The organism is Dyella sp. 2YAF14, assembly GCF_052114725.1.
GTDB lineage: Bacteria > Pseudomonadota > Gammaproteobacteria > Xanthomonadales > Rhodanobacteraceae > Dyella.
The window spans coordinates 172,269-280,239 of sequence record NZ_JBFRFH010000010.1 but is presented as its reverse complement, the minus strand read 5'-3'; the positions used below and the strand labels follow the sequence as shown (position 1 = coordinate 280,239).

Below are 107,971 nucleotides of genomic sequence, written 5' to 3'. Positions count from 1 at the left end.
GCCCTGAGGCGACTTGGGGTTATATGGTCAAGCGACTAAGCGTATACGGTGGATGCCTTGGCAGTCAGAGGCGATGAAGGACGTGGCAGCCTGCGAAAAGTGTCGGGGAGCTGGCAACAAGCTTTGATCCGGCAATGTCCGAATGGGGAAACCCACTCCGCAAGGAGTACTGCATGATGAATACATAGTCATGCAGAGCGAACCCGGGGAACTGAAATATCTAAGTACCCGGAGGAAAAGAAATCAACCGAGATTCCGTCAGTAGCGACGAGCGAACGCGGACTAGCCCAAAAGTTTCTAGTGTTTTAGCCGAACGGTTTGGAAAGGCCGGCCATAGCGGGTGATAGCCCCGTAGGCGAAAGGGCATTAGAGATGAAATTGAGTAAGGCGGGGCACGAGAAACCCTGTCTGAATATGGGGGGACCATCCTCCAAGGCTAAATACTCCTGACTGACCGATAGCGAACTAGTACCGTGAGGGAAAGGCGAAAAGAACCCCGGAGAGGGGAGTGAAATAGACCCTGAAACCGTATACGTACAAGCAGTGGAAGCCCGCAAGGGTGACTGCGTACCTTTTGTATAATGGGTCAGCGACTTACTGTCAGTGGCAAGCTTAACCGTATAGGGGAGGCGAAGGGAAACCGAGTCTGAATAGGGCGCATAGTCTCTGGCAGTAGACCCGAAACCGAGTGATCTATCCTTGGCCAGGTTGAAGGTGCGGTAACACGCACTGGAGGACCGAACCCACATCTGTTGCAATAGATGGGGATGAGCTGAGGATAGGAGTGAAAGGCTAAACAAACTCGGAGATAGCTGGTTCTCCTCGAAAGCTATTTAGGTAGCGCCTCGTATGAATCTTCCTGGGGGTAGAGCACTGTTATGGCTAGCGGGCCATCGCGGCTTAGTAAACCATGGCAAACTCCGAATACCAGGACAGAATGTACGGGAGACACACGGCGGGTGCTAACGTCCGTCGTGAAAAGGGAAACAACCCAGACCCGCAGCTAAGGTCCCCAAGTTATCGCTAAGTGGAAAACGATGTGGAAAGGCATAGACAGCCAGGAGGTTGGCTTAGAAGCAGCCACCCTTTAAAGAAAGCGTAATAGCTCACTGGTCGAGTCGGTCTGCGCGGAAGATTTAACGGGGCTAAGCGATACACCGAAGCTCGGGGTGCATTACTTTGTAATGCGCGGTAGAGGAGCGTTCCGTAAGCCTGTGAAGGTGGATTGAGAAGTCTGCTGGAGGTATCGGAAGTGCGAATGCTGACATGAGTAACGATAATGGGGGTGAAAAGCCCCCACGCCGAAAGCCCAAGGTTTCCTCGCGCAACGTTCATCGGCGCAGGGTGAGTCGGCCCCTAAGGCGAGGCAGAAATGCGTAGTCGATGGGAAGCAGGTTAATATTCCTGCACTTGTCTGTAGTGCGATGTGGGGACGGAGAAAGTTAGGTCTACCGGGCGTTGGTTGTCCCGGGGAAAGGCGGTAGGCATGAAGCGTAGGCAAATCCGCGCTTCTTTATGCCGAGCACCGAGACGAGTCCTATTGGACGAAGTGACTGATACTACGCTTCCAGGAAAAGCCACTAAGCTTCAGCTACAGAGAAACCGTACCGTAAACCGACACTGGTAGGCAGGGTGAGAATCCCAAGGCGCTTGAGAGAACTCGGGTGAAGGAACTAGGCAAAATGGCACCGTAACTTCGGGAGAAGGTGCGCCCTCCGACGTGGTCACATGCGTGACTGAGCGTTAGAGGGTCGCAGTAACCTGGCCGCTGCGACTGTTTATCAAAAACACAGCACTCTGCAAACACGAAAGTGGACGTATAGGGTGTGACGCCTGCCCGGTGCTGGAAGGTTAATTGATGGGGTCAGCCGCAAGGCGAAGCTCTTGATCGAAGCCCCAGTAAACGGCGGCCGTAACTATAACGGTCCTAAGGTAGCGAAATTCCTTGTCGGGTAAGTTCCGACCTGCACGAATGGCGTAACGACAGCGGCGCTGTCTCCACCCGAGACTCAGTGAAATTGAAATCGCTGTGAAGATGCAGCGTTCCCGCGGCAAGACGGAAAGACCCCGTGAACCTTTACTATAGCTTTACACTGAACGTTGAGTTCTTCTGTGTAGGATAGGTGGGAGGCTATGAAACCGAGACGCTAGTTTCGGTGGAGCCATCCTTGAAATACCACCCTGAAGTGCTTGACGTTCTAACCTAGGTCCGTAATCCGGATCAGGGACCGTGTATGGTGGGTAGTTTGACTGGGGCGGTCTCCTCCCAAAGAGTAACGGAGGAGCACGAAGGTACGCTCAGCGCGGTCGGACATCGCGCACTGTGTGCAAAGGCATAAGCGTGCTTGACTGCGAGATCGACGGATCAAGCAGGTACGAAAGTAGGTCTTAGTGATCCGGTGGTTCTGTATGGAAGGGCCATCGCTCAACGGATAAAAGGTACTCCGGGGATAACAGGCTGATACCGCCCAAGAGTTCATATCGACGGCGGTGTTTGGCACCTCGATGTCGGCTCATCACATCCTGGGGCTGTAGCCGGTCCCAAGGGTATGGCTGTTCGCCATTTAAAGTGGTACGCGAGCTGGGTTCAGAACGTCGTGAGACAGTTCGGTCCCTATCTGTCGTGGGCGTTGGAGATTTGAGAGGGGCTGCTCCTAGTACGAGAGGACCGGAGTGGACGTTCCGCTGGTGTTCGGGTTGTCATGCCCATGGCATTGCCCGGTAGCTACGAACGGAAGCGATAACCGCTGAAAGCATCTAAGCGGGAAGCGCGCCTCAAGATGAGATCTCCCGAGACTTCGAGTCTCCTTAAGGCACCATCAAGACTAGGTGGTTGATAGGCGCGGTGTGGAAGTGCAGCAATGCATTGAGCTTACGCGTACTAATGAGCCGTGAGGCTTGACCATATAACCCCAAGACGCTTTGTTTAACGCGCTTCCTGCGCGAGTAAAAGCGGCCATCCAGCTGTGGCCCCACCCGATCCCATCCCGAACTCGGAAGTGAAACGCAGCTGCGCCGATGGTAGTGTGAATTCTCATGCAAGAGTAGGTCACCGCCAGGGGCTTTATCCCTCAAACGCCTTCCCATCCGGGAAGGCGTTTGTCTTTGTGCGCTTTGAAAATTTTGCTGCATCGATACACGGCCAACTGCCACGGGCATCGTCTGAAAGCGCCGAAGTCGTCCGATGCGCGCTGTGCAGCAAAAACTTATCGCCTATGATGCAAAGCTCACCTGAGCTGCAAGCCGCGGAGCGTTTCCAGTGTTTGTCCATGTCGAAACCCGCCGTCGTCGGCATGTCCAATGGGCCACCGTGCTCGTGGTGGTCGTGTGCGTGATCAGTTTCGTCGGCCTGGCCTTGATGCCTGGGCCGCAGCGCATGTCGATGTGGCTCGAATGGGGTACCGTGCCGGCGAACATCTTCGATCCGAAGGCGCCGCTGCTGCCGCAATTGCACGATCCATCGCTGCTACGCCTGTTCACCGCGCTCTTCATCCATCTCGCCTGGCTGCATCTGCTGGGCAATCTATTGTTCCTGGTGATCTTTGGTTTGCCGGCGGAACGCGCACTGGGCTCGCTGCGCTTCCTGCTGCTGTTTGTGCTCGGTGGCATGGTGGCGAACCTAGTCGGTGCGCTTTCGTTGACTGGCGTGCGTTCGCCGATCATCGGCTGCAGCGGCGCCGTGTCGGCGGTGCTGGGAACCTACATAGCGCTGTTTCCCCGCGCGAGACTAGGACTGGTGTTGCCCCTGGGTCTCTACCTGGAATTCGTGCGCGTCCCGGCCTTTCTCCTGATCGGCATCTGGGTGCTGTTGCAGTTGCTCTTCAGCTACGCCGGGCCCAGTTATGGTGCGGTAGTGTGGTGGACGCATATCGCCGGCTTCCTGTTTGGCGTGGTGTTTGCCTTGTTTTCGCGAGAAGGCATCGCGCGGCGTCTACGCGGATAACATAGGCTCATGCGCAACAAGAAACTCTACAAAGTCACCTTCCTGCATCTGGGCAAGTGCTACGAGCTCTATGCCCGCCACGTGGCATCAAGCAGCCTGTGGGGTTTCACCGAAGTCGGCGAACTGGTGTTCGAGCCCGTGGGCGAAGGCCTGCTGGTGGATCCCACCGAAGAGAAGCTGCGCGACGAGTTCAAGGACACGCGCGTATTGCACCTGCCGATGCAATCGGTGGTGCGGGTCGAGGAAGTGGAGAGCAAGGGCGCGCTGGTGATCCGTGATGCCAGCGACGGCCAGAAGATCACGCCGTTTCCGATGCCGCCGCGCGGGCGCTGAATCGCTGGCTAGACGTGGCGGATTACCGCGATCAGGATCTCCACGGCAATCAACACGATGATGGCCAGCTCCATCAGCTCGCCCCGCTTGCTCGATGCCTCTTCATATAACGCCGCGTAGCTGTCGCGGATGATGGCCAGCTTGCGATCGACGGCTTTGCTGACATGCGGTACGCGAAACAACTCGAGTGCCGCCGCATAAACGCGCGCGAGATAAACGTCCTCGGTGACTTGCAGTGCGTTGTCGACTTTCTCGGTGATCTCGGTGACTTCCGCCACGAGCGTGTATAGATGCCGCGCCAGATCGGCGTAGCGTCGCGCTGCAAAAGGGTTGGCGACGTTGTGCGTCGCTTCCACCAGGTCGTACATGCGTGGCAGTTCGGCATCGAGCAATTCGTCGTAGTAGCGCAACTCCAATAGCTGGGCGTTCGCCACTTCGAGAATATCGACCACGTCCGACTCACCGCGCGGTTCGTAGATGAAGGCGCGGTCCCAGGTGACGACGGCCAGATCGTCGGTGTAATACGAAAAGCGCTGCCGCAGCAGTTCCTGGCGAGCAGACTCGGAGAGCGGTCGTGATTCACCGGCAAGCAAGGGCACAAGGTCCAGCTCGTCGTGAAGCGTTGCTGTACTCACGACTCCTTCGAGCGCATGTACCAGGCCCAGTAGATAGTCCTCGTGCAGGACGGCCACACTCGGCCGCAACAGCGCGGGCCCCACGATGTCCGTGATCTGCGCCAGCAGACGCGTCCACGCGTCTGAATCGGAGGCCAGACCAAACGCGGCATCGACTGCATTCACTCGCGCGCTGAAGTCCACCCATGAGAGATCGTCGGCAGGCACGCTGATGGATAAGGCGGCGACTCCGAACTCGTAGAGCCTCGCGAGCGCGGTGGCTTGCAAGGCGCGGCCACCGACATCAACCTCGATGGGACCCAGGGTCAACTCGACGGGTGGTACGCCGAACGTCAGCGCCTTCGTCGGCGCGGTCACCAACCGACTGCGGGCGGCGGCAGTACGCGCCCGTTGCGCCCAAAGTGATTCGGCGGCGGTCAGATCGATGGTGTCGGCAATGTCGACCAGCCGCATCGCAATGACCGATGCGCGGTGTACATGCGGTTGTCGACCCATGGTGTTCGTCCATGTGACGGCGCTCTGTGGAAGCTTCGCGCCGATGGCCCGATTCTAGACCGTGAGCGTGACAGTCATGTCAGCCGGCGGCCAGCCCATGGTGACGCGAGAACTGCCGGAACAGGCGGCGCGCCAGCGGAGTCGGGGCAACCTGCTTAAACGTGTGGTGCGGATCGAAGCCTTCGCGCTTCATGTCGTGGTGCTTGCGGTCAATGTAGGCGCGCATCACATCCGCATTGAATTCAGGATGGAACTGCGCGCTCATCGCGTTCTTGCCGTAGCGGACGAGATGATTCGGGTCGCGCGAGGAACTGGCCAGTACGGTCGTGTTCTTAGGCAGCTCGAGTACGCTTTGTTCATGCGTGGCATGGGCGCGAAATGCAGACGGGAAGCTGCTTGCCAGCGGATCGTTTTTGGCGGCATCGAGCATGTTCAGCGTCACGGTGCCGATCTCGCGACCGCCGGGCAGGTAGTCGACGCGCCCACCCAGGGCATGCGACATCAGCTGATGGCCGTAGCACACGCCGAACATCGGCAGCTCCAGATCCATGGCATCCCTGATCCAGCCCGCCGTGCGTTCGCTCCATGCGGCACGCTCAGTGACCATCGCGGCGGAACCGGTGATCAGTGCACCGGCCACTTCGCTGGGTGGTGGAAGTTGTTCGCCAGCTTCCACGTCGACCACGCGGATGCGCTCCGGCAACAGCTGTGCACCAAGGCGGAACCAGTGGGGAAAGTCACCGTGACGCGCGCGAATGGGAGCAGGGGCGCGACCGGTGCGGATGATCAGGACAGGCTTCATGCGATACGACGAATACGTTGGGTGAGCGAGCAGCGTCGTCAGACGACGCCATGTTCGATGGGCGGAATCACGGTCAGCACTTCCTTGACGGTGGTGACGCCGCGCGCCACCTGGGCCGCCGCGGAAATGCGCAAGGGACGCATGCCTTCGGCGAGCGCGGCGTGGCCGAAATGACCCAGATCCAGCTGCGATGAAATCAATCCGCGCAGGCGCGAGGACAGCGGCAGCATCTCGTAGATGCCGGTGCGTCCCATGAAGCCTGTATTGCGGCACTCCAGGCAACCGACCGGTTTGTAGACCTTCTCGGGCAGCGGCACGTCCCAGCCGTGCGTGAGCGCCGTCCACTCGTGCGGCTCCTGCTCGGTGGCCTGCTTGCAGTGGGCACACAGCGTGCGCACCAGACGCTGCGCCACCACGCCGGTCAGGGTGGATTGGATCAGGTAATGCGGTACGCCCAGATCAAGCAGACGCGTGATCGCGCTGGGCGCATCGTTGGTATGCAGGGTCGACAGCACGAGGTGACCGGTGAGCGAGGCCTGCACGGCCATCTGCGCCGTTTCCAGGTCGCGGATTTCGCCAACCATGATGATGTCCGGGTCCTGTCGCAGCAGCGTGCGCACGCCAGTGGCAAAGTCCAGGTCGATGGCCGCCTGCACCTGCATCTGGTTGAACTCGGGGCTCACCATTTCGATCGGGTCTTCGACCGTGCAGACGTTCAACTCCGGCGTCGCCAGATGTTTGAGCGTCGAGTAAAGCGTGGTGGTCTTGCCCGAACCGGTAGGACCGGTCACCAGCACGATGCCGTGCGGGCGTTCCACCATCGTTCGCCAGGCCTCGCCCTCTTCGGGCGAAAAGCCCAGCTGCGAGAAATCCTTGGCCACGATGTCCGGATCGAAGATACGCATCACCACCTTTTCGCCGAACGCTGTCGGCATGGTGGAGATACGCAGTTCCACTTCACGTCCTGAAGCAGAGCGTGTCTTGATGCGACCGTCCTGCGGGCGGCGCTTTTCGGCCACATCCATGCGCGAGAGGATCTTGATTCGCGCGGTGACCGCGGTCATCACCGGCGGCGGCAGCTCGAATACCTTGTGCATCACGCCGTCGATGCGAAAACGCATCAGGCCGGCTTCGCGGCGCGGCTCCAAATGGATATCCGAGGCGCGCTGTTCGAACGCGTATTGCAGCAGCCAATCCACGATGTGCACGACGTGGCGATCATCCGCGCCGACTTCGCCGCCCTTGCCCAGCTCCAGCAGCTGTTCGAAGTTGAGGATGGCGGAGGAGTCGTAGCCGGTGGTCTTGGCGTCCTGCGCCAGCTGGATCGAGCGTTGTACGCCGTAGAACTCCAGCAGGTAGCGGTTGATGTCGATCGGGTTGGACACCACGCGCTTCACGTCTCGCCGCAGCATCTGCGAGAGGTCGGCCGCCCATGCATTGTCGAATGGCTCGCAGGTGGCGAAGGTCGCTTCGCCCGGCGCTACCGCCACCGGCAGGATGCGATGGCGTTCGGCGTAGGCGCGGCTGACCACCTGGGTCACCGCGGCCACGTTGATCTTCATCGGATCGATTTTCAGGTACGGCAGCTGGGCGTGGCCGGCGAGCCATTCGGTCAGCGCCTCCAGGCTCAGCGGTCGGCCCGGATCGCGCTGGTTGGGCAGCTTGGCGTTGGCCACCAGCACCAGCGGATGCAATTCCACGGTGGCGCGGCCGCTGCGCGAGCCCATGCGCACCTGCTTGGCGTCTTCGGCGAGCAGATAGCCGTCGACCACCAGCGTGGCGAGCATTTCATCCAGCGCCAGCCGACTGCGGCGGCCGAGCAGGGACACTGTTTGCGGCGAAGCGGCCATGCGGCGATCTCTCCGATAGGCTTTCTGCGCTGGATTCCAGCGGAGAAAGCGGTCCCGGCTATACTAACCCGCTTTATTGAAGCCCACGGAAAGCCATGTCCGCGCGCACCTTCCAAGATGTGATCCAGACCCTTAACCGCTATTGGGCGGCGCAGGGTTGTGTCCTGCTGCAGCCCCTCGACACCGAGGTCGGCGCCGGCACGTTCCACCCGGCCACTTTTTTGCGTTCGCTCGGTCCCGAGCCCTGGGCGGCGGCGTACGTGCAGCCGTCCCGCCGTCCTACTGACGGCCGCTACGGCGAAAACCCGAACCGCCTGCAGCATTACTACCAGTACCAGGTGGTGATGAAGCCAAACCCGGACAACATCCTGGACCTGTACATCGGTTCGCTGAAGGAGCTGGGCCTGGATCCGCTGGTGCACGACCTGCGCTTCGTCGAAGACAACTGGGAATCGCCGACGCTCGGCGCCTGGGGTCTGGGCTGGGAAGTCTGGCTCAATGGCATGGAGGTGACCCAGTTCACCTACTTCCAGCAGGCCGGCGGCCTGGAGTGCCGTCCCGTGACCGGTGAGATCACCTACGGTCTCGAGCGCCTGGCCATGTACCTGCAGAACGTGGACAACGTCTACGACCTGATCTGGACCGACGGCCCGCGCGGCACCGTCACCTATGGCGACGTGTTCCACCAGAACGAAGTGGAGCAGAGCACCTACAACTTCGAGCACGCCAACGTGCCCGAATTGCTGCGCTGGTTCGACGTGTGCGAAGGCGAAGCCAACAAGCTGATCGCCGCCAACCTGCCGTTGCCTGCCTACGAGCAGGTGATGAAGGCCAGCCACACCTTTAACCTGCTCGACGCGCGCCGCGCCATCAGCGTCACCGAACGCCAGCGCTACATCCTGCGCGTGCGCACGCTGGCCCGAGCGGTGGCTGAAACCTATGTCGCACAACGCGAAAAGCTCGGGTTTCCCGGCCTGAAGAAGAACGTGAAGGAGCAGGCTGCATGAGCGCCGCCACCAAGCCGCTGTTGATCGAACTGGGCACCGAAGAACTGCCGCCCAAGGCGCTGGATGACTTGTCCGCTGCGTTCCTGCGCGGCATCTGCGACGGACTGGCCAAGCGCGGCGTGGACGCCGGCCTGGACGAAGCGAGGCTGTATGCTTCGCCGCGCCGTTTGGCCGTCTATATCCCGGCCGTGGCGGTCAACCAGCCCGAACAAAATGTTGAACGTCGCGGCCCGGCCGTCAACGCGGCGCTCGATGCCGATGGCCAGCCGAGCAAGGCCTTGCTCGGCTTTGCGCAGTCTTGCGGAGTGACCGTCGAACAGCTGGAAAAGCTCGAGACCGACAAGGGTTCGTGGTTCGTGTTCCGCGCGGTCAAGCCGGGCCAGCCGGTGGCGGCTTTGTTGCCTGAAATCGTCGACGAGGCGCTCAAGGGTTTGCCGATTCCCAAGCCGATGCGCTGGGGCGATCACGACTACACGTTCGTGCGTCCGGTGCACTGGCTGGTGATGTTGCACGGCGCGGACATCGTCGACGGCAGCGTGCTGGGCCTGACCAGCGGCCGCAAGTCGCGTGGTCACCGTTTCATGCATGGGCAGCCGGTGCACGTGTCCGACGCCGATATCTGGCTGGACTCGATGCGCGCGGCCAAGGTGCTGGCCGATCCGGCCGAGCGTCGCCAGAAAGTGCGCGATGAAGTCGCCCGTGCAGCCAAGGAAACCGGTGGCGTGCCGCAGCTCGACGAGGCTCTGCTCAGCGAAATCGCCAATCTCACCGAATGGCCGGTGGCGATTGCGTGCACCTTTGATCGCGAATTTCTTGCGGTGCCGCCCGAAGCGCTGGTCACCACCATGGAGACCAACCAGAAGTTTGTGCCGGTGTTCGACGCCAGCGGCAAGCTCACCGAGCATTTCATCGGTGTCGCCAACATCGAGAGCAAGCAGCCGTCGGAAATCCGCAAGGGCTACGAGCGCGTGATCCGTCCGCGCTTCGCCGACGCCAAGTTCTTCTGGGATGAAGACCTCAAGACGCCGCTGGCCGGCTATCAGGATCAGCTCAAGCAGGTCACCTACCAGCAGGCGCTGGGCAGCCTGTGGGACAAGAGCGTGCGCGTGGCCGAGCTGGCCCGCATCATCGCCGCCCGCGTGGACGTGGATGCCGGCGCCGCGACGCGTGCCGCCTCACTCAGCAAGTGCGACTTGCTCACCCGCATGGTCGGCGAATTCCCCGAGTTGCAGGGCGTGATGGGTCGTTACTACGCGGCGCACCACGGTGAAGCGGCCGACGTGGCCGAGGCGCTGGACAGCTATTACCAGCCGCGCTTCGCCGGGGACGCCATCGCGGCCGGCAAGGTGGGCCAGGTGCTCGCCGTGGCCGATCGCTTCGATACGCTGGCAGGCATTTTCGCCGTGGGCATGAAGCCCAGCGGCAACAAGGATCCGTTCGCCCTGCGTCGTGCAGCGCTCGGTCTTGCGCGTACGCTGGTCGAAGGTGGTCTGGAGCTGGATCTGCGCGGCAGTTTTGTCGAAGCGCTCGAATTGTTGCCGGAAGCAGCGCTCGCCGCTGGCCTCAAGCCGGGCAAGGATGGCAAGGCGCCTACGCTCGACGCCGGCAAGCGCCGTGCCGCGCTGGCTGACGAACTGGTCGAATTCGTGCTCGATCGCCTGCGCGGTTATTACGCCGAGCAGGGCTTTACGAGCGAGCAATTCGAGGCCGTGGCGGCCGTCTCGCCGTCCAGCCTGGTGGATTTCGACCGACGTCTGCGCGCGGTCGGCGAATTCGGTCGCCGTCCGGAGGCCTTGAGCCTGGCCGCGGCGAACAAGCGCGTGGCCAACATCCTGCGCAAGCAGGCCGAGGAAGCAGGCGCTGCACCGGTGGGCACCACGGTCGACCCCGCCCATTTCGAGGCGGAGGCCGAACGCTCGCTGCATGCCGCGCTCGACGCCGCCCGCGCCGACACGCATGCGCCGCTGGAAGCCGGCGACTACGCCGCGGTGCTCACGCGCCTAGCGCAGTTGCAGGCACCGGTGGATGCGTTCTTCGACAGCGTGCTGGTGAACGCGGAAAACCCGGCGGTGCGCGCCAATCGCCTGGCCTTGCTGGGTCAGCTGAAGGCGCAATTCGGCGCCATCGCGGACATTGCCCGCCTCTAGCAACCGGCCATCGCAGCAAAGAAAAACGGCAGCCTCCGGGCTGCCGTTTTTTTATGCCGTCTGCAATCGATGCACTTACGCAGCGACCTGACGGCCGCGCTTCACGCGCTCGTGCAGGCGCTGGTTGAACGAGACCATCGCGGTGGCGTCCACGTCGGTGCCGCCCGGGCCGAGGATTTCATAGAGGTCGGCCAGCATGTCGGCGTTGTCGGCCAGGGTCAGGCGGCTCTCGGCCAGGTCCAGCTCCGACTGCAGGATGCGCAGCGCCGTGTTGAGGCGGTTCGGATCCATGGCCAGGCCGCTGGCATGCAGCGTGTCCGCTGCGGTGCGCAGTTTGGAGCGATGGCGGTTGGCCATCGTTTCCGTATTCGTCTGGTCTTCGCCGGAGGCCATCGCGTCCGTGGTCTGGATGGTCCCTTCGCCGGCCACCAGCCACACCAGGGAAATACCCAGGGTCTTGGCCAGGGTCACGCAGCGTGCGCGCGACGGATCGGTATTGCCATCGCGCCAGCTACGCACGACACCTTCAGAAAAACCGCACATCCGAGCGATCTCGGTGACGCTGCCCACGCGCTGGATCAGCACTTTGATGCGATCGGCAAAGGTGGACGAAGACTCGTTTGTCGAAATTTTTTGCATGTTCATCGCATTTTCCTGGCGGATGGCGACTTGTAAGGGGAGCGTGGCCCGAAATTTAGAAACGTCAGCGTGAAGCAAGCGTTACGAAATCGTTGACACTCGTAAGAAATTTCTCATATGGTCGTAAGTTCTTGGTAGTCGCAGCCCCTGGGGAGCAACTTCTACCGAGACCAAGAACGCAACGGTTGCGAATTGGTAATCAAGAATGCGCCGGGTTGTTCAGCTGGCAGACAGCAAGTTTTGAGGGTGCAACGCCTTTGAAGCCTGCCACTTGCGAGCAAGTCGGCATTTTGGCGTCGGTTGGGGCCGGCGTCTTTACTGGGGAGTAAATATGCAGTTCCGCAAGAAAGTTGACAATAAACTTACGGTGGCCGTCCGCCTGGCTCTTGCCGTAGGTACCTTCGCAGCCATGGCTCCGGCCCTGGCGCAGAACACCAGCGGCCCCGCAGCCAGCGAGAGCGAGGTCAAGAAGCTCGAAACCGTCACCGTCACCGGTACGCGCATTCCGCGCGTCGACGTGGAAACCGCCCAGCCGGTGGTCACGATCGACCGCAAGCAGATCCAGAACCAGGGTTTCACCTCGGTTGCCGACATTCTGCAGAACCTGACCGAAGTCGGTTCGCCGCCGATCAGCCGCGCCAACGCGCTGTCGTCGGGCGAAGACGTGGGTGGCTATTACGTCGACCTGCGCAACCTCGGTGCCAATCGCACGCTGATCCTGATCAACGGAAAGCGCCTGGGCGCCAACACCTCGGGCCTGCAGGATCTGGGTCAGATCCCGGTGTCGGTGATCGACCGCATCGAAGTGCTGAAGGATGGCGGTTCGTCCATCTACGGTTCGGACGCGATTGCCGGCGTGGTCAACGTGATCACGCGCAGCAACTTCACCGGCGCCGAGGCCAATGCCTACGTCGGCCAGTACGACCAGAATGACGGCAAGGGCCAGAGCTACGACTTCACGCTCGGTACCGCCAACGAGCGCGGCTCGATCATGGCCAGCGCGCAGTACCAGAAGGACGATCCGGTCTGGGCAAAGGACCGCGAGTTCAGCGCCTATCCGGCGGGTCCCTTCCACCAGTTCCCGAACGCCAAGGACGGTGTCAACGGCTGGAGCGGCATCACCCAGAACGGTTCGTTCAGCGGCCCCTGCGGCCCGGGCGGCGCCAAGGCCACCTGTACGCTCACGCCGGGTACCGACCCGCGCAATATCGCCAACTACCAGCCGCTGACCACCTCGCGCTACGCCAACTCCAACCAGGAGATGTCGCTGGCCACCGGTCAGGAGCGCACCTCGCTGTTCGTGGCGGGCAAGTACAACCTGCTCGACAACGTCACGTTCAAGACCGACTTCCTCTACAACAAGCGCGAGACCCTGCAGCAGATCGCCGGTTATCCGTACCAGTCGGCCGCCTTCACCAGGCCGATGGCGGCCACCAGCTACTTCAACCCGCTTGGCACCACGCTCAACTTCGCCCGTCGCGGCTGGGAAGTGCCCCGTACGACCAACAGCGAACTGGAAACCTATCGCTGGACGGCTGGCTTCGAGGGCTACTTCGAGCTGGGCGGCCGCAACTGGAACTGGGACGTTGCCGCGATGACCAATCGCAACAACATGCTCAAGACCGGTCACGGCGACTTCAACCTGATCAATGCGGAGGCCGCCGTCGGTCCGTCCTTCATGGGCACGGATGGCAAAGTGCATTGCGGTACCGCCGCCAAGCCGACCGCCGGCTGCGTGGCGTGGAACCCGCTGCTGCCGTATGGCCAGGCTGGCGCCGGCTCGCTGGCGGATCCGGAACTGCAGGCCTTCCTGTTCCCGGAATTCCACGACACCGGCAAGACCACCACGACGGATTACACCGCCAACATCGCCGGTACCTTTGTGGGCCTGCCGGCTGGTGACATCGGTGTCGCCGCCGGCCTTGAGCACCGCCAGGAAGACGGCCGCTTCGTGCCGGACGCGTTCAACCAGGCGGGCCTGAGCTCGGGTCTGGCGGCCACCACGACCGAAGGCAAGTACTCGGTCAACGAGGCTTACCTGGAATTCGACGTGCCGCTGCTGCGTGACGTGGTGATGGCGCGCGAATTGTCGATCGACGTGGCCAGCCGCTACTCCGACTACGACAACTTCGGCACCACCACCAACAGCAAGGCCAGCGTCAAGTGGAAGCCGATCGACGACCTGCTCGTCCGCGGCAGCTGGGCGCAGGGCTTCCGCGCGCCGACCATTTCCGACCTGTACGGCGGTATCGGCAGCAGCTTCGAGTCGTACACCGACCCGTGCGATACCAAGAGCGGTTCGGCCAAGGGCAACCCGGCCGTGGCCGCGCGTTGTACCGGTGGCTTCGGCGGCCAACCGGCCGTGGCAGCGAACTATGTGCAGCTGGGCCAGGCACTCAATCCGTGCAGCACGTATCCGTGCCAGACCAACTACCAGTTCACCACCGGCTCCAACTCGAAGCTGACTCCTGAAACGGCGACCACCCGCACGTTCGGCGTGATCTACAGCCCGCACTACGTCGAAGGCCTCGACGTGTCGCTGGACTGGTACAAGATCGACATCAAGAACGTGATCAGCCAGGACGAAGTGCAGAACATCCTGGACGACTGCTACGTGGCAGGCATCAGCTCGCGTTGCTCGGGCTTCACGCGTGATCCGGCCAACGGCGTCATCACCAACATGTTCTACGGCCTGACCAACAAGGGCTGGCAGAAGACGGCGGGTTACGACTTCGGCGTGAACTACCGCTTCACCATCGACGCGATCGGCCAGTTCGCCACGCACTGGAACACCACCTATGTCGACTACCTGAACATCAAGGCCGACGACAATCCGGACACCACCGTGCAGCCGGAAACCGGCTACGGCGGCAACTTCCGCACGCGTTCCAACCTGTCGCTGGACTTCACGCGTGGCCTGTTCGGCATGACCTGGACGATGCGTTACTACTCCGGCATGACCGAGCGCTGCTCGTACGTCAATCCGGTCGAGTGCAACGACATCGACCACGTCGATCCGTTCAACGGCGCGCAGGCCCAGCGTCACACCGGCTCCACCACCTTCAACGACGTCCAGTTCCGCTGGACCATGCCGTGGAAGGGCACCATCTCGGTCGGTGCGAACAACGTGTTCGACAAGCAGGGCCCCATCATGTACTCGAAGCCGAACAGCGCCTTCGTGTACTACGGTGGCTTTGACATCGGCCGCTTCTATTACCTGAAGTACAGCCAGCGCTTCTGATCTTGATTGAAACCGTGCCGCATCCTGAAAAGGGGCGGCACGGTGTCTTGGGATGCATTTATTCAGGACCACATAACAAAAAACGCAGGACTGTCAGCGCCAATCATTTTTCAATGCCATGGAGGTTATTGTGAAAATCAGGAAAGCGGATTTGATTGCGAAATGGATGTTGTTGCTGGCAGTGGCCTGTATTGGATTACTGCGCGTTAATACAGCTTACGCAGCGGCGCGTGCGAACGAGCCGCCCACGATTATCTGCAATAGCTGCAATTTGGAAGAGCCTTACGCGGGTGGCGCGTCGAATGACGTGCGGACGACGCTGGGCGTGTTGACCTGGGCGGCATCGGTCGGCAACGTCAGATACTTCCCTTGGGGTGGCCCTGGCGCGGCAATTTGCAGGGAATCCGCAGTCGTCGCCAATAGCAGGTGCATCGTGTATTGGTTTAGCGGAGCCACCGGTCTATGGACCGGGTCCGACGATAACTTTCTCACTGACTCGTTCTGCATGTCGCATTTCAACGACGTGAATTGGCCGTATGACAGATGCGTGTTTGATCCGCAGGGTACGGGCGCGCCGCCGCCCGAATCTCAGCCGATCAGGGGGCCGATTTGCATCGTGGGTGGTATCCCGGCCTGCTGATTTCTAATGTGCTCAGGCGTTGACATTGAAGCGCTCTTGGAGCGCTTTTTTTTGCCGCACGGATGCGTGCACCAGCTCGAAACCGGTAAGCGGGCGTAAAGTGCTTTGCAGGGCTGGTTGAAGCCTTTGGTGGGACATACGCAAGCGCATGGAGCCAACTTTTACAAGCCCTTACGTTTGGGCTATCCTCAAGGGCTCCCCCGTGTAGAGTCGAGGCGTGTTGGGCGCCTGTTGGTTCTCGCGCTAAGCCCTGACTATCGATAGAGGTTTTCACATGCGCCGTCTTGTTTGGTCGCTGATGTCGGTCGCTGCTCTGGCTCTTGCCGGTTGTGGCAATTCTTCCCAGTCGTCCGAGGGCGGCGCGCAGGGCGGCGACGCCGCTCAGACGCCGGCTCAGGCCAACCAGATCACCGGCCAGGTGGCCCTGCGTGATGCGGCCACCACCGTGTCGCCTGCCGCGAAGCTCGAGCTGACCCTGATCGACGTGTCCACGCCGGACGCCACCCCGCTGGCCACCAAGACGATCGAGTCGGCCAATACGCTGCCGATCTCGTTCCAGCTGCCGTTCAACCCGGCTGACGTGAACCCGGCCGGCCTGTACGTGCTGAAGGCGACGCTGGTCGATGGCGAGCGTCACTACAACCCGCCGCTGCAGACCCAGGTGCTGACCAAGGGCATGCCGACCCAGGTGAACATCCAGCTCGTGGGCGAGCAGACCCAGGGTGAAAAGGAACTGGCTGCCTTCACCTCCGTGCAGAAGCAGATCGGCGGCATGAAGATCAGCAACGGCACCAAGCTCGAAGACAAGGTCTCGCGCGGCTGGCAGGTGTTCCGTGAAGCGGGCGAAGTGAAGTTCATCCGCGAAGAAGTCGACTACGGCGACAAGGGCTTCACCAGCACCGACTACGCCTACAAGGACGGCAAGCCGTGGGTGGTCGTGCAGCAGAAGAAGTCCAGCAAGGATTCCAAGCCCAGCTCGACCGAGCGCGCGGCATGGGGCCAGGACGGCACGCTGGTGCTCAAGACCAACGACCAGGGCAGCAAGAGCTCGCCGCTGTCCGACGACGAAGCGGCCAGCCTGCAGAAGCAGAGCCAGTCGATCCTGAATCTGGCGACGGGCGGCAAGGGCAAGTAAGTCCCTCGCTGGTTTCGCCGAAAAGAGCCGCCCGCAAGGGCGGTTTTTTTTGGCCGTATGGATGGCCAAATCGGTTTGGATGTGGATGGCGGGGCGAGTTCGACAGCGCGCGGCACCACCGCAAAGCTTTGGTAGGAAGCCTTTCGGACGCGCATAGGTCCGCTCTTGGCACCGCCGCTGCGCGCCCGATCCCCAACAAAAAAGCCGCCCACTTTCGCAGGCGGCTTCTTGGCAGAACCAACGCAACCCTTAGAAGGCGTACTTCATGCCCAGGTTGACGCTGTTGTACTTCTGGCTGTTGTCGCCGAAGCGGCCGCTGTAGCCGACCCAGCCGCTCAGCGCCTGGCTGAACTGGGCGCTCAGGCCGATGTCGCCGGTGCCCCAGGTCTTGTCCGGCGTGAAGCCGACCAGTTCAAACGAGCCGGGCATGCCGTTGAGGCCGGCGGTGACCAGGCGCGGATCAGCCTTGCTGTCGTAGTTGTAGGCCACCTCGGCGTACGGCGACAGCATGGTGTTGCCGGCCTGCCAGTGACCTTCCAGGCGCCAGCCCAGGGTGGAGATCTGCGAGTCGCGCTGCTGGCTGCCGAACCACATGGCGGTGCTGTCGCTGCCGCTCTCGTTGTAGCTGTCGACCTTGACGGTCTGCCACTCGAAGTTGGCGAACGGACCGGTGCGCAGCGTGCCCACGTCGAACCAGTAGCCGCCGTTGATGCCGCCGCCGACATGGTTGCCGTCGGCCTTGGCCGTTTCGCTGCGGAGCATGTTGCCGAGCTGGATCTTGCGCTCGATGTCCGAGAAGTTGTCCTGGCCGAAGTCCACGTAGCCGCCGACGTAGGCGCCTTCCTGGTGCCACATCATGTAACCCAGGCCCGACACGTCCTGCAGCTTGTAGCCGCCGCCGCCGGCGTAGTCGGCGTTGTGCTGGCCGATGTTCAAGGCGATGCCGCCGGACCAGTTGTCGTTGAAGCGCACGTCGACGCCGGTGGTCAGGTTGACGTTGTCGCTGGAGGTGCGCGGCGAACCGCTGCTGGCATCGAAGCGCTGATCGCCGTAGTCCACATTGGCGAACACGCGGGTGTCGCTGCCCTGGCCGTCGGCCAGCATCTGGTTGCGGATCGCGCGGTTCTGGGCCTGGATCGAGGCCAGCGGCGCTTCCGCCAGCAGCGAGGCGTAGCCCGGCGCGCTGAGGATGGAGATCACGTACTGGCCCAGCATCACGTCAGCCGCGGTGGTGGGGTGCACGCCGTCGGCGAACAGATAGGTCTGGTTGGCGCCGGCCGCATAGGTGTAGGGCAGGCCCGAACCGGCCGGGCCGCAGGCGACCGAGCTGGAGCCCACGCCGCAGGCTTCGTTGGTGACATTGGTGAAGCCGTAGGCGCCCGGGTTGGCGATGACTTCGTTGAGCAGGCTGTAGGCGTCGACCGGGACGATGCCCTTGCCCATCTGGGCGAGGCCGGCGCTGAGCGTGCCGTTGAAGATCAGGCTGAGGCCGGTCAGCGACGAGGCGGCGCTGGCGCCCTGCTCGAGCGCAGACGGCGTCAGGCCGATGTTGGGCAGATTGAACACCAGGATGTTCTTGGCCCCGGCCTGCTGCATCTGGCCGATCAGCTTCACTTCCTGTTGCGCGGCGGCAGCCACGGAGGCCTGCGCCTGAGCGGCCGTCTGGAAGCCCGACACGCCCGCGGCGGCGAGCACCTGCTGGGTTACGGCGGCGGTCACTGCCTGGGTGATCTGCGGGGTCAGCGCGGCGATCTGTGCCGCCGGCACGCCGGCGGCCTGCAGCTGGGCAATCTGCAGCTGCACGTTCTGCTGGATCAGCTGCTGCGCGGTGGCGCCGGCACCTGCGGCGGTGGCCGCATAGAAGATGTCGTTGGCGCCGCCCCAGACCGAGTACAACGCCTTGCTGTCAAACTTGCCGGCAGCGAGGTAGGCATTGATCTGGGTGGTGATGGTCGGCACCGCCGACGGCGTGCCCGGCGAATTGGTCAGTACGCCAGCGCCGCCCCAGGCGTAATCGCTGCCGCCCGCCAGCGAGGCGGTGAGGCTGTAGCCGTAATGGCCGGCCACGTTCTGCACCGTCACCGCACCCGGGTTGGTGGTGAATTCCAGCGGCGGCTGGATGGCCGGATTGGTGGCCAGCGAGATATTGCCGGCGTCGCTCAGGCTGTCGCCGAACACCACCACGCTATCGAACTGGGATTTGGCGGCGAACGCCGGAGAACTGATCAGCAACGCGGCGGCAATGGCGCCTGCAATCGTGCGAGTACGGGGCATGTCGGTAACACTCCTTGAACCGGGCGGCTTTGTTATGACTGCGTTACGGTAATGCATGCCCATACGTAAGCGCATGCTGCGCCGCACCGAGAAGGTTGGGGGCTAGTCCAGCCCTCAACGTTGTAGGAGCGCACCCTGTGCGCGACCGGGGCGATAGTTGGCTATCGCTGCGCGGTTCGCGCACAGGGTGCGCTCCTACAAAGGGGACTCTTAGCGCTTTTGGGCCTTGGAGAAGGCGTCGGCGAAGGCGCTGTTGGACGGCGCGGGCGCCGGCTTGGGTGCACCGCCGCCACCGCCGCCTGGACGCGGGCCGCGGTTGTCGCGCGGGGCGCCTCGGGAGGCGTCGTTGCCGCCGGCCGGGCGAGCGCCACGGACCTGCTGGCCCGGTTCGTCGTCCAGGCGCATGGACAGGCCGATGCGCTGGCGTGGCAGGTCGACCTCCATCACCTTCACCTTGACGATGTCGCCGGCTTTCACGGCATCACGCGGGTCTTTGACGAAGGTGTGCGACAGGGCCGAGACGTGCACCAGGCCGTCCTGGTGCACGCCGATGTCGACGAACGCGCCGAAGGCCGCCACGTTGGTTACGCGGCCTTCCAGCACCATGCCGGGACGCAGGTCCTTCACGTCTTCCACGCCCTCGGCAAAGCTGGGCGCCACGAATTCCGGGCGCGGGTCGCGGCCGGGCTTCTCCAGTTCCTTGAGGATGTCGCGCACGGTCGGCAGGCCGAACGTCTCGTCGGTGAACTGCTCGGCCTTGAGGCCGCGCAGGAAGCTGGTGTCGCCCATGATGGAGCGCACTTCGCGGCCGCATTGGGCAATGATGCGTTCGACCACCGGATAAGCTTCCGGATGCACGGCGCTGGTATCGAGCGGATTGTCGCCGTTGGGCACGCGCAGGAAGCCTGCGCACTGCTCGTATGCCTTGTCGCCCAGACGCGGCACCTTCAGCAGCGCCTTGCGGTTGGCGAACGGACCGTTGGCATCGCGATGCTTCACGACGTTCTCGGCCACGCTGATGCTCAGGCCCGCGACGCGCGACAGCAGCGCTGCCGACGCGGTGTTCACATCCACGCCTACCGCGTTCACGCAGTCTTCCACGCGTGCATCGAGTGCGCGCGCCAGCTTCACCTGGTTCACATCGTGCTGGTACTGGCCCACGCCGATGGCCTTGGGTTCGATCTTCACCAGTTCGGCCAGCGGGTCCTGCAGGCGACGCGCGATGGATACCGCACCGCGCAAGCTCACGTCCACATCCGGAAACTCCTTGGAGGCGACTTCTGAGGCGGAGTACACCGACGCGCCCGCTTCGCTCACCACGACCTTGGAAAGTTTGTGCTCCGGATGCGTCTTGGCCAGACCCTTGATCAGTTCGCCAGCCAGCTTGTCGGTTTCGCGCGAGGCCGTGCCGTTGCCGATCGCGATCAGATCCACGCCGTGCTTCTGGCAAAGGCGTGCCAGGGCAGCCAGCGATTCGTTCCACTGGCGGCGTGGTTCGTGCGGATAAATCGTATCGGTGCCGAGCAGCTTGCCAGTGGCATCCACCACGGCCACTTTCACGCCGGTGCGGATGCCCGGGTCCAGGCCCATCACGCTCTTGGCGCCGGCGGGGGCGGCGAGCATGAGGTCCTTGAGGTTGTCGCCGAACACGCGGATCGCTTCGTCTTCCGCGCCTTCGCGCACGCGGCCGAACAGGTCGAGCGTGAGATGCAGATGCAGCTTCACGCGCCAGGTCATGCGCACGGTTTCGCGCAGCCAGGCATCAGCGGCACGACCGCGATCGAGAATGCCCGCATGCGCGGCCACGCGGCCTTCGCCTTCGACGTGACCCTGTTCCAGGTCCAGCGCCGGTGAGAGCTCCAATTCGATCACGCCTTCGTTGCGCGCGCGCATCAGCGCGAGCAGGCGATGCGAGGGGATCTTGCCGATCGGTTCGATGTGGTCGAAGTAGTCGCGGAATTTCGCGCCTTCGTTTTCCTTGCCTGCAACCACTTTGGCGCGAATCTGGCCTTTATCCCATAGCCACTGGCGCAACTCGCCGACCAGGCTGGCGTCTTCGGCAATGGACTCCATGAGGATGGCGCGCGCGCCATCCAGCGCAGCGCGCACATCGGCCACGCCCTTGTCGGCGTCGACATAGGACTCGGCGGCCGCTTCCGGCGACTGCGTGGGATCTTCGCGCAGGCCCAGGGCCAGCGGCTCCAGGCCGGCTTCGCGGGCGATCTGCGCCTTGGTGCGGCGCTTGGGCTTGTACGGCAGGTACAAGTCTTCCAGGCGCGCCTTGGTGTCGGCCGAGAGGATGTCGTTCTTCAGCGCATCGCTGAGCTTGCCCTGTTCTTCGACGCTGGCCAGGATCGCGCTGCGCCTCTCTTCGAGTTCGCGCAGATAGCGCAGGCGCTCTTCCAGCAGGCGCAGCTGCGTGTCGTCGAGACCGCCGGTGGCTTCTTTGCGATAGCGCGCGATAAACGGCACGGTGGCGCCGCCGTCGAGCAAATCCACCGCGGCATGAACCTGATCCGGCTTGGCGGCGATGTCCTGGGCAATACGTTGTTCGATGCTGAGCATGGGGCTAAGACGATTCCTGAGCGTTCGACAAAACAACGGATCGCCACGCGATCCGCCGGACCGTCGATCATAGCAAGTCGATGCGTGCTTACAGATTGGCCGCGGGCGCCTGGTTCGGCCGCAGGATCAGAAAGCCCGCTGCGCCAAGCTCGGCAGGCGCGGCCTCGTGATCGCCGGGACATTGCGTGGCCACACGGCGGTAATGCGGCAAGCGGCGCATGCGCATCGGCCGGACGTCCTCCTGTTCGCGTGCCACCGGCATCACCGCGAGCGCCGGTTGTGGCGTCACGTGCGGCGCACGCCCTGCATCCGCGGGTGGATGCCACAGGCTGAACGCCGCCAGCACCGCCACGATGACCGCCAGCGTGATCGCCGCCGCCAGCCAGCGGCCGGAGCGTGGTGGGGCCCGTACGGGTGCAGGTGCGAGTGCCGGCGTTTTTGCGGTGGCGGTCGAATCATCATTGCTTGCGACATCCGGCAGCGGCTCGTCGGCCGGCGTCGCGCTGGACGGGACGCGATGCACCTCGCCGATGAAGCGATAGCCCAGGCTGTGCACGGTGGCGATATAGCGCGGCTGCGACGCGCAATCGCCCAGCGCGTGCCGCAAGTGCGAGATCACGCGGGTGAGTACGCCAGGAGTGACGTGCCGATGTCCCCATGCGGCATCGAGCAAGGTGTCTTTGCCGACCACTTCGCCGGCTTGTTGCAGCAGGACCACCAGCACCGCATAAGCCTTGGGCTCGACGGAAATCGGGCTGCCTGCCCGTTCGAGACGGTGTGCGCGCGGATCGACGACGAGGTCGTCGCACTGGTAAATCCAGCCGCAATCAGCATGTGACTGGGCCATGAGCTTGCCTGGTGCACGGCCCCCTGTATGACAAGCATGCGCTACTTACGCAAATACGCGCATCCGCCATAGGTCATAACGTGCGCGCAGGTGCATGAATTGCGCGGCAAAGCGATCGGACGTCCATTTGCCAATGGGCCAGCTCGCCACCGAAGGCATGGCCCATTGGCCGAGCAGATGCAACGCGTGCGTGAATGTGATGTGCCCGCGATGTCAGTTCCGCCGTGTTGCCACGGCGGGACGTCTCACGGCGAGAAAGCCCCTACGACCAAAGCCTCTATCACCAAGGTTCGATGGCTCAGGCGTTGAACGAGCTGTCGCTGGTGCCGGGGTCCGTGCGACGCGTCGTCGTGGCGACGTCTCTGGCGCGGCCATTGAGCACGAGCGTCTTTGCGAGCATGTCGTGCAGGCCTTGCTTGCGCTGGGTCCAGGCAATCATCAGGAAGCCGAAGCAAAAGATCAGCGCACTGACAATCTTGCCGAAATAGCGGCCGGTGGCACGCATGAAGCTGATGCGATTGCCGTCCATGTCGGTGACGCGGATGCCCAGGGCCAGCTTGCCCAAGGTGCCCTGCCATGCCGAGCTCTCGCACAGGCCGAAATACAGCCACGCCAGGATGGTCTGCGCGATCAGTGCGGGCCACAGCGCGTTCATATAGGTATCGAGCGCCTGCAGCACCAGGTGCGGATCGTCGCCGGCAGCGAGCTTGGCCTGCACATAGGCCTCGGCGGCCTTGCTGGCGCCAAGCATATTGCTGAGTATCGTGTTGGGGATCCAAAGCACCAGCGCGTCCAGGATGTAGGCCGCCAGTCGCTTCCAGAAGCCGGCGTAGTCGTCCAGCGCGGCCACGGCGCTGCTGCCGCCATACGATGTCGCGGGGGCCGCGGCATAGGGCGGTGCCGGGGGCGCAGGCGAAAATGCCGGCGGCTCGACCTGCGACTCTTCGGGGAACAGCGACGACAGCGGCGCCCAGTCCGTCATGCCTTCATACCAGCCCAGATCGTCAGGGCTGATCTGTCCGCTGCGCAGCCACTGGCGGATATCCACTTCCTTGTAAGGGCCGTGTCGCTCGCCGTCCCGTCCGATCCAAACTTCCATGGTGCGCTCCGAGATGCATCGTCAGGCCCGCATGATGCCATGCGGGCAGGCCGTCCTGGTGCAGCAAAGATCCCGAATCAGGCGGCGTCGCGGCGCTTGAGGTGCACCAGCAGCAGCGAAATGGCGGCAGGCGTGACGCCGCTGATGCGCGCGGCCTGGCCAATGGTTTGCGGCTGTACGCGCTTGAGCTTCAGCAGCACCTCGGCAGAGAGGCCGCGCACCTTGTCGTAGTCGAAGCTGCCGGGTATCGCCGTCTGCTCGTGGCGACGCTGGCGCTCGATCTCTTCGCGCTGGCGCTCGAGATAACCGGCGTATTTGGTCTGCACCTCCACTTGCTCGGCCACGCTGGCGTCGTCAACCGCCGGACCGATGCCGTCGACGGTCGTGAGCGTGGCGTAATCGAGCTCGGGACGACGCAGCAAGTCCAGCACGTTGGTCTCGCGGCTCAGCGTGATGCCAAGCTGCTGCGCGACAGTGGCGCCGAGCGCATTCGCGGGCGCGGCCCAGATGGCGCCGAGTCGCTGCGTTTCGCGTTCCACCGCGTCGCGCTTGGCGCGCAGTGCATCGTAGCGAGCCTGCGGCACCACGCCGAGGCGATGGCCGGTTTCGGTGAGACGAAGATCCGCATTGTCCTCGCGCAAATGCAGGCGATACTCCGCGCGCGAAGTGAACATGCGATACGGCTCGATGGTGCCATTGCTGGTGAGATCATCGATCAGCACGCCGATATAGGCCTCGTCGCGACGCGGATGCCATGGCGCTTCGCCCTTCACCGCCAGCGCGGCATTGAGGCCGGCAATCAAGCCCTGCGCGGCCGCCTCCTCGTATCCCGTGGTGCCATTGATCTGGCCCGCGAAATACAGGCCCGGGATGGTCTTGGTCTCCAGCGACGGATGCAGGCCGCGCGGATCGAAATAGTCATACTCGATGGCGTAGCCCGGGCGCGTGATGTGCGCTTTCTCGAAGCCCTTGATCGAATGCACCAGCGCCAGCTGCACGTCGTACGGCAGCGAGGTGGAGATGCCGTTCGGATAGACCTCGAAAGTGTCCAGGCCCTCGGGCTCGATGAAGATCTGGTGCGAGCTCTTCTCGGCGAAGCGCACCACCTTGTCCTCGATCGAGGGGCAGTAGCGCGGGCCCACGCCTTCGATCTGGCCGCTGTACAGCGGTGAGCGATCGAGCGAGCCGCGGATCAGCTCGTGCGTGTGTTCGCTGGTATGCGTGATCCAGCAGCTGACCTGGCGCGGATGATCCTCGCGCGAGCCCAGGTACGAGAACACGGGCGCGGGGTTGTCGCCGGGCTGCTCTTCCAGGCCGGTGAAGTCGATGCTGCGCAGGTCGATGCGCGGCGGCGTGCCGGTCTTGAGGCGGTCGGCGGCCACCGGCAGTTCGCGCAGCTTCAGAGCCAGCGTGCTGGCGGGCGGATCGCCGGCGCGGCCGCCGGCGTATTGCGCGGGGCCGATATGGATCTTGCCGGCGAGGAAGGTGCCCGCGGTCAACACCACGGCGCGGGCGTGGAAGGACAGGCCCATCTGGGTCACCACGCCGGTGACGCGGCCGCCCTCGAGGATCAGGTCATCCACCGCCTGCTGGAACAGCTCCAGGTTCGGCTGGGTTTCCACCATCCGGCGGATCGCCGCCTTGTACAGGGAGCGATCGGCCTGGCAGCGCGTGGCACGCACGGCCGGCCCCTTGGAGGCGTTGAGCGTGCGCCACTGGATGCCGGCGCGATCCGCCGCCTGCGCCATGGCGCCGCCGAGTGCGTCGATTTCCTTGACCAGGTGACCCTTGCCGATACCGCCGATGGCCGGGTTGCAGCTCATCTGGCCGATCGTTTCGATGTTGTGGCTCAGCAGCAGCGTGCGCGCGCCCGTCCGTGCCGCGGCAAGCGCAGCCTCGGTACCGGCATGGCCGCCACCGACCACAATGACGTCGTAGGAAACTGGGTGAAACATAGAAAACTGCCCCGGAAGCGCAGGTTTGGACCAAGTTGGACGCTTATGGTAACTCCGTGACGGCACTTTGGCCGTTGGCACGCTTCCTGCTTTTACTTCCGTGCACTTTCCACGGGCAGAAGCTGCGCTTCATGCGCGCCGAGATCGAACGACAGGGGTTCGATCGCGTGCCGGGGAGAGGAAGCAAGACGGCGCCCCTCGGGGCGCCGTCGCCTTTTCTAAGCCTTGTAGGGTCGCAATGAGCCTGCAAGCGCTCTGGATAAGATCTGGCGCCCGGCGGTCTCAGGAACAGGGGGAATCCAGGATGACCGTGTTGCCGGGCGCCAGAAACCGAAAATTCGTCACTGGCAGCAGCAAGTTGCTGCGCGTCTTGGGGGCGATATTTACCCCTTACGCGTGAACGTGGAGTGACTAAAACGCCCGTTTGTGCCGAGTCTTGGCACCTCATGACGTACAGCGTCATTCCGTGATCCAGCCCCAAAATGAATGTGATGGCGGTCACGCGGCTGGCACGCGCATTGCTTCTGCTCCCATGCCGGACAAGGCTATGGTTTGGGGGATTAACGTCATGGAATTGAGCGTCGAACTGCAACCGGTTTATCCGCACCACGATCTATTGATCGAACTTGGCCGCGTCGAAATGGCCATGGACTATCTGGAAGAACGCAGCGAGAACGAACGCCAGGCCCTGCGCCCGCGTCTGCTCTCACGCATGACCCGCTTGCGCGACGAATTGGCACAACTGGCGATCTGATCGTCGCGTTCGCGACGGCCGCCAGTTTGGGACGACCGGAACATCGGGCGCCTGCACGTCAGCAACACCGCTTCATCAGGTTTCATCCTCTCGATTCACCTCATTACGCCCGGGTGCCCCGTCCAAGGACGGGACGCACTCGGGTGTTTTCTTTTGCGAAGTCGATTTAGCCGTGCTGCATGCTGCGCACGATCTCGCTGAGATTGCGCGAGAGATGAGGCTGCGCCGCCAATGATTCGATGGCAGCACGCGCCGCCGCATGGCGCGTGGGTTCCAGTCGCTGCCAGCCGTTGAACGCCGTGGCCAGTCGCGCGGCCACCTGGGGATTGAGCGCATCCAGCCGCTGCAGGCGCTCGGCGAGCAGCTGATAACCACTGCCGTCCGGACGGTGGAAACCGTCAGGATTGCCGCGTGCCCACGCACCAAACAGCGAGGTGACGCGATTGGGGTTCTTCATGGTGAAGGCGGCATCAAGTTCCAGCGCCTGCACGCGCTCGATCACCGCATCGCCCGGCAGCTGCGTCTGCACCGAGAACCATTTGTCCATCGCCAGCGGATTGTCGGCGTAGCGTTCGCGGAAATGCAGCAGCGCGGCATGCGTCTGGGTGGCATTGCCGCGCACCAGCACCGAAAGTGCGGCCAATCGATCCGTCATGCTCGGGGCGTTGTCGTATTGAAGTGTGGCGAGCGCTTGCGCACTCCACGGATCGATCGTGGCGATCAGCTCCAGCACGCGCCGCTTGAGGCGCCGCTGCGCCTGGCTGATGGCGTCGAGCTGCACATGGGTGTGCGCGACCAGCGCGTCATAGCGCTGCTGCAGCACTTCGCGGCCAATGCGCAGGGCCAGATGTTCCTGCAGCTTCAGGCGCAGCGCGTGCACATGGGAAGGATCGACCACGCGTTCGCGCTCGGCCAGTTCGATCTCGCTGGGCGGCGTCAGCAGGTCGGCCAGCAGGGCATCGTCGATGGCGCTTTCCCCGAAAAGGGCGGCCAGCGCATCGCACCACGCATCCAGCGCGTGCGTGGCATCGCCGTCGCGCAGATTGTCAAACGCGCGCGCCGCCAGTTGCTGCCCCGCTTCCCAGCGGTTGAAGCCATCCACGTCGTGACGCAGCAACAGCGCCAGCTCCGCGGGGGAGTAGTCGCACTCCAGAATCACCGGCGCGGAGAAACCGCGCAGCAGGGAAGGCACGGGCGCGGATGCGACCTGCTGGAACACAAACGATTGCTCGGCGCGATCCAGCACGATCACGCGCTCGGTGGCGCCCGATGCATCGGCATCGCCGCCCGGCAGGTGCAAGGGCATCATGTGCCCATGGCGATCGAACAGCGCCAGCTTCACCGGTATCGGCAAGGGCTGCTTGGTCGGCTGGCTGGGCGTGGGCGGCGTGTGTTGCGACAGGGTCAGCGTGTAGCTGCGATGCGCGGCATCGTAGTGACCGCGCGCCGTCACACGCGGCGTACCGGCCTGCGCGTACCACGCCAGATACGGCATCAGATCGATGCCGTTGGCTTCGCCAAGCGCGCCGAGGAAATCCTCAAGCGTGGCGGCGCGACCGTCGTTGCGGGAGAAGTACAGATCCATGCCGCGGCGGAATCCCTCGCGCCCCAGCCGGCCGGCCACCATGCGTACGAGCTCGGAGCCCTTCTCGTAGACAGTTGCCGTGTAGAAATTGTTGATCTCGCTGTACTGCGCGGGGCGTACGGGATGCGCGAGCGGGCCGGCGTCCTCGGGGAACTGTGCGCGGCGCAGCAGCGCGACATCTTCGATGCGCTTGAGCGGCGCTGAATTCATGTCCGCCGAAAACTGCTGTTCGCGAAATACCGTGAGGCCTTCCTTCAGCGACAGCTGGAACCAGTCGCGGCAAGTGACGCGGTTGCCGCTCCAGTTGTGGAAGTACTCGTGCGCAACCACCGCTTCCACTGCGCGGTATTCGTCGTCGGTGCTGCTGTCGGGGTCGGCCAGCAGGTACTTCGCATTGAAGATGTTGAGACCCTTGTTCTCCATCGCACCCATGTTGAAGTCATGCGTGGCGACGACATGGAACACATCGAGGTCGTATTCGCGACCATAGGTTTCTTCGTCCCAGCGCATGGAGCGCTCCAGCGCATCCATGGCGTAACCGCACTGGCCGATCGCATCAGGCTCGGCCCAGATCACCAGCTGCACGTGGCGGCCGCTGTGGGTGACGTAGTCGCGCGTGATCTTCTGCAGGCGTCCGGCCACCAGCGCAAACAGATAGCTGGGCTTGGGGTGCGGGTCGACAAAGCGCGCCCAATGGCGACCGCCTTCCAGCTCGCCGTGGCCATCGGGATTGCCGCCGGCCAGCAGCACCGGAAAGCGCTCGCGATCGGCGCGCAGGGTGACGGTGTAGCTGCTCAGCACGTCCGGGCGATCAGGGAAGTAGGTGATGTGGCGGAAGCCTTCGGCCTCGCACTGGGTCAACAGGAAGCCAGCCTCGCGCGATCCGGACAGATACAAGCCTTCCAGCGCGGTATTGGCCGCCGGCTGCACGCGCACGCGCGTTTCCAGCACGCTGCCGTCGCGCGCGCCATCCACTTCGAGCACGTTCTCGGCGACACGCCAGGCGTGCTCGGGCAGGGGCTGGCCGTCCAGCGAGATCGACAGCAATTCCAGGCCTTCGCCGTCCAGCCGCAGCGGCTCCTGCTGGGCAGGATCGCGCTGCAGGTGCAGGCGCGAGGTGACCTCGGCGTTATCGATGCCCAGGTCAAAGTCCAGCTCGATCTTGTTCACGAGCCAGGCCGGGGCGCGGTAATCGCTGAGCCGGATCACGGGGGAGGCGATGTCGTTGCGAATGCTCATGAGGGGCCGAAACTGCGGAAGCGGGGGATGAGTCAGGCTAACATGCGGGCCTTTCCCGGCAGGACAAGACAATGGCGGAGTTTCTTGCGGAACGCGGAAAACTGGGCGTGCACGAGATCGCGGTGCTGACCGACCCGGCGCGGGGCCATAGCGTGCGCATCGCGCGACGCGGCGCGACCCTGCTGAGCTTCGAAGTGCCCTCGCCGCATGGCACCCGGAACATCGCCGATGGCTATCGCGACGCCGGTGAACTCGACACCCGGCCCAGCTCCCGTTTCGCCATCATGGTGCCATTCGCCAACCGCATCGACGACGCGCGCTACGTGTTCGACGGCGAGCCCTACGACTTGCAGCCAGGCGTCGAAGGCGATGCGCGTGCGGCACGGCACGGTTTTGTGCGAGGTGTCGACTTCGACATCACCCAGCTCGCCGCCGATGAGCAAGGCGCGCGCGTCACCTTCGCCACCCAGGCGATCCGTCCGGGTGTGCATGCCGGCTATCCCTTTGCCATCGACCTGGCGGTGAGTTACACGCTGGATGCGAGCGGTCTGACGGTTGAAGCCGCGATGCGCAATGTGGGCAAGCACGCGGCGCCGTGTTTCTTCGGTTGGCATCCGTATTTCCGATTGTCTGACTCGCCCATCGAGGGCTGGGAGTTGCAGATACCGGCGGACAGCTTTGTGCGTACCGACGAGGCCTTCATCCCGATCGCCGGGGCCGGCGCCCGTGCGCCGCTGGAGCATGCGCCGGAATTGGATTTCCGCACGATGCAGGCCATTGGTCGTCGCGAACTCAACCACGCGTTTGCCGATCTGCGCCGCGACACCGATGGCCGTGCACGCACGCGCCTGCGCGACCCGCAGGGCGGCATCGGGATTGCCGTATGGCAGCCGTCCGGGGTGATGCTGGCCTTCACCGCCGACACGGTGACGCGCGACGTGCGTCGCTCGGTGGCGCTGGAACCGATGGAAAGCTGGTCCGACGCATTCAATCGCCCCGATTGCGCCGACGCGATTCGTCTGGAACCCGGCGCCGAGCGCCGTTTCACCTGTGGTGTGGAGATCGACAATCCATGAGCGTTTCCTTTCATCGAGCCGCCCTGCCCACGTTTGCGCAGGTGCAGGAAGCCGCCGCACGCATCGCCCCGTATGCGGTGGTGACCCCGGTGCTGCGCAACGTCGCGCTGAATGCGCTGACCGGCGCGGATCTCTACTTCAAGTGCGAAAACCTGCAACGCGGCGGCGCCTTCAAATTTCGCGGCGCCTGCAATGCGGTATGGTCGATGGACGATGAGCAGGCCGCGCGCGGCGTGGTGACGCATTCATCCGGCAATCACGGCAATGCGCTGGCCCTGGCGGCTGCGACGCGCGGCATTCCGGCGCATGTCGTGGTACCCGACGGCGCGGTGCGTACGAAGCTTGAAGCGATCGAGCGGGCCGGCGCGATCCTCCATCGCTGTGAAGCCACGCAGGCGGCGCGCGAAGCCAAGGCCGATGAAGTGCGGCGAGCGACGGGGGCCGAGTTGGTCCATCCCTTCGAAGACACACGTGTGATGGCGGGACAAGGCACGGCCGTACTGGAGCTGCTCGAACAGAGCGGCGGCCTGGATGTGGTCGTCACGCCGATCGGCGGCGGTGGCTTGATCGCGGGTACGTCCATCGCAGCGCACGGCATCGCACCGCAGTTGCAGATCCATGGCGCGGAGCCGATGGGCGCCGACGACGCGGCGCGCTCGCTGGCGGCCGGCGCGCGGGTGGGGCCGTTCGTGCCCGATACGATCTGCGATGGGCTGCGCACGCTGATTGGCGCAGCGAATTTCGAGGCGCTGCAGATGCATCGGGTGGAGGCGACCACGGTGAGTGATGCCGAGGTGATCGCGGCGATGAAGTTGTTGTGGAACGAGTTGAAGCTGGTGGTGGAGACCTCCAGTGCAACGGTGTTGGCGGCGGTGTTGAAGCGGCCGGAGGTGTTTCGGGGGAAGAGGGTGGGGTTGGTGCTTAGTGGGGGGAATGTGGATATTGAGGCGTTGCCTTGGTGACGCTTTTCTCCCTCTCTCCTTTGGGGAGAGGGTTGGGGCATTGCCACCTTTACGGTGGTAAGGGGCGGGTGCTCGCGGGAGCGTCTCTTCTTTGGCGTCATCCCGGCGCGGGCCGAGACCCAGGTTTCAGTCTCGCTCAGTTGTTGCGATCCCGCGATCTGGCCGCCTACGCGGCGGGCGTTTCGATCGGCTGCCGCCGACCGAGTCACTTTTCTCTTGCTGGCCCAAGAGAAAAGTAACCCAAAGAGAATGGCCTAAAACGCCCGCAGCATCGTGTTGGGATAAGCCCGATCGCTTGAGGCGCGTGGTTGCGGGACAACCTCCGAGGGTACACAGGGGATACTTCCAAGCGCTGCGCAACGCGCCCGAATCGCTGAGGACTTAAAGCGGGGCCTCGCTGCGCATCGGCTTTAGCATGCGCCTCCGCCATGCCGGCTTGTCTGTGGGAGCGCACCCTGTGCGCGACAGCCACGATGCGGTGTACCGCTCCGTAGGTTTGTCGCGCACAGGGTGCGCTCCCACAAAAAGCTGACCGTAGTGTTGATCCGCCAGCGTGATCCCCTACAAACGCGTTATAGCGAGGTGCCGCCTCTCAAACCTTCTTGATAAAACATGTCTTCAACACCAGCGTCGAGCGCCCATCGCGGCATTCGACTTCTTCCGGATTGTCTTCGTCCACGCGGATGGACTTGAAGACGGTGCCGCGCTTGAGGGTCTGCGAGGAGCCTTTGACCTTGAGGTCCTTGATCACTTGGACCGAGTCGCCGTCGGCGAGCACGGCGCCGTTGCTGTCTTTGACGTTCATGGGTGGTCTCCTGGTCGACGCAAACCGGGCATTTTAACCGCGCGCAGGTTGGGAGCGGCGTAGGCGCACGCCGCTCACGGCGAGCAAGCCGAGCAGGATGAAGATGATGCCGAGGATTTCCATGCCGCTGGGTTGCTCGTGCAGGATCGCCCAGGCGAGCAGCACACTGACGATGGGCACGCCCAGGCTGGCGACGCTGGCGAGTGCCGTTGGCAGGCGTTGCAGCACGATCAGCCACAGTCCCCAGGCCAGGCTCGACGCCAGGATGACGCTATAGGCCAGGCCCGCGATCAGATCCCAGGTCCAGTCGAAGGGACGCTGGGGGACGCATAGCGCCACCACGATCAGCGCCAGCGCGCCGAACAGCATCTGCCATGCGGTGAGGTTGAGCGGTGTGGGCTTGTGGTGAATGAAGACGCGTTTGCTGAGCACCGTGCCCATTGCCCATGCCAGACCTGCGCAGATGGCGAGCAGCGTGCTTTGCCGACTGCCCAGGCCGTGCCAGGGTTCGATGATGCAAGTGAGTCCCATCGCGGCCAGCCCCAGACCCCACCAGTGGCGGCGGGTCAGACGGTCGTCGAGGATCACCCACGCCAGCAAGACCGACCAGAACGGCATCGTGTAGGCCAGCAGCGCCACGCGACCGGCGCCGCCGCTTTCCAATGCCAACTGACCCAGGCCCTGGAAGGCGGTGGTCTGGCACAGGCCGATGACGATGGTCGGCAGCAACGGTGGCGGCCGCAGCGATTGCCGGGTCACCGCCAAGGCGCCGAACAGCACCAGCGCACCGAGCGAGTAACGCAGCGCGGAGAAGTTGAACGGGCCCGCATGCTGCAACACCTGCTTCATCACGATCCAGCTGTAGGCCCAGATCAGGATGGTGGCGAGCAGGGCGAGCAAGGCGTGGCGTGAAGCTGTGGTTGATGTCATGGCGTTCTGCACGTGGCATCGCGCGCGGCAGGCTGCCCTTGTCCGGCGCGCAGGGGTGGGATAGCGTCGTGGCTTTCCCGGCAGCTTACAGGGGATGGGCGTGACAGGAACCCGTGCGAGAAACGTCCTTGTGGCCTGCATCGGGCTGCTCGCTTTCGTGGGCATGCTGTTTGCGTTCCCCGACGTGCTGCAAGGATTGCGCTCGGGCGTCGCGTGGCCGAAGGCGGCACCGATCGCGCTCGGCGCGCTGCTGTTGTTGATCGCCAGCGTCAGCTTGCTGTTGCGCCGCCCGGAGCATGGCTGGATCTTTGCCGTCGCGGCGATCAGCTTGCTGCTGGGCTTATTCTGGTTGCCGTCGTTGCGGCAATTTCTCTGGCCATGGCTCGCGGTCCTGGCCGCGTGTGCCGGCGCCATCATCGGTTTTCGCACGGGGCGCGGCGACCAAGCCGCGGATTGAATCATGGCGACATCCATCAAAAAACGCTGCCCCTGGGGCAATAGCGACGACATGCACGACTACCACGACACCGAGTGGGGCACGCCGCTGCATGATGACCAGGCACTGTTCGAATTCCTCTGCCTGGAGGGTGCCCAGGCGGGCCTGTCGTGGCGAACGATCCTGCTCAAGCGCGACAACTACCGCCGTGTCTTCCACGACTTCGACATCAAGCGGGTCGCTGCGATGAAAGAGCGCGAACTGGAGAAGGCCTTGCTCGATCCGGGCATCGTGCGCAACCGACTCAAGGTTTATTCCACGCGTGACAACGCGATTGCGGCGCTGGAGGTGATCGGCGAATTCGGCAGCCTGGACGCGTATCTGTGGTCGTTTGTCGACGGCAAGCCCATCCGCAACAAGTGGACCGGGCAGGGCGACGTGCCCGCCAGCACCCCGCTATCCGATCGCATGAGCAAGGATCTGAAGAAGCGCGGCTTCCGCTTCGTCGGCACCACCATCTGCTACGCCTTCATGCAGGCGACCGGCATGGTCAATGACCACGTGGTGAGCTGCTTTCGCTACAAGCAGGTCTAAGACACCGCATCGATCATGTGGGAGCGCACCCTGTGCGTGACTGGGGCGCGCGTCGCGCTGGGAAGTCTCGATATCCTTGGGGCCGTCGCGCACAGGGTGCGCTCCCACAAATGTGTGCACCCCAGATAACGGTGTGCTTCAGCGACGCCGTGATCCGCGCAAGCTGTCGATGGAGAAGCTGGCCATTTCGCCGCCGCCGGCCAGGCGGCGCGATTGGCCCGGCGGCGGGCCCCAGGCGTGCGCCGTGACCACTTCCCAGGTGGCGGGAATGCGGCCATCGACGCGCATGGTTTCGTAGGCAGCCAGCATGCGCTGGTAGTGCCGCTTGCCCAGCAGGTGACGTTCGCGTTCGCGGTCGGCGTTGGTGGCGCCGAGTCCCTGCAGTTCCTTCAGTAGCTGGCGCGGTTCGCTGTAAGTGAGCGTGTAACGGTCCACGTCGAGCACGGGGTCGCGCAGGCCGGCGCTGATCATGGCGTCGCCAAGATCGTGCATGTCCAGGAAGCGGCTCACGTGCGGCTGCTGGTCGGCGTCGGCCCAGGCGGCGCGCAGTTCTTTCAACGTATCCGGACCGAAGGTGGAGAACACCAGCAGGCCGCCCGGCTTGAGCACGCGCACGCATTCGCCGAACAGCGCCGGCAGATCATCGATCCACTGGAAACACAAATTGGAATGCAGCACATCCACGCTGTGGTCGGGCAGCGGCAGCGCGGTGGCTTCGGCACACACGCGCTGGAACGGTTTCAGCCAGCTGATGTTCTTCTTGGCGGCGCGCAGCATGGGCAACGCCAGATCCATCGCGATCAGCTGCGCCTTGGGATAACGCTTGCGCAGCAGGGCCGTGCCGCGGCCGGGGCCTGCGCCCACGTCGATGACGCGTTCCGGCGCTTCCAGATAGAAGCCCAGGCGATCGAGCAGCAGGGTCTGCACTTCGCGTTGCAAGGCATCGTGCTGTTCATAGGTGGTGGCCGCGCGGCTGAAATTGCGGCGCACCTGCCGGCGGTCGAAATGCGAGTCGGTCATCGAAAACTGTCCAGCAGCGGCGCCAGGGCGTTGGCGACGCCGCTTGCGTAACCAAAGAACGGCGCGTGGCCCGCGTGCGCGATTTCCACATAGCTGCCGTGTGCCTGCCCGGCCGACCATGCCATCGCCGGTGGCGGCACGATGCGATCGCGACGGCCGACGATCCATGCACTGGGCACGCTCAGCGTGGCGAGATCGGCGCGGCGGTCGGTGGTTTCCAGGATGCGGATGCCTTCCTGCAGCACGCGCAGGTTCGGTTCGCCGCGTTGGAAGATCAGGCTGCGCAGGTGGCGTACTTCGGCGATCGGATCGCGGCTGCCCATGGCTTCGAGCGCAATAAAGCGCTCCAGCGTGCCGTGATAGTCGGTTTCCAGATCGTCGGCCAGCTGGCGCACCAGCTTGGGATCGCTGCCGTGGGGCCAGCTGTCGTCGCGCGAGAATTTAGGGGTGCCGTCGATGACGCCCAGCGCACGCGCATGCTGCGGATGTTCCAGCGCGGCGGTCATTGCGATCAGTCCGCCCAGCGACCAGCCCACCCAGATCGCCGGAGGCGTCATGCGTGCAATCGCTTCGGCGACGAGCGAGGGCTCCAGCGGCAGCGTGCTGTCGCGCGAGCAACCGTGACCGGGTAGATCGACCACATGCAGGGTGCAGCGATCGGCGAGCGCTTCGCACAGCGGCTCCATCATGCCGCCATGCATGGCCCAGCCATGCAGGATCACGACGGGGATTTCGCCGTGGCCGTGGGTTTCGATATGTAGACTCACCCAAGCCTCTCGTCGTTGGCGAGCTGGGGCGCAGGCGCCAGGCTCTTGTCCACCGCGCCGCGCTCATCGAACACGAAGCATTCGCCGCGCCAGTGGGTGCCGTCGGTTTCTTCGAAGTACTTCAGGATGCCGCCTTCGAGTTGGAACACGTTGTCCATGCCGATGTCCTGCATGTGCAGCACCGCCTTCTCGCAACGGATGCCGCCGGTGCAGTAGGAGACCACGGTCTTGTTCTCGTAGCGCGCGCGGTCGGCCGCGATGGCATCGGGAAAGGCGGTGAAGCTGCCGATGCGATAGTCCACCGCGTTTTCGAACAGGCCGACATCGGTTTCGTAGTCGTTGCGCGTGTCGATCAGCACGACCTCGCGACCGTCGTCGTCATGGCCTTGTGCCAGCCAGCGCTCCAGCGTTGCCGGCGCCACCGATGGTGCGCGACCGCCTTCGGGGCGGATGGTCGGCATGCGCATGGTGATGATTTCCTTCTTCAGGCGCACGCGCATGCGGCCGAACGGCACGTCCCCGGAGATCGATTCCTTCGGCTCAAGCCCGGCGAAGCGCGGATCAGTGCGCAGCCAGTCCATGAACGCTTCGACGGGCTCGCGTGGACCGGCCAGGAACAGGTTGATGCCCTCGGGCGCAAGCAGGATCGTGCCCTTGAGCGCCAGCGTCTGGCAGCGTTCAAGGATGCGCTCGCGCAGCGCAGGGAGATCGTCCAGGCCGACGAAGCGATAAGCGGAAAGGTTGATGATGGACATGACGGGGAAGGGGTACGGCAAGACCGCCATTATACGGGGCCGGCCAGCCGGAGCCGGGAAAGCGCCTCCAGCAGGCGGTCCACGTCGGTTTCCTGGTGGGCGGCCGACAAGGTGATGCGCAGGCGGGCCTTGCCTTGCGGCACGGTCGGCGGGCGGATGGCGGTGACCAGGAAACCCGCTCGCTCAAGCGCTTCGGAGGCCGCCAGTGCGGCTTGTGCATCCCCCAGCAGCAGCGGCTGGATGGGCGTGGGCGAGGGCATCAGAGGCAGGCCGAGCTGCGCTGCGCCGGCACGGAAGCGGGCGATCAGCGCGTGGAGTTTCTCGCGCCGCCAGCCTTCTGTTTGCGCCAGCCGTATGGCGGCCAGCGTGGCGGCAGCGAGCGCAGGCGGCATGGCCGTGGTGTAGATGTAGGTACGCGCGGACTGCACCAATCCGTCGATCAGGGCAGCGGAGCCCGCGACGAACGCGCCGCTGCAACCCAGGGCCTTGCCCAGCGTGGCCATCAGCACGGGGACGTCGTTCTGTGAGAGGCCGGCAGCCGATACGCTGCCTTCGCCGTGCTCACCCAACACGCCCAGGCCATGCGCGTCGTCGACCATCAAGCTTGCGTCTTCGCGATGACAGAGTGCGGCCAGCTCGGCGAGCGGCGCGATATCGCCATCCATGCTGAATACGCCATCGGTGGCGAGCAGCGCCGCCGTTTCGGGTCGAGCGCGCAGCTGGCGTTCGGCGCCTGCCACGTCGGCATGCGGATAACGCTTCAACTCGCAGCCTGCGAGCTGGGCGCCATCGAGCAGGCAGGCATGGTTGAGCTTGTCCTGCACGCAGACGTCGTCGCGCGCCAGCAGTGCCTGCATCACGCCGAGATTGGCCATATAACCGGTGGAGAACAGCAACGCGCGTTCGCGCCCGGTCCATTCGGCGAGCGCTTCTTCCAGCGCAGCATGTGCGTTGCGATGGCCGCAGATCAGATGCGCGGAACCGCTGCCGACACCATCGCTGTCGGCAGCGCGCTTGAGTGCATCGATCAATGAGGGATGCTGCGCCAGGCCGAGATAGTCGTTGCTGCAGAACGAGAGCAGGCGACGGCCGTTGCGCTCCAGCCACATGCCGTCGGCGTGAGTCACCGTTTGCAGGCGGCGGCGCAGGCCGGCCTGTTCACGCTGTTGCGTCTGGGCGGCGAGGCGGGTGAGCAGGTCGTCACGCATCGCGATGCGTCTCCCTGTGGGAGCGCACCCTGTGCGCGACCGCGGCGCAGTGGTGTATCTCTGTCATCGGTGGTCGCGTCATGCAGCGTGCGCTCCGGGCCTGTCGCGCACAGGGTGCGCTCCCACAGGGGCTGATCAGGCCGCGCAATGCTCCACGATATCCGCGTGCACGGTGCCCGACGTCTCCACCACTTCCAATGCATGCAGGTTCAGACGCTGGAACAGCTGGCGGTCGTGTTCCACGTCCGGGTTGCCGGTGGTGAGCAGCTTTTCGCCGTAGAAAATCGAGTTAGCGCCGGCGAAGAAGCACAGCGCCTGCACGGCGTCGTCCATCTGCTGGCGGCCGGCGGAGAGGCGGACCATCGAGGCGGGCATCAGGATGCGGGCGACGGCAATGGTGCGCACGAAATCGAACGGGTCGATGGCTTCAGTGCCGCTGAGCGGCGTGCCTTCCACCTGTACCAGCTGGTTGATCGGCACCGATTCGGGATGTTCGGGCAGGTTGGCCAGGGTCTGCAGCAGGCCGGCGCGCTGGTCGCGCGTTTCGCCCATGCCCACGATGCCGCCGCAGCAGGTTTTCAGGCCGGCTTCGCGCACGTGTTCAAGCGTGTCCAGGCGATCCTGGTACTGGCGGGTGTGGATGATCTCGCCGTAGAACTCCGGCGCGGTGTCCAGGTTGTGGTTGTAGAAGTCCAGGCCCGCGCCTTTGAGGGTCTTGGCCTGTTCGCCATTGAGCATGCCCAGCGTGGCGCAGGTTTCCAGGCCCAGGCCTTTCACGGCGCGCACGATCTCGGCGACCTTCTGCACGTCGCGGTCCTTGGGGCTGCGCCAGGCGGCGCCCATGCAGAAGCGGCTGGCGCCGGCGCTCTTGGCGGCCTTGGCCTGTTCGAGCACCGCTTCCACGCTCATCAGTTTCTGCGCCTGCACACCGGTGTCATAGCGCGCCGCCTGCGGGCAATAGGCGCAATCTTCCGGGCAGCCACCGGTCTTGATGGAGAGCAGGGTGGACACCTGCACGGCGTTCGGATCGTGGTGTTCGCGATGCACACTGTGCGCGCGAAACAGCAGTTCGTTGAACGGCAGCGCGAACAGCGCAGCCACTTCGGCGCGCGTCCAGTCGTGACGGATGGGTTGGGCCATGGCGACAGCTCTGGGGTTGGGGATGAGGACAAGTGTGGCAGCGCGCGTTTTCTTGTCAACTTTCGATGAAAGGCGCGGGTTGACGATGCGCGGACGTATGGCTGCCGCTACCATCGAAGCATTCACTCCGCGGGAGTTGTTGGCATGAATGCACGACAGGTCGGCATTGGATCGGTGCCGGCGGCCATCTGCAGCTTGCTCATACCCGGGCTGGGGCAGCTACTGCAACGGCGCCCCTGGATTGCCCTCGTCATGATCGTGCTCGCCGCCGTGCTCTGGATCGTCAAAATGGGCTGGGTCATCCATCTTTGGGCGGGCCTCGACGCAGCCATTTACAAGCCACGAAACTAAGGATGGCCCATGCGCATGGACGCGCTACCGCTCGGGCGACCCCTGCTTGGGGCGCTGCAACGTTTTGTACTCCCCTATCGCTGCCTGCTGTGCGGCGCCGCGGGCGCCGACGGGCTGGATCTGTGCCGCCAGTGTGCCGCCGAGTTACCGCGCAACCAGGCGTGTTGCGCTCGCTGCGCGCTGCCCCTGCCCCAGGCGGCCGAACTATGCGGCCAATGCCAGCGCCGTCCGCCGCCGTGGGATTCGGCCTGGGTGCCATTTCGTTACGCATGGCCACTGGACCGTCTGGAATCGCGTTTCAAGTTCGGCGCCGACCTGGCCGCGGGTCGCGTGCTCTCGTCGCTATGGTTGCGGGAATGGCCACCGTCGAACATGCCGGCGTGGCTGCTGCCGGTGCCGCTGCATGCCGGCCGACTGCGCGAACGCGGCTACAACCAGGCGATCGAGCTGGGTAAGCCGCTGGCAAGCCGGCTTGGTCCCTCGCTCCACGTCGACGCCTTGATCCGCTCGCGGGCCACACCGGCGCAAACTGAACTTGGCGCACTGGCCCGTCGCCGCAACGTGCGCGGCGCCTTCAACGTACGACCGCATACGGCGTGGCCCGGGCACGTGGCGCTGTTTGACGACGTGATGACCACTGGCGCCACGCTGAGCGAATGTGCGCGCGTGCTGAAGCGGGCGGGAGTCCGACGCGTCGATGTCTGGGCGCTGGCGCGCGCGCCAGCGGCAAAGACCTAAGCGGTCTCGCAGGATTCGCCCATCCACTCCTGCAGCTTGCCGTGCCAGAGGCGGTACTTGCGGCGCTGGCGAGTCCCGTTGCCATGGCAGTGGTAGCGCGCCCATCCCGTGCTGCTCGCCTCGACCGTGCAGCCTGCGCTGAAACAGCTGCTGCCCAGTACGGGCGCGAGGCAGCGCAGCGCCCGGCGCAGGTCGTTCACCGATCCGCTGCCGAAATGAAACACGAAGATGGCCGAGCCGCGTTGCAGCGGAAATCGCTGCAGATCGAGAAAGTCGGGATTGCAGGTGAGCAGCACCCGTTCATGCGCCAGCGCATAGGCAGCATGGGCGGCGTCGGTCTGACCCAGCAGCCCGCAGTCGGCGGACGTCCAAACCTGGGCGCCTGCCGAACGCAGCAGTTCAACGCCACGCGGCGGAAACGATGCATCGACCAGAAACCGCGCGCGGCTTTCCACGTTGCCTTCTTCGGGCGCATTGCGATCCCTGGAACTTTCGAGTTCCCGCCACATGACGCTGCACGTCCCCGCTTGCTGCGTTCAAAAGCACGGCCGATCAGCCTGCGACTTGCACGCACCGGCGGTGCTGGCGCAGCGATCGGCGGGGTTGTCGCGCGCTGTCATCCCGCGTGGCAAGCCACTCGCAGCACGAACGCGCGCAATCGTGATTCCCCTCGTTCTTTTCTAACGCCCGCATCGTTACCAGAGCAATACGACCTTTAGGCCAGGGTCGGCGAACGACAACGTTGTCAGTGCGGACTGCCTGCCTCGATCGCGATGCGGATGGCATCGGCGCTGGTGGTCGCCCCGAGTCGCTTGAGCAGGCTGGCGCGGTGCATCTTCACGGTCTTCTCTTCGATGCCCAGCAAATCGCCGATCTGCTTGTTGCGCATGCCGCGCGACATGTGTTCCAGCACCTGCTTTTGCCGTGGCGTGAGTGCGCCCACCAGGGCTGAGGCATGGGCGATACGCTGGTTGTGCGCGCGATCGGGGGTGCCGGAGACGTCCATCTGCGAGCCGATGAAGTACTCGACGGCGCCGTCGGCGCCGATCAGAGGCGCCACCATCACGGCATTGCGGAACGCGGTGCCGTCCTTGCGGTAATTGGTGAGCACGGTCAACGAGGGTCGCCCGTTGGCGATGGCGTCGCGCAGCAAGGCCCGCTGATCGGGCTCGCTGCCGGCGCCCTGCAGGAAACGGCAGTTTCGGCCCAGGATTTCATCCTCCTGGTAGCCGGTGAGCTCGCAGAAGGCGGCATTGACGCAGACGATCGGGTTATCCGGCAGACGCGGGTTGGTGACCAGGGTCGCAAGGGGAGACAGGCCAATGGATGCGAACAAGGCGCCTTCAAACCCAGTTTGATGCATGTGCGATTTCCTCAGTCACCCGGTGCGCGTGTGACTGCGATTCGAACAGAACGGGTCGGCAATACCAAGCCCCGCAAGCGTGCTTGTCGATGTTTTTCAGACGACCTGCAAGACGCGGGCCGTCCGGTACCGAACCATCGAGGTATCCATGCTGGCTTATTCACGCGCCCCGTCGATCGGGCGCAGCATGAAGGTGTTGTGTCCCCTGGAGAGCGCCATGTTGAATTGGCCTGAATACCGCAAACAGCTGCTCGGCCGCATCGGCGAGATCGCCAAGCTGAGCCCCGACACCGTGGCCGGCTACCAGACCCTGTCCGCCGCCGGCAGCAAGACCGGTCACCTGGACGCCAGGACGCGCGAACTGATCTCGCTGGCGGTGGCGGTCACCACCCGCTGCGACGGCTGCATCACGGTGCACACCGCCGAGGCGCTGAAGCAGGGCGCCACCCCGGATGAAATTGCCGAAGCGCTGGGCGTGGCGGTGGCCATGAATGCCGGCGCGGCGCTGGTGTATTCAGCGCGCGTGCTCGATGCCGTCCACAGCTATCAGGCGGAACGATAGGGCACGGCTCGGTAAGAGTCGGCGACCACCCAGGCCCCGCACGCGATGGCGGCGGAAATCGCCAGCGCGGTCCAGCCGGTGCGGTCATGAGGCGTGGCGACCACCGTGGGCACCCACACCAGTAGGGTGATGATCCATAGCATCGCCGCCTCGAGCCTTGCCGCCAGCTGCGGCAATACGCCAAACAGCACCGCCAGGCAAGTGGCGATGCTGCAGGCGCCGGTGAAATACGCCCAGCCCAGGGGGTACGGCAACCAGGTCGGAATCAGCGCTACGGTCTGCTCGCTGTAAACAAAGTGAGACAGGCCGATCATCGGCAGCGATAGCGCAAACACCACGCGCGCCGCGCGCACGCCGCGTCGCCCGGTGAGATGGCGCAACCCGTCGCTGCGTTCGCCCAGATGGCCGGCAAACAACACCCACGCAGCCGCGAAGATCACCGCAATCTCGCCCAGGCCCAGCCAGGTGGCCTCCATCGAGGGCACCACGATCACGGCGGGCAATTTGAGCAATACCGTCCACACCAGCATGAAGACCACCAGCAAGACCGATGCGGGCTTTGCCCAGCTGCGCAGCAGCAGTCCGATGCCGGCCACCAGTTCGATCAGCGCAAACAGATAGGCGATCGGCCGCGCCCCCGGCATGTGCTCGATCGGCAGGTGCTGCCACACCAGGGCGACGTCGCCGTAGATGAAGCCCAGCGCGCCCAGCGACATCATGCAGAGGGCCAGCCACTGCTGGGACAGGTGTGTCTGCGCAGCGCTGTTGCCCCACGCGCCGCTGCCAGTCAGCACCGAGGTTGATGCCCGATACGAACGTTCCATGCCTTGCTCCTTCACCATGAACGGACAGAGGGAGGACAGCGCTTCGATGCGAGGGCGGCCCTGGGGCGGCCACGGGCTCCCAGGGGCTGCCCGCCGCGCCATTAAATCGGCAGATACGGCGTGGCGCAATGGAGTGCGATGATGCGCCGGCGAGCCCCGTTCTTTTGATCCCGCTTCAGAGGAAGCCAAGGCCATGTATCGCCCCCGCCCCATCGTGAACCTGCCTGCCGACACGGACGCCGACGGCATCAAGGTCTACACCATTGCCGCCGGCAGCGGCGCCGTGGATATCTCGCGCTACTTGCCGCGCATGGCGGCGATGAAGCGGGCGCGACCCATCGCATGGTCGACCACGCCGGCCTTTGCGATCTGCCACGAAGCGGCGCAAGCGCGTTATCTGGTGCTGGGGTGGTGGGGCAACGACAACGAGATGTTCATCGCGGTGGCGGCGGAAGATGCCACCGGCTGGGTCGAGGACATGTCGCGCTATTCGTTCTGCCTGTGGGACATGGAAGTGATGTGGCACGAGCGCAATGCGTTCGTCGACTGGATGTATGGCGCGGTGCCCAGCCTGGACGCCTATCGGGCTGACCGGCTGTGCAAGGTGTAGGCATGGACAAACTTGGCTGGGCCGCCAAGGGCGTGTTGCGGTTGGTGTTTGTCGTGCTGCTCAGCCTGTTGATGGCGGCCCTTGGTTACGCGGCGATACTTGGCTTGATCTTGTGCTTTCCGCCACACGCCATCCAGTGATCGCCTTCAGGCCGCGCTGCTGGCGGCCGCACGCTGCAACAGCAACTCCCGCTCGCGCAGGTTGCGTGTGAGCGAGGCGGCGCGCTCGAATTCTTCGCGCGCCTCGGCATGACGACCCAGCTTGCCGAGCAGGTCGCCGCGCACGCTGGGCAGCAGGTGATAGTGGCGTAGCAGGGGTTCGTCGCGCAGTGCGTCCACCAGGTTCAGGCCCACCTCGGGGCCGAATGCCTGCGCGTGAGCCACCGCGCGATTGAGTGCCACCACCGGCGAGGGCAGGCGGCGCGCGAGCGTGTCGTAGAGCGCGGCAATGCGCGACCAGTCGGTGGCGTCCACGGTGCGCGCCCGCGCATGACAGGCAGCAATCGCCGCCTGGAGTGTGTACGGACGTTCGCTGCCGCCCAGTGCTTCGGCGCGTTGCAGCGCGGCCAGGCCGCGTTGAATCAGCAGCTGATCCCAGCGCCCGCGGTTCTGCTCGCCCAGCAGGATGGGCTCGCCGTGCGGCCCTTGCCGCGCGGCGGTGCGCGACGCCTGGATTTCCATCAGCGCCACCAGGCCATGCACCTCGGCTTCGGCCGGGGCCAGGCCAGCGAGCACGCGGCCCAGGCGCATGGCTTCCTCGCAGAGCGCCGGACGCATCCAGTCGCTGCCCGAGGTGGCCGCGTAGCCTTCGTTGAAGATCAGGTAGACCACTTCCAGCACGGAGGCGAGGCGCGCCGCGAGCTCGTCGCCGCGCGGCACTTCGAACGGCACCTGGGCTTCGCTGAGCGTGCGTTTGGCGCGCACGATGCGCTGTGCCACCGTGGGCTCGGGCACCAGGAAGGCGCGCGCGATTTCGCTGGTGGTCAGGCCGCCGAGCAGGCGCAGGGTCAACGCCACGCGCGCCTCGGTGGACAGCACCGGATGGCATGCCGTGAATATCAGGCTGAGCAGATCATCACCGACCGGATTGTCGAGCATGGCATCCGGGTCTCCCACGGATTGTTCGAGCTGGTCTTCGATCTCGCGCGTCAGTTCCCCTTCCTTGCGACGATGCAGCGCGTGGCGCCGCATCTGGTCGATCGCGCGATGCTTGGCGGTAGTCATCAGCCAGGCGCCCGGATTGCGCGGCACCCCCGTCTGCGGCCACTGCTCCAGCGCCGTGACCAGCGCGTCCTGCGCCAGTTCCTCGGCCACGCCCACGTCGCGGACGATGCGGGCGAGGCCGGCGATCAGGCGTGGCGATTCCATGCGCCAGACCGCTTCGATGGTGCGATGGATATCAGTGGCCGTCATGGCCGCCGATCACAACACCACGCCGGTGGCGGCGCAAGTTCGCGCGCACCATGCCGCCGCCGGAATCAGGGTGGCGACATCACCATCCAGTGCACGCCGAAGCGATCGCGCAACATGCCGAAGCTGGAGGCAAAGAAGGTCTTGGACAGCGGCATGGACGCCTCGCCGCCGCCCTCCAGCAAGGCCTCGAACGAGCGCTTGGCCTCGCTATCGTCCTTGGCATTGATCACCAGCGAGAAGCCGCGAAAATCCGGCGTGCCACCACATTCGCCATCGGATGCATTGACCAGCGATTCGCCGATCCGCATCGAGGCATGCATGATTTTCTCGCCATGCGCAGGGCGTGGACCGGCGGCCTGGTCGCCCGGTTGTTCGGGGCTGTCCTTGAATCGCATCAGCGTTTGCACCTGCGCGCCGACGGCCTTGCCGTAGAAGGCGAGGGCTTCCTCGCAGCGGCCGTCGAAGAACAGATAGGGCTGGATCAGCATGGTGACATCTCCTGGCGGGTTCAGCGTGGATCGCCCATGCGGGCGCGCTGCTGTGCTTCCAATTCGCGCGCTTCGGGCGTGAAGGCATCGCCGAAATCCTCCGCTTCGAAGACGCGGCGGATCTCGATTTCCGAGGCGCCGTCATCGAACGGGTTGGGTGCGCGCTTCATCCACTCGATGGCCTCTTCCAGCGAGCTCAGCTGCAGTACCCAGAAACCGGCGATCAGCTCCTTGGTTTCCGTAAACGGGCCGTCGATGACAGTACGCTGGTCGCCCTCGTAGCGCACGCGTGCACCGCTCCTGCTGGGGTGCAGACCTTCGCCGGCCAGCATCACCCCGGCCTTGACCAGCTCCTCGTTGAAGCGGGTCATCTCGGTCAGCAGTTTTTCGCTCGGCATCTCGCCGGCTTCGGAGGCCCGGGTGGCCCTGACCATGGCTACGAATCGCATGTGCTTGCTCCTGTGAGTGTGGCTCTTATGCACACGACGAAGGAGCCCCGGTGGAATCGACAGGGTAGGCGAAGAAACCTGTGGGAGCGCACCCTGTGCGCGACAACCCGGCGGCGCGGCGATTGGCGATGCCGCGTCGGGCACAGGGTGCCCTCCCACAGGTGATGACGAGAGGGGTGTTGCTTAGCGGAACGCCAGCGCCAGCACGATGCCGATCCAGACCGCCATGCCCAGCCAGTTGTTGTTGCGGAAGGCCCACAGGCAGGCGGCGCGGTCGTGGCTGCGGATGCGCCACATCTGCCAGCCGAACAGGCCAGCGGCCACCAGCAGGCCCATCCAGTAGGGCCAGCCCAGCATCGCGCGCTGGCCCACCAGCAGCATCGCCAGCAGGAAGGTGGCCATCAGAATGCCCAGGATCGGCAGATCCGCGTCGCCAAACAGGATGGCGGTGGATTTGGCGCCGGCCTTGATGTCCTCGTCGCGGTCCACCATGGCGTATTGGGTGTCGTACACCACCGACCAGATGATGTTGGCGATGAACAGCAGCCAGCCCACCGGCGGCACGGTATTCATCACGGCCGCGAACGCCATCGGGATCGCCCAGCCGAACGCCGCACCCAGCACGACTTGCGGCAGGTGTGTGTAGCGCTTGGTGAACGGGTAGATCGCCGCCAGACCGGCGCCCGCGAAGGACAGCCAGATGGTGAGCTTGTTGGTGAACAGCACCAGCACGAAGGAGAACACCAACAGGCTGGCGAAGATGATCAGGGCCTCGCGCGGCGTCACACGTCCGGCCGCGATAGGTCGCCCTGCCGTACGTTCCACCTGGGGATCAAGCTTGCGGTCGGCGAAATCGTTGATGGCGCAGCCGGCCGCACGCATCGAGAACACACCCAGCGTGAAGATCACCAGCAGCTTCAGCGGCGGGAAATCCGAGGCCGCCAGCCACAGCGCCCACCAGGTCGGCCACAGCAACAGCAGCGCGCCGATCGGGCGATCCATGCGGGTCAGCACCAGATAGTCGCGCGCCTTGCTGCGATAGGGCGCCGGCAAACGCTGCAGCAGCCAGTCGAGCACGCGCGTGGCGCGGGAGGAGCTATCCGCGGGCTGCGTCGAGCGCGCCGGTCTAGAGCCCGCGCCAGGGCGCGGACGCGGTGTACTCGTAGTCGGCAGGTTGCGCCGCTGGCGCTTGCGGGAAGTAGGAGCCATCCATGAAGTGTAGCGTGGCCCACCGCCGTGGGTAGCGTGACGCAGCGCCGGTTTGCGGGGCGCACCTTGTCGCAACACGGTCATAAAGCGGCCTAAACTTTCCACTTTCCCGACTGGAGATGAGCCCGTGCCCAAAGCCCTGAGCCACGTCGCCCTGATCGTTGCCCATCCCACGCGCACGGCCGAGCTGTTGACCGGCGTGTTCGAGGATGCGCGCATTTTGCGCGAGGAAGATCCGGCCGATAGCCATCCGGAAGTCATCGTGGCGCTGGCGGGGCTGGAATTTGCCCTGATCCGCGGCAGCGGTCCCGCGTCACGCAACGGCGACCACATCGCGTTCGCCGTGACCAAGCAGGAGCAGCTCGATTGCGCGCGGCGCATGGACGAGCTGGCGCTGGATTATCAGATGGCCCGCGAGGACACGGCGCTGTATTTCAGTGATTACGACAACCATGTGTTTGAGTTGGAGGTGGTCGAGTCGTGACGGAGAGCGTCGCGCACAGGGTGCGCTCCCACAGGAGGATCCAGCCCCCTGTGGGGTCCCTGTGGGAGCGCACCCTGTGCGCGACTGACGTGCCTCATTCCCTCAACAACAACCGATACGCCGGATTCTCGCTCTCGTCGCGATACGGATAGCCGAGTGTGTCCAGAAACGCCTGAAACAGGATCCGTTCATCCGGCGGCACCTGAATTCCGACCAGGATGCGCCCGTAATCCGCCCCCTGATTGCGGTAATGGAACAGGCTGATATTCCAGTCCGGATGCATATGCCCCAGAAAGCGCGTCAGCGCGCCCGGGCGTTCGGGAAACTCGAAACGGAACAGCTGCTCGTCGCGCGCCAGCGGTGAGCTGCCACCTATCATGTGGCGCAGGTGCAGCTTGGCCAGTTCATCGTCGGTGAGATCGAGCACGCCGAAATCGTGGGCACGGAAAGCCTCGATCAACGTCTCGCGCTCATCGCGATGCGCAGTCTGTATGCCGACGAAGATATGCGCCTGGCTGGCATTGCCGATGCGGTAGTTGAATTCCGTGATGCTGCGCTGATCCAGTGCCTCGCAGAAACGGCGGAAGCTGCCGCGTTCCTCGGGTATGGTCACCGCGAACACCGCTTCCCGCTGCTCGCCCACTTCCGCGCGCTCGGCCACAAAGCGCAGCCGGTCGAAATTGAGGTTGGCGCCTGAGACGACGGCCACCATCGGGTGTTCCGAAGCGCCATGCGTGGCGACGTATTGCTTGAGCCCGGCCAGCGCGAGTGCGCCGGCAGGCTCGGGCACGCTGCGGGTGTCCTGGAAGACATCGCGGATGGCCGCGCAGATCGCGTCCGTATCCACCCGCAGCATGGCGTCCACATGGCGCTGGCACAGCGCAAAGGTGAGATCGCCCACACGCTTCACGGCCGTGCCATCCGCAAACAGGCCGACTTCCGACAGCGATACCGGTGCGCCTGCCTCCAGTGATTGGACCATCGCATCGGAGTCGCAGGTCTGAACGCCGATCACTTTCACATCCGGACGCAGCGCCTTCACATAAGCGGCGATACCAGCGAGCAAACCGCCACCGCCGACGGGCACGAAGATGGCGTGCAGTGGCCCGGGATGCTGGCGCAGGATTTCCATGCCCACGGTGGCCTGCCCGGCGATCACCGCGGGATCGTCGAACGGATGGACGAAGGTGTAGCCGTGTTCGTGCTGCAGTCGTGCCGCCGCGGCTTGCGCATCGCTATAGGAGTCGCCGGTCAGCACGATATCGACCTGGTCGCCGCCAAAGCGACGCACGGCGTCGACCTTGACCTGGGGTGCCGTCACTGGCATCACGATCACTGCGTGTATGCCAAGCCGCGCCGCCGCCAACGCCACGCCTTGGGCATGGTTGCCCGCCGAGGCGGCGATCACGCCACGGGCTCGTTGCGCCGCGTCCAGCTGACACATGCGGTTATAGGCGCCGCGCAGCTTGAACGAGAAAACCGGCTGCTGGTCTTCGCGCTTGAGCAAGACACGCTGCCCCAATCGCGTGGATAGGAGCGTCGCCGGCTCAAGCGATGTCTCGCGCGCCACATCGTAGACGCGCGCGCCCACTGTCTGGCGCAGTAGTTCGTGCTCGCTCAGCGGATCCGCGTCCAGCGTGGCAGCAAGTGCATTCATGGCGTGGCGAGCGGGTGGCTTACCTCGATCACGTCCACCAGCTTGCGCGTCTGCTTGATGATCTGTTCGACGGTGGCGTCGGCGCCATGCAGCACCAGGGTGAGTTGTGAGACGGCCGGATCTTCGGTGGCGGCGACGGTAAGCGTGTCGATATTGCAATGACGCGCGGCGAACAGCCCGGCCACGCGCATCAGGGCGCCGGATTCGTTTTGCAACAGGATGGATAGCGTATGTCTCATGCGGGCTCCGTGTTGCCGATGCTCAGAACATGTCCGAGGTGGCATCGCCGTCCGACGCCGGTGCCACCCGCGACGGAATGAAATCGCCGGTGATCATCTGCGCGTACGTCGCCCCCGGACCCACCATCGGATACACGCCGGCATCCGGGTCAATCATCACTTCCAGAAATGCAGGGCCATCGAAGGCAAGGAAGTCGGCGATGGTCTCCGCCAGTTCCGCCTTGTCCTCCAGGCGCTTCGCCCACTCGAACCCATCAGCCTGCGCCGCCTTGATGAAGTCCTTCTTGTGCAGGCTCTTGTCCGACGATGCAAAGCGGCCACGGAAAAACAGCTTCTGCCACTGGCGCACCATGCCGTCGCCGATGTTGTTGAGCACGACGACCTTGACCGGCAGGCCATAGGTGGTGACGGTTTCCAGCTCGCCCAGATTCATGCGGATGCTGGCGTCGCCGTCGATATCGATCACCACCGCGTCGCGCCGCGCGAACTGCGCACCAATGGCGGCGGGCAGGCCGAATCCCATGGTGCCCATGGAACCGGACGTGAGCCAATGGCGCGGCTCGCGAAAATCAAAGTACTGCGCGGCCCACATCTGGTGCTGGCCCACGCCGGTGCTGATCACGGCGCGGCCTTGGGTGTGTTCGTTGATGGCCTGGATCACCGCCTGCGGCTGGATCAACGCGCTCTCGCGGTCGTAGTTCAGCGCATGCGTGTGCTTGAGCGCAGCAATATGGGAGTGCCAGTCCGCATAGCGCCCATCGTTTGCGAAATGCAGGCCGTGACGGATGCCGTATTGCTGCAGGCGCGATAGCGTCGCGTCGAGGTCGCCATGATGATGCCAGTCCACCGACTTCACCTTGCCGATCTCGGCGGGGTCGATGTCGATCTGTGCGATGAAGCGTGCGTGCGGGGCAAAGCGCTCCGGCACGCTGGCCACGCGATCGTCGAAACGAGCGCCAAGCGCGAGCAGGAAATCGCAGTCCTCGACGGCGTAATTGGCGTAGGCCGTACCGTGCATGCCCAACATATGCAAGGCGAGCGGTTCAGTGGTGTCGATCGCACCGATGCCCATCAAGGTGGTGGTCACCGGCAGGCCAAACTGCTTCACGAAAGCGCGCAGCGTGGCGGAGGACTCCGCCGAGATGATGCCGCCACCCGCATAGATCAGCGGACGCTTCGCCCTTGCCAGCGCGTTGAAGAAAATCTCGCACTGCGCGTCATCCACGCGTGCGCTCTGGATGGCGTGCTGGCGGGCGCGATAGCCGGGAATAGGCAGCGTGCCTTCACCGGCGAAGGTGAGCGGACTGTTCTGCACATCCTTGGGGATATCGACAACGACAGGGCCCGGACGTCCACTGCGCGCGATCTCAAAGGCCGTACGCAAGGTGACTTCAAGCCGCGAGGGATCGGTGAGCAGGAACACGTGCTTGGCGCACGGACTCATGATGTTGCTGACCGGTGCCTCCTGGAAGGCATCGCTGCCGAGCGCGCCGGTGGGCACCTGGCCGCAGATCACCACCATCGGCACGGAATCGGACATCGCATCGCGCACCGGCGTGACCATATTGGTGGCGCCCGGGCCGGAGGTGACGATGGCCACGCCCACCTTGCCCGAGGCGCGCGCATAGCCGGCCGCCATGAAGCCGGCGCCTTGCTCGTTGGCAGGCACGATCAAGGGCATCGGCTCGCCGCCCATCGGCGACAGATGCGTGGCATTGAATCGGAAGACCGCGTCGTACACCGGCAGGATCGCGCCACCCGAATAACCGAACAGCACGTCGACGCCTTCGTCCGCCAATACCTGCACGACGACTTCTGCACCGCTCATGGTCTGGCCGGCGAGCGCATGCGTCGAAGCGGGCATGTCGCGACTTTCAAGAGCACGTTGCAGTGGCACGTTCACGATGGTCGGGTTCCCCAGATTCGCCGATGCTTCGGCGGATCGAGTTGGTTGGAAAAGTGCCCTCCCCCAAATCATCGGGGGAGGGCCAGGAAGGGTCTTGCATGCTTGCGGGATAAGCGCCCCTCTCAAGTCGAACAACAACCAGCATGCCGCTGCGGCATCAGCCGCAGCGGCCAAATATCAACCTACTTTCTTGAGCGGCTCAGCCGAGGGCTTGGGCGCATTCGCCTGCAGCCACGGCATGCGAGCACGCAGCTTGGCGCCGACCTGTTCCACCGGATGCTCCAGGTCCGCCTGCTTGAACTTCTTGTAGTTCGGCAGGCCGGCCTGGTATTCGGCGATCCAGTTGCGCGCGAAGGTGCCGTCCTGGATATCGGTGAGCACGTCCTTCATGCGCGCCTTGGTGCCGGCATCGATCACGCGCGGGCCGCTCACGTAGTCGCCGTACTGCGCGGTTTCGGAGACGAACTCCAGCATGCGTGAAATGCCGCCCTCGTAGAACAGATCCACGATCAGCTTCAGTTCGTGCAGCACTTCGTAATAGGCGATTTCCGGCTGGTAACCGGCTTCGACCAGCGTTTCAAAACCAGCCTGTACCAGGGAGCTGGCACCGCCGCAAAGCACCGCCTGTTCGCCGAACAGATCGGTCTCGGTCTCTTCCTTGAAGTCCGTCTTGATCAGCAGCGCGCGACCACCGCCGATGCCATCGGCATACGCCTTGGCGCGGGCTTCCGCCTGGCCGCTGACGTCCTGGTGCACGGCCCAGATGCTGGGCACGCCGCGACCGATTTCATACTCGCGACGCACCAGCGCGCCCGGGCCCTTGGGCGCCACCAGGATCACGTCGATGTCGGCGCGCGGATCGATCTGCTTGAAGTGCACGTTGAAACCGTGCGCAAACAGTAACGCTGCGCCCGGCTTGATGTTCGGCTCGATGTGCTCGCGATATAGCTGCGGCTGCACCATGTCCGGCGTGAGCACGGCGACCAGGTCGGCGTCCTTCACGGCATCGCCCGGCTCAGCCACGGTGAAACCTTCGGCGCGGGCTTTCTCCCACGAGGGGCCACCCTTGCGCAGGCCAACCACCACGTCGAGACCGGAGTCGCGCAGGTTGAGTGCGTGGGCGCGGCCCTGGCTGCCAAAGCCCAGGACGGCGATGCGGGCCTTGGCCAGCGTGTCGTTGTTGTTGCTCATGCGGTGACTCCTGCGTTCGTGTCTTCGTTGACGTGTCGGGAAACAGAGGCGGATGGACTGCGTGATGCGATGGGTTGCGTGGTGGCTCCTTCAGACGCGGAGCCCACCAGGGCGACGTACTTGGCCATGGCGCCGCGCGTGACCTTGGGCGCAGGCGGTTGCCAGCTGGCGCGACGGGAGGCGAGATCGGCGGTGGTGCTGATCTGGCGCGTTTCGGCGTCGATGCGGATGCGATCGCCTTCGTGCAGCAGCGCAATCGGGCCGCCGCGCGCCGCTTCCGGTGCGATATGGCCGACCATGTAGCCGTGGGTGGCGCCGGAGAAGCGACCATCGGTGATCAAGGCCACGTCGTCGCCCAGGCCGCGGCCGATCAGCGCCGCCGTCACGCCCAGCATCTCGCGCATGCCTGGGCCACCCGCCGGGCCTTCATTGCGGATCACGATGACGTCGCCCTTCTCGATGCTGCCGCCCTGAACGGCGGCAAACGCCTGCTCTTCGCTTTCGAACACGCGGGCGCGTCCCTCGAAGTGGTTGGCGCCCTTGCCGGCGAGTTTGAGGATGCAACCGTCCGGCGCGAGATTGCCGTAGAGGATGGAATAGCCGCCGCGCGGCTTCAGCGGCTTTGACACCGGATGCACCACGTCCTGCGTTTCAGCTCGCGGTGCCGCAGCGACTTCATCGAACAGGCTGCGACCGGTGACGGTGGGTGCGTCGATCAGCATGCCCGCGGCAATCAGTTCTTCCGCCACGCGTGCGCTGCCGCCGGCCCCGAACATCTCGACCGCGGTGTAGCGGCCGCCAGGCAACAGATCTGCGATCACCGGGGTGTGTTTCGATGCAGGCTCGAAATCCTCCAGCGTCCACGGCGTACCCGCTTCACGTGCGATGGCGAGCAGGTGCAGCACAGCGTTGGTGGAACCGGCCGTGGCTGCGACCATGCGCGCGGCATTGCGGAACGCGGTTTCGGTGAGCAGTTCGCGTGGCGTGCGGTTTTCTTTTAGGCACTCCATCACCAGCTCGCCGCAGCGGCGTGCGGCCACTGCCTTCGCTGGATGTGTGGCGGGGATGTCATTGAAGCCCAGCGGCGACAAGCCCAGCGTGGAGAGCACCATCGCCATCGTGTTGGCAGTGAACTGCCCGCCGCATGCACCGGCGCCGGGGCAGGCATCGCGCTCCACTGAAGTCAGTTCGGCATCGCTGATCTTGCCCGCGCCGTGCGCACCGACTGCTTCGAACACCTGCTGGATGGTGATCGGATGGTTGTCGTGGGTGCCGTGCGCAATCGTGCCGCCGTACATCGCGACGGCCGGGATATTGAGTCGCGCCATCGCCATCGCAGCGGCAGGAATGGTCTTGTCGCAACCGCACAGCACCACCATCGCGTCAAGGCAGTGGCCATCGACGGCCAGCTCGATGGAGTCGGTGATCACCTCTCGGCTGATCAGCGAGGCGCGCATGCCGGGCGTGCCCATGGCGATGCCGTCGGTCACGGCGATGGTGTTGAATTCCACCGGCGTGCCGCCCGCAGCGCGAATGCCGTCGGCGACATGTTCGGCCAGTTCGCGCAGATTGAGGTTGCACGGGCTCACGTTGGACCAGGTGTGCACGACGGCCACCAGCGGCCTGGCAATCGCTTCGTCGTCCAGGCCGGTGGCGCGGAGCATGGCGCGCGCGGGGGCACGGTCGGGGCCGGTCTTGATCAGATCACTGCGCATGCGTGTTCCTTGAGAGATGCTCGAATGACTCAGCCACAGGCGCGGCCCCAGCGAAGAAAAGCTGCCGCGTTGCAGGCGTGTTCGTCGATGGCGGCCAACACCGCTTCCAATACCTGCTGCGTGCCGGCGTCGCCGCCGATGTCGCGGGTATGCGGACCGTGCTCCAGCACTTCGGCCACGGCCGCTTCCACCGTAGTCGCTTCTTCTTCCAGCCCCAGCGAATGGCGCAGCAGCATCGCGGTGGAAAGAATGGCGCCAATCGGATTGGCCACGCCCTGGCCGGCGATATCCGGCGCGGAGCCGTGGATGGGCTCATACAGTCCACCCTTGCCTTCGCCCAGCGACGCCGAAGGCAGCAGGCCCAGCGAGCCGGCCAGCGCGGCGGCTTCATCGGTGAGGATGTCGCCGAACAGGTTCTCGGTGACCACCACGTCGTACTTGCCAGGCTGGGTCAGCAACAGCATGGCCATCGAATCGACCAGCTGGTGTTCCAGCTTCACATCGGGAAATTCACCGGCGATGCGCTGCACGGTGCTGCGCCACAAGCGCGAGGTTTCCAGCACGTTGGCCTTGTCCACCGAGGTGACGTGCTTGCGGCGTTCCCGTGCCAGCTGGAATGCGCGACGCGTCACGCGCTCGACTTCAGCCACGGTGTACTTGCATTCGTCGATGGCGGTGTCGATGGTGCGTGTCTTGGCACCGAAGTACGCGCCGCCGGTGAGTTCGCGTACGAACAGCACGTCGACGTTTTTCAGCTTTTCGTTCTTCAGCGGCGACAGCTCGGCCAGCGCGGGATGCACCTGCAGCGGTCGCAGGTTGGCGTAGACGCCCAGCGCGGCACGCAGCGCCAGCAGACCCTGCTCGGGACGCACCGGTGCACTCGGGTCGGACCACTTCGGGCCACCGACCGCACCGAGCAACACCGCGTCGGCGGCCTTGCAGGCTTCCAGGGAGGCCTTGGGCAATGGCTCGCCGGTGGCATCGATGGCGCAACCGCCAATCTGGTGTTCTTCAAAATGGAAGTGATGGTCGTAGTGCGCTGCCACGGCATCGAGCACGGCCACGGCCGCTGCAGTGACCTCGGGGCCGACGCCGTCGCCGGGCAGGGTGACGATGTGCGCTCTCATGCAGCTTTCTCCGTGCGTTGTTCGTAGGCGGTGATGGCGTCGCTGTGTTGCTGCAGGTACCCAAGCTGGTCCACGCCGTTGAGCAGGCAGTGGCGGGCAAATGCTTCGAGCTGAAAATGGATATGGCCGCCGTCGGGCAGGGCGATCACTTGTTCCTTCACGTCGATGGACAGCTCGATGCCCGGGTGTTCCAGCAGCCAGCGGTGTTCGGCTTCGTCCAGCACGATGGCAAGCAGGCCGTTCTTCAGCGCGTTGTTGCGGAAGATGTCGGCGATCTCGCTGCACAGCACCGCCTGGATGCCGTAGTCGAGCAGCGCCCACGGCGCGTGTTCGCGCGAGGAGCCGCAACCGAAATTGCGGCCGGCGATGAGGATCGAGCAGCCTTTCGCCTGTGGCTGATTGAGCGGGAAGGCCGGGTTGTCGCTGCCGTCGGCCTGATAGCGCCAGTCGTTGAAGCACAGCTTGCCCAGGCCGGCGCGCTCGGTGGTGGTGAGGAAGCGCGCGGGGATGATGCGGTCGGTGTCGATGTTCTCGTCCGGCAGCACGGCGGTGCGGGAGTGGAGGCGGGTGATCGGGCGCATTAAAAAACCTCCGAAGGACAAAGTCCCTTCTCCCCTCCGGGGAGAAGGTGCCCCGAAGGGGCGGATGAGGGGCGGGTGCTCGCGGGAACGCACATCGAAGCGCGCTCTGATGTTTGACCGAGGCAAGAGTGACCCCTCACCTCAGTCCTCTCCCCGGAGGGGAGAGGAAGAAAAGCTCGCCCCTTCATGCGGCCACCTCCGTCGCATACTCACGCGGATCGGCAATGCGCCCCGCGACGGCCGATGCTGCCGCCGTGGCCGGACTCGCCAGAACCGTGCGCGCGCCCTTGCCCTGGCGACCTTCAAAGTTGCGGTTTGAGGTGCTCACCACCAACTGTCCCGGCTGCGCGAAGTCGCCATTCATGGCGATGCACATCGAGCAACCGGGCTCACGCCACTCGGCACCTGCAGCGGTGAATACGTGATGCAAGCCTTCGTTCTCCGCGTCGCGGCGCACCGCTTCGGAACCCGGCACCACCAGCATGCGCACACCATCGGCGACGCGACGACCGCGCAGTACGTGAGCGGCCTCGCGCAGATCCGAAAGGCGCGAGTTCGTACAGCTACCGACGAAGACCACGTCGACCGGCGTGCCCTGCATCGGCTTGCCGGCCTCGGCCTTCATGTAATCCAGCGCGCGCTTTTCCTGAGCATTGCGTGCCGCGGGAACCGGCTTGTCCATCGCGATGGCCATGCCCGGATGCGTGCCATAGGTGACGGTGGGACGCACCTTGCTCGCGTCGATGCGCACTTCGCGGTCGTACTCGGCGCCATCGTCCGTGCGCAGCGACTTCCAGCGTGCGACGGCTTCGTCCCAGGCGGCGCCCTGCGGCGAACGGGGACGGCCCTTCAGCCAGGCGAATGTCGTTTCGTCGGGCGCGATCATGCCTGCACGTGCGCCCGCTTCGATCGACATATTGCACACCGTCATGCGCTCTTCCATCGACAGCTGCTCGATGGCGTCGCCGCGATATTCGATGACGTAGCCAGTGCCACCGTCCACGCCGATCTCGCCGATGATGTGCAGGATCAGGTCCTTCGCACCTACGCCCGCGGACAGATGACCGTCCACATGGATGGCCAGCGTTTTCGCCTTGCGCTGAAGCAGGCACTGCGTGGCCATCACGTGACCGACTTCCGTGGTGCCGATGCCGAATGCCAGCGCACCGAACGCACCGTGGGTGGAGGTGTGGCTGTCGCCGCAGACGATGGTCATGCCGGGTTGGGTCGCACCCAGTTCCGGGCCGAACACATGCACGATGCCGCGATCGCTGCTGTTCCAGCCGTGTAGTTCAACGCCGAATTCGCGGCAATTGGTTTCCAGCTGCGACACCTGCGCCTTGGCTTCGGCGTTCGCGTAGGGACGCTCGCCGTCGGCGCCGGCGGGCAGGGTGGGCGTGGAGTGATCGAGCGTTGCCAGCATGCGATCGGGGCGACGCAGCTTCAGACCGCGCTCGCGCAGTTCGCTGAAGGCCTGCGGCGAGGTGACTTCATGCACCAGGTGCAGATCGACGTAGAGGATTGCGGGGGTGTCGGCGCTTTCAGCGGCGACGACATGGGCGTCCCACACTTTTTCAAACAATGTCTTTGCCATTACGCAGCCTCCTGCGCTGCTTCGATCTGGACGGGCGTGAGCCAGCCCCACTGGTCAGCTGTGGTGCCATCAAACAAGCCAAAGAACGCCTTCTGCAGTGCGCGTGTGACGTCGCCCGGACGTCCTGCACCCACCGGCTTGCGATCGACCGAACGCACTGGCGTGATTTCCGCCGCGGTGCCGGTCATGAAGATCTCGTCGGCGGTGTATAGCGCTTCGCGCGGCAGGTCGCGTTCTTCCACCACGATGCCCAGTTCGCCGGCCAGCGTGATCACCGACTCGCGGGTGATGCCGGCGAGGATGCCCGCGCTGGTCGGTGGCGTGAGCAGTTTGTTGTTCTTCACCAGGAACAGGTTTTCGCCCGCGCCTTCGCTCAGCAGGCCGTTATGACCCAGCGCGATGCCTTCGGCGTAGCCGCCGCGACGCGCCTCGAGCGCGATCAGCTGGCTGCTGAGGTAATTGCCGCCGGCCTTGGCCCAGCTGGGAAAGGTGTTCGGTGCGGGGCGCTGCCAGGAGGACACGCACACGTCGGCACCGTGCTCCAGTGCTTCGCCGAGATACGCGCCCCATTCCAGCGCCATGATCGCCACGTCCACCGGCGAATCGGTCTTCGGCAGCACGCCCAGGCCGCCTGCGCCGCGGAACACGATGGGGCGCACATAGGCCGACTTCATGCGATTGGCGCGGATCACTTCATGGCAGGCCGCGTTGATCTCGTCTTCGCTGTAGCCGATCTCGATCTCGTAGATGCGCGCCGATTCGAACAGGCGGCGCGTGTGATCGGCGAGGCGGAAATAGGCCGGGCCCTGCGGCGTCGCATATACGCGCTCGCCTTCGAATACCGAGGAGCCGTAGTGCAGCGCGTGGGTGCTGACGTGGACCGTAGCCTCGGTCCAGGGTTTGATCTGGCCGTTGTGCCAGAGGAAGGGCGTCGTCATTTGGTGCTCCTCGGTTTCACAGGCTCGCGACCGCAGCCCGTGGCGACACGGGTTGTTGTCGTTCGATGCGGTTGACGATGGCGAGCGCGGCATGTGCGGTCGCTTCGATGATGTCGGTGCTTACGCCGGAGCCACGCCAGTCGCGCTCGGCGTGGCGCGCAGTGAGTTGGGCCTGGCCTTGCGCGTCGCCGCCCTCGCTCACGGCGCGCACCTGGAACTGGGTGACGTCGAGCGAGGTGCCGGTAGCGCGCTCGATGGCACGCAGCACGGCATCGACCGGGCCGTCGCCGATCGCCGCTTCACCCACTTCATGGCCGCTGTCATGGGTGAGCTTCACCGAGGCCGACGCGCTGCCGCCCAGATGAGAGTTGGTGTTGAGCTGCACGATGCGCCAGGGGCCGGTGGCTTCCGGATCCATGCCCAGCGCGATCGCTTCCAGGTCCTGGTCGTGCACTTCGCGCTTCTTGTCGGCCAGCGCCTTGAAGCGCGCGAAGATGCTGTCCATTGCGGCCTCTTCCACCTCGTGGCCCAGGCTCTGCAGACGCTGGCGCAGCGCATGGCGGCCCGAGTGCTTGCCCAGCACCAGTCGCGTCTCGCCCATGCCCACGTCTTGCGGACGCATGATTTCGTACGTGCCGCGATGCTTGAGCATGCCGTGCTGATGGATGCCGGACTCGTGCGCGAACGCGTTGTCGCCGACCACGGCCTTGTTGCGCGCGACGGCTTGGCCGGTCAGCTGGGTCAGCAGGCGCGAGGTGGGATAGAGCTTGCGCGCGTCGATGCCGGTATCCACGCCGAAGTAGGCAGCGCGCACACGCAACGCCATCACCACTTCTTCCATCGAGGCGTTACCGGCGCGCTCGCCGATGCCGTTGATGGTGCATTCGACCTGGCGCGCACCGGCGGCAACACCGGCGAGACTGTTGGCGACCGCCATGCCCAGGTCGTCGTGGCAGTGAGTGGAGAAGATCACCTGGTCCGCCCCGCGCACGTGCTGGCGCAGGTAGGTGATGCGCTCGGCCATTTCGATGGGCGTGGTGTAGCCGACGGTATCGGGCACGTTCACCGTGGTGGCGCCGGCGGCGATGGCCGCGCTGAACACCTCGACCAGGTACTCCGGTTCGGTGCGCATGGCGTCTTCGGCGGAGAACTCCACCTCGTGGCACAGCTTTTTGGCCCGCTCGATGGCGGCGCAGGCCGTGTCGATCACCTGCTGCTTGCTCATGTTGAGCTTGTGCTCGCGATGCAGCGGGCTGGTGGACAGGAACAGGTGGATGCGTCCGTGGCGCGCCACTTCCAGCGCGCGGCCGCAGGCGTCGATGTCGTTGTCGTGGCAGCGTGCCAGGCCGCATACGGTAGGGCCGCGCAGCACCCGGGCGATCTCCGCGACCGAGGCGAAATCGTCCGGCGAGGCGCTGGGGAAGCCGGCCTCGATGATGTCCACACCCAGCGCCTCGAGCGCATGCGCCATGCGGAGTTTGGCCCGGCGATCCATCGAAAAGCCGGGTGCCTGCTCGCCATCGCGCAGGGTCGTATCGAAAATGCGCAGGCGTTCGGCGGCTACGTCGCCCACGTCGCTGTTCTCGCTGTTGCCGCTCTGGGGCGGGGTGTTATCGGGGTTCATCGCTGGCTCCATGGGCACACGCCTTGGGCAACAAAAAACCCCGCATCCGTTACCGGGTGCGGGGTTCTTTGGTCGTATTCAGGTGGTCTTTCTAGTTACCTGGACACACGCCCTCAGCCCGCACCTCCGTTGGTAATAAGGAGTACGAGTACAAGGGCAAGAAGGAGGTTGGTGCGAAGTCGCAGCAGGCCGGCGACCGTCGGGGGACGGATCGGTTCGGCAATGCGGTCATGGCTGTTGCGCTGCGACATGCAGACGAACCTAATGGCCCGTCCGACGGGTTGTCAACAGTTTCTTTTGAAAATGTTTAAATCGCGTGTCGAGTTAGGCATTCGGACGTCCAGATGGCTGGACGTCCTACGCACGTGTTGCACGTGCGACACAGTTGTCGCCGCAATCAGCGCGACGCGAGTTCTCGCAGATAGAGCGAAAGTGCTTGCTGCAGCTGGTTTTGCGCGGCCTTGCGCAGGTTCGCCGGTTGCTCGCTTTCGAGCGCGACAGCGGCCTTCATGAATTGCTGCACCACCATCGCCGCCGGACGTAGCTCGCCTGCGGCAATCCCTGGCGCGTGAATGGCGATAATCTGACTCAAATAATCGCGCATGCGCTGGCGAATGGTGCGGCCCAGCATCGAGGGCAGCGAACCGGCGGCCTCGACCAGGGTGGCGAAGGCCGGATGCTGCTTGCGGTAATCGGCGAACGCGCGGATCAGCCGCGCCGCAAGTTCCTCCGTCGACCAGTTCGGCGTTTGCGCGACCAGGGTCTCCATGCGCTCGTTCAGTCCGTTGGCATGCTGGGTGATCAGCGCCTCGGCAACGGCCTCCTTGGTAGGGAAAAACTGATAGAGCGAGCCGATCGAGGCCTGAGCGCGAGCCGCGATCTCGGTCATGGTGGTGGCATCGAAACCTTTTTCGACGAAGCAATCCGATGCCGCAGAAAGCAGCGCCGCCACGCGTTCGTGGCCCCGGCGACGGCTGGGCGCTCGCGCCCCCTGGCTTGTGTTTTGCGAGGACATCCTCATAAACTCCAATGTGAGGCTGTCCTCACATAATAGTCTTGAAAGCCGGCGCATGGGCGCGGCCCGAACAGGGTCGATTGTACGTTGATGCCGGCGCAATCCCTGCCTGATCCCTGCACATCGCTGGAGTTCTCCCATGGAAAAGCTTGATCCCCGCACCACCGCGCTCGTCCTGATCGACCTGCAGAAGGGCATTGCCCCGTTTGGCGCGGGCCCCCATGCGAGCGCTGAAGTCTTTCAGCGTGCCGGTCGCCTGGCGGCGCGTTTTCGCGAGTTGAAGGCGCCCGTGGCGCTGGTGCGCGTGGGCTGGTCGGCCGACGCCGGCGACATGTTGCGTCCGCTGACGGACGAGCCTGCACGCAACTTCACCCTGCCGGACAACTGGTGGGACTACGCCGATGAACTGGCCGTGGCCGAGGGCGACCTGCACATCACCAAGCGCCAGTGGGGCGCGTTCTACGGCACCGAACTGGAGTTGCAGCTGCGCCGTCGCGGCATCACGCAGATCGTGCTGGCCGGCATTTCCACCAATATCGGCGTGGAATCCACCGCTCGCCAGGCCTTCGAGCTGGGCTTCAACCAGGTGCTGGTGGAAGACGCCATGAGCTCGGGCGATGCCGCGCATCATCGTTTCGCGGTGGAGCACATCTTCCCGCGCCTGGGTCGCGTGCGGTCCACGGAGCAGGTTCTTGCTGCTCTGGCCTGATCCGTCGAAGGGTCTGTACTCTCCGGGCATCGACTGACGGAGAGTACGAACATGCTGATGAAGCGCGTGGGATGGATGGCAGCCTCGCTGCTGCTTGGCCTGGCCGGATCGACGCACGCCGCTGACGCGCATTTCGTCGCCAGCGAAGTGACGGTGGATGGTCACCGCTATCCCTTCCAGGTGTTCGTGCCCACCGGCTGGACGGCGGATCGCCCGTGGCCGGTGGTGTTGTTCCTGCACGGCAGCGGCGAGCGCGGCAACGACAACGAAGCCCAGCTCAAGCAGGGCCTGCCGCCGTGGCTGGCCAAACATGGCGATGAATTTCCTGCCGTGGTGGTGGCGCCCCAGGCGCCCGACGACACGGTGTGGAGCGGTGAAGTGGAGCGCGCCGCCGTGGCCGCTCTCGAGCAGAGCATCGCGACCTATCACGGCGATCGATCGCGGCTCTACCTGACCGGCCTCTCGATGGGCGGTTATGGCGTGTGGCAGCTGGCGGTCGATCATCCGGGCATGTTCGCTGCTGCCGCGCCCGTGTGCGGCGGCATCCTCGGGCTCGACGACATGCCCGAACTGAAGGTCTACGGCGTGCCCAGTGGTGCCGATCCCTACGCCTGGGTGGCGAACCGGGTGAGGCCGACGCCGATGTGGATCTTCCATGGCGCGATCGACGACCAGGTACCGCCGGCCGATTCGCGGGCCATGAACAAGGCGCTTACCCGCGCCGGCGATGAAGTGCGTTACACCGAATTTCCCGGTGTGAACCATGGTTCCTGGGTGCCGACCTACGACTCGCCGGCGCTATGGCCATGGATGTTTGCGCATCGCAAAGCTACGGCAGGCTGACGGTTCGTTCACAACCGTGTCTGGTTCCCCACCGAAATTTTAGCGTTCGATGTTGCGACGCCATATGGCCGACGGCCTAGGCGGCAGCGTTGCTGTGTCCCCGGCTCGCAAGTTTTTATGCTTGAAAGTATTGCAGCGCAGCGAAAAAAGCCCGAAATGGTGGCTTTACAAGTTTCCATGAAAACGTTTACGTTCCGCCGCAGCGCCGCCGGGGAATCCCCTGCCGCCCTGTCCTAGGAGCCGATGTGACCACCAAGAAGGCCACCATCAAGGATGTGGCGCGGGAGGCGAAAGTCTCGATCGCGTCGGTGTCCCGTGTGCTCAATGGCCTGGGCGGGGTCACGACGGAAACGCAAAATGCCGTGCGCAAGGCGGCGGCTCATCTGCACTACGTTCCCGATTCTGCCGCGCGCAGCCTGATCACCGGCCGCACCCACACGATCGGGGCGGTGCTGCCCGACCTGTACGGTGAGTTCTTCTCCGAACTGATCCGCGGCATCGATCTGGCGGCACGCGCCAAGGGCCTGCATCTGCTCGTATCCAGCTCGCACGACGGCGTGGAAGACGCGGCGGTGGCGGTGCGCACCATGCGTGGCCGCGTGGACGGCATGATCATTCTTTCCGAATTCGTCGATGGCCCGTTCCTTGACCGGAACCTGCCCTCGGACCTGCCGGCCGTGCTGCTGGACAGCCCGGTCGACCATGCGCGTTATCCGTCGATCAACATCGACAACATCGCCGGCGCCCAGGCGATGGTGAAGCATCTGCTCGATGCCGGCCACGAATCGGTGGCCTTCATCACTGGCCCGGCCGGCAACTACGACGCGCAAGAGCGCGAGAAAGGCTATCGCGCGGCGATGGCCAGGCACGCGCCCAAGGCCACGCTCAACATCATTGCCGGCGACTTCACCGAGGAATCGGGTTATCGGGCCGGCCAGGAAATACTGGCGCAGGCGACGCGTCCGCGTGCCGTGTTCGCTGCCAACGATATGACGGCGGTGGGGTGCCTGATGGCATTCAAAGAGGCTGGCGTGAAAGTCCCCGAGGACATCGCGTTGGCCGGTTTCGACGACATCCTGATCGCACGGTACGTTTCGCCTTCGCTCAGCACCGTGGGCGTCAGCATTGCAGATTTGGGCAAGAGCGCACTGCTCCTGCTCACCGAGCTCATGGAAGGCAAGGGGCACACCGGCTCCAACAGCCGCACTTTGCGTTGCGACGTCGTCGTGCGCGATTCGTGCGGAGCTCATCAGACCAACGTAGCAACGAAACAGCCTCCGGCGCTCGTCTGAGCGGCGGCCTTTTGTGGGAGGGGAGACACCTTATGAATATTCAACGCCAAAAAAGTAAACGTTTACTAGCTACCGCCATTGCCCTCGCGATGGCTTCTTCCGCGCCGGCCATCTCGTGGGCGCAGAGCTCGGATGCGAACATTCGTGGCCAGGCTCCCGCCGATGTCGACGTGGTGGCCAAGAACACCGCCACGGGCGCTACCCGCCGCACGCATTCGGACAAGGACGGCAGCTTCGCGCTGGTCGGTCTGCCGCCGGGCACCTATCAGGTGGATGCCGGTCCGGGCACCGCGCGCACGGTGACGGTGACGGTGGCTTCCACCTTCACCCTGAACCTCACGGCGCAGCAGGCCGCTGCAGCGACTCCGGCCGAAGCCAATGCGCAGAACCTGGGTGGCGTGACGGTGTCGGCCACCACGCTGGAGGAAGTGAAGACCTCCGAAGTGGGCCAGCTGGTGTCCCTGCGCCAAATCGAAACCACGCCGGCTGCGTCGCGCAACTTCCTCGAATTCGCCGACACCGTGCCGGGCATGGTGTTCACGCGCGACGCCAACGGCAACACCAGCCTTCGTTCGGGCGCGCAGGCCAGCTCCAACATCAACGTCTATATCGACGGCGTGGGCCAGAAGAACTACGTGCTGCCCGGCGGCGTCACCGGCCAGAACAACAGCCAGGGCAATCCGTTCCCGCAGCTGGCGGTGGCCGAGTACAAGGTCATCACGTCCAACTACAAGGCCGAGTACGACCAGCTCTCCAGCGCTGCGGTGACGGCCGAAACCAAGTCGGGCACCAATGAGTTCCACGGCGACGTGTTCGGCAGCTTCACCAACACGGCCATGCGCGCAGAGACGCCTTCTGAGCAGGCGAACAACAAGAAAGTCGATTCCAAAGAGAAGGATTACGGCTTCGACATCGGCGGCCCCATCCTCAAGGATCAGGCGCATTTCTACCTTGCCTATGAAGGCAAGGAATTCAACAGCCCCATCACCGTGGTACCCACGGGCAACTCCGCCCTGTGGGCAAACCTGCCGGCGAGCGCGCAGGCCGGCATCGGCCCGGCCAACCTGCCGTTCAAGGAGAACAACTGGTTCGGCAAGGTGGACTGGGAGCCGACCGACCGCGACCGCATCGAAGTGAGCGGCAAGTACCGTGACGAAACCGCCATCAGCGGTATCGGCGGCAACAGCACGGCCAATGCCTCGCTCAATACGCGCAACACCGACAAGCGCTTCGACCTGCGTTGGGATCACAGCACCGACAGCTGGTTCAACCGCCTGCAGGCCACGTACGAAGACGCCCAGTACAACCCCACGCCCATCACCACGGGCTACGGCGCGTCGTACACCGACGCCAGCGACCAGAACTCCACGCTGCTCGTGGACGGCTCCTCGCCGCTGTCGTATCAGAACAAGGGCCAGAAGGGCCCGGCCATCTCCGACGATTTCACCCTCAACGACATCCAGTGGCATGGCGACCACGTGATCAAGATGGGCGTGAAGTTCAAGTCGGTGAAGCTGACCGCGCAGGACGCGGGCGACACCAACGCGCTGTACACCTATGCGGTGGGTCCAAACGGCACCGAGTCGATTCCGTACAAGGTGCAGTTCGGCAACCCGACGCCGGGCCAGAGCCCGGTGGCGACCAGCCGTGACCAGCAGTTCGGCACGTACATCCAGGATGACTGGCAGGTCGACGACCACTGGACGTTCAACCTGGGCGTGCGCTGGGATTATGAGAAGACGCCTTCGTACCTCGACTACCAGACGCCGGCTGGCGTGGTGTCCGCGCTCAATTCGCAGGATCCGAACGGACCGGCGGGCCAGACCTATGCGCAGTCGCTCGCCCTGGGCGGCGTGAACATCAACGACTACATCAGCAACGGCAACAACCGCAAGGCGAAGAAGAACGAAATCCAGCCGCGCCTGGGCTTCTCCAACGATCTGTTCGGCGACGAAGAGCATGTGATCTTCGGCGGCTGGGGCCGCTCGTACGATCGCAACCTGTACGAATCGCTGCAGGTCGAAGAGACCAAGTCGGTGCTGTCGCAGCCCACGCTGTTCTTCAACACGCCATCGCAGCCGTGCACGCCCAGCGCCACCTGCCTGGCATGGAACCCGGCCTACCTGAGCATTCCTGCCCTGCAAGCGCTCGTTGCCAACAGCAACGCGGGCAAGGAAGTTGACATGATCAACAACAACCTCAAGGCGCCGTATTCCGATCAGCTGAGCATCGGCATGCGCAACAAGATCGGCGAGTGGAACACCAGCGTCGCCTTCGTGAACATCAAGAGCCACGACGGCATCGTCTATACGCTGGGCAACCGTCGTCCGGACGGCACCTTCTGGGGTGGCGGCAGCCAGCCGTGGAGCTTCGGCATCCCGGGTTACGGCACGCTGATCATCGGCAACAACGGCCTGCAGACCAAGACCAACCAGTTCCTGATCTCTGCCGAAAAGCCCTATACGGTGGATTCGCACTGGAGCGCTTCGTTCGCGTACACCTACACGAACGCCGTGCAGAACAACGACAACAACGACCCGACCGACCAGTACGCGTTTGACTACGAGAAGATCGGCAACTATCCGTACTCGGCGGCTCCGGGCGTCGCCAAGCATCGCCTGGTGGCGACCGGCTCGCTCGACGGCCCGTGGGGCTTCGTGTTCGGCAGCAAGCTGACGCTGGCCACCCCGGTACCCGATCTGGGCCTGTCCTGCTATGGCGCACCCGCGCCAGGCTACGACAGCGGCTTCACCAACGGCGGCGGCTGCCTGAACTTTGCGGTCCGTCCGCCGGGCGAAGGCAAGTTCCTGATCGGTGGCAAGGTGTTCGGTTACCGCGACATCGACTTCCAGGCGACCAAGAACTTCAAGGTCTACGGAAACCTCAACGCCTATGTGCGCATCGACCTGCTCAATGCGTTCAACTGGAACAACTACGTCAACTACATCGAGACCATCGGCAACAATGGTGTGCTCAACAAGCGTCAGGTGATCTACAACCCCACGGGCGATATCACGGGTTACCCGCGTACGCTCAAGGTCACTGCAGGTATCAACTTCTAAGTGGCACCCCCCATGGCCGTCATGATGACGGCACTTCGAGGCCCGCATATTGCGGGCCTCTCTTTAAAGAGCAGCCGATCATGATCAAGCCTCTCCTTCGCGCCGTCCTGGTCGGCGCTCTCACGCTCGCCATCGGCACTGCCTGGGCGGCCCCTGCGTCGGATGCCGCCGCCGGGCTCAAGTACAACGCGCTTCCCAAAGACCAGCGCGCCGCCATCGATGAACTGGAACAGCGCACGTTCCAGTGGTTCTGGGACAGCGCCGATCCGAAGACGGGATTGATTCCCGATCATTGGCCGGGCGAGTCGTTCGCCAGCATCGCCTCGGTGGGTTTCGGCCTGACCGCCTATGGCGTGGGTGCGGAGCGCGGCTATGTAACGCGCGAGCAAGCGGCGGATCGCACGCTGGCCACGCTGCGCTTCTTCAACGACGCGACGCAGAACGACAGCGAAGACGACGCCAGCGGCTATCACGGCTTCTTCTACCACTTCCTCGACATGAAGACCGGCAAGCGCTATGGGCGCGGCGTCGAGCTGTCGAGCGTGGACACCACGCTGCTGCTCGGCGGCGTGCTGTTCGCGCAAACGTATTTCGATCGCCATTCCGCCAAGGAAAAGCAGATCCGCGAGCTGGCGGACGCCATCTACAAGCGCGTCGAGTGGACCTGGATGCAGCCCAAGGCGCCGTTGATCAGCATGGGCTGGACGCCGGGCGGCAAGTTCATCCCGGCCAACTGGAAGGGTTACGACGAAGGCATGATGGTGTACGTGCTGGCGATGGGATCGCCCACGCATCCGGTAAGCGATGACGCGTGGCAGGCCTGGGCCAAGAGCTATCCCAAGCAGTGGGGGGAATTCCAGGGGCGCACCTTCCTCAACTTCGCGCCGCTGTTCGGCCATCAGTTCAGCCACAGCTGGATCGACTTCCGTGGCATCCAGGATGCCTGGAGCCGGGATCACAACACCGACTACTTCCAGAACAGCCGCGAGGCGACCTACGCGCAGCGCTCCTATGCGATCGCCAATCCCAATCATTGGGAAGACTACGGCGAGAACATCTGGGGCCTCACCGCGTGCAACGGCCCGGGCGACGCGGTGGTGAAACGCGACGACGGCAGCACGCGCGCGTTCTACGGCTATACGGCACGTGGCGCCGGGCTCGACTACATTTCCGATGACGGCACCATCGCGCCCACCGCCGCCATCGGCTCCATCGCGTTTGCCCCGGAAATCGTGGTGCCGGCGCTATTGGAGATGAAGAAGCGCTACGGTGACGCGGTGTATGGCAAGTACGGTTTCGTGGATGCCTTCAACCCCAGTTACGATACGGGCGCCAGGCCGAGTGAAGGCCGCGTCGTGCCCAACATGGGTTGGGCGGACGACAAGCAGATCGGCATCGACCAGGGTCCCATCGTGTTGATGATTGAAAACTGGCGCAGCGGTTTTGTATGGAACGTGATGCGCAAGAATCCGTATGTCCGCAAGGGTCTGGAGCGCGCCGGCTTCACCGGCGGCTGGCTGGAGTCCAAGCAGCGATGAGCGATGCCTGAGCTGTCTCGCCGCATCAACGCAACGACGGGCCGGGTGGCATGCCGCCTGCTGTCCGTCGCTGCGCTGCTGCTGGCGGGCTGCTCGTCCTCGCAGGACGCGCACACGCTCACCTTCTGGACCATCGGCCGCGAAGGCGAGGCGGTGGTGAAGTTGCTGCCGGAGTTCGAGCGTGAGCATCCTGGCATTCACGTGAAGGTGCAGCAGCTGCCGCTCAGCGCGGCACATCAGAAGCTGCTCACCGCGTTTGCCGGCGGATCCACGCCGGACCTCAGCCAGCTCGGCAATACCTGGCTGCCGGAGTTCGTCGCGTTGCAGGCGCTGGCGCCATTGCAGCAACGCGTGGCGACATCGACGGTGGTAAAGCCCGACGATTACTTCGACCACATCTGGTCGACCAACCTGATCGACGGCGCGCTCTACGGCGTGCCTTGGTATGTCGACACGCGCCTGTTGTTCTACCGCCGCGATCTGTTGAAGGCCGCCGGCTTCGATGCACCGCCGCGCAACTGGGCCGAGTGGCGACAAATGCTCGCCGCGCTCAGCCAGCCGGGCAAGGGGACCTACGGCATTCTTCTGCCCACCAACGAATACGAGCAGCTGATGTCGCTGGCGCTGGAGCAGCCCGAATCGATGCTGCGTGACGGTGGACGCTACGGCAATTTCCGCAGCGACGGCTTCAAGCGTGCGCTGGCGTTTTATGTGGACACGTTCCGCTTGCAGCAGGCGCCGGCGATCACCGCGGTGGAAGCGGGCAACCCCTGGGAAGAATTCGGGCGCGGCGTCTACGCGTTCTATTTCTCCGGTCCATGGAACATCGGCGAGTTCCGCCAGCGTCTTCCCGCCGACCGCGAGAACGAATGGGCTACCGCTCCCTTGCCCGGGCCCGACGGTGCCGGCACAGGTGCGGCAGGCGGTTCCAGCCTGGTGATCTTCCGCCGATCGGCGCACAAGGATGAGGCGTGGGCGTTGATCGAATACCTGTCGCGCCCCGACGTGCAGCAGCGCTTCTACGATCTGCTCGGCGACATGCCGGCCCGGCGCAGCGCCTGGGACGGCGGCAGTCTGCGTACCGATCCCAAGGTGCAGGCGTTCCGCGAGCAGCTCGAACACGTGAAGGCGACCCCGCCCGTGCCGGAATGGGAGCAGATCGCCAACGAGATGCAGCTGGTGGCCGCGCAGGCGGTGGCGGGCGAGTTGACCATCGATCAGGCCGCTGCCGAAATCGACCGCCGCGCCGATCGCATCCTCGAAAAACGGCGCTGGATACTCGACCACGCCCGCGTTTCCGAGGCCTCGCCATGAATGGGCAGCGCGCCGCCTCGTGGTTTCTCGCGCCGGCACTGCTGGTGCTCGGCGTGTTCTTCCTGCTGCCCGTAGTGGCGGCGCTGGGACTGAGTCTCACCGACTACGATCTCTACGCCCTGGCGGATATCCGCCACCTGCGCTTCGTCGCGCTCAACAATTACTGGGATCTGCTGCACCAGCCGAAGTTCTGGTCGGCACTGGGGCATACGCTGTATTTCGTGGTCGTCGGCGTGCCCTTGTCGATCATGGTCTCGCTCGGCGCCGCGCTCCTGCTCAACTCGCCGCTGGTGCGCTTCAAGACCTTGTTCCGCACCGCGCTGTTCGCGCCGGTCGTCACCACGGTCGTCGCGGTGGCGGTGGTGTGGCGCTACATCTTCAACACCAAGTACGGCTTGTTGAACTACGCGCTGGGTCTGGCCGGGATACACCCGGTGGACTGGCTGGGCGATCCGCACTGGGCGATGCCGTCGATCATCGTGTTCGCCGTGTGGAAAAACTTCGGCTACAACATGATCATTTTCCTCGCCGGTCTGCAGGCGATCCCGCGAGACCTCTACGAGGCGGCGCGCATCGACGGCGCTTCGATGGTGCAGCAGTTCCGGCATATCACCTTGCCCATGCTCGCGCCCACCCTGCTGATGGTGGGCATCCTCACCGTGTCGGGCTATTTCCAGCTGTTCGCCGAGCCTTATGTAATGACCGAAGGCGGCCCGCTGCAAAGCACCACCAGCGTGCTGTACCTGATGTACAACGAAGGCTTCAAATGGTGGAACTTCGGCACCGCTTCGGCCGTGGCCTTCCTGCTGTTCGTGATCATGTTCGTCGTCACCGCGCTGATGTTGCGCGTGGGCCGGCGCGGAGAGCCGGCATGAATCCGCGCTTCGCCCGAGCCGTCATCTACGGCTTGCTGATCGGCGGCACGCTGGTGGCGGTGTTTCCGCTGCTGTGGATGTTCTCGGTGTCGTTCATGCGCCCGGGCGAGGCCAGCAACCTGCCGCCGCCGCTGTGGCCCGCGCATGCCAGCTGGCACAACTACGAAGTGCTGTTCCTGCGCGCAGGCGTGGGGCGCTACCTGTTCAACAGCCTGGCGATATCGACGGCGATCACCGCCTTGTCACTCGCCTTCAACGTGATGGCCGGTTATGCCTTTGCCAAACTGCGTTTCGCCGGACGCGAACGCCTGTTCCAGGTGCTGCTGGGCATGCTGGTGATTCCGGCCCAGGTGGCGATGCTGCCCTTGTTCCTGATGCTGAAATACATGGGTATGGTGAACAGCTACGGCGCGGTAATCGTGCCGGCGATGGCCACCGCCTTCGGCATTTTCCTGGTGCGCCAGTACGCACGAGGCATTCCCGATGAGCTATTGGAAGCAGCGCGCATCGACGGGGCGGGCGAGTGGCGCATCTTCGGCCAGATCGTGCTGCCGCTGCTCAAGCCGATCATGGTGACGCTGGCCATCTTCACCTTTCTCACCGCATGGAACGATTTCATGTGGCCGCTGATCGCGCTGACCGGACAGGAGCATTACACGCTGCCGTTGGGATTGGCCTCGCTCTCGCGCGAGCACGCGCAAGACAGCGAGCTGATGATGGCCGGGTCGGTGGTGACCGTGATACCGGTGCTTGCCTTGTTCCTTGCGATGCAGCGCTACTACATCGAAGGACTGTTACTGGGCAGCGTGAAGGGGTGATGGTCCACTCAGGCGATACGTGCGCCGGCGAGGGGGTCGAACACATGCAGACGATCAAGCGCCAGCTCGAAATGCATCACGCTGCCGACTTCGGGCAGCGCGCCGGGCGGTACGCGCGAAACCAGCGACTGCTCGCCGCGACGCAGGTTGAGGAAGATCTCGTTGCCGACCGGCTCGGTCACTTCCAGCACGGCGCTCAGCGTTGCGCTCGCTTCACCCGCAGGACGCAGATCTTCGGGACGCACGCCGATCACCACTTCGCGATCGATCCACGGCAGCAGCTCGGGCGTCTGCGCGTCGAGCGCGCCCAATCGCACGCTGCCTTGCGGCGTGTCGAGCTGCCAGCCGTTGCCGTGGCGCAGCGGACCGCGCAGCAGATTCATCGCTGGCGAACCAAGAAAACCGGCCACGAACAGGTTCGCGGGCTTTTCATACAGCCCCATCGGTGTGTCGATCTGCTGGATCTGCCCGCCGTTGAGCACCACGATGCGCTGGCCCAGCGTCATCGCTTCAACCTGGTCGTGGGTGACATAAATCATGGTGGCGCCGAGCTGGCGATGCAGGCGCGCGATTTCCACGCGCATCGACAGGCGCAGCTTGGCGTCCAGGTTGGACAGCGGCTCGTCCAGCAGAAACACCTTCGGTTCGCGCACCAGGGCGCGGCCCAGCGCCACGCGCTGGCGTTGGCCGCCGGACAACGCCGCCGGCAGCGACGTCAGGCGATGCTCGATTTCCAGCTGTTTGGCAGCCTGCGTGACGCGCTGGTCGATCTCCGCCTTGGTCTTGCCGCGCAGGCGCAGGCCAAAGGCGAGGTTCTCCGCCACCGTCATGTGCGGATACAGCGCGTAGTTCTGAAACACCATGGCGATGTCGCGATCTTTCGGCGAGACCTCGTTCACCACGCGCCCGCCAATGCTCAGCGTGCCGGAGGAAATCGACTCCAGGCCCGCGATCATGCGCAGCAGCGTGGTCTTGCCGCAGCCCGACGGGCCCACCAGGACAAGCAGTTCGCCATCGGCGATATCGAAGCTTGCTTCGGCCACACCGATATGGCCGTTGGAGTAGACCTTGCTGATGCGATCCAGATTCACCGTTGCCATCGACGCCTGACGCTCCTTCTTTCCGGCGGCTGCATGGCTCACCGTATACGAATGTGGATGCAACCGGTGCACATCTCGGCCGCGCTCCGCTATTCTCAGTATGTAATCGTTTACATCAAGCCGCACTGCGGCATAGGGGATTCTTTCCAATGACCCAGAGCTATCGCTTTCCCCCAGGCTTCCATTGGGGCGCCGCGACCTCGGCCTATCAGATCGAAGGCTCACCCCTGGCCGACGGCGCGGGTCCGAGCATCTGGGAACGTTTCGCGCATACGCCCGGCATGATGGCCAATGGCGACACCGGCGACATCGCCTGCGATCACTACCACCGCTACAAGGATGACGTGCAGCTGATGCGCGCGCTCGGCCTGCAAGGTTACCGGTTCAGCATTGCGTGGGCGCGCGTCTTGCCCGAAGGCACCGGTCGCATCAATCAGAAGGGTTTGGACTTCTATTCGCGCCTGGTCGATGAGTTGCTGGAAAACGGCATCGAGCCCAACGCCACGTTGTTCCACTGGGATTTGCCCGCGGCGCTGGACGACCGTGGCGGCTGGCTCAATCGTGATATCGCCCACTGGTTCGCCGAGTACGCCAGCGTGATGTACAAGGCGCTGGACGGCCGCGTGAAGCGCTGGACCACGCTCAACGAGCCCTGGGTCGTCACCGATGGCGGTTACCTGCATGGCGCGCTGGCGCCGGGACATCGCAGCAAGTACGAGGCGCCGATTGCCGCGCACAATCTCATGCGCGCCAGCGGTGCGGGCATCCAGGCATATCGTGCGGAAGGCAAGCACGAGATCGGCGTGGTGTTCAATATCGAGCCGAAATATCCCGCCTCCAACAGCCCGGAAGACATCGCCGCCACACGCCGCGCGCATGCCTATATGAACGAGCAGTTCGCCGATCCCGCGCTGCTGGGCAGCTATCCGCCGGAGCTCAAGGAAATCTTTGGGCCTGCCTGGCCGGATTTCCCGGAAGACGACTTCAAGCTCACCAAGCAGAAGGTCGATTTTGTCGGCCTCAACTACTACACGCGTGCGGTGGTGAAGAACGATCCGAACGCCTATCCGTTGAAAGCCGTGCCGGTGAAACAGCCCAACACGACGTATACGGAGACAGGGTGGGAAGTGCATGCACAGGGCTTCACGGACATGTTCACGTGGTTCAAGGATCGCTACGGCGATATCCCCATCTACGTCACCGAGAACGGTTCGGCTTTCTATGACGCGCCCGTGGCCGAGGGCGATATCGTGCAAGACCCGCTGCGCAGCAGCTACCTGCGCGAGCACCTCAAGGCGATGCACCATGCCATCGAGCAAGGCGTGAACGTCAAGGGCTATTACGCGTGGTCGTTGCTGGACAACCTCGAATGGTCGCTGGGTTTTGCCAAGCGCTTCGGTCTCTACCATGTGGATTTCGCCACGCAGAAACGCACGCCGAAGGCGACGGCGAAGCTTTATGCGAGCGTGATTGAAACCCATGGCGCGGTGCTGGATACCTGACAACAGGCTGCTTACTGTGGGAGCGCACCCTGTGCGCGACAGCCTGATGACGGAGCGGCGACGACAGGCCGCGTGCGCAGATCTCGTGTAGGAGCGCACTTGTGCGCGACCACCTCACGGAGCGGTGACGACATCGCGCCGCGGTCGCGCACAGGGTGCGCTCCCACAGGGATAGGCATGGCCCTTATTTAGCCGGCCGCCGCCCGAGCGCTTTCCACCCGCCCATCCAGCCACGACTTCAACGCATCGTCGCTGGCCGCCATCGGCTCCGCATACGCCGGACGCTGCAACATCGCCGCCAAAGCCGGCGGCACGTCCAGCTGACGGCCGATCAACGGCTCGACCACGCTGTCGAACTTGGCCGGATGCGCCGTGGCGACGACCGCCCAAGGCAGCCCCGTCGAACCCATGCCATCGAGCACATGCATCGCTGTGGCCGTATGCGGACAGAACACCTCGCCATGGTCGCATGCGTGCCGCACGATGGTTTCGCGGATCGCGTCGTCGTCGACGCTGCTCGCATGCAGCTGCAGGCGCAGCTCATGGTCGTGCGGATAGGTCCAGCGCAGCCGCTCGAAATTGCTGGGTGCGCCTACATCCATCGCATTGGCCAGAGTGGCGACGGCCGGACGTGGCGAGTAGGGCGAGCCGTCGAAGTAATCGCTGAGCGTGGCGTTGGCATTGCAGGCGAGGTGGATTTCTCCGACCGGCAATCCCATGTCGCGCACCCACACGCAGGCCAGCGCGTTGCCGAGGTTGCCGGTGGGTACGATGAAGTTGAGCGGTGCGCGGTGCCGATGCCACCAGCTCAGCGAGGCCTGCGCGTAGTAGCTCATCTGTGGCAGCAGGCGGCCGAGGCTGATGCTGTTGGCCGAGGACATCGGCACACGCTGCTGCAGCGAGCCGTCGTTGAGCGCGGCCTTCACCATGCGTTGGCAATCGTCGAACGTGCCGTCCACGCGCAGTGCCTGCACGTTGTCGCCGAAGCAGCCGAGCTGGTGCGCCTGGCGTGGCGACACGCGGCCATCCGGATAGAGGATCACCACACGCACACCGGGTTGACGATGGAACGCGGCGGCCACCGCAGCGCCGGTGTCGCCGGAAGTTGCCACAAGAATCGTCAGCGGCGACTGCGCATCACCTCGCAGACGTCGGAAACAGGCGGCCAGAAAGCGCGCGCCCACGTCCTTGAATGCGGCGCTCGGTCCATGGAAAAGTTCCAGCACCGAGGCATCGTCGCGATACGCCAGCGGTCGCAGCGGCGTATCGAAGTCGAGCGCTTCACGGCAGATCGCCGGAAGTTCATGGGCAAGTGAGGAGCCGCGAAAAAACGGATCCAGCAGCGTGGCAGCGGTCTGCGCCAGCGTCTGGCTCGCATCGAATTCGCTCGCATCCCGTTGCGGCAAGGCCTCGGGTACATACAGCCCGCCATCGGGGGCCAGGCCCGCGGCGATGACTTCCTCGATGCGCGCCGCGTGTTTCGCGCTGCGCGTACTGCGGTAATGCAACGGCTCGCTCATGCGGCCTCGTCCTCGTCGACCAGCGTGGCGGCCGGTCCGTTGATGGGTGACACCAGCACGTCGCTGGCGAGGCCTTCGTCGGCAAACGCCGCCGACATGGCCACCGCAGCGCGCTCGGCGTCCTCGCGTCGCTCATACCAGCCAAATACGCTGGGACCGGCGCCGGAAATACTTGCGCCGAGCGCGTGGTGATCCAGGGCAGCCTGTTTCACGCGCGCGAAGCCTGGGACCAGCGGCGCGCGCCTTGGTTCCACCAACACGTCCTTGAGGCCTTCGCGCACCAGCTCCGCGTCGCCACGATGAAGGCCGGTAAGCACCAGGGCGAGGTTGGCCTGTTGCGCCACCACGTCGTGCAGCGAGAAGCCATCGGCGAGCACGGCGCGCGCCTTGCGGGTTTCCAGCACGGCGTGCGGATGGACCAGCGCGCAGTACCAGTTTTCGGGCACCGGCAAACGCAGCAATCGATCGCGCGTGGCCAGCACCAGGCCGCCGAGGAGCATCGGCCCCAGGTTGTCGCCGTGGCGGCTGCCGCTGGCCACGGCCTCGCCGTCGAGCGCGAAGCCATAGAGCGCTTCGCGCGGCAGCGGGCGTTCGAGCAAGGCGTTGGCGGCCACCAGCGCGGCCACGCACGAGGCAGCCGAGCCACCCATGCCCGAACCCAGCGCGATGCCTTTGTGCAACTCCACTTCAAAACCATGGCGCAGGCCAAGCGCGCGGCGCAGCGACAGCAGCGCCGCACCCGCCGTATTGCTGCTCGCCTCCAGCGGCAGATCGGTCACGCGCCCGTGGATGGCGGCGATGCGCACGGTGGGCTCGTCGATGCGACGCACGATGGCGCGGTCGCCGGCGCCGGCCACGCTATGGCCAAGAATGTCGAAGCCGACCGCGACGTTGCCGACGCTGGCATAGGCCATGGCTTGTGCGCTCAACGCGCGCTGGGGAATGGGCATGGGATCGATCAGTTGTGCATTCATCACCGCGCCTCCAGCGTTTCGGCAATACGCAGGAGATCGGCGAATACGCCTGCCGCCGTCACTTCCGGCCCGGCGCCAGGACCCTGCACCAGCATCGGGTTGTCGCGATAGCGGTGCGTGGTGAACTGTACGATGTTGTCGGTGAGCCGCGTATGGGCGAACGGATGCGAGGCCGGCAACAGCGCCAGCCGCACGCTGGCATGGCCTTTGGCGTCGAGGCTGGCGACATGGCGCAGCACGCAGCCCTGGGCCTGGGCATGCGCCACCTGCTGCGCCATCGGCGCGTCGAGCAGATGCAGCTGGTCCATCACTTCATCGGCCGCCACCTCGGCCAGCTCGCGCGGCACCAGGCTCTGCACGTCCACATCTTCCAGCGAGAGCGACCAACCCGCCTCGCGCGCAAGAATCACCAGTTTGCGCGCCACGTCCAGCCCGGAAAGATCATCGCGCGGATCGGGCTCGGTATAGCCCAGGGCGTGGGCTTCGCGCACGAGCTCCGAAAACGGGCGGCTGCCGTCGTAGCGATGGCAAAGCCATGCGAGCGTGCCGGAGAACATGCCTTCCACCGCGAGCAATTCGTCGCCGGTGTCGAGCAGGTCGCGCAGCGTCTGCACCACCGGCAGGCCGGCGCACACGGTCGCTTCGTAACGGAAGCGGGCACCGCTGAAGGAAGCGGCGCGGATCGCCTGCAGTCGCGCCAGCGGGCCGCTGCTGGCCAGCTTGTTCGGCGTCACCACGTGCAAGCCGGCAGCGAGCCACTCGGCATAGTGCGATGCCACCGCTTCGCTGGCGCTGCAATCGATTACCAGCGCATGGCGGCCATCGTCGCCACGCAGATGCGCGGCGAATTCGTCGAGGTTGCTCGGACGCCAGGTTTGCGCGCTGCCGTGACGACCGTTGAGCTCAGGATCGTCCGCATCCAGCCACATGCGGCGGCTGGCAGCCACGGCGCATAAGCGCAGCTCCAATCCGGCACGCGCAAGCCGCGGCTGGGCGGTTCGCAGCTGCTCGAGCAAGGCGCTGCCGACGCGGCCGGGACCGACCAGGCCCACGGCGAGGACGCGCTGGCGCGCGGTGGTCGTCGGCAGCGCCATGGCATGTGGCGGTAACGACGGTTGTTCGAGCGAAGGTGCTGCGACAGCGTTCACGATGGCCTCTCCTTGTGGATGGCCCGTGCTCGCAGAGGGAGTCGGAGTGTGCGCCGGCCCGCCTCATCGAGGGCGGGGCCGTTTGCGTCAGAAACTTATTCGCGCACGCAGCTCCACCCCGACCTGGTGGTAATAGTGGTCGTGGTGGTGGTGGTGGCGTGGGTCATGGCGCCGGCGGACAGCGACGCGCACCCAGTGTGGACCGGGTGCTGGAACTTGCGTGCTGGCGCAATAGATGGCGACATGGCTCGACCTTAGGCCCGATGCTGCACTGCAGTCAACAGATTCGTTTGAAACTTTCGGGGTGGCCAGAGCGAGTCGTCGAGGCGGCGTTACAAGGTGTTGCAGCGGTGTAGCAGTTCGATGCCGCCGTTGCGCGAACCGCTCTTGTGTAGGAGCGCACTTGTGCGCGACCTCACCTGCGAAGCGGCGCCGCTGTCGCGTCGCGGTCGCCCACAAGTGGGCTCCTACAAGGGTGCGTCAAGCGGGAGGCTTCTTGTGGGAGCGCACCCTGTGCGCGACTACCCTACGGAGCGATGACGACGTGGCGCGGCGGTCGCCCACAGGGTGGCCTCCCACAAACGCTCAGTCCCGCCCTGCCACGTGGTGGGAAAGCCCCAACCCCAGCCGTCACGTTTTGCGGGAAACCAGTACGTCTTGTCGCCTTGCAAGGCTTTGCCTCCGAGCATGCCCTGGGTGAACGCGCGGCGCAGTCTACGCCGCCGCGCGTTCACCGCCAGTGCCCGGTTTAATGCGACAGGTCGATCGCGTACACCGCCGTGCCGTCGCCGTTGTCCTTGAGCTGGCGGATGTTCTTCAGCCCCGCTTCGCGCGCCACATCCTGCTTGTTCGAGGCGGCCTTGAACACCACCTCACCGTGCGTCTTCACCGGCACGAAATGCCACGAAGTAACGGGCAGATCCTTGGCGGTCAGGGTCTGCTTGCGCTGCAGCCACTTGGCCAGGATTTCGCGGGCGCCGTCCGGCGCGGCCAGCACGATGTTGTTGCCGACCAGGCCGGGGAAGTTGCCGCCGCCGCTGGCGCGGTAGTTGTTGGTGGCCACGACGAATTGCTGGTCGGGCTTCACCGGCTTGCCCTTGTAGCTGAGCTTGACGATGCGTTCGCCGGCCGGCTTGGTGACATCAATCTGATAGCTCAGCTCGCCCTGGATCTGGTCGAAGTTGTAGCCGGGCAGGCGGTCGCTGATGAGTTCCTGCTCGCCGTCCTTGCTGGGGTCGATGCGGTTGAAGCGCTCGGCTGCTTTTTCCAGCCAGGCCTTGAGCCCGGAACCGTCGACTTTCACGGCTGAGAGCGTGTTCGGATAGAAATACAGATCTGCGGCGCTACGCAGGGTGAGCGGTCCCACGGCGATGTCGGTGTAGTCATCCGGGCCGCCGAAGCCGGTGCGGAAGGCCGCGGCGGCGGAGAGCACCGGCAGCTTGGCCAGTTCCGGATGCGTCTTGGGCAATTCGCTTTGCACGTAATCGCGCATGGCGGCGTTGATCGGCGCGAGCGCCGTCATATTGCCCTCGTCGGCGAAGTAGCTGCTCAGATGCACGCGCGTCTCGCCGATCGGCGTATTGACGTATTGCACGGCCGCTTCATGCGCCTGCTTCACCAGCGGTGCGATGGCCGGGTCGGCCGGGACGCAGTCGTTCTTCTTGGGGCAGATAGGACGCACTTCGCTGTGCGTCTGGCTGTCGTCGATCACCCAGTGGCCGTCCTTGCGCTGCAAGGCCAGGTCGATCACGCCCAGGTCCTTGCCGAAGAAGCCGCCCATCACGGCCGGCTTGCCGCGCACGAAGCCGCGTTCGGCATCCACGTCCTTCATGCCCTTGTAGTGCGGGCCCGGGAATTCGGTATGCGAATGGCCCATCAGCAGCACGTCGATGCCGGGCACGCCGGCCAGGTACCAGCCGCCGTTCTCCATGTCGGAGGTATACGGCGCGGTGTTGAGGCCGCCGTGCAGCACGGCGACCACGATGTCCGGATGCTGCGCTTCCAGTTCCGGCAGGTATTTCTGCGCCGCCTCGACCACGCCGGTGACCGTCACCTTGCCGGCCAGATTCTGCTTGTCCCAGTCCAGGATCGGCGGCGGGGTGAAGCCGATGATGCCGACCTTGAGCGGCACTTTCCGCGTGCTGCCATCGGGGCCGGTGACGGTGATGTCCTTCTGCACCACGGTCCAGGGCTTGAAGATGGGCGCGCCGTCGCGGCTGCTGAACACGTTGGACAGCACCAGCGGAAAATGCGGGCCGGCGCAGCGGTTGGCGTGGCCGCCTTCCACGTTCATCGGGGTGCCGGTGACCTGCGAAAGAAAGCCCAGGCCGTAGTTGAACTCATGGTTGCCGGCGGTGCCGCCGTCGTAGCCCATGGCATCCATGGCGCGGTAAATCCCCAGCTCCTCATCGCAGCCCACCGGCTTCACCAGCGACTGGTAGTCGGCCAGCACGCTGCCCTGGATGGTGTCGCCGCTGTCGAACAGGAAGCTGTTGGGGTACTGCGCGCGGGCCCGGCGGATCAGGGTGGCCACCCGCTCGTAGCCCACCGTGTCGTCCTCGCGCTGCTTGTAATAGTCGTAGCTGAGCACGTTGGAGTGGACGTCAGTGGTTTCCAGGATGGCTACCTGGGCGCGGCTGCCGTCGGGCAGGGCGGCGGAATGGCTGGTGGTCTGGCTGGCGCAGCCCGCCAGCACGGCGGCGGCGAGGGCGGCGAGGGGAAGAAGGCGGTGGGTCATCGGCCGGTCCATGGGGTGGGCAACGGGGGCAAAGCGGGAAACCTAGCAGATCGGCATGTCGTCTTGCCGGCGCAACGGCTGCTGAACCGCATAGGGGCGCCGTTTGGCCGTTGCCGGCCATTGTGCATGTGACAGTTGCAAGTCCGTAGAATTGCGCTCGAATGACACCGGGGCCAAACAGGGGGCCTTATCCATATGCCGCAACGAACACTGGGCTTTCTGAGAAAAACCGGACCTTGGCTGGTCGCGGCAGGATTTTTCCTGTTCTGCGTCAGCATGACCGCGTTGCGCGAGCCCGCCTTGTTGCAGCAGGCCTTCGTGATTGCGCTGATGGTGTGCGCGTTCGGCGTGCTGCTGTCGGCGTTTGCGCGCCCCGCCACGGCCCTGGTGGTAAGCGGCGGCTTGTTCCTCGGCCTGAACTTCCTGTCCGTGATGAAGCTGCGCTATCTGGACTCGCCGCTGATGCCGGCGGACTTCGTCTATTACGCGCGCAGCAGCCTGCTCGAAACGCTGGGCCATTACCCGCACCTGTGGATGCTGTCCCTGGTGGTGTGCGTGGTGACGCCGCTGGTGCTGTGGGCGGTGTGGCATTTCGATCGTCGCCTGGTGGCGCATCTCAGCCGCCGTCGTGCATGGAGCATGCGCCTCAGCGGCATGGCGCTATGGGCCCTGGCGTTCTGGGTGTGCCTGCTGCCCAACGGCCCGTTCGCCGAGGTGCATGCGAGGAACGTGTGGGAGAAACTCTCCGACGACGCGCAGATCACCAATTTCTTCGTCAACTTCAGCGACTCGGATGTGCGCATGCCGGACATGGGCGATGACGCCCAGGCCGAGCAGGAGTGGGGTTCCACGGCGTCAGGCGAGCCGGCGGCGATTCCGCGTTCGCCGGAATCCTATCCGGACATCGTGCAGGTGCTGGAAGAAAGCACCTTCAATCCGGCCAATTTCACCCAGTGCAACATCCCCGAGTGTCGCGTGGCGATGTTCAAGCCGGACGTGCGCACGCGCTCGACCGGCCCCATGCGCGTGCACACCTTTGGCGGCGGCACCTGGGTGAGCGAATTCGCCACGCTCACCGGCATGCCGCAGGACATCTTCGGCCCGGGCGGCATGTACGCCCCGTACGTGCTCGCACCGCACGTGCAGGACAGCCTGCCGCGTCAGCTGCAACGCCTGGGCTATCTCACCGTGGCGATCTATCCGACCAATGGCGCCTTCCTCAACGGACGCAACGCCTATCGCGCGTACGGCTTCGATCAGTTCTACGACGCCGGCCAGCTCGGCCTGGAAGAGTGGGAAGAGACCGACAAGCAGATGTTCGACGCAGCCAAGCGCGTCTACGACAAGGTGAAGAAGCCCGGTCAGCCGGTGTTCGTGATGATCCTGACGCTGGCGCAGCACGGCCCGCACGATACCGATCCGTTGTCCTCGTTGCCGGCGCCGTTCAACAAGGGCGTGCTCAAGGGCCTGCCGACGCGCGAGTCGCTCAACTTCAACACCTATCTGGCGAACCTGCACAATTCCGATGCGGCGATGCACGGGCTGGAACACGATTTCCTCGATCGCGCGCAGCCTACCGTGATCGTGCACTTCGGCGATCACCAGCCCTCGTTCAGTGGCTTGATCCGCGAGATGCCGCGCACGTGGCCGGATGAGCTGTCCTCGGTCAAGGACTACCTCACGTATTACATGATCAAGAGCAACTTCCAGGGTGCGCCGTTGCCGCATTACCCGATGCTCGACATCGCGCTGCTGCCAAGCATGGTGCTGCAGGCGGCGGATCTGCCGACCGATCCGTATTTCTCAGCGGCGATTTCGCTGCGCACACGTTGCAACGGTCTCTACACCGATTGCGCGCAGCCGGACCTGGTGAAGTCGTATCACGCGTGGATATTCAATCGGCTGCACGTGTACGAATAGGCGCCGCGACGCGATCATCTCTTTCATTGCAGGAGCGCACTTGTGCGCGACCAGCCGACGTAGCGGCGACGCCGAGCGCCGCGGTCGCCCACAAGGTGGGCTCCTACAAGGGTGCGGCAAGCTTGGGCATTTCGGTGGGAGCGCACCCTGTGCGCGACAGCCGAACGAAACGATGGCGTCGAGGCGCTGCGGTCGCGCACAATGTGCGCTCCTACACCGAAGCTGCATTGCCCCCGCAGTCGTGCTGTAGGAGTGCACCCTGTGCGCAACCAGCCAGCGACGGACTTCCAATCGCCATCACCTTCAGCATGCACATGCAGACGGCTACGCCGACTGCCAACGTGTGCTGCTCCCCCAGAACAGGGATTACTCGTATTTGTAGCGCCGATGTCCGCGCTGCAAATTCCGCGGGCAGGGCAAGCCAGGCCTCGCCGCAACGCGGGAGTTCAAATGAAAATGCTCAGGCCGTCTTTGCTTGTTCTCATCCTGTCCGTCGCTCCCTTGCCGGTCATTGCATCGGCATCAGCACCTGAATCTGACTACACAGTGGCTGCTTCCAGCCAGACGTTCGTGCTCACGCGCGGCACGCCGCTATATGACGCGTGGAAAGCTTTTATTGACCAGCAGAACATCGGTAGACGCAAACTGGGTTGGGGCTTGGGTCTACCGTATGACGTTGGCCGCATCACCCTGACGATCACGTCAGGTACCGTGCGGCCAGCGATGTTGCCGGGTCCGCCGCTCGACCCGCCCAATATGGGCCCGCCGATGCCGTTGCCGGCAAACGGCAGTGAGGGTCAGACCCTGACCATGATCAGTCAGACCACCACCGTCTATCAATCGTGGATCTACGTTTTCGAGGGCAGAGCGGGTGGCTGGCGAGAATTCAGCTACAGGGGTTATGCCTGCCGTCGCGCGAGAGAAAATGGTGAACTCTGTGAACCGTAGAATTTCGGGTTTGCTTCGACCAGAGATCAATCTACGCTGGCTGCGCGCCAGCCGAGCGTGCTGACCGTGTGGGAGCGCACCCTGTGCGCGACCGCAGCGTCAGAGCGCTGTCGCTCCGCCCGGCTGTCGCGCACAGGGTGCGCTCCCACAAAAGTATCGCGTTGGTTTCAGGCGTCGTAGCGGACGCCTGAAATCCAGGTTTCGGTGACGACAAGGTTTTTGTCCAGCACGGCGAAGTCCGCTTGCTGACCCGCGACGATGCGACCATGCGTGCGATCCAGTCCGAGCCACGCGGCGGGATAGGCGCTTGCCATGCGCGAGGCCTCGGCCAGCGGCAAGCCGACCATCTCCATCAGATTGCGCACGCCAGTGGCCATATCCAGCGCGGAGCCGGCGAGCACGCCATCGTCGCTCTGGCAGATGCCGTCGCGGGCGATGATGGTTTGTCCGTTGAGCACGTACTCGGGACTGTCCGCGCCCACCGGCGGCATCGCGTCGGTGACCAGCACGCTCTTGCCCTTGGCCTTGGCGGCAATCGCGACGCGCAGCGCGACCGGATGCACATGATGGCCGTCAACGATCAGGCCGCACCAGCTGTGCGGATCGTCCAGCGCGGCGCCGACCACGCCGGGCTCGCGACTACCGAGCGGCGTCATCGCGTTGTACAGATGGGTGAAGCCGCACACGCCGGCATCGAGCGCGGCGCGCGTGGCGTGATAAGTCGCCGCGGTGTGGCCGGCAACCACCAGCACACCGGCTTCGCTGAGCTGGCGAATGGTGTCGCGCGGTACTTCTTCCACCGCGAGCGTGAGCATCACCACGCCACGGCGATTGCGCGTGATGGCTGCGATATCTTCGGCATCAGGCAGACGAAACAGCGAGGCATCATGGATGCCCTTGCGTGCCGTCGCGAGGAAAGGGCCTTCCAGATGGATGCCCAGCACGCCCGGCACGCCTTGCTCGATGGCGGCATCGACCGCATCAAGCGCCTTGCGCATCACGTCCGCGGTATCGGTGATCAGGGTAGGCAGAAAACCCGTGGTGCCAAACTTGCGGTGCGCGGCGCCGATGGTCGCCAACGCTTCCACCGTAGGTTCGGCATTGAACAGCACGCCGCCACCGCCATTGACCTGCACATCGATGAAGCCGGGCAGCAGCAGCTGGCGCTTGAGGTCGTGCTTCGTGGCCTCCGCAATGCGCTTGTCGTCGTCGCGCACGATCGCTTCGATGCGCTCGCCGCGCACCAGCACAGCCAGTCCCTCGCGCGGACCATGATCGGTCAGCAGGCGAGCATTGATGAGTGCGGTGAGTGGCGTGCTCATTACATGGTCTCCGTGACCTTGCGCAGGTGCGGCGGTACGTCCGGATCAAAGCCGCGTGCAAGCGACAGCGCACTGGCTGCGCGATAGAAGCTTTGCACGGCGAGTAGCGGCGTCACGATGGGCGCGATGTTTTCCGGCAGCGGCAGTTTGTCCGGATCGTGATTGCCCGGCGCGGCGATGAACACGCGCGCGCCGCGCGAGCGGAACTCGTTCGCCACGGCAATCGTGTTGTCCTGCGTGCCGTCGTCCTGTGCGAAGAACAGCACCGGGAAACCTTCACCCACGATGGCCATCGGGCCGTGCTTCACTTCGGCGGCGCTGAAGGCCTCGGCATGGAGTCCACAGGTTTCCTTGAGCTTGAGCGCCGCTTCCAGCGCGGCGCCGAAACCAAAACCGCGACCGACCACGAACAGGCTGCTGGCACCGGTGAGGCCCTTCACCATGGCGCTCCAGTCGCAGTCCCAGCCACGACGCAGATCGTCGGGCAGGCGATCGACCACGTCGTGCAGCGTCGCGTCGTTGCTCCAGTGCGCGGTGAGCTGCAGCACGGCTGCAAGCGTCGCGAGGTAACTCTTGGTGGCGGCCACGCTAAGTTCAGGGCCGGCGCGCAGCGGCACGAAGGTGTCGGCCATCTGCGCGAGCGGGGAATCCTCCACGTTGACCAGGGCCACCACATGGGCGCCGGCATCCTTGGCGGCCTGCGCGCTGCGCAGCAAGTCGGGGCTCTTGCCCGACTGCGAGATGGCGACGAACAAGGCGCCGTCCATGTGCAGGTCGGCGTCGTAGATGGACGAAATGGACGGCGACGCCGAGGCGGTGATCAGACCCAGGCGGGTCTCGAACACATACTTGGCATAGGCAGCGGCGTGATCGGAGCTGCCGCGCGCACAGGTGACGATGAAGCGGGGCGGCCTGGCCCGCAGCTGCTCGCCGAGCGCCTTGAGGATGGGCGCATTCTCGCGCAGCTGTCGCTCGACCACGGCGGCCGCCTCGTGGGCCTCGCGGTACATCAGGGTCTGGCTTGCTTCTTTCATCGTCCTATCTCGGTGACATGCACGAGGCGCATGCCGCGAGGCCAAGGTGCGCGAGCGCGACCTCAGCCCTTGCGGGGCGCCGGGGTTTGCGGTGGCGCGGTGGATCCACGCACGACCAATTCGGGTACAAAACATTCGCTGTGCGGCAGTTCAACCGCCGCGCCGGATTTGCGCTGCAATTCCGCCATCAGCTGCAGGGCCGCATGGCGGCCGATGTCGCTGGTGGACTGACGCGCGGTGGTGAGTGCGGGCCACGCCTGCTTGGAGAACGGGCTGTCCTCGAAGCCGGCGATGGAAAGCCCCCACGGCACATCCACGTTGCTCGAACGGGCCGCGGCGAGCACGCCCGCGGCGATTTCGTCGTTGCTGCCGAAGATCGCGGTCGGCGGATCCTTCAGCGCAAGCAGCTTGCGGGCGCCGCGGAAACCGTCGTCGAACGCATAACGGCCGGGCAGCACCAGCTTCTTGTCCAGCGGCAGACCATAGTCGCGCAGCGCATCGGCATAGCCCTGGTAACGCTCCGGGCTGGAGCGATGGTGCGGTTCGCCCCACAGGAAGCCGATGCGCTTGTGGCCCATCTGGATCAGGTGTTCGGTGATCGCATAGGCGGCGCTGCGGTCGTCGATGTAGACGCACGGCGCGCCGTCATGGGGATCGTCGCGCGAGGAAATGATGCGCACGAAGCTGATGTCGTTGGCGATCAGCGTATTGACCAGCTCGGCCTGCTCGGACATCGGCGGTGCCAGCACCAGGCCGGCGAGACGATTGCGTTCCACCAGCGCGCACAGCTCCGCCGCCAGGTCGGGCGAGGAGGAATCACACGGATGGATCAGCAGGCCGAAGCCGCGTTCGCGGCAGGCGGACAACACGCCGTCCTGCATGCTGATCACGTAGTGCGCGTTCGGGTTGTCGTAGACCAGTCCGATCGCATAGGCATGCGTGCTGCGCAGACCACGTGCTGAAGGATTGGGCTGGTAGCCCAAAGCCTCGATCGCGCGCTCGACCTTTTCGCGCGTATCGGCGCGAACCGAGGCCTCGTGGTTGATGACGCGCGAGACGGTCTTGAGCGAAACGCCGGAACGCTTGGCGACATCCTTGATGGTGGGGTTGCGCAACACAAGAAACTCCGGCAATCGGTAAGTAGCGGCATCGTAGCCCAGCGAAGCCTTACCTGGCGGCGCGGCGGGCGCCGACCCAGGCTTCAGCGCGCGTGCTGGCCGACGCGGTGCCCCTTAACGCCGTAGTAAAGGATGTACAGGTAGCAGGGCACCATCAGCGCCATGAATACCAGCTGGAAGTTGAAGTGCTGTTTCAGGTGCACGAACAGCTGCGGCACCAGCGCGCCGCCGGCGATCGCCATGATCAGCAGCGCCGAGCCGCGCTCGGTGAGGCGGCCCAGGCCGTGGATGGCCAGCGGGAAGATCGCCGGCCACATCATGGCGTTGGCGAAACCCAGCGCGGCGACAAAACCCACCGAGGTATGGCCGGTGGTGATGTACGCGCCCAGCGTAAACAGCACGCCGAGCACGGCGGACACCGCCAGGTAGCTCTGCTGCGAGATGAAGCGCGGAATCAGCACCAGGCCCGCCAGGTAACCGGCGAGCATGGCGATCAGGGTGAACGAGGTGAAGTGCTTGGTCTCATCCAGCGGCAGGCCAAAGCCCTGGCCATAGGTGCCGATGGCATCTCCCGCCATCACTTCCACGCCCACGTAGAGGAACAGGCACAGCACGCCCAGCCACAAGTGAGGGAAGCTGAAGATGCCGCCCTTGGAGTGACCGATATCCGACTCGGCATTGGCGCCGGACGGCTTGATTTCCGGCAGCGGCGAGCGGACCACCCAGATCGCCAGCACCACCAGCAGGCCGGCCATGATCATGTACGGCATGTGGATCTTGGCGGCGAAGGCGTTGAGCAGGGCTTCCTTTGCCTCGGGCGAGGCCGCGGCCTTCACCTGCTGGTCGAAGGTGTCGATGCCCGACAACACCAGCGCGCCGAACACGAACGGTGCCAGCGCACCGGCGACCTTATTGCAGATGCCCATGAAGGCAATACGCTGCGCGGCACTGTCGATCGGGCCGAGGATGCTGATGTACGGATTGGAAGCGGTCTGCAGCAGGGCGAGGCCCGCGCCGATCACGAACAATCCGGCCAGCGCCGGATAGAAGATGCGCATGCTGACGAACTGGCCGAACAACACCGCGCCAATCGCCATCACGAACAAGCCCAGTCCCATGCCCTTCTTCATGCCGGTGCGGCGAAGCACGCTGGACGCGGGAATGGCCAGGAAGAAGTACGAAAAATAGAACACCAGCGGTACGAAGAAAGCAGACACGTCATCGACGTTGAAGGCGAGCTTGACGAAGGTGATCAGCGGACCGTTGAGCCAGGTCACGAAGCCGAAGATGAAAAACAGCACGCCGATGATCAGCATCGGTACCACGCTGGAAGAGCGTGGCTCGCCAGCGGCAAGCGTAGTGGCAGACATGGATGGACTTACTCCCCGCGGATGGCCGCTGAACGATGGACCCATGACGGTCCGATTCCCCCTCAAAGCCCTTCCCTCGCCGCGAAGGAGAGGGAGAGATGAGCGTTTATCGACGCTATGCGTAACGTTGTCAAATTCTGACACGAGTGAGTCATCCAAAGGTGCACAAAGCGGTGGCTGCACCGACCCCGCAAAAACCTCGCTTGTTGCGCCGCAATAGCGATGTTTTGGCAGCAGGACGGCTCTTTTGACTAGTTAAAAATCCCTTTGTTTACAGTGTGTTGCACTGCATCATGATCTTGCGGCAAGGACGTCATTTGCTGCGATTGCTGGACCGCGCCAAACCCTTGTTTCGCATGAAAAAACGGCCTGTTGACAACGTTGTCATCCGTGGCGAGACTCGGGCCAAAATCGGGTCGCAGGTCGTGCAATGCGACACAGCAATGACGAGGGGATGACGGTGGCGCAACGCGGTAACCACAGTCTGGAGGCACGTCGCCTGGCGCTCCCTGCGGGGGCGTTCCTGGCGGCTGACGTCGGCGGGACGCATGCCCGCATCGGCCTGGTCAGCCACGAGCCGGATGGGACGCGCCCGGTGACGGTGCTGCAGTACCACCGCTATGCCTGCGCCGACTGGCCTAGCCTCACGGCCGTGCTGCAGGACTTCGTCGGCCAGCTCGATCGCTCTGTGCACATCCGTCGCTGCGCCGTGGCCAGTGCGGGTTACGTGCTGGGCGATGCCATCGTCAACGACAACTTGCCCTGGCCGGTTTCCATTCGCGATATCCGCGACAGCCTCGGCATCGAAGAGCTCGCCGTCGTCAACGACTTCGAAGCCGTGGCCTATGCCACCCAGTTCCTCAGCCAGGCCGACACCACTGCAGTGATCGAAAGCGAGGCACTGCCCGCCGAAGGTCCGGTGCTGGTGATGGGGCCCGGCACCGGTTTGGGCTCGGCGGTGCTGTTGCCCGGCAAACCGCACGCCACCGTGCTGGCCACCGAAGCAGGCCAGATCGCGCTGGCGCCGGGCAACGAACGCGAGATCGAGATTCTTCGTGCGCTGTCGCGCGACCGTTCGTATGTCTCGTTCGAACACGCCTTGTCCGGCCCCGGCCTGCTCAACCTGTACCGCGTGCTGTGCACGCTGCGCGGGCAGACACCCGAACTCACTTTGCCCAGCCAGGTGACGCAGTCGGCGCTGGAGCGCGGCGACGAGGCAGCCGTCGAAGCCTTGGAGGTGTTCTGCGGATTGCTCGGCAGCTTTGCCGGCGATCTGTGCCTGCTGTACGGCGCACGCGGGGGCGTGTTCCTGGCCGGCGGGATTCTTCCGCAGATCCGCGACGTGCTGCTCGCCAGCAGCTTCCGCCAGCGCTTTTTCAACAAAGGCGTGATGCGCGCCTTCCTGCAACAGGTTCCCGTACGACTGATGGAGCACGGCCAGCACGGTGTGATCGGCGCCGCCGGGCTGTTCCTTGACTTGCAAGACCGAGAGGGCATGTCCGCAGGCTCTCGCGCCGGGGAGAACGAAGTACTCAGATCGTCCAACTGAACCGGGCCCATGCCCAACAGCCACGCCGCAGCCCATGTCCACGTGCTGGCTGCCGATTGCCTTCGAGGGGAGGACACCATGTCACAACGCAAATCATTGCTAGCCGCCAGCATCATCGCTGGACTCTGTCTATCCGGTTCGCTTCGCGCCGCCGATACGGCGCCCGCTGCGCAACCGGCGCCGCAACCCGCACCCGCGGCAGCGACACAGGACAACAGCAACCCGCAGACGACCGCCGACCAATCGCAGGCCAAGCAGTTGGAAACGGTGACCGTCACCGGCATCCGCGCCAGCCTGCAACAGTCGCTGGACACCAAGCGCAACGCAGACGCCATCGTCGATGCCATCACGGCCGAAGACATCGGCAAGTTCCCCGCCACCAACGTGGCCGAAGCACTGGCGCAGATTCCCGGCGTCACGCTGGACCGTGCGTTCGGCGCCACGCAGCGCGTGAGCATCAACGGCATCGATCCCAGCCTGAACCTCTCGTTCCTTGACGGCCATCCGATCGCGCAGGCCATGTGGCTCTACGGCGACAGTCCCAACCGCGGCTTCAACTACTCGTTGCTGCCGCCGGAGATCCTCGGCTCGCTGGAGATCTACAAGAGCCCGGAAGCGCGCCTGCCTGAGGGCAGCCTCGGCGGCACGGTGATCATGCACACCATCCAGCCGCTCGACGTGCCGGCGAACACGCTCAGCGGTTCGTTCGGCGTGAACTACAACGACATGGTCGAGCAGAGCCGTCCGAACGCGTCGCTGTTCTACAGCTGGCACAACGCCGACAAGACGTTTGGTGCGGATGTCTCCCTCTCGCACTACGAGCAAAAGACCGATCGCCAGGGCCAGGAAATCTTCGGCTATACGCCGGTATCGGCCATCGCCGCCGCCAATCCGGCCATTGCGGGGCAGATTGCCGCCGGCACGCTCAAGGCGTCCGACCAGATGCCAACGGAACTCAACGCGGCCGACTTCCAGCAGACCGAGAAGCGCAGCAGCATCCTGGTCAATCTGCAGTACAAGCCGAACGACCATTTCGACAGCACGCTCAGCCTGCTGTACATGACCGATCGCCTCGACAACCTCAACGTGTCGATGTACCCGATCGCCGGCTTCAACTACGCCGGCATCTCGCATCTCACCGAAGGCCCGAACGGCATCGTGGTGGCGGGTACCCAAGTCGGCACGCCCTGCTTCAACACCACCTCGTGCACCAGCACGGCCGAAACCTTCATGGATAACGACGCACGCAAGTCGTTCATCCGTACCAAGGGCGCCGACTGGCGCGGCACCTACAAGGGCGACGGCTGGCGCATCAACGGGCAGTTGGGCGTAAGCACCTCCGACAACACCATCACGCAGGCCTTCAAGGAACTGTTCTACGGCGGCGGCTTCGACTGGAACATCAACAAGGGCTTCAACTACACCGACCTTGCCACGGCGAACAACCCGGCCTATTGGGCCGACAACAACTTCGGCGGCAACATCGGCTACAAGCCGTACAAGGCGCGCGACGAGTATGCCCAGGCCGACTTCACCAAGGACTTCGACGGCTTCTTCAACAGCCTGCAGATCGGTGCCCGCTGGGCGTCGCACTGGGAAAGCCAGTCGCTGTTGATCGACAACGTGGGCGTGCCCAACCAGACACTCAACCAGATCGGTTACGGCGGCATCAGCGATCTGAGCGGCGCGTCCAGCATCGGCCTGTCCGGCAGCACCGTGCATCACGTGCAGACGCTGGGCTTCCAGTCGATCTACAACGCGGTGCTCGACGGCAACCAGCTGAGCTCCAACGATCCGGTCGACTACTGGGACAACACGTTCAATGTGCAGCAGCAGAACAGCGCGGGCTTTGCCCAGCTGAACTTCGGCAACGACAACGTGCACGGCAACCTTGGCGTGCGTTTCGTGCACACCAAGATCGACTCCTTCGGCTACAACGTGCCCAGCACCTGCAGCACCTGGGATTGCGTGTTCCCGCTCGGTTTTGGCTATGTCGGCACCACCAGCACGTCCAACGACTGGTTGCCGGCGTTCAACGTCGCCTGGAACGTGGCGCCTGACATCATCCTGCGCGGCGCGGGTTCCGAGACGATTGCGTACGCGCCCTACAACCAGCTGGCGCCGTACTTCGAAGCCAACGACACGGTGCTCACCGCGACCGCAGGCAACCCGAACCTCAAGCCGTATCGGTCGGTGAACTTCGACCTGTCCGGCGAGTGGTACTTCAACAACGAGTCGGTGATCGCGGTCTCGGGCTTCTACAAGAACGTGCTGAACTACGTGGTCAATGCCGCCACCGTGCAGGGTCGCCAGAACGGTTCGTGGGCGGAACTGATCCAGGGTTCCACCGGCCAGATGCTGGTGAACAACGGCATGTGTACCTTGGCCGGCTTCTGCCAGTACAGCGTCTCCGCGCCGATCAATGGCGGTCGCGCCAAGGTGAAGGGCGCCGCGATCAGCTACCAGCAGGCCTTCGGTGACAGCGGTTTCGGTCTGCGTGCCAACTTCACGTACTCCGATTCGAGCACCGCGGCCGGCGGCCCGCTGCCGTACAACTCCAAGGACTCGTACAACCTCTCGCCGTACTTCGAGAAGGGTCCGTACAGTGCCAGCATTGCGTACAACTATCGCAGCAAGTATCTGGCAGGCGGCTACGTGGCCGGTGCGCCCGATTCGTATACCGACAGCTACAAGGAACTCGATGCCTCGCTGGGCTACAAGTTCAACGATCACATGTCGGTCACCTTCGACGCGCTGAACCTGCTCAACTCGACCTACAAGCAGTTCTACGGTTCCAGCATGACGGAACTGGCCAACGAATACGCCAGTGGTCGCGAGTACATCCTCGAAGCGCACTTCAAGCTCTGATTTACCCAAACCTCCCCGGTAAGGGCCTGGCGTCTTGCCAGGCCCTCTTTTTATGCGTCGCGGCGTCGCTCAGTCGAGGGCGCCGGCGCCGTAACGATCGTCGGTGTGCTGCGTGGCCGCTACCTCCAACGCGATGGACAGGGCGCGCACCACGTCGTCCTTGCTCATGCTGGGCGCGTTCGGAAAGCGCGCCGCCTGCGAGGGCAGGTAGGGGATGTGGATAAAACCCGCGCGCAGTCCGCGATGCTGCTCGGCCAGGTGCAGCATCAGATACGCCACGTGATTGCACACGAAGGTGCCCGCCGTATTGGACACTTCGGCCGGCAGCCCTTCGGCGAGCAGTGCCTTGAGCATGGCCTTGATCGGCAGTGTGCTGAAGTACGCCGCGGGGCCGTCCTCAACGATGGCCATGTCAATCGGCTGTGCTCCGGCATTGTCGGCAATGCGGGCGTCCTGCACATTGATCGCTATCCGTTCGATCGATAGTCGGCTACGTCCGCCAGCCTGCCCGACGCCCAGCAGCAGCTTGGGCTGCACCTCGTCGATGGCCAGCGCCAGCTCGCGCTGCGAATCGGCGAAGGCCGTCGGCAGCAACCGGGCCACCACGCGATGGCCAGCGATGTGCTTGCCGTCGAGCGCGCGCACGGCTTCCCATGATGGGTTGATGTCTTCATTCCCGAACGGCGTAAAACCGGTCAGCAGGATGCGCGGTTGGCTCATGATCGGATCTCAAGTCGTGCGGCGTCAGCGAAAGACCAGCAGCCACATGATGACGAAGGTGGCGACGAAGATGCTGGCAGCGCTCCACGCCTGCGCGCGGATCACGCCATAGGGATTGCGCAGCTCCAGCAGTGCTGCCGGCACCAGGTTGTAGTCGGCCGCCATGGGCGTGAGCAGGGTGCCGCAATAGCCGCACAGCATGCCCATGGAACCGAGGATGGCCGGGTTGGCGCCGTAGCGATGCACCAGCAGCGGCAGTCCGATGCCCGCCATCATCACCGGAAATGCGGCGAACGCATTGCCCATGATCACGGTGAACAACACCATGCCCAGCGAGAACACCAGCAGGCACAAGAAGGCATTGCCCTCGGGCAGGATCATCTGCGCCAGCGCCGAGATCGCCGCGCCAACGCCGCTCTGGGTAAACACTTCGCCCAGTGCGGCCAGCAACAGCGGCAACAGCGCCGCCCAGCCGATCGCATCGAGCAGGCGCCGGCCTTCCGACAAGCCCTGATGCAGCGGCGCCTGCGCCACGCGCGCCGCCGCGAACAGCGCGAGCACGCAGGCGAGCGTCAGCCCGGTCAAGGTCATCTGCGGCTTGGCGAACAGCGCGTAACCGCCGATGGACAGATGTTCGCCGAACAAGGCCACCAGCAAGGTCACCAGTGGAATCAGCAGGGCGGGCACAAACAGCTTGTGGCCAAGGCGCAGGGCGGACGCCTCGCGTGCCGATGCACTGGCCGTCTCCGGGTGGGCCTGGCGGCGAAGGCGGGGCGCGAGCAGCGCGAGTGCGATCACCATGCATCCGGCGATCTGCGCAGGCAGGGCGTTGCCGGCCTTCTGTTGCGCCAGCACCACGTCGCCACCGGCAAACAGCAGGCCCAGCAGCGCCCAGAAGGAGGCGCGAGCGATCTGTTGCGCACGCGCGTTGCGCCAGGCGGTGTAGAACAGGAAAGCTGCAATCAGCCAGTACGCGTATTCGATGCGCAACATGCTCAGGCTTCCGCTTCGACGCGGGCGAGCGCGGCGCGCCGCTGCAGGCGGCGCTGGAACAACCACACGCGTACCGACTGGATCACGAAGGCGGCGATGGCCGTGGGCAGCGCCCACAATGCGATGGCCAGTGGCGTGAGATCGATGCCGTGCTGGGCGTAGAAGCCCTGGACCAGCAGCACCGCGCCCAACGCGATGAAGACATCCTCGCCGAAGAAGCGGCCGATGTTGTCCGTGGCGGCAGCGACCGCGCGCACTTCGTCGCGCTCGGCGTCGCTCAGGTCAGGCTTGATCTTCTCGGCCGCGGCCTCGCCCATCGGCGCCAGCAGCGGGCGCACTGTCTGTGCGGCGCCGGCGACGCCGGTGAGCCCGAACATGGCGAGCACTTCGCGTATGAACAGATAACCGATCAAGAGCCGGGCCAGCGTGAAGCCGCGCAGGCGGTTCATCCATTGCTGGGCGTGCTCGCGCAGGCCGGCGTGTTCGAGCAGACCGATGGCGGGCAGGGTGAGCACGAACATCAACAGCATGCGCGAGGACACGAAGCTCTTGCCCAGCAGGGCCAGCAGGTCGGCGGGATGCAAGCCGGCGAGCAAACCGCTGACCAGCGCAGCGCACACCACCACGGGAACGGCATTGAAGCGCAGCGCAAAACCGATGACGATGACCGCGACGCCGAGCAGCGGCCAGTAATTCATGCGCGTGCCCCGCTGGCGTGCGGCGCGGCGATACCGATGTCGGCCGCTTCCAGTGCGGCGCGCAATCGACGTGCGAAGGCCACGGCGTGCTCGCCATCGCCATGCACGCACAAGGTGTCAGCCTGCAAGGCCACGATGCTGCCGTCGATGGCGCGCACCTGACCTTCGCGTGCCATCGCCATCGCCTGGGCAATCGCCTCATCGCCTTCCTGGATCACTGCGTCGGGTTCGCGCCGTGGTTGCAGCGAGCCATCGGCGCGATAGCGACGATCGGCAAACGCTTCGGCCGCCACCGGGATGCCGGCAGCCAGCCCGGCATCGATCAGCGCCGAGTTGGCCAGGCCGAACAGAAACAGCGAGTGATCGAAATCGTGGACGGCCCGCGCAATCGCGGCCGCCAGCCTGGCATCGCGTGCCGCCATGTTGTACAGCGCGCCATGCGGCTTGACGTGGCGCAGTCGTGTGCCTGCCGCCTGCGCAAACGCCTGCAGCGCGCCGATCTGATAAAGCGTCATGGCATAGGCTTCGTTCGGCGTCACCGCCATCTCGCGTCGCCCGAAACCTTGCAGGTCGGGCAGGGAGACATGCGCGCCGATCGCCACATCGTGTTGTACCGCCATGGCGACGGTGCCGCGCATGATGTCCGGGTCGCCGCCATGGAAGCCACAGGCGATGTTGGCCGAGCTGACGATGGCAAGCAGCGCGGCATCGTCGCCCATGCGCCAGGCGCCGAAGGATTCGCCCAGGTCGCTGTTGATGTCGATGGTCTTGGCGATGGAGAGTTTCATGCGGATTCCAGGCGTTGTTCGATGCGTTGCAGCAGGTGTTGCAGCGAGGCCTCGCGCTCGGTGAGGCGTTGCAGCGCCTCGTCCAGAGTTGTCTCGCGGAAGGATACGGTATCGCCCGGCCGACGCTGCGCGAGACGCGGCAAATCCACCATGGCCAGCTGGCCGATGCGCGGATAGCCACCGGTCACCGGCGCTTCGGCCAGCAACACGATGGGCTGGCCCGAGGGCGGCAGCTGCAAGGTGCCGGGCAGGGTTGCTTCGGAAATCAGTTCCAGCGGCTGGCGCAAGTGCAGGGGCATGCCTTCCAGTCGATTGCCGGTGCGGTTGCTGTCCTTGCTCACCATGAAGCGCTGGGTGAACAGCGCGTGTTGCGAGGCATCGTCCAACGCATGCCAGTGATGACCGCGCAACAAGGCCAGCGGCGCGCGGGCATAGTCGAGCCAGGGTTGCGGATCGAGGCCCCAGCGCAACGCCTGCATGGTGAGTCCGGCGCGGAACCAGGATGCCGATGCGCGTTCACCGATGTCGATGACGTCGCCGCTCTGCGCAGCCCTGCCCACGCCGGCATGCAGATCGCTGCTGCGGCTGCCCAGTACCGACGCGCCGTCGAAGCCGCCGCGCACCGCCAGATAGCTGCGGCACCCGTGGCGCATGCCGCCGAGGCGAAGCACGCTGCCGGCGGGCAGGAAGCAGCTGGTCCACGCGGGCAAGGGTTGGCCCTCCACGCGCGCTTCAATCAGGCCACCGGTGAGCGCCACGACGGCGTCGTGTTGAAAGCGCAGCGTGGGACCGGCCAGCGTGATCTCCAGCACCGCTTCGTCGCCGGCATTGCCGACGAGGGCATTGGCCAGCCGCCTGGCCGGCTCGTCCATGGCCCCGGCGCGGCCCAGTCCCAGATGTGCATACCCGCGACGCCCTGCGTCCTGCAGGCTGGTGAGCAATCCAGGCTTGATGACCTCGACGCTCATGGGCGTGTAACCGGGTCGGTGGCAAGTCGCTCGTACTCGTCCTGGTCGATCGCGCGAAAGCGCACATGGTCGCCGGGCCCCAGCAGGGAAGGCGATGCGGCAGCGAGGTCGAACAGACGCATCGGCGTGCGCCCGATCAGTTGCCAGCCACCAGGCAGGCTTTGCGGATAGATGCCTGTCTGCTGCCCACCGATCGCGACACTGCCGGCGGGCACGCTGGTACGCGGATGGCTGCGGCGCGGCATGGCCAGCGTGGGATCGAGGCCGAGCAGATAGGGAAATCCGGGCGCGAAGCCGAGCATGGCGACGCGATAGCGCGCAGCCGTGTGGCGCGCGACCACCTCTTCGATCGATATCCGCGCATGCGTGGCTACTTCAGGCAAGTCGGCGCCGTCGTAGCAGACCGGAATGCTCACTTCGCGCACCGCCTTTGCCACTGACGAGTGCTCGTTCCATGCGGCAGCGATCGCTGCGCGCAGGCGTTCGGCACCGAAGCGGCCGTCATCGTCCAGCCATTGCAGCACATCGAAACGCAGCAACAGGCTGGCATAGGCTGGCACGCATTCCACGTTCTCAAGGCCCGCCTGCAGCTTGGCGGCTGCGGCGTGGACGCGATCGTTGACGGCGGCGTCGATGGTTTCGCCAAAGCGCAACAGCCATGCGTCCTCGGCCAGTGTTTCGATCTGTACGTCGGCCAGCGGAAATGTCACGCGCGCACCTTCCCGGCATCGTCTCTTTCAGCACGTGGGCTGAGTTGCTCTGTGCGTGTCGACATGCGGGCGATTCGTGGGCGGGGGGGGGCGGGTCAGGTGGAGTGTTGCAGAAGAGACTGAGTTTGCCGACTTGCACTGCGACACACCCGTGTCCAGGCAAAACCCTGCGCTCCCATTGGCGCTCATCACACGAAAACAGCCTGTTTGCGCAGTTCTTTGCGATCTTTTCGGCGCAGGTTCACATCACTGGCGGATTGAGGAGACGTGAAGTTACGTCGCGAGCTCCTGCGACTCGCGGACTTCGCAACGTTGTCAAATGAGCCCGCTTTCATCTGTCGCGACAGGGGAATAGAGGCCGAAAATCCCCCCGTGTCAGAGGGCAAATGGCTGGCCTGAGTCAAGCGCCATGGGGGTCGCCATGGCGCGCTGCGAGATCGTTTCCTGGCGATGCTGAAATGGATTAAAAATACATATTAAACAAGCGATTGATGACGATCATGGGACCTGTGGCAGCCTGCCAGTAGAACCAAGATGCTGCCCTGCCGCATAGGCCATTTTCGTATGTGCCGGATGGATTGTTGACAACGTTGTCAACCATTACCCAGACTCCGGCCAAATGAGGGAGAGTTCACAGGAACGTGACATCAGGATGACGAGGGGATCGCAAGTGGTCGAAGGGGTCAGCCACAACGCACGTGAGTTCTTGGCGCAAGAAGCCATGTTTCTCGCTGCGGACGTCGGAGGAACGCACGCTCGCATCGGACTGGTGAGCCGCGAGCCGGACGGCACGCGTCCGGTGACCGTGCTGCAGTACCACCGCTATGCCTGCGCCGACTGGCCCAGCCTCACCGCCGTGCTGCAGGACTTCGTCGGCCAGCTCGATCACAACGTGCACGTGAACCGCTGTGCCGTGGCCAGTGCGGGGTATGTGCTGGGCGACGCCATCGTCAACGACAACCTGCCGTGGCCGGTCTCCATCCGCGATATCCGCGACAGCCTCGGTATCGAGCAGCTCGCTGTCGTCAACGATTTCGAAGCCGTGGCCTATGCCACGCAGTTCCTGCATCAGGCCGATACCACGCCGGTGATCGCCACCGACGCCGCGCCGGCCGAAGGCCCGGTGCTGGTGATGGGTCCGGGCACGGGTTTGGGCTCGGCGGTGCTATTGCCCGGCAAGCCGCATGCGACCGTGCTCGCCACCGAAGCAGGCCAGATTGCGCTGGCGCCGGGCAACGAACGCGAGATCGAGATTCTTCGCTACCTGGCCCGTGATCGCGAGTACGTGTCGTTCGAACACGCACTGTCTGGCCCTGGTTTGCTCAATCTGTATCGCGCGCTGTGCGCACTGCGCGGCCAGGCCCCGCTGCTGAGCTTGCCCAGCCAGGTGACGCAGTCGGCACTGGAGCGCAGCGACGAGGCAGCGGTCGAAGCCCTGGACGTGTTCTGCGGTTTGCTCGGCAGCTTCGTGGGCGATCTATGCCTGCTGTATGGCGCACGCGGGGGCGTGTTCCTGGCCGGCGGGATTCTTCCGCAGATCCGCGAAGTGTTGCTCGCCAGCAGCTTCCGCCAGCGCTTTTTCAACAAGGGCGTCATGCGCGCCTTCCTGCAACAGGTTCCCGTACGACTGATGGAGCACGGCCAGCACGGTGTGATCGGTGCGGCCGGCTTGTACCTGGACGGACGCACGTAAAGACCGCGGGAAAACGAAGTACCGACTCAGCACTACACCGTTGCACTGAACCGGGCACACGCCCAGACAGCCACGCCGCAGCCGGACGACCCACAACATCCGCTGCAGAAAACGCCTTCGAGGGGAGGATCACCATGTCACACCGCAAGACTCTGCTAGCCGCCAGCATCATCGCCGGACTCTGTCTGTCCGGTTCGCTTTATGCCGCCGACAACACGCCTGCGCCGCAGTCCGGCCCGGCCGCGTCGGGCCAGGACAACGCACAGACTGCCGCTGAAAAGGCCAAGGCCAAAGAGCTTGGCACGGTCACCGTGGTCGGTATCCGCGATTCGGAAGCCGAATCGCTGAACCTCAAGAAGGCCGCTGACTCGCATATCGAAGTGATCACCGCCGAAGACATCGGCAAGCTGCCGGCCAAGAACGTGGCCGACACGCTGCAGCGCCTGCCCGGCATCAACATCAGCTCGTCCAGCGCCAGCGAAGGCGGCTTTGACGAAAACGATCGCGTGAGCCTGCGCGGCACCAACCCGAGCATGACCCAGACGCTCGTCAACGGTCACACCGTGGGCACCGGCGACTGGTTCGTGCTGAGCCAGGTGCAGACCGTGGGCCGCAGCGTGAGCTACACCCTGCTGCCGGCGGAAATCGTCAGCGAAGTCACCGTGCACAAGACTTCCGAAGCCAAGCTGCAGGAAGGCGGCAGCGCCGGCACCGTCGACATCACCACGCGCAAGCCGCTGCAGTTCGCCCAGCCGTTCACCGCGCAGGCTGCCGTGGGTGGCGTGTACTCCGATCTGCCTGGCGACACCAAGCCGCAGTTCGACGGCCTGGTCAACTGGAAGAACAACGACAACACCTTCGGCGTGATGGCGCAGGGCTTCTATGAGAAGCGCAGCCTGCAGCGCGACGGCCAGGAAATCGTCGGTGGCTATAACAAGATCGCGGCCACCGATGCGATCGCCGTGGCCCATCCGGACCTGGCGAACAAGTACTACCCGAACCTGATCGGCCAGACGCTCTTCACGCAGACGCGTACCCGCAAGGGCGGCACGATCGACATCGAGTGGAAGCCGCTCGACAACCTCACGCTGAACCTGGACACCTTCTATTCCAAGCTGGAAGCGGACAACTTCAACCGCAACTACATGCTGTGGAACAGCCAGTACGTGCCCAGCGGCGTAGGCCTGCAGAGCTATGCCGTCAAGGGCAACGTGCTGACCAATGCCGTGTTCGCTCCGCAGCCGGGTAGCACCACGCCGTACGGCGTGTACGACCAGATCTCGCGTCCGGGCGCTTCGTCCTCGTCTGCGTTCACCACGCTCGATGCCGAATGGCGCGCCACCGACCACCTGACGTTCACCGGCCAGGTCGGCACCACCCAGGGCAAGGGCAACAGCGACGAGCAGAACGTCAGCGAGCTGGGCTTCGGCGCCGGCGCCGGCGCGAGCTGGGGCATGCGTGGCACCGGCAATCCGACCAACTGGTCGATCGGCGGCGACAACACCACGCCGTCGGGCATCATTCCGTCGGCTGGCTGGATCTTCGGCGACCAGAACATCCACGTGAAGGACAAGGAAAACTTCTTCCAGGCCGACGGCGAATACGCCTTCGACAGCTCGCCGATCGCGCTGACCACGCTCGACTTCGGCGTGCGCTATTCCGATCACACCCGCGACAACAAGACCGACATCGGTCAGGGTCCGACCGGCGACTGGCAGAATCCGGCCAACTACCCGACCAGCTGGAAGAACTATCCGGGCAGCTTCAACAGCGATCTGGGCGTGAATGGCCCCGGTCCGGCCTGGTACTACAGCCCGGGTGACCTGGCCGCGTTCAATGCGAAGTTTGCCAACCGCGATCCGGTGACGCGCTTCAACTGGCAGAACATCTACAAGGTCAACGAGAAGGACACGGCTGCCTACTTGCAGGCGAACTTCTCCGGCGAGCGCTGGAGCGCCAACGCGGGCTTCCGTTACGTCTATACCAAGGAAGACATCAACTACAACTCCAGCGCGGTGTCGATCTACACCACGAACGGCCCGATCACCGGTTCCGCGTTCGGCGACTACTACACCAACACCTACAAGCACAGCTACGACAAGCTGCTGCCGAGCTTCAACTTCAAGTTCAACCTGACCGACGACCTGCTGGCACGCTTCGCCGCCTCGCAGACCATGACCCGTCCGGACTACTCGGCACTGGCCGGTTCGTACTCGTTGGATGACCTCACGCACACCGGCACCGGCGGCAATCCGCAGCTGAAGCCGCTGATCTCGACCAACTTCGATGCAGCGCTGGAGTGGTACTTCGCTCCGCGTGGCCTGGTGTCGGCCGGCGTGTATGACATGCAGCTGAGCGACTACATCAACTTCGGTAACCAGAACATCCAGTTCAAGGACCAGCAGGCCAGCAACACGGCCGGCCGCGATGTGTTCGCGACGTACCAGGTCAGCGTGCCGACCAACGTCGATGGTCACGTCAAGGGCGTGGAGTTGAACTACATCCAGCCGATCGGCGACAACTTCGGCGTGCAGACCAACTACACCTACGCCAGCGGTTCGGCGGAAAACGGCGTGCCGCTCCAGGGCACCTCGAAGAACACGTTCAACGTCTCCGGTTACTTCGAAAACCAGATGTTCAACGCCCGCATCAGCTACACCTACCGTTCGTCGTTCTACGCCGGCGTGAGCCGTACCGATACGTTCTACCAGGATGGCATTGGCAACCTGGCGGCCTCGTTCGGCTACAACATCAACTCGTGGATGTCGCTCACCCTGGACGCCATGAACCTCAACAACCCCAAGCTGAAGTACTACACGCTCAGCCCGAACTACGGCAAGCAGCCCTACGCGTTCTACGTGAACGGCCGCCAGTACTACGTGAACCTTCGCTTCAAGATCTGATTTAAGGCTTCCTCCCCGCCAACGGGCCCGGCACACTTGCCGGGCCCGATTTTTCTTCGGGGTCTCGAATGCCGTTCCAAGAACCTGCGGGAGCCGATGGCATGAAGCAACGTCTTGCGATGATCTTCGCGGTGCTGGTCGCGCAGGGTGCGCTGGCATCGGAAGGGAAGGTACTGGTCGACCAGGTCGGTTACGACACCGGCGCGGTCAAGCAGGCCATCGTGATGGATGCGTCCGGCCCATCGCCGCAGACGTTTCGCGTTGTGGACGCCAACTCAGGCAAGGTGGCCATGGAAGGCAAGCTTTCCGCGCCCACGGGTGTGGCTCGCTGGAACGGCAGCTACGCCATCGCCGATTTCAGCAGCATGCGTACACCGGGGCACTACTACGTGGACGTCGCACAGGACAGCAGCGACACACGCTCCTCGACCTTCGCCATCCAGGACAACGTGCTCGAGCGCAACACGCTCTCCAACGTGGTCTATTACTTCAAGGGCCAACGCTCCAGCGGCTTGCTGGACAAGGCCGACACCCATCTTCCGCATCCCGACGGTACGCCGGGCACGCTCGATATCCATGGTGGCTGGTACGACGCGACGGGCGACTACGGCATCCACCTGTCGCACCAGAACCCGACCAGTTACTTCAACACTCAGCAGTTGCCGCTAGCCGCCTGGAGCCTGTTGCGCACCTGGCAGCAGCTGGAAGCGCGCAACGACAAGAATTTCCGTGAGTACATCCGTCGCCTGCTCGACGAGGGCTTGTTCGGTGCCGACTTCCTGGTGCGCGACAAGCGTCCCGACGGTTCGTTCTATCAGTCCATCGACGGTCCCGGTCCCGGCAAGCTGCCGCAGGATCGCCGCATCGGCGATCCGAACTGGCGTACGCAGATCAAGCTCAAGCCAGGCGATCACACCGAGCGCGTCGATCAGCCGGCTCATGGTCCGCATGCGTATGAGGCCAGTTTCCGCGCTGGCGGCGGCATGGCGATTGCCACGCTCGCACTGGCGGCACGTACCGGCGTCGATGGCGACTTCACTGCGAAGGATTACCTCAAGGCCGCCGAGGACGCCTATCGCTTTCTCGACGCCCACAATCGCGAGCTGACCAACGACGGCAAGGACAACATCACCGACGATTACTGCGCCTTGCTCGCTGCGGTGGAGCTGTATCGCACCACGCACGACGAGACCTGGCGCAAAGCCGCGGATGCGCGAGCGGATCGCCTGCTTGCGCGCCTGATCACGCACGACGGCCATCGCGACTACTGGCGCGCCGACGATGGCACGCGTCCGTTCTTCCATCCCTCGGACGCCGGCCTGCCGGTCGTCGCGCTGGTTGAGTACGCCGGTATCGCCGATACGAAGCGCCAGGCCAAGGTGCGCGACATCGTGAAGCGCTCGCTCGAAGCCGAGCTGACCGTCACGAGCGAGGTCAGCAATCCGTTCGGCTATGCGCGCCAGCTGGTGCGCGGCGGCGATGGCCGCGTGCGCACGGCGTTCTTCTTCCCACACGACACCGAGGCCGCGCCGTGGTGGCAGGGAGAGAATGCGCGCATCGCCTCGCTGGCGGCGGCGGCGCGCGTGGCTGCGCCGCTGTACGCCAGTGCAGGCGACGAAGCTTTCCGAAAGAAGTTGCAAACCTACGCCTGGAACCAGCTGCACTGGATACTCGGCCGCAATCCGTACGACAGCAGCATGCTGATGGGCAGCGGCCACAACAACGCGCCGTACATGTTCTTCGACTCGTACGCGTACACCAATGCGCCGGGCGCGATCATCAACGGCATCACCTCGGGCTTGAACGACGATGAGGGCATCGCCTTCGACCTCGGTTACGCCCAGACCGGCAAGGACGAAGACTGGCGCTGGACCGAACAGTGGATTCCGCACGATGCGTGGTATCTGTTCGCCATCAGCCTTCCCCATGATTGACGTCACATGACGAGACGAACCATGAAGAAAACATCCTGCGTACTGGCCCTCGCCCTTTGTGGTCTCTCCGCCTTCGCCCACGGCGCCACACCGGTGAACCTGATCCCGATGCCGGCGCAGCTGAGCGTGAGTGGTCAAGGATTCACCGTGACGCCGCAGACGGCCATCGTGGTCGACAGCGGCGATGCGGATGCGCGCCGCACGGCCGAGTATCTTGCCTCGCTCACGGCTCACACGCGCCATCTGCAACTCGCCGTGAAAGCGGGTGCACCCGGCGAGGGTGCCATCGTGCTCAAGCGCGATCCGCAGGCGCCGGTCGCCAACGCCGAAGGCTATACGCTGGATGTGACGCCCCAAGGCATCCGCATCACGGCGCGCGACGAAGCCGGCCTGTTCTACGGCGCCATCACCGCATGGCAGCTGATGACGCCATCGCCGGGTACCGGCGATGTGCGCGTGGAACCCGCGCATATCCGCGACGAACCACGCTTCGCGTGGCGCGGCATGATGCTGGACTCCGCGCGCCATTTCTGGACACCGGCCGAAGTGCGCACCGTCATCGATCAGATGGCGCAGCACAAACTCAACACGCTACATTGGCATCTCACGGATGACCAGGGTTGGCGCATCGAGATCAAGCGCTACCCCGAACTCACCCGCATAGGCGCCTGGCGCACGCCGCCCACGCTCGGCAAGCAGGCACCGCCGGCTCCTTACGGCGGCTTCTACACGCAGGACGACATCAAGGCCATCGTGGCCTATGCCGCCGAGCGGCATATCACCGTCGTGCCGGAACTCGATATGCCTGGTCACGCGCAGGCCGCGGTCGCTTCGTATCCGGAGCTTGGCGTCACCGGCACGCGACCGCCGGTGTCGGTGGACTGGGGTGTGAATCCTTACCTCTACAACGTCGACGATCACACGCTGCAGTTCCTGCAGAACGTGCTCGACGAAGTGATGGCCTTGTTCCCGTCCACCTATATCCATGTGGGCGGCGATGAAGCGGTCAAGGATCAATGGAAGGCGTCTGCCACCGTGCAGGCGCGCATGAAGACGCTGGGCATCAAGACCGAAGACGCGATGCAGAGCTGGTTCATCGATCAGATGGGCAAGTACCTCGCGGCCCACAATCGTCGCCTGATCGGCTGGGATGAAATCCTCGAAGGCGGCGTGCCGGCGAGTGCCACGGTGATGTCGTGGCGTGGCACGCAGGGCGCCATCGATGCGGCCAAGCTTGGCCACGATGTGGTGCTGTCGCCGGCGCCGCAGCTGTATCTCGACCAGATGCAGAGCGATCTGCCGGACGAGACCACCGGCCGCCTGCCGTCGATGTCGCTGCAGAGCTATTACGACTTCGAGGCAGTGCCCAAGGCGCTGAGCGCGGCGCAGGCGAAACACGTGCTAGGCATGCAGGCCAATCTGTGGACCGAGCATATGCCGACCATGCGGCATGTTCAGCACAACGTGTTCCCGCGCATCGCCGCCTTGTCCGAAGCGGCGTGGACGCCGGCGAAGGAACACGACTGGCACGGTTTCCTCGAGCGCATGCCGTCCCAGTTGGCGCGCTATCGCATGCAGGACATCGCATACGCCGACAGCGCATTCGCGGCGTCGATCGACACGGATCGCAATGCCGCCATCAGCAGCGGCCAGGCCAGCGTGAAGTTATCGAACCAGGCCAAGGTCGGCAGCCTGCACTACACCACCGATGGCCGCGAGCCGGATGCGTCCTCGCCGCTGTATGTGCGTCCCTTCACGGTGAAGCTGCCCACCACGATCAAGGCCGTGGCACTGGCCGCTGACGGCACGCCGCTGGCTGCCGCGCGTACGCGTGTGCTCGATCTGCCATCGCTGCGCACGCGCACCACGGGTGAGCTGGAGAACTGTCCGGGCAGCGATTTCCGCCTGCGCGTACAGCCCACGCCGGATGCCACCAGCATGGCGCCGACGTATCTGATCAACGTGTTCGACAACTGCCGCATGTATCGCGCGGCCAGGCTCGACGGTATCGCCGCCATCCGCGTGGACACCGCGAGCCTGCCGCGCAACTACGCGCTGGCGCACGAGGCCAAGCTGGTCAAGGCATATCCGTCGGCCACGCCGCAGGGCGAGCTGGTGGTGCATATGGACAGCTGCAAGGGCAAGCAGCTTGCCTCGCTCCCGTTGCCTACCGATCAGCCGGCCACGTTCACCCTGAAGGGCGCCTTGGCGAAACAGGCCGGCACGCATGACTTGTGTCTGGTGTTCACCTCGCCGATCACGGGGCCGATCTACGGTGTGGGCGCGGTGACGCTGGTGCCGGCAGATAAACCAGCACCATGAGTGATGCGCTTCGCCGCCTGCCTTCAGTTGATGCGTTGCGCGGATGTACGGTCGCACTGATGTTGCTGGTCAATGATCCCGGCGATTGGGATCACGTGTACGGGCCGCTGGAACACGCCCAGTGGCATGGTTGCACGCCGACCGACCTGGTGTTTCCGTTCTTCCTGTTCGTGGTGGGCGTCTCCATTGCGCTCGCCATCGGTCCGCGGGTGGAGCAGGGCGCCGACCAAGGGCTGCTGATGCGCGCAGCGCTGAAGCGCGGCCTGCGCATCCTGTTGCTCGGCGTGGCCATCAACCTGTTGGCATGGGCGATCATGCCGCAGGCGCACCTGCGCTTCCCTGGCGTCTTGCAACGCATCGGCGTGTGCTTCGCGGGGGCGGCTGCGTTCGCCATCTACGTCAAGCCGCGTCTGCAATGGATCACCATCGCCGCGCTGCTGCTGGGCTATTGGGTATTGCTGCTGGCGGGAGGTTCGCTGGAGCCGTTCGCCAATATCGTCAGCCGCATCGACTTCGCCATCTTCGGCCACACCGTCTATCAGATCGATCCGGTCAGCGGTCGCGGCCATGACCCGGAAGGACTGTTGGGCTGCCTGCCTTCGCTTGCCACCAGTCTGCTCGGCCTGCGTGCCGGACACTGGTTGCGCGACAAAAACATCAAGGCGCTGGCGCTGTCCGGTATCGCGTACTTGCTGCTGGGCTTCGCATGGTCGCTGCTGTTTCCGCTCAACAAGAATCTGTGGACTTCGTCGTTCGTGCTGTGGACCGCAGGTTGGGCCACGCTCGCGCTGGTGCTGTTCCATGTGCTGATTGACCAGCGCGGTTGGCCGGCCATCGGGCGACGCTTTGGCGTGAATGCCGTGACGGCCTACGGCGGTTCCGAGCTGATGCAGATCCTGCTGCTCGGCCTGGGCATTCTCGATCCCCTCTATCGTCGCGTGTTCGCCAGCTGGATCACGCCGATTGCCGGACCGTACGTGGCGTCGGTGACCTTTGCCATCGCGTTCGTGGCGCTGTGGTGGCTGATCGTCTATGCCATGGATCGGAAGAAGATCTACCTCAAGCTTTGAATACTGTGGGAGCGCACCTTGTGCGCGACAGGCGCCTCGTCGTTCCCGCTCCGTCAGGTTGTCGCGCACAGGGTGCGCTCCCACAAAAAACTCGCGGGTTACCGCGACGTCTCAGCGCGGTGAGCCGGCGCCGGCGCGCTCGCCGTCTTCGGGCAGGTCGTTTGGCAGCGCCACGCGCACGCGGTTGCCGCCCTCCTTCTTCACCTGATACATCGCCGCGTCGGCCGCGCGGGTGAGGTCGCGCGAGGTGTGCCCATGCCGCGGATAAGTCGCCACACCCACGCTGGTCGATGCGTGCAGCGTGCGATCCGCCAGCTGGAATGGCTGGTTGATCGCGGCCCGCAGTTTCTCCGCCACCTGGATGCTGTCGGCCACCGATTGCAGTCGGCACAGCAGCACCACGAATTCGTCGCCACCCATGCGACCCACCACATCGCCTTCGCGCAGATGGCCACGGATGCGCTGCGCCACTTCGCACAGCAGCAGGTCGCCGGTGTGGTGGCCGTAGCGGTCGTTCACCTGCTTGAACTTGTCCAGGTCGATATAGAGCAGGGCGAGATTGCCGCCGAAGCGCGACACGTTCTCCAGCGCCGCCTCGAATTGCTGGTGGAAGAGGTCGCGATTGGCCAGGTCGGTCAGCGGATCGTGTCGCGCGA

The 107,971-nt window shown here is 64.4% G+C and carries 87 protein-coding genes and 2 rRNA genes (1 of these 89 running past the window's edge); 38 read left to right on the top strand and 51 right to left on the bottom strand.

The window, feature by feature from the left end:
* Nucleotides 1–25: 25 nt before the first annotated feature.
* From AB4Y82_RS15465 to AB4Y82_RS15450, 4 genes are all read left to right on the top strand, one after another.
* Nucleotides 26–2,906, top strand: a 23S ribosomal RNA gene (locus AB4Y82_RS15465).
* 42 nt (nt 2,907–2,948) lie between these two features.
* Nucleotides 2,949–3,061: ribosomal RNA gene (rrf, locus tag AB4Y82_RS15460) — 5S ribosomal RNA — on the top strand.
* A gap of 198 nt (nt 3,062–3,259) precedes the next feature.
* A complete protein-coding gene (locus tag AB4Y82_RS15455) occupies nt 3,260–3,943 on the top strand; it encodes a rhomboid family intramembrane serine protease (RefSeq protein ID WP_441602698.1) in 684 nt (227 codons plus the stop codon).
* Between the two features lie 9 nt (nt 3,944–3,952).
* A complete protein-coding gene (locus AB4Y82_RS15450) occupies nt 3,953–4,276 on the top strand; it encodes a DUF1820 family protein (protein WP_046970761.1) in 324 nt (107 codons plus the stop codon).
* Nucleotides 4,277–4,284: 8 nt separating this feature from the next.
* Here AB4Y82_RS15450 and AB4Y82_RS15445 read toward each other — a convergent pair whose 3' ends face one another.
* From AB4Y82_RS15445 to AB4Y82_RS15435, 3 genes are all read right to left on the bottom strand, one after another.
* Nucleotides 4,285–5,406: a hypothetical protein gene (locus AB4Y82_RS15445; protein WP_441602699.1), complete on the bottom strand. Its 1,122-nt coding sequence runs from the start codon at nt 5,404–5,406 to the stop codon at nt 4,285–4,287.
* Between the two features lie 79 nt (nt 5,407–5,485).
* Nucleotides 5,486–6,208, bottom strand: a complete 723-nt coding sequence (locus tag AB4Y82_RS15440; protein ID WP_441602700.1) for a glutamine amidotransferase — start codon at nt 6,206–6,208, stop codon at nt 5,486–5,488.
* Between the two features lie 38 nt (nt 6,209–6,246).
* On the bottom strand, nt 6,247–8,058 hold the full coding sequence (locus AB4Y82_RS15435) for a GspE/PulE family protein (RefSeq protein ID WP_441602701.1): 1,812 nt from the start codon (nt 8,056–8,058) through the stop codon (nt 6,247–6,249).
* Between the two features lie 95 nt (nt 8,059–8,153).
* On the opposite strand from AB4Y82_RS15435, the gene glyQ reads away from it, so the two are divergent.
* The gene (glyQ, locus tag AB4Y82_RS15430; RefSeq protein WP_121883603.1) at nt 8,154–9,065 is read left to right on the top strand and encodes a glycine--tRNA ligase subunit alpha; all 912 of its coding nucleotides are present in this window, start codon (nt 8,154–8,156) and stop codon (nt 9,063–9,065) included.
* Nucleotides 9,062–11,212: a glycine--tRNA ligase subunit beta gene (gene glyS / locus AB4Y82_RS15425; protein ID WP_441602702.1), complete on the top strand. Its 2,151-nt coding sequence runs from the start codon at nt 9,062–9,064 to the stop codon at nt 11,210–11,212. Before glyQ ends, glyS begins: the two co-directional genes overlap by 4 nt.
* A 75-nt stretch (nt 11,213–11,287) precedes the next feature.
* On the opposite strand, the gene AB4Y82_RS15420 is transcribed toward glyS, so the two are convergent.
* On the bottom strand, nt 11,288–11,857 hold the full coding sequence (locus AB4Y82_RS15420) for a helix-turn-helix domain-containing protein (RefSeq protein WP_441602703.1): 570 nt from the start codon (nt 11,855–11,857) through the stop codon (nt 11,288–11,290).
* A gap of 325 nt (nt 11,858–12,182) precedes the next feature.
* Between AB4Y82_RS15420 and AB4Y82_RS15415 the strand changes: the two genes are divergently transcribed.
* From AB4Y82_RS15415 to AB4Y82_RS15405, 3 genes are all read left to right on the top strand, one after another.
* Nucleotides 12,183–15,092 carry a TonB-dependent receptor plug domain-containing protein gene (locus AB4Y82_RS15415; protein WP_441602704.1) on the top strand — a complete coding sequence of 970 codons (2,910 nt, stop codon included), beginning with the start codon at nt 12,183–12,185 and terminating at the stop codon, nt 15,090–15,092.
* A gap of 130 nt (nt 15,093–15,222) precedes the next feature.
* Nucleotides 15,223–15,732 carry a hypothetical protein gene (locus AB4Y82_RS15410; protein WP_441611459.1) on the top strand — a complete coding sequence of 170 codons (510 nt, stop codon included), beginning with the start codon at nt 15,223–15,225 and terminating at the stop codon, nt 15,730–15,732.
* 274 nt (nt 15,733–16,006) lie between these two features.
* On the top strand, nt 16,007–16,867 hold the full coding sequence (locus AB4Y82_RS15405) for a DUF1481 domain-containing protein (RefSeq protein ID WP_441602706.1): 861 nt from the start codon (nt 16,007–16,009) through the stop codon (nt 16,865–16,867).
* 249 nt (nt 16,868–17,116) lie between these two features.
* Here the strand turns inward: AB4Y82_RS15405 and AB4Y82_RS15400 are convergent, their stop codons facing one another.
* The 5 genes from AB4Y82_RS15400 to mnmG all read right to left on the bottom strand — a co-directional run bounded on the left by AB4Y82_RS15400 (nt 17,117) and on the right by mnmG (nt 25,607).
* Entirely contained in the window at nt 17,117–19,141 is a 2,025-nt protein-coding gene (locus AB4Y82_RS15400) for an autotransporter outer membrane beta-barrel domain-containing protein (protein WP_441602707.1), read from the bottom strand.
* A 210-nt stretch (nt 19,142–19,351) separates the two neighbouring features.
* A complete protein-coding gene (locus AB4Y82_RS15395; protein WP_441602708.1) occupies nt 19,352–21,706 on the bottom strand; it encodes a Tex family protein in 2,355 nt (784 codons plus the stop codon).
* An 88-nt stretch (nt 21,707–21,794) separates the two neighbouring features.
* Nucleotides 21,795–22,553: a winged helix-turn-helix domain-containing protein gene (locus AB4Y82_RS15390; protein ID WP_441602709.1), complete on the bottom strand. Its 759-nt coding sequence runs from the start codon at nt 22,551–22,553 to the stop codon at nt 21,795–21,797.
* Between the two features lie 298 nt (nt 22,554–22,851).
* A complete protein-coding gene (locus AB4Y82_RS15385) occupies nt 22,852–23,652 on the bottom strand; it encodes an RDD family protein (RefSeq protein WP_441611457.1) in 801 nt (266 codons plus the stop codon).
* Between the two features lie 77 nt (nt 23,653–23,729).
* Nucleotides 23,730–25,607: a tRNA uridine-5-carboxymethylaminomethyl(34) synthesis enzyme MnmG gene (gene mnmG, locus AB4Y82_RS15380; RefSeq protein WP_441602711.1), complete on the bottom strand. Its 1,878-nt coding sequence runs from the start codon at nt 25,605–25,607 to the stop codon at nt 23,730–23,732.
* Nucleotides 25,608–26,175: 568 nt separating this feature from the next.
* Here mnmG and AB4Y82_RS15375 point away from each other — a divergent pair.
* A complete protein-coding gene (locus tag AB4Y82_RS15375; protein WP_441602712.1) occupies nt 26,176–26,361 on the top strand; it encodes a hypothetical protein in 186 nt (61 codons plus the stop codon).
* A gap of 166 nt (nt 26,362–26,527) precedes the next feature.
* Here AB4Y82_RS15375 and pepN read toward each other — a convergent pair whose 3' ends face one another.
* A complete protein-coding gene (gene pepN / locus AB4Y82_RS15370) occupies nt 26,528–29,185 on the bottom strand; it encodes an aminopeptidase N (RefSeq protein WP_441602713.1) in 2,658 nt (885 codons plus the stop codon).
* 71 nt (nt 29,186–29,256) lie between these two features.
* Here pepN and AB4Y82_RS15365 point away from each other — a divergent pair, with 71 nt between their 5' ends.
* On the top strand, nt 29,257–30,261 hold the full coding sequence (locus tag AB4Y82_RS15365; protein WP_441602714.1) for an aldose 1-epimerase: 1,005 nt from the start codon (nt 29,257–29,259) through the stop codon (nt 30,259–30,261).
* Nucleotides 30,258–31,223 (top strand): pyridoxal-phosphate dependent enzyme, encoded by a 966-nt coding sequence (locus AB4Y82_RS15360; RefSeq protein WP_441602715.1) that lies wholly within the window; start codon nt 30,258–30,260, stop codon nt 31,221–31,223. The genes AB4Y82_RS15365 and AB4Y82_RS15360 overlap by 4 nt, the downstream gene beginning before the upstream one ends.
* Nucleotides 31,224–31,815: 592 nt before the next feature.
* On the opposite strand, the gene AB4Y82_RS15355 is transcribed toward AB4Y82_RS15360, so the two are convergent.
* Together AB4Y82_RS15355 and AB4Y82_RS15350 are read right to left on the bottom strand one after the other, a co-directional pair.
* The gene (locus tag AB4Y82_RS15355) at nt 31,816–32,028 is read right to left on the bottom strand and encodes an alkylphosphonate utilization protein (RefSeq protein ID WP_354014380.1); all 213 of its coding nucleotides are present in this window, start codon (nt 32,026–32,028) and stop codon (nt 31,816–31,818) included.
* 33 nt (nt 32,029–32,061) lie between these two features.
* Nucleotides 32,062–32,958: a DMT family transporter gene (locus AB4Y82_RS15350; protein WP_441602716.1), complete on the bottom strand. Its 897-nt coding sequence runs from the start codon at nt 32,956–32,958 to the stop codon at nt 32,062–32,064.
* Between the two features lie 100 nt (nt 32,959–33,058).
* Here AB4Y82_RS15350 and AB4Y82_RS15345 point away from each other — a divergent pair, with 100 nt between their 5' ends.
* The gene (locus AB4Y82_RS15345; RefSeq protein WP_441602717.1) at nt 33,059–33,415 is read left to right on the top strand and encodes a hypothetical protein; all 357 of its coding nucleotides are present in this window, start codon (nt 33,059–33,061) and stop codon (nt 33,413–33,415) included.
* A gap of 3 nt (nt 33,416–33,418) precedes the next feature.
* Nucleotides 33,419–33,988, top strand: a complete 570-nt coding sequence (locus AB4Y82_RS15340) for a DNA-3-methyladenine glycosylase I (RefSeq protein ID WP_441602718.1) — start codon at nt 33,419–33,421, stop codon at nt 33,986–33,988.
* 138 nt (nt 33,989–34,126) lie between these two features.
* Here AB4Y82_RS15340 and bioC read toward each other — a convergent pair whose 3' ends face one another.
* The 5 genes from bioC to bioB all read right to left on the bottom strand — a co-directional run bounded on the left by bioC (nt 34,127) and on the right by bioB (nt 38,878).
* A complete protein-coding gene (bioC, locus tag AB4Y82_RS15335) occupies nt 34,127–35,008 on the bottom strand; it encodes a malonyl-ACP O-methyltransferase BioC (protein ID WP_441602719.1) in 882 nt (293 codons plus the stop codon).
* The gene (gene bioH, locus AB4Y82_RS15330) at nt 35,005–35,775 is read right to left on the bottom strand and encodes a pimeloyl-ACP methyl ester esterase BioH (protein ID WP_441602720.1); all 771 of its coding nucleotides are present in this window, start codon (nt 35,773–35,775) and stop codon (nt 35,005–35,007) included. The genes bioC and bioH overlap by 4 nt, the downstream gene beginning before the upstream one ends.
* Nucleotides 35,772–36,530 carry a sulfurtransferase gene (locus tag AB4Y82_RS15325; protein ID WP_441602721.1) on the bottom strand — a complete coding sequence of 253 codons (759 nt, stop codon included), beginning with the start codon at nt 36,528–36,530 and terminating at the stop codon, nt 35,772–35,774. The genes bioH and AB4Y82_RS15325 overlap by 4 nt, the downstream gene beginning before the upstream one ends.
* Nucleotides 36,531–36,559: 29 nt before the next feature.
* Entirely contained in the window at nt 36,560–37,738 is a 1,179-nt protein-coding gene (gene bioF, locus AB4Y82_RS15320; RefSeq protein WP_441602722.1) for an 8-amino-7-oxononanoate synthase, read from the bottom strand.
* Between the two features lie 135 nt (nt 37,739–37,873).
* Entirely contained in the window at nt 37,874–38,878 is a 1,005-nt protein-coding gene (gene bioB, locus AB4Y82_RS15315; RefSeq protein ID WP_441602723.1) for a biotin synthase BioB, read from the bottom strand.
* Nucleotides 38,879–39,022: 144 nt separating this feature from the next.
* Here bioB and AB4Y82_RS15310 point away from each other — a divergent pair, with 144 nt between their 5' ends.
* The gene (locus tag AB4Y82_RS15310; RefSeq protein WP_441602724.1) at nt 39,023–39,229 is read left to right on the top strand and encodes a hypothetical protein; all 207 of its coding nucleotides are present in this window, start codon (nt 39,023–39,025) and stop codon (nt 39,227–39,229) included.
* A 15-nt stretch (nt 39,230–39,244) separates the two neighbouring features.
* The gene (locus AB4Y82_RS15305; RefSeq protein ID WP_441602916.1) at nt 39,245–39,967 is read left to right on the top strand and encodes a ComF family protein; all 723 of its coding nucleotides are present in this window, start codon (nt 39,245–39,247) and stop codon (nt 39,965–39,967) included.
* Here AB4Y82_RS15305 and AB4Y82_RS15300 read toward each other — a convergent pair.
* Both AB4Y82_RS15300 and AB4Y82_RS15295 read right to left on the bottom strand, forming a co-directional pair.
* Nucleotides 39,964–40,476: a DUF5615 family PIN-like protein gene (locus tag AB4Y82_RS15300; RefSeq protein ID WP_441602725.1), complete on the bottom strand. Its 513-nt coding sequence runs from the start codon at nt 40,474–40,476 to the stop codon at nt 39,964–39,966. The two genes, AB4Y82_RS15305 and AB4Y82_RS15300, sit on opposite strands and share 4 nt — an antisense overlap.
* Nucleotides 40,477–40,712: 236 nt before the next feature.
* The gene (locus AB4Y82_RS15295; RefSeq protein WP_441602726.1) at nt 40,713–41,330 is read right to left on the bottom strand and encodes a LuxR C-terminal-related transcriptional regulator; all 618 of its coding nucleotides are present in this window, start codon (nt 41,328–41,330) and stop codon (nt 40,713–40,715) included.
* Between the two features lie 217 nt (nt 41,331–41,547).
* On the opposite strand from AB4Y82_RS15295, the gene AB4Y82_RS15290 reads away from it, so the two are divergent.
* Nucleotides 41,548–41,892 (top strand): carboxymuconolactone decarboxylase family protein, encoded by a 345-nt coding sequence (locus AB4Y82_RS15290; protein WP_441602727.1) that lies wholly within the window; start codon nt 41,548–41,550, stop codon nt 41,890–41,892.
* On the opposite strand, the gene AB4Y82_RS15285 is transcribed toward AB4Y82_RS15290, so the two are convergent.
* Nucleotides 41,877–42,716: a hypothetical protein gene (locus AB4Y82_RS15285; RefSeq protein WP_441602728.1), complete on the bottom strand. Its 840-nt coding sequence runs from the start codon at nt 42,714–42,716 to the stop codon at nt 41,877–41,879. The genes AB4Y82_RS15290 and AB4Y82_RS15285 overlap by 16 nt on opposite strands.
* Nucleotides 42,717–42,909: 193 nt before the next feature.
* Between AB4Y82_RS15285 and AB4Y82_RS15280 the strand changes: the two genes are divergently transcribed.
* The gene (locus tag AB4Y82_RS15280) at nt 42,910–43,326 is read left to right on the top strand and encodes a hypothetical protein (protein WP_441602729.1); all 417 of its coding nucleotides are present in this window, start codon (nt 42,910–42,912) and stop codon (nt 43,324–43,326) included.
* 2 nt (nt 43,327–43,328) lie between these two features.
* A complete protein-coding gene (locus AB4Y82_RS15275; protein ID WP_441602730.1) occupies nt 43,329–43,466 on the top strand; it encodes a hypothetical protein in 138 nt (45 codons plus the stop codon).
* A gap of 6 nt (nt 43,467–43,472) precedes the next feature.
* On the opposite strand, the gene AB4Y82_RS15270 is transcribed toward AB4Y82_RS15275, so the two are convergent.
* The 4 genes from AB4Y82_RS15270 to ubiA form a co-directional block, all read right to left on the bottom strand.
* On the bottom strand, nt 43,473–44,738 hold the full coding sequence (locus tag AB4Y82_RS15270) for an RNA polymerase sigma factor (protein WP_441602731.1): 1,266 nt from the start codon (nt 44,736–44,738) through the stop codon (nt 43,473–43,475).
* Nucleotides 44,739–44,803: 65 nt separating this feature from the next.
* Complete coding sequence (locus tag AB4Y82_RS15265) at nt 44,804–45,226, bottom strand: VOC family protein (RefSeq protein WP_441602732.1); 423 nt, start codon at nt 45,224–45,226, stop codon at nt 44,804–44,806.
* 20 nt (nt 45,227–45,246) lie between these two features.
* Nucleotides 45,247–45,675, bottom strand: coding sequence for a YciI family protein (locus tag AB4Y82_RS15260; protein ID WP_441602733.1), 429 nt, complete (start codon nt 45,673–45,675; stop codon nt 45,247–45,249).
* A 183-nt stretch (nt 45,676–45,858) separates the two neighbouring features.
* Nucleotides 45,859–46,752, bottom strand: coding sequence for a 4-hydroxybenzoate octaprenyltransferase (ubiA, locus tag AB4Y82_RS15255; RefSeq protein ID WP_441602734.1), 894 nt, complete (start codon nt 46,750–46,752; stop codon nt 45,859–45,861).
* A gap of 259 nt (nt 46,753–47,011) precedes the next feature.
* Here ubiA and AB4Y82_RS15250 point away from each other — a divergent pair, with 259 nt between their 5' ends.
* On the top strand, nt 47,012–47,368 hold the full coding sequence (locus AB4Y82_RS15250) for a hypothetical protein (RefSeq protein ID WP_441602735.1): 357 nt from the start codon (nt 47,012–47,014) through the stop codon (nt 47,366–47,368).
* 94 nt (nt 47,369–47,462) lie between these two features.
* On the opposite strand, the gene ilvA is transcribed toward AB4Y82_RS15250, so the two are convergent.
* From ilvA to AB4Y82_RS15195, 11 genes are all read right to left on the bottom strand, one after another.
* The gene (ilvA, locus tag AB4Y82_RS15245; protein ID WP_441602736.1) at nt 47,463–49,025 is read right to left on the bottom strand and encodes a threonine ammonia-lyase, biosynthetic; all 1,563 of its coding nucleotides are present in this window, start codon (nt 49,023–49,025) and stop codon (nt 47,463–47,465) included.
* Nucleotides 49,022–49,264, bottom strand: a complete 243-nt coding sequence (gene ilvN / locus AB4Y82_RS15240) for an acetolactate synthase small subunit (RefSeq protein WP_121883570.1) — start codon at nt 49,262–49,264, stop codon at nt 49,022–49,024. The genes ilvA and ilvN overlap by 4 nt, the downstream gene beginning before the upstream one ends.
* Before the next feature lie 22 nt (nt 49,265–49,286).
* Nucleotides 49,287–51,128 (bottom strand): biosynthetic-type acetolactate synthase large subunit, encoded by a 1,842-nt coding sequence (ilvB, locus tag AB4Y82_RS15235; RefSeq protein WP_441602737.1) that lies wholly within the window; start codon nt 51,126–51,128, stop codon nt 49,287–49,289.
* 219 nt (nt 51,129–51,347) lie between these two features.
* Nucleotides 51,348–52,361: a ketol-acid reductoisomerase gene (ilvC, locus tag AB4Y82_RS15230; protein WP_441602738.1), complete on the bottom strand. Its 1,014-nt coding sequence runs from the start codon at nt 52,359–52,361 to the stop codon at nt 51,348–51,350.
* Nucleotides 52,358–54,076 (bottom strand): dihydroxy-acid dehydratase, encoded by a 1,719-nt coding sequence (gene ilvD, locus AB4Y82_RS15225; protein ID WP_441602739.1) that lies wholly within the window; start codon nt 54,074–54,076, stop codon nt 52,358–52,360. Before ilvD ends, ilvC begins: the two co-directional genes overlap by 4 nt.
* A gap of 29 nt (nt 54,077–54,105) precedes the next feature.
* Complete coding sequence (gene leuB, locus AB4Y82_RS15220) at nt 54,106–55,203, bottom strand: 3-isopropylmalate dehydrogenase (RefSeq protein WP_441602740.1); 1,098 nt, start codon at nt 55,201–55,203, stop codon at nt 54,106–54,108.
* Nucleotides 55,200–55,784 carry a 3-isopropylmalate dehydratase small subunit gene (leuD, locus tag AB4Y82_RS15215; RefSeq protein ID WP_441602741.1) on the bottom strand — a complete coding sequence of 195 codons (585 nt, stop codon included), beginning with the start codon at nt 55,782–55,784 and terminating at the stop codon, nt 55,200–55,202. Before leuD ends, leuB begins: the two co-directional genes overlap by 4 nt.
* Before the next feature lie 184 nt (nt 55,785–55,968).
* Nucleotides 55,969–57,378 carry a 3-isopropylmalate dehydratase large subunit gene (gene leuC / locus AB4Y82_RS15210; RefSeq protein ID WP_441602742.1) on the bottom strand — a complete coding sequence of 470 codons (1,410 nt, stop codon included), beginning with the start codon at nt 57,376–57,378 and terminating at the stop codon, nt 55,969–55,971.
* On the bottom strand, nt 57,378–58,316 hold the full coding sequence (locus AB4Y82_RS15205) for a branched-chain amino acid transaminase (protein WP_441602743.1): 939 nt from the start codon (nt 58,314–58,316) through the stop codon (nt 57,378–57,380). The genes leuC and AB4Y82_RS15205 overlap by 1 nt, the downstream gene beginning before the upstream one ends.
* A gap of 16 nt (nt 58,317–58,332) precedes the next feature.
* On the bottom strand, nt 58,333–59,940 hold the full coding sequence (locus AB4Y82_RS15200; protein WP_441602744.1) for a 2-isopropylmalate synthase: 1,608 nt from the start codon (nt 59,938–59,940) through the stop codon (nt 58,333–58,335).
* A 397-nt stretch (nt 59,941–60,337) separates the two neighbouring features.
* Complete coding sequence (locus AB4Y82_RS15195; protein WP_441602745.1) at nt 60,338–60,892, bottom strand: TetR/AcrR family transcriptional regulator; 555 nt, start codon at nt 60,890–60,892, stop codon at nt 60,338–60,340.
* A 202-nt stretch (nt 60,893–61,094) separates the two neighbouring features.
* Here AB4Y82_RS15195 and AB4Y82_RS15190 point away from each other — a divergent pair, with 202 nt between their 5' ends.
* From AB4Y82_RS15190 to AB4Y82_RS15155, 8 genes are all read left to right on the top strand, one after another.
* The gene (locus tag AB4Y82_RS15190; RefSeq protein ID WP_441602746.1) at nt 61,095–61,664 is read left to right on the top strand and encodes a hydrolase; all 570 of its coding nucleotides are present in this window, start codon (nt 61,095–61,097) and stop codon (nt 61,662–61,664) included.
* A gap of 51 nt (nt 61,665–61,715) precedes the next feature.
* On the top strand, nt 61,716–62,507 hold the full coding sequence (locus AB4Y82_RS15185; protein ID WP_441602747.1) for a prolyl oligopeptidase family serine peptidase: 792 nt from the start codon (nt 61,716–61,718) through the stop codon (nt 62,505–62,507).
* Between the two features lie 245 nt (nt 62,508–62,752).
* Nucleotides 62,753–63,799 (top strand): LacI family DNA-binding transcriptional regulator, encoded by a 1,047-nt coding sequence (locus tag AB4Y82_RS15180; RefSeq protein WP_441602748.1) that lies wholly within the window; start codon nt 62,753–62,755, stop codon nt 63,797–63,799.
* Between the two features lie 89 nt (nt 63,800–63,888).
* Entirely contained in the window at nt 63,889–66,861 is a 2,973-nt protein-coding gene (locus tag AB4Y82_RS15175; RefSeq protein WP_441611455.1) for a TonB-dependent receptor, read from the top strand.
* A gap of 80 nt (nt 66,862–66,941) precedes the next feature.
* Entirely contained in the window at nt 66,942–68,399 is a 1,458-nt protein-coding gene (locus AB4Y82_RS15170) for a glucoamylase family protein (RefSeq protein WP_441602750.1), read from the top strand.
* 3 nt (nt 68,400–68,402) lie between these two features.
* Nucleotides 68,403–69,713 (top strand): sugar ABC transporter substrate-binding protein, encoded by a 1,311-nt coding sequence (locus AB4Y82_RS15165; protein ID WP_441602751.1) that lies wholly within the window; start codon nt 68,403–68,405, stop codon nt 69,711–69,713.
* Complete coding sequence (locus AB4Y82_RS15160) at nt 69,710–70,588, top strand: carbohydrate ABC transporter permease (RefSeq protein WP_441602752.1); 879 nt, start codon at nt 69,710–69,712, stop codon at nt 70,586–70,588. The genes AB4Y82_RS15165 and AB4Y82_RS15160 overlap by 4 nt, the downstream gene beginning before the upstream one ends.
* Nucleotides 70,585–71,406: a carbohydrate ABC transporter permease gene (locus AB4Y82_RS15155; RefSeq protein WP_441602753.1), complete on the top strand. Its 822-nt coding sequence runs from the start codon at nt 70,585–70,587 to the stop codon at nt 71,404–71,406. Before AB4Y82_RS15160 ends, AB4Y82_RS15155 begins: the two co-directional genes overlap by 4 nt.
* A gap of 8 nt (nt 71,407–71,414) precedes the next feature.
* Here the strand turns inward: AB4Y82_RS15155 and AB4Y82_RS15150 are convergent, their stop codons facing one another.
* A complete protein-coding gene (locus AB4Y82_RS15150; protein ID WP_441602754.1) occupies nt 71,415–72,506 on the bottom strand; it encodes an ABC transporter ATP-binding protein in 1,092 nt (363 codons plus the stop codon).
* Between the two features lie 149 nt (nt 72,507–72,655).
* Between AB4Y82_RS15150 and AB4Y82_RS15145 the strand changes: the two genes are divergently transcribed.
* Nucleotides 72,656–74,008, top strand: coding sequence for a GH1 family beta-glucosidase (locus tag AB4Y82_RS15145; protein WP_441602755.1), 1,353 nt, complete (start codon nt 72,656–72,658; stop codon nt 74,006–74,008).
* Between the two features lie 188 nt (nt 74,009–74,196).
* Here the strand turns inward: AB4Y82_RS15145 and thrC are convergent, their stop codons facing one another.
* The 4 genes from thrC to AB4Y82_RS15125 all read right to left on the bottom strand — a co-directional run bounded on the left by thrC (nt 74,197) and on the right by AB4Y82_RS15125 (nt 80,387).
* The gene (gene thrC, locus AB4Y82_RS15140) at nt 74,197–75,528 is read right to left on the bottom strand and encodes a threonine synthase (protein WP_441602756.1); all 1,332 of its coding nucleotides are present in this window, start codon (nt 75,526–75,528) and stop codon (nt 74,197–74,199) included.
* On the bottom strand, nt 75,525–76,502 hold the full coding sequence (locus AB4Y82_RS15135; protein WP_441602757.1) for a homoserine kinase: 978 nt from the start codon (nt 76,500–76,502) through the stop codon (nt 75,525–75,527). The genes thrC and AB4Y82_RS15135 overlap by 4 nt, the downstream gene beginning before the upstream one ends.
* Nucleotides 76,502–77,596 carry a homoserine dehydrogenase gene (locus AB4Y82_RS15130; protein ID WP_441602917.1) on the bottom strand — a complete coding sequence of 365 codons (1,095 nt, stop codon included), beginning with the start codon at nt 77,594–77,596 and terminating at the stop codon, nt 76,502–76,504. Before AB4Y82_RS15130 ends, AB4Y82_RS15135 begins: the two co-directional genes overlap by 1 nt.
* Nucleotides 77,597–78,398: 802 nt before the next feature.
* Entirely contained in the window at nt 78,399–80,387 is a 1,989-nt protein-coding gene (locus AB4Y82_RS15125) for a bifunctional 2',3'-cyclic-nucleotide 2'-phosphodiesterase/3'-nucleotidase (protein ID WP_441602758.1), read from the bottom strand.
* 195 nt (nt 80,388–80,582) lie between these two features.
* Here AB4Y82_RS15125 and AB4Y82_RS15120 point away from each other — a divergent pair, with 195 nt between their 5' ends.
* Nucleotides 80,583–82,307 (top strand): LTA synthase family protein, encoded by a 1,725-nt coding sequence (locus tag AB4Y82_RS15120; protein WP_441611453.1) that lies wholly within the window; start codon nt 80,583–80,585, stop codon nt 82,305–82,307.
* 450 nt (nt 82,308–82,757) lie between these two features.
* Nucleotides 82,758–83,255, top strand: a complete 498-nt coding sequence (locus AB4Y82_RS15115; protein ID WP_441602760.1) for a hypothetical protein — start codon at nt 82,758–82,760, stop codon at nt 83,253–83,255.
* 167 nt (nt 83,256–83,422) lie between these two features.
* Here the strand turns inward: AB4Y82_RS15115 and nagA are convergent, their stop codons facing one another.
* From nagA to AB4Y82_RS15095, 4 genes are all read right to left on the bottom strand, one after another.
* The gene (gene nagA / locus AB4Y82_RS15110; protein ID WP_441602761.1) at nt 83,423–84,577 is read right to left on the bottom strand and encodes an N-acetylglucosamine-6-phosphate deacetylase; all 1,155 of its coding nucleotides are present in this window, start codon (nt 84,575–84,577) and stop codon (nt 83,423–83,425) included.
* On the bottom strand, nt 84,577–85,611 hold the full coding sequence (locus tag AB4Y82_RS15105) for an SIS domain-containing protein (RefSeq protein WP_441602762.1): 1,035 nt from the start codon (nt 85,609–85,611) through the stop codon (nt 84,577–84,579). The genes nagA and AB4Y82_RS15105 overlap by 1 nt, the downstream gene beginning before the upstream one ends.
* 62 nt (nt 85,612–85,673) lie before the next feature.
* Nucleotides 85,674–86,726: a LacI family DNA-binding transcriptional regulator gene (locus tag AB4Y82_RS15100; protein WP_441602918.1), complete on the bottom strand. Its 1,053-nt coding sequence runs from the start codon at nt 86,724–86,726 to the stop codon at nt 85,674–85,676.
* Between the two features lie 86 nt (nt 86,727–86,812).
* Nucleotides 86,813–88,099, bottom strand: a complete 1,287-nt coding sequence (locus AB4Y82_RS15095; RefSeq protein WP_046970698.1) for a sugar MFS transporter — start codon at nt 88,097–88,099, stop codon at nt 86,813–86,815.
* Between the two features lie 454 nt (nt 88,100–88,553).
* On the opposite strand from AB4Y82_RS15095, the gene glk (AB4Y82_RS15090) reads away from it, so the two are divergent.
* Together glk (AB4Y82_RS15090) and AB4Y82_RS15085 are read left to right on the top strand one after the other, a co-directional pair.
* Entirely contained in the window at nt 88,554–89,648 is a 1,095-nt protein-coding gene (gene glk / locus AB4Y82_RS15090; protein ID WP_441602919.1) for a glucokinase, read from the top strand.
* Nucleotides 89,649–89,726: 78 nt separating this feature from the next.
* Entirely contained in the window at nt 89,727–92,516 is a 2,790-nt protein-coding gene (locus tag AB4Y82_RS15085; RefSeq protein WP_441611451.1) for a TonB-dependent receptor, read from the top strand.
* Between the two features lie 69 nt (nt 92,517–92,585).
* On the opposite strand, the gene pcp is transcribed toward AB4Y82_RS15085, so the two are convergent.
* From pcp to pxpB, 6 genes are read right to left on the bottom strand one after another with little or no spacing between them, the layout of a single operon-like run.
* Nucleotides 92,586–93,236 (bottom strand): pyroglutamyl-peptidase I, encoded by a 651-nt coding sequence (gene pcp / locus AB4Y82_RS15080; protein ID WP_441602764.1) that lies wholly within the window; start codon nt 93,234–93,236, stop codon nt 92,586–92,588.
* 24 nt (nt 93,237–93,260) lie between these two features.
* The gene (locus AB4Y82_RS15075) at nt 93,261–94,229 is read right to left on the bottom strand and encodes a 5-oxoproline transporter, DUF979 family subunit (protein WP_441602765.1); all 969 of its coding nucleotides are present in this window, start codon (nt 94,227–94,229) and stop codon (nt 93,261–93,263) included.
* A 2-nt stretch (nt 94,230–94,231) separates the two neighbouring features.
* The gene (locus AB4Y82_RS15070) at nt 94,232–94,927 is read right to left on the bottom strand and encodes a DUF969 domain-containing protein (RefSeq protein WP_441602766.1); all 696 of its coding nucleotides are present in this window, start codon (nt 94,925–94,927) and stop codon (nt 94,232–94,234) included.
* Entirely contained in the window at nt 94,924–95,715 is a 792-nt protein-coding gene (locus AB4Y82_RS15065) for a LamB/YcsF family protein (protein WP_441602767.1), read from the bottom strand. The genes AB4Y82_RS15070 and AB4Y82_RS15065 overlap by 4 nt, the downstream gene beginning before the upstream one ends.
* Nucleotides 95,712–96,683: a biotin-dependent carboxyltransferase family protein gene (locus AB4Y82_RS15060; protein ID WP_441602768.1), complete on the bottom strand. Its 972-nt coding sequence runs from the start codon at nt 96,681–96,683 to the stop codon at nt 95,712–95,714. Before AB4Y82_RS15060 ends, AB4Y82_RS15065 begins: the two co-directional genes overlap by 4 nt.
* Complete coding sequence (pxpB, locus tag AB4Y82_RS15055) at nt 96,680–97,393, bottom strand: 5-oxoprolinase subunit PxpB (protein WP_441602769.1); 714 nt, start codon at nt 97,391–97,393, stop codon at nt 96,680–96,682. Before pxpB ends, AB4Y82_RS15060 begins: the two co-directional genes overlap by 4 nt.
* Before the next feature lie 619 nt (nt 97,394–98,012).
* Here pxpB and glk (AB4Y82_RS15050) point away from each other — a divergent pair.
* The 5 genes from glk (AB4Y82_RS15050) (at nt 98,013) to AB4Y82_RS15030 (ending at nt 107,315) form a co-directional block, all read left to right on the top strand.
* Nucleotides 98,013–99,086, top strand: a complete 1,074-nt coding sequence (gene glk / locus AB4Y82_RS15050; protein WP_441602770.1) for a glucokinase — start codon at nt 98,013–98,015, stop codon at nt 99,084–99,086.
* A gap of 134 nt (nt 99,087–99,220) precedes the next feature.
* Nucleotides 99,221–101,989 carry a TonB-dependent receptor gene (locus tag AB4Y82_RS15045; RefSeq protein WP_441602771.1) on the top strand — a complete coding sequence of 923 codons (2,769 nt, stop codon included), beginning with the start codon at nt 99,221–99,223 and terminating at the stop codon, nt 101,987–101,989.
* Nucleotides 101,990–102,090: 101 nt separating this feature from the next.
* A complete protein-coding gene (locus tag AB4Y82_RS15040) occupies nt 102,091–103,923 on the top strand; it encodes a glycoside hydrolase family 9 protein (protein ID WP_441602772.1) in 1,833 nt (610 codons plus the stop codon).
* 21 nt (nt 103,924–103,944) lie between these two features.
* On the top strand, nt 103,945–106,245 hold the full coding sequence (locus tag AB4Y82_RS15035; RefSeq protein ID WP_441611449.1) for a family 20 glycosylhydrolase: 2,301 nt from the start codon (nt 103,945–103,947) through the stop codon (nt 106,243–106,245).
* A complete protein-coding gene (locus AB4Y82_RS15030) occupies nt 106,242–107,315 on the top strand; it encodes an acyltransferase family protein (protein WP_441602774.1) in 1,074 nt (357 codons plus the stop codon). Before AB4Y82_RS15035 ends, AB4Y82_RS15030 begins: the two co-directional genes overlap by 4 nt.
* 111 nt (nt 107,316–107,426) lie before the next feature.
* On the opposite strand, the gene AB4Y82_RS15025 is transcribed toward AB4Y82_RS15030, so the two are convergent.
* A protein-coding gene (locus AB4Y82_RS15025; protein WP_441602775.1) for a diguanylate cyclase domain-containing protein crosses the window boundary here: on the bottom strand, nt 107,427–107,971 show its final stretch. The gene runs 844 nt beyond the window's last position; 545 of the gene's 1,389 nt are visible here — the last part of the coding sequence; the start codon falls outside the window, past its right edge — the gene reads right to left on this strand; the stop codon is at nt 107,427–107,429.

Excerpts from the sequence above, each read along its gene's own strand:
- AB4Y82_RS15450 (WP_046970761.1), top strand. The coding sequence starts at position 3,953 with ATGCGCAACAAGAAACTCTACAAAGTCACCTTCCTGCATCTGGGCAAG.
- AB4Y82_RS15445 (WP_441602699.1), bottom strand. The coding sequence starts at position 5,406 with ATGGGTCGACAACCGCATGTACACCGCGCATCGGTCATTGCGATGCGG.
- AB4Y82_RS15440 (WP_441602700.1), bottom strand. The coding sequence starts at position 6,208 with ATGAAGCCTGTCCTGATCATCCGCACCGGTCGCGCCCCTGCTCCCATT.
- AB4Y82_RS15435 (WP_441602701.1), bottom strand. The coding sequence starts at position 8,058 with ATGGCCGCTTCGCCGCAAACAGTGTCCCTGCTCGGCCGCCGCAGTCGG.
- glyQ (WP_121883603.1), top strand. The coding sequence starts at position 8,154 with ATGTCCGCGCGCACCTTCCAAGATGTGATCCAGACCCTTAACCGCTAT.
- glyS (WP_441602702.1), top strand. The coding sequence starts at position 9,062 with ATGAGCGCCGCCACCAAGCCGCTGTTGATCGAACTGGGCACCGAAGAA.
- AB4Y82_RS15420 (WP_441602703.1), bottom strand. The coding sequence starts at position 11,857 with ATGAACATGCAAAAAATTTCGACAAACGAGTCTTCGTCCACCTTTGCC.
- AB4Y82_RS15415 (WP_441602704.1), top strand. The coding sequence starts at position 12,183 with ATGCAGTTCCGCAAGAAAGTTGACAATAAACTTACGGTGGCCGTCCGC.
- AB4Y82_RS15405 (WP_441602706.1), top strand. The coding sequence starts at position 16,007 with ATGCGCCGTCTTGTTTGGTCGCTGATGTCGGTCGCTGCTCTGGCTCTT.
- AB4Y82_RS15400 (WP_441602707.1), bottom strand. The coding sequence starts at position 19,141 with ATGCCCCGTACTCGCACGATTGCAGGCGCCATTGCCGCCGCGTTGCTG.
- AB4Y82_RS15395 (WP_441602708.1), bottom strand. The coding sequence starts at position 21,706 with ATGCTCAGCATCGAACAACGTATTGCCCAGGACATCGCCGCCAAGCCG.
- AB4Y82_RS15390 (WP_441602709.1), bottom strand. The coding sequence starts at position 22,553 with ATGGCCCAGTCACATGCTGATTGCGGCTGGATTTACCAGTGCGACGAC.
- AB4Y82_RS15385 (WP_441611457.1), bottom strand. The coding sequence starts at position 23,652 with ATGGAAGTTTGGATCGGACGGGACGGCGAGCGACACGGCCCTTACAAG.
- mnmG (WP_441602711.1), bottom strand. The coding sequence starts at position 25,607 with ATGTTTCACCCAGTTTCCTACGACGTCATTGTGGTCGGTGGCGGCCAT.
- AB4Y82_RS15375 (WP_441602712.1), top strand. The coding sequence starts at position 26,176 with ATGGAATTGAGCGTCGAACTGCAACCGGTTTATCCGCACCACGATCTA.
- pepN (WP_441602713.1), bottom strand. The coding sequence starts at position 29,185 with ATGAGCATTCGCAACGACATCGCCTCCCCCGTGATCCGGCTCAGCGAT.
- AB4Y82_RS15365 (WP_441602714.1), top strand. The coding sequence starts at position 29,257 with ATGGCGGAGTTTCTTGCGGAACGCGGAAAACTGGGCGTGCACGAGATC.
- AB4Y82_RS15360 (WP_441602715.1), top strand. The coding sequence starts at position 30,258 with ATGAGCGTTTCCTTTCATCGAGCCGCCCTGCCCACGTTTGCGCAGGTG.
- AB4Y82_RS15355 (WP_354014380.1), bottom strand. The coding sequence starts at position 32,028 with ATGAACGTCAAAGACAGCAACGGCGCCGTGCTCGCCGACGGCGACTCG.
- AB4Y82_RS15350 (WP_441602716.1), bottom strand. The coding sequence starts at position 32,958 with ATGACATCAACCACAGCTTCACGCCACGCCTTGCTCGCCCTGCTCGCC.
- AB4Y82_RS15340 (WP_441602718.1), top strand. The coding sequence starts at position 33,419 with ATGGCGACATCCATCAAAAAACGCTGCCCCTGGGGCAATAGCGACGAC.
- bioC (WP_441602719.1), bottom strand. The coding sequence starts at position 35,008 with ATGACCGACTCGCATTTCGACCGCCGGCAGGTGCGCCGCAATTTCAGC.
- AB4Y82_RS15325 (WP_441602721.1), bottom strand. The coding sequence starts at position 36,530 with ATGTCCATCATCAACCTTTCCGCTTATCGCTTCGTCGGCCTGGACGAT.
- bioF (WP_441602722.1), bottom strand. The coding sequence starts at position 37,738 with ATGCGTGACGACCTGCTCACCCGCCTCGCCGCCCAGACGCAACAGCGT.
- bioB (WP_441602723.1), bottom strand. The coding sequence starts at position 38,878 with ATGGCCCAACCCATCCGTCACGACTGGACGCGCGCCGAAGTGGCTGCG.
- AB4Y82_RS15310 (WP_441602724.1), top strand. The coding sequence starts at position 39,023 with ATGAATGCACGACAGGTCGGCATTGGATCGGTGCCGGCGGCCATCTGC.
- AB4Y82_RS15305 (WP_441602916.1), top strand. The coding sequence starts at position 39,245 with ATGGACGCGCTACCGCTCGGGCGACCCCTGCTTGGGGCGCTGCAACGT.
- AB4Y82_RS15300 (WP_441602725.1), bottom strand. The coding sequence starts at position 40,476 with ATGTGGCGGGAACTCGAAAGTTCCAGGGATCGCAATGCGCCCGAAGAA.
- AB4Y82_RS15295 (WP_441602726.1), bottom strand. The coding sequence starts at position 41,330 with ATGCATCAAACTGGGTTTGAAGGCGCCTTGTTCGCATCCATTGGCCTG.
- AB4Y82_RS15290 (WP_441602727.1), top strand. The coding sequence starts at position 41,548 with ATGTTGAATTGGCCTGAATACCGCAAACAGCTGCTCGGCCGCATCGGC.
- AB4Y82_RS15285 (WP_441602728.1), bottom strand. The coding sequence starts at position 42,716 with ATGGAACGTTCGTATCGGGCATCAACCTCGGTGCTGACTGGCAGCGGC.
- AB4Y82_RS15280 (WP_441602729.1), top strand. The coding sequence starts at position 42,910 with ATGTATCGCCCCCGCCCCATCGTGAACCTGCCTGCCGACACGGACGCC.
- AB4Y82_RS15275 (WP_441602730.1), top strand. The coding sequence starts at position 43,329 with ATGGACAAACTTGGCTGGGCCGCCAAGGGCGTGTTGCGGTTGGTGTTT.
- AB4Y82_RS15270 (WP_441602731.1), bottom strand. The coding sequence starts at position 44,738 with ATGACGGCCACTGATATCCATCGCACCATCGAAGCGGTCTGGCGCATG.
- AB4Y82_RS15265 (WP_441602732.1), bottom strand. The coding sequence starts at position 45,226 with ATGCTGATCCAGCCCTATCTGTTCTTCGACGGCCGCTGCGAGGAAGCC.
- AB4Y82_RS15260 (WP_441602733.1), bottom strand. The coding sequence starts at position 45,675 with ATGCGATTCGTAGCCATGGTCAGGGCCACCCGGGCCTCCGAAGCCGGC.
- ilvA (WP_441602736.1), bottom strand. The coding sequence starts at position 49,025 with ATGAATGCACTTGCTGCCACGCTGGACGCGGATCCGCTGAGCGAGCAC.
- ilvN (WP_121883570.1), bottom strand. The coding sequence starts at position 49,264 with ATGAGACATACGCTATCCATCCTGTTGCAAAACGAATCCGGCGCCCTG.
- ilvB (WP_441602737.1), bottom strand. The coding sequence starts at position 51,128 with ATGCCCGCTTCGACGCATGCGCTCGCCGGCCAGACCATGAGCGGTGCA.
- ilvC (WP_441602738.1), bottom strand. The coding sequence starts at position 52,361 with ATGAGCAACAACAACGACACGCTGGCCAAGGCCCGCATCGCCGTCCTG.
- ilvD (WP_441602739.1), bottom strand. The coding sequence starts at position 54,076 with ATGCGCAGTGATCTGATCAAGACCGGCCCCGACCGTGCCCCCGCGCGC.
- leuB (WP_441602740.1), bottom strand. The coding sequence starts at position 55,203 with ATGAGAGCGCACATCGTCACCCTGCCCGGCGACGGCGTCGGCCCCGAG.
- leuD (WP_441602741.1), bottom strand. The coding sequence starts at position 55,784 with ATGCGCCCGATCACCCGCCTCCACTCCCGCACCGCCGTGCTGCCGGAC.
- leuC (WP_441602742.1), bottom strand. The coding sequence starts at position 57,378 with ATGGCAAAGACATTGTTTGAAAAAGTGTGGGACGCCCATGTCGTCGCC.
- AB4Y82_RS15205 (WP_441602743.1), bottom strand. The coding sequence starts at position 58,316 with ATGACGACGCCCTTCCTCTGGCACAACGGCCAGATCAAACCCTGGACC.
- AB4Y82_RS15200 (WP_441602744.1), bottom strand. The coding sequence starts at position 59,940 with ATGAACCCCGATAACACCCCGCCCCAGAGCGGCAACAGCGAGAACAGC.
- AB4Y82_RS15190 (WP_441602746.1), top strand. The coding sequence starts at position 61,095 with ATGGAAAAGCTTGATCCCCGCACCACCGCGCTCGTCCTGATCGACCTG.
- AB4Y82_RS15185 (WP_441602747.1), top strand. The coding sequence starts at position 61,716 with ATGCTGATGAAGCGCGTGGGATGGATGGCAGCCTCGCTGCTGCTTGGC.
- AB4Y82_RS15175 (WP_441611455.1), top strand. The coding sequence starts at position 63,889 with ATGGCTTCTTCCGCGCCGGCCATCTCGTGGGCGCAGAGCTCGGATGCG.
- AB4Y82_RS15170 (WP_441602750.1), top strand. The coding sequence starts at position 66,942 with ATGATCAAGCCTCTCCTTCGCGCCGTCCTGGTCGGCGCTCTCACGCTC.
- AB4Y82_RS15165 (WP_441602751.1), top strand. The coding sequence starts at position 68,403 with ATGCCTGAGCTGTCTCGCCGCATCAACGCAACGACGGGCCGGGTGGCA.
- AB4Y82_RS15160 (WP_441602752.1), top strand. The coding sequence starts at position 69,710 with ATGAATGGGCAGCGCGCCGCCTCGTGGTTTCTCGCGCCGGCACTGCTG.
- AB4Y82_RS15155 (WP_441602753.1), top strand. The coding sequence starts at position 70,585 with ATGAATCCGCGCTTCGCCCGAGCCGTCATCTACGGCTTGCTGATCGGC.
- AB4Y82_RS15150 (WP_441602754.1), bottom strand. The coding sequence starts at position 72,506 with ATGGCAACGGTGAATCTGGATCGCATCAGCAAGGTCTACTCCAACGGC.
- AB4Y82_RS15145 (WP_441602755.1), top strand. The coding sequence starts at position 72,656 with ATGACCCAGAGCTATCGCTTTCCCCCAGGCTTCCATTGGGGCGCCGCG.
- thrC (WP_441602756.1), bottom strand. The coding sequence starts at position 75,528 with ATGAGCGAGCCGTTGCATTACCGCAGTACGCGCAGCGCGAAACACGCG.
- AB4Y82_RS15135 (WP_441602757.1), bottom strand. The coding sequence starts at position 76,502 with ATGAATGCACAACTGATCGATCCCATGCCCATTCCCCAGCGCGCGTTG.
- AB4Y82_RS15130 (WP_441602917.1), bottom strand. The coding sequence starts at position 77,596 with ATGGCGCTGCCGACGACCACCGCGCGCCAGCGCGTCCTCGCCGTGGGC.
- AB4Y82_RS15125 (WP_441602758.1), bottom strand. The coding sequence starts at position 80,387 with ATGACCCACCGCCTTCTTCCCCTCGCCGCCCTCGCCGCCGCCGTGCTG.
- AB4Y82_RS15120 (WP_441611453.1), top strand. The coding sequence starts at position 80,583 with ATGCCGCAACGAACACTGGGCTTTCTGAGAAAAACCGGACCTTGGCTG.
- AB4Y82_RS15115 (WP_441602760.1), top strand. The coding sequence starts at position 82,758 with ATGAAAATGCTCAGGCCGTCTTTGCTTGTTCTCATCCTGTCCGTCGCT.
- nagA (WP_441602761.1), bottom strand. The coding sequence starts at position 84,577 with ATGAGCACGCCACTCACCGCACTCATCAATGCTCGCCTGCTGACCGAT.
- AB4Y82_RS15105 (WP_441602762.1), bottom strand. The coding sequence starts at position 85,611 with ATGAAAGAAGCAAGCCAGACCCTGATGTACCGCGAGGCCCACGAGGCG.
- AB4Y82_RS15095 (WP_046970698.1), bottom strand. The coding sequence starts at position 88,099 with ATGTCTGCCACTACGCTTGCCGCTGGCGAGCCACGCTCTTCCAGCGTG.
- glk (WP_441602919.1), top strand. The coding sequence starts at position 88,554 with ATGACGGTGGCGCAACGCGGTAACCACAGTCTGGAGGCACGTCGCCTG.
- AB4Y82_RS15085 (WP_441611451.1), top strand. The coding sequence starts at position 89,727 with ATGTCACAACGCAAATCATTGCTAGCCGCCAGCATCATCGCTGGACTC.
- pcp (WP_441602764.1), bottom strand. The coding sequence starts at position 93,236 with ATGAGCCAACCGCGCATCCTGCTGACCGGTTTTACGCCGTTCGGGAAT.
- AB4Y82_RS15075 (WP_441602765.1), bottom strand. The coding sequence starts at position 94,229 with ATGTTGCGCATCGAATACGCGTACTGGCTGATTGCAGCTTTCCTGTTC.
- AB4Y82_RS15070 (WP_441602766.1), bottom strand. The coding sequence starts at position 94,927 with ATGAATTACTGGCCGCTGCTCGGCGTCGCGGTCATCGTCATCGGTTTT.
- AB4Y82_RS15065 (WP_441602767.1), bottom strand. The coding sequence starts at position 95,715 with ATGAAACTCTCCATCGCCAAGACCATCGACATCAACAGCGACCTGGGC.
- AB4Y82_RS15060 (WP_441602768.1), bottom strand. The coding sequence starts at position 96,683 with ATGAGCGTCGAGGTCATCAAGCCTGGATTGCTCACCAGCCTGCAGGAC.
- glk (WP_441602770.1), top strand. The coding sequence starts at position 98,013 with ATGAGGGAGAGTTCACAGGAACGTGACATCAGGATGACGAGGGGATCG.
- AB4Y82_RS15045 (WP_441602771.1), top strand. The coding sequence starts at position 99,221 with ATGTCACACCGCAAGACTCTGCTAGCCGCCAGCATCATCGCCGGACTC.
- AB4Y82_RS15040 (WP_441602772.1), top strand. The coding sequence starts at position 102,091 with ATGAAGCAACGTCTTGCGATGATCTTCGCGGTGCTGGTCGCGCAGGGT.
- AB4Y82_RS15035 (WP_441611449.1), top strand. The coding sequence starts at position 103,945 with ATGAAGAAAACATCCTGCGTACTGGCCCTCGCCCTTTGTGGTCTCTCC.
- AB4Y82_RS15030 (WP_441602774.1), top strand. The coding sequence starts at position 106,242 with ATGAGTGATGCGCTTCGCCGCCTGCCTTCAGTTGATGCGTTGCGCGGA.